Source organism: Aquincola agrisoli, from assembly GCF_036621135.1.
Classification (GTDB): domain Bacteria; phylum Pseudomonadota; class Gammaproteobacteria; order Burkholderiales; family Burkholderiaceae_C; genus Aquincola; species Aquincola agrisoli.
The window spans coordinates 114,017-227,841 of sequence record NZ_JAZIBG010000048.1 but is presented as its reverse complement, the minus strand read 5'-3'; the positions used below and the strand labels follow the sequence as shown (position 1 = coordinate 227,841).

At 71.9% G+C, this 113,825-nt stretch carries 86 protein-coding genes and 3 pseudogenes (1 of these 89 cut by a window edge); 65 read left to right on the top strand and 24 right to left on the bottom strand.

Translation table 11 applies throughout. The features are described 5' to 3' along the window. Positions 1-192 precede the first annotated feature (192 nt). The 4 genes and pseudogenes from V4F39_RS22800 to V4F39_RS22785 form a co-directional block, all read left to right on the top strand. Positions 193-1,278, top strand: a complete 1,086-nt coding sequence (locus V4F39_RS22800; RefSeq protein ID WP_332292332.1) for a porin — start codon at positions 193-195, stop codon at positions 1,276-1,278. A gap of 543 nt (positions 1,279-1,821) precedes the next feature. Next, positions 1,822-4,059, top strand: coding sequence for a glycoside hydrolase family 3 protein (locus tag V4F39_RS22795; RefSeq protein WP_332292330.1), 2,238 nt, complete (start codon positions 1,822-1,824; stop codon positions 4,057-4,059). A gap of 98 nt (positions 4,060-4,157) precedes the next feature. Beyond that, the gene (locus V4F39_RS22790; RefSeq protein ID WP_332292328.1) at positions 4,158-4,859 is read left to right on the top strand and encodes a PEP-CTERM sorting domain-containing protein; all 702 of its coding nucleotides are present in this window, start codon (positions 4,158-4,160) and stop codon (positions 4,857-4,859) included. A gap of 86 nt (positions 4,860-4,945) precedes the next feature. Continuing rightward, a pseudogene (locus tag V4F39_RS22785) lies at positions 4,946-5,227 on the top strand (transposase); the annotation flags it as partial. Positions 5,228-5,291: 64 nt separating this feature from the next. On the opposite strand, the gene V4F39_RS22780 reads toward V4F39_RS22785, so the two are convergent. Further along, a complete protein-coding gene (locus V4F39_RS22780) occupies positions 5,292-6,227 on the bottom strand; it encodes a LysR family transcriptional regulator (RefSeq protein WP_332292326.1) in 936 nt (311 codons plus the stop codon). Between the two features lie 230 nt (positions 6,228-6,457). Here V4F39_RS22780 and V4F39_RS22775 point away from each other — a divergent pair, with 230 nt between their 5' ends. From V4F39_RS22775 to V4F39_RS22705, 15 genes are all read left to right on the top strand, one after another. Further along, positions 6,458-7,414, top strand: coding sequence for a TRAP transporter substrate-binding protein (locus tag V4F39_RS22775; protein WP_332292324.1), 957 nt, complete (start codon positions 6,458-6,460; stop codon positions 7,412-7,414). Positions 7,415-7,430: 16 nt separating this feature from the next. Continuing rightward, on the top strand, positions 7,431-7,940 hold the full coding sequence (locus tag V4F39_RS22770; protein WP_332292323.1) for a TRAP transporter small permease: 510 nt from the start codon (positions 7,431-7,433) through the stop codon (positions 7,938-7,940). Between the two features lie 88 nt (positions 7,941-8,028). Further along, positions 8,029-9,327 (top strand): TRAP transporter large permease, encoded by a 1,299-nt coding sequence (locus tag V4F39_RS22765; protein ID WP_332292321.1) that lies wholly within the window; start codon positions 8,029-8,031, stop codon positions 9,325-9,327. Positions 9,328-9,464: 137 nt separating this feature from the next. After that, on the top strand, positions 9,465-11,111 hold the full coding sequence (locus V4F39_RS22760; RefSeq protein WP_332292320.1) for a hypothetical protein: 1,647 nt from the start codon (positions 9,465-9,467) through the stop codon (positions 11,109-11,111). Positions 11,112-11,132: 21 nt separating this feature from the next. Further along, on the top strand, positions 11,133-11,333 hold the full coding sequence (locus V4F39_RS22755) for a hypothetical protein (protein WP_332292319.1): 201 nt from the start codon (positions 11,133-11,135) through the stop codon (positions 11,331-11,333). A gap of 83 nt (positions 11,334-11,416) precedes the next feature. Beyond that, entirely contained in the window at positions 11,417-12,796 is a 1,380-nt protein-coding gene (locus V4F39_RS22750) for an acetyl-CoA carboxylase biotin carboxylase subunit (protein WP_332292317.1), read from the top strand. After that, positions 12,793-13,524: a 5-oxoprolinase subunit PxpB gene (pxpB, locus tag V4F39_RS22745; RefSeq protein ID WP_332292316.1), complete on the top strand. Its 732-nt coding sequence runs from the start codon at positions 12,793-12,795 to the stop codon at positions 13,522-13,524. The genes V4F39_RS22750 and pxpB overlap by 4 nt, the downstream gene beginning before the upstream one ends. Then, complete coding sequence (locus V4F39_RS22740; protein ID WP_332292315.1) at positions 13,521-14,546, top strand: 5-oxoprolinase subunit C family protein; 1,026 nt, start codon at positions 13,521-13,523, stop codon at positions 14,544-14,546. Before pxpB ends, V4F39_RS22740 begins: the two co-directional genes overlap by 4 nt. Further along, the gene (locus V4F39_RS22735) at positions 14,543-15,343 is read left to right on the top strand and encodes a LamB/YcsF family protein (RefSeq protein ID WP_332292314.1); all 801 of its coding nucleotides are present in this window, start codon (positions 14,543-14,545) and stop codon (positions 15,341-15,343) included. The genes V4F39_RS22740 and V4F39_RS22735 overlap by 4 nt, the downstream gene beginning before the upstream one ends. Further along, positions 15,336-15,554, top strand: coding sequence for an acyl-CoA carboxylase biotin carboxyl carrier protein subunit (locus V4F39_RS22730; RefSeq protein WP_332292313.1), 219 nt, complete (start codon positions 15,336-15,338; stop codon positions 15,552-15,554). The genes V4F39_RS22735 and V4F39_RS22730 overlap by 8 nt, the downstream gene beginning before the upstream one ends. Before the next feature lie 108 nt (positions 15,555-15,662). Beyond that, the gene (locus V4F39_RS22725) at positions 15,663-16,436 is read left to right on the top strand and encodes an SDR family oxidoreductase (protein WP_332292312.1); all 774 of its coding nucleotides are present in this window, start codon (positions 15,663-15,665) and stop codon (positions 16,434-16,436) included. A 113-nt stretch (positions 16,437-16,549) separates the two neighbouring features. Next, positions 16,550-17,530, top strand: coding sequence for a tripartite tricarboxylate transporter substrate binding protein (locus V4F39_RS22720; RefSeq protein WP_332292311.1), 981 nt, complete (start codon positions 16,550-16,552; stop codon positions 17,528-17,530). 2 nt (positions 17,531-17,532) lie between these two features. Then, entirely contained in the window at positions 17,533-18,786 is a 1,254-nt protein-coding gene (locus V4F39_RS22715; RefSeq protein WP_332292338.1) for a CaiB/BaiF CoA transferase family protein, read from the top strand. 35 nt (positions 18,787-18,821) lie between these two features. Continuing rightward, entirely contained in the window at positions 18,822-19,802 is a 981-nt protein-coding gene (locus V4F39_RS22710) for an NADPH:quinone oxidoreductase family protein (protein WP_332292310.1), read from the top strand. Then, the gene (locus V4F39_RS22705; RefSeq protein ID WP_332292309.1) at positions 19,799-20,881 is read left to right on the top strand and encodes an NAD-dependent epimerase/dehydratase family protein; all 1,083 of its coding nucleotides are present in this window, start codon (positions 19,799-19,801) and stop codon (positions 20,879-20,881) included. The genes V4F39_RS22710 and V4F39_RS22705 overlap by 4 nt, the downstream gene beginning before the upstream one ends. A 12-nt stretch (positions 20,882-20,893) precedes the next feature. Here V4F39_RS22705 and V4F39_RS22700 read toward each other — a convergent pair whose 3' ends face one another. Further along, on the bottom strand, positions 20,894-21,592 hold the full coding sequence (locus V4F39_RS22700; RefSeq protein WP_332292308.1) for a GntR family transcriptional regulator: 699 nt from the start codon (positions 21,590-21,592) through the stop codon (positions 20,894-20,896). Positions 21,593-21,740: 148 nt separating this feature from the next. Between V4F39_RS22700 and V4F39_RS22695 the strand changes: the two genes are divergently transcribed. From V4F39_RS22695 to V4F39_RS22675, 5 genes are all read left to right on the top strand, one after another. Continuing rightward, positions 21,741-23,489, top strand: a complete 1,749-nt coding sequence (locus tag V4F39_RS22695) for an acetolactate synthase catalytic subunit (protein WP_332292306.1) — start codon at positions 21,741-21,743, stop codon at positions 23,487-23,489. Positions 23,490-23,512: 23 nt separating this feature from the next. Continuing rightward, positions 23,513-24,565 (top strand): zinc-dependent alcohol dehydrogenase, encoded by a 1,053-nt coding sequence (locus tag V4F39_RS22690; RefSeq protein WP_332292305.1) that lies wholly within the window; start codon positions 23,513-23,515, stop codon positions 24,563-24,565. Continuing rightward, a complete protein-coding gene (locus V4F39_RS22685; protein ID WP_332292304.1) occupies positions 24,562-25,356 on the top strand; it encodes an enoyl-CoA hydratase-related protein in 795 nt (264 codons plus the stop codon). Before V4F39_RS22690 ends, V4F39_RS22685 begins: the two co-directional genes overlap by 4 nt. Positions 25,357-25,517: 161 nt before the next feature. Then, positions 25,518-25,787 (top strand): helix-turn-helix domain-containing protein, encoded by a 270-nt coding sequence (locus V4F39_RS22680; protein WP_332292302.1) that lies wholly within the window; start codon positions 25,518-25,520, stop codon positions 25,785-25,787. Continuing rightward, a complete protein-coding gene (locus V4F39_RS22675; RefSeq protein ID WP_332292300.1) occupies positions 25,777-27,015 on the top strand; it encodes a type II toxin-antitoxin system HipA family toxin in 1,239 nt (412 codons plus the stop codon). The genes V4F39_RS22680 and V4F39_RS22675 overlap by 11 nt, the downstream gene beginning before the upstream one ends. 31 nt (positions 27,016-27,046) lie before the next feature. On the opposite strand, the gene V4F39_RS22670 is transcribed toward V4F39_RS22675, so the two are convergent. Beyond that, the gene (locus V4F39_RS22670; protein WP_332292299.1) at positions 27,047-27,889 is read right to left on the bottom strand and encodes an oxidoreductase; all 843 of its coding nucleotides are present in this window, start codon (positions 27,887-27,889) and stop codon (positions 27,047-27,049) included. Positions 27,890-28,039: 150 nt separating this feature from the next. Between V4F39_RS22670 and V4F39_RS22665 the strand changes: the two genes are divergently transcribed. Then, positions 28,040-29,014 carry an AraC family transcriptional regulator gene (locus tag V4F39_RS22665; RefSeq protein WP_332292298.1) on the top strand — a complete coding sequence of 325 codons (975 nt, stop codon included), beginning with the start codon at positions 28,040-28,042 and terminating at the stop codon, positions 29,012-29,014. Positions 29,015-29,103: 89 nt separating this feature from the next. On the opposite strand, the gene V4F39_RS22660 is transcribed toward V4F39_RS22665, so the two are convergent. After that, entirely contained in the window at positions 29,104-30,039 is a 936-nt protein-coding gene (locus V4F39_RS22660; protein WP_332292297.1) for an SMP-30/gluconolactonase/LRE family protein, read from the bottom strand. 44 nt (positions 30,040-30,083) lie between these two features. Further along, complete coding sequence (locus V4F39_RS22655; RefSeq protein ID WP_332292296.1) at positions 30,084-31,820, bottom strand: thiamine pyrophosphate-binding protein; 1,737 nt, start codon at positions 31,818-31,820, stop codon at positions 30,084-30,086. Positions 31,821-31,945: 125 nt separating this feature from the next. On the opposite strand from V4F39_RS22655, the gene V4F39_RS22650 reads away from it, so the two are divergent. Genes V4F39_RS22650 through V4F39_RS22600 form a run of 11 tightly spaced genes read left to right on the top strand, consistent with a single transcriptional unit; the run spans position 31,946 to position 41,951 of the window. Next, positions 31,946-32,830, top strand: coding sequence for a branched-chain amino acid ABC transporter permease (locus V4F39_RS22650; RefSeq protein WP_332292295.1), 885 nt, complete (start codon positions 31,946-31,948; stop codon positions 32,828-32,830). Beyond that, positions 32,827-33,870, top strand: a complete 1,044-nt coding sequence (locus V4F39_RS22645; RefSeq protein WP_332292294.1) for a branched-chain amino acid ABC transporter permease — start codon at positions 32,827-32,829, stop codon at positions 33,868-33,870. Before V4F39_RS22650 ends, V4F39_RS22645 begins: the two co-directional genes overlap by 4 nt. Further along, positions 33,867-34,616, top strand: a complete 750-nt coding sequence (locus V4F39_RS22640; protein WP_332292293.1) for an ABC transporter ATP-binding protein — start codon at positions 33,867-33,869, stop codon at positions 34,614-34,616. Before V4F39_RS22645 ends, V4F39_RS22640 begins: the two co-directional genes overlap by 4 nt. Beyond that, positions 34,609-35,328 (top strand): ABC transporter ATP-binding protein, encoded by a 720-nt coding sequence (locus tag V4F39_RS22635; protein WP_332292292.1) that lies wholly within the window; start codon positions 34,609-34,611, stop codon positions 35,326-35,328. The genes V4F39_RS22640 and V4F39_RS22635 overlap by 8 nt, the downstream gene beginning before the upstream one ends. A gap of 5 nt (positions 35,329-35,333) precedes the next feature. Beyond that, positions 35,334-36,602 (top strand): ABC transporter substrate-binding protein, encoded by a 1,269-nt coding sequence (locus V4F39_RS22630; protein WP_332292291.1) that lies wholly within the window; start codon positions 35,334-35,336, stop codon positions 36,600-36,602. A 15-nt stretch (positions 36,603-36,617) separates the two neighbouring features. Further along, entirely contained in the window at positions 36,618-37,490 is an 873-nt protein-coding gene (locus V4F39_RS22625) for a MaoC/PaaZ C-terminal domain-containing protein (protein WP_332292290.1), read from the top strand. Between the two features lie 47 nt (positions 37,491-37,537). Continuing rightward, positions 37,538-38,317 carry an SDR family NAD(P)-dependent oxidoreductase gene (locus tag V4F39_RS22620; RefSeq protein ID WP_332292289.1) on the top strand — a complete coding sequence of 260 codons (780 nt, stop codon included), beginning with the start codon at positions 37,538-37,540 and terminating at the stop codon, positions 38,315-38,317. 31 nt (positions 38,318-38,348) lie between these two features. Then, on the top strand, positions 38,349-39,539 hold the full coding sequence (locus V4F39_RS22615) for an acyl-CoA dehydrogenase family protein (protein ID WP_332292288.1): 1,191 nt from the start codon (positions 38,349-38,351) through the stop codon (positions 39,537-39,539). After that, entirely contained in the window at positions 39,536-40,570 is a 1,035-nt protein-coding gene (locus V4F39_RS22610) for a phosphotransferase (protein WP_332292287.1), read from the top strand. The genes V4F39_RS22615 and V4F39_RS22610 overlap by 4 nt, the downstream gene beginning before the upstream one ends. A gap of 32 nt (positions 40,571-40,602) precedes the next feature. Beyond that, positions 40,603-41,307, top strand: coding sequence for a CoA transferase subunit A (locus V4F39_RS22605; RefSeq protein WP_332292285.1), 705 nt, complete (start codon positions 40,603-40,605; stop codon positions 41,305-41,307). A 2-nt stretch (positions 41,308-41,309) separates the two neighbouring features. Then, the gene (locus V4F39_RS22600) at positions 41,310-41,951 is read left to right on the top strand and encodes a 3-oxoacid CoA-transferase subunit B (protein ID WP_332292284.1); all 642 of its coding nucleotides are present in this window, start codon (positions 41,310-41,312) and stop codon (positions 41,949-41,951) included. Here V4F39_RS22600 and V4F39_RS22595 read toward each other — a convergent pair. Then, positions 41,935-42,645, bottom strand: a complete 711-nt coding sequence (locus tag V4F39_RS22595; RefSeq protein ID WP_332292283.1) for a GntR family transcriptional regulator — start codon at positions 42,643-42,645, stop codon at positions 41,935-41,937. The genes V4F39_RS22600 and V4F39_RS22595 overlap by 17 nt on opposite strands. 169 nt (positions 42,646-42,814) lie before the next feature. On the opposite strand from V4F39_RS22595, the gene V4F39_RS22590 reads away from it, so the two are divergent. Together V4F39_RS22590 and V4F39_RS22585 are read left to right on the top strand one after the other, a co-directional pair. Continuing rightward, the gene (locus tag V4F39_RS22590; protein WP_332292281.1) at positions 42,815-43,756 is read left to right on the top strand and encodes an SAM-dependent methyltransferase; all 942 of its coding nucleotides are present in this window, start codon (positions 42,815-42,817) and stop codon (positions 43,754-43,756) included. Then, the gene (locus V4F39_RS22585; RefSeq protein WP_332292280.1) at positions 43,753-45,198 is read left to right on the top strand and encodes an APC family permease; all 1,446 of its coding nucleotides are present in this window, start codon (positions 43,753-43,755) and stop codon (positions 45,196-45,198) included. Before V4F39_RS22590 ends, V4F39_RS22585 begins: the two co-directional genes overlap by 4 nt. Here the strand turns inward: V4F39_RS22585 and V4F39_RS22580 are convergent, their stop codons facing one another. Continuing rightward, a complete protein-coding gene (locus V4F39_RS22580; RefSeq protein ID WP_332292279.1) occupies positions 45,199-45,504 on the bottom strand; it encodes a hypothetical protein in 306 nt (101 codons plus the stop codon). Here V4F39_RS22580 and V4F39_RS22575 point away from each other — a divergent pair. Continuing rightward, complete coding sequence (locus V4F39_RS22575; protein ID WP_332292278.1) at positions 45,503-46,816, top strand: NAD(P)/FAD-dependent oxidoreductase; 1,314 nt, start codon at positions 45,503-45,505, stop codon at positions 46,814-46,816. The genes V4F39_RS22580 and V4F39_RS22575 overlap by 2 nt on opposite strands. Here the strand turns inward: V4F39_RS22575 and V4F39_RS22570 are convergent. The 4 genes from V4F39_RS22570 to V4F39_RS22555 all read right to left on the bottom strand — a co-directional run bounded on the left by V4F39_RS22570 (position 46,803) and on the right by V4F39_RS22555 (position 50,784). After that, a complete protein-coding gene (locus V4F39_RS22570) occupies positions 46,803-47,648 on the bottom strand; it encodes an endonuclease/exonuclease/phosphatase family protein (protein ID WP_332292276.1) in 846 nt (281 codons plus the stop codon). The genes V4F39_RS22575 and V4F39_RS22570 overlap by 14 nt on opposite strands. 61 nt (positions 47,649-47,709) lie before the next feature. Then, entirely contained in the window at positions 47,710-48,144 is a 435-nt protein-coding gene (locus V4F39_RS22565; protein ID WP_332292275.1) for a peptidase dimerization domain-containing protein, read from the bottom strand. Positions 48,145-48,160: 16 nt separating this feature from the next. Next, entirely contained in the window at positions 48,161-50,236 is a 2,076-nt protein-coding gene (locus V4F39_RS22560) for a zinc-binding metallopeptidase family protein (RefSeq protein ID WP_332292273.1), read from the bottom strand. Beyond that, the gene (locus V4F39_RS22555) at positions 50,233-50,784 is read right to left on the bottom strand and encodes a PEP-CTERM sorting domain-containing protein (protein WP_332292271.1); all 552 of its coding nucleotides are present in this window, start codon (positions 50,782-50,784) and stop codon (positions 50,233-50,235) included. Before V4F39_RS22555 ends, V4F39_RS22560 begins: the two co-directional genes overlap by 4 nt. Before the next feature lie 488 nt (positions 50,785-51,272). Between V4F39_RS22555 and V4F39_RS22550 the strand changes: the two genes are divergently transcribed. The 24 genes from V4F39_RS22550 (at position 51,273) to V4F39_RS22435 (ending at position 84,266) form a co-directional block, all read left to right on the top strand. Next, entirely contained in the window at positions 51,273-51,707 is a 435-nt protein-coding gene (locus V4F39_RS22550; RefSeq protein ID WP_332292270.1) for a YciI family protein, read from the top strand. A 41-nt stretch (positions 51,708-51,748) separates the two neighbouring features. Further along, positions 51,749-53,068 (top strand): lytic murein transglycosylase, encoded by a 1,320-nt coding sequence (locus V4F39_RS22545; protein ID WP_332292269.1) that lies wholly within the window; start codon positions 51,749-51,751, stop codon positions 53,066-53,068. 121 nt (positions 53,069-53,189) lie between these two features. Continuing rightward, positions 53,190-54,335 carry a WD40 repeat domain-containing protein gene (locus tag V4F39_RS22540; RefSeq protein ID WP_332292267.1) on the top strand — a complete coding sequence of 382 codons (1,146 nt, stop codon included), beginning with the start codon at positions 53,190-53,192 and terminating at the stop codon, positions 54,333-54,335. A gap of 17 nt (positions 54,336-54,352) precedes the next feature. Continuing rightward, entirely contained in the window at positions 54,353-59,530 is a 5,178-nt protein-coding gene (locus V4F39_RS22535) for a N,N-dimethylformamidase beta subunit family domain-containing protein (RefSeq protein WP_332292266.1), read from the top strand. Between the two features lie 84 nt (positions 59,531-59,614). After that, entirely contained in the window at positions 59,615-60,262 is a 648-nt protein-coding gene (locus tag V4F39_RS22530; protein WP_332292265.1) for a response regulator transcription factor, read from the top strand. Positions 60,263-60,633: 371 nt separating this feature from the next. Beyond that, positions 60,634-61,425 carry a Crp/Fnr family transcriptional regulator gene (locus V4F39_RS22525; RefSeq protein ID WP_332292264.1) on the top strand — a complete coding sequence of 264 codons (792 nt, stop codon included), beginning with the start codon at positions 60,634-60,636 and terminating at the stop codon, positions 61,423-61,425. A 273-nt stretch (positions 61,426-61,698) separates the two neighbouring features. Further along, positions 61,699-63,285, top strand: a complete 1,587-nt coding sequence (locus V4F39_RS22520; protein ID WP_332292263.1) for a right-handed parallel beta-helix repeat-containing protein — start codon at positions 61,699-61,701, stop codon at positions 63,283-63,285. Between the two features lie 221 nt (positions 63,286-63,506). After that, positions 63,507-64,673, top strand: coding sequence for a sugar transferase (locus V4F39_RS22515; protein ID WP_332292262.1), 1,167 nt, complete (start codon positions 63,507-63,509; stop codon positions 64,671-64,673). Positions 64,674-64,693: 20 nt separating this feature from the next. Beyond that, positions 64,694-65,671, top strand: coding sequence for an NAD-dependent epimerase/dehydratase family protein (locus tag V4F39_RS22510; protein WP_332292261.1), 978 nt, complete (start codon positions 64,694-64,696; stop codon positions 65,669-65,671). Further along, positions 65,668-66,837, top strand: a complete 1,170-nt coding sequence (locus tag V4F39_RS22505; protein ID WP_332292260.1) for a DegT/DnrJ/EryC1/StrS family aminotransferase — start codon at positions 65,668-65,670, stop codon at positions 66,835-66,837. Before V4F39_RS22510 ends, V4F39_RS22505 begins: the two co-directional genes overlap by 4 nt. Then, complete coding sequence (locus V4F39_RS22500; RefSeq protein ID WP_332292258.1) at positions 66,827-68,380, top strand: O-antigen translocase; 1,554 nt, start codon at positions 66,827-66,829, stop codon at positions 68,378-68,380. Before V4F39_RS22505 ends, V4F39_RS22500 begins: the two co-directional genes overlap by 11 nt. Beyond that, complete coding sequence (locus V4F39_RS22495; RefSeq protein WP_332292256.1) at positions 68,377-69,255, top strand: glycosyltransferase family 2 protein; 879 nt, start codon at positions 68,377-68,379, stop codon at positions 69,253-69,255. Before V4F39_RS22500 ends, V4F39_RS22495 begins: the two co-directional genes overlap by 4 nt. Positions 69,256-69,267: 12 nt before the next feature. Continuing rightward, a complete protein-coding gene (gene asnB / locus V4F39_RS22490) occupies positions 69,268-71,256 on the top strand; it encodes an asparagine synthase (glutamine-hydrolyzing) (RefSeq protein ID WP_332292255.1) in 1,989 nt (662 codons plus the stop codon). Continuing rightward, entirely contained in the window at positions 71,253-72,632 is a 1,380-nt protein-coding gene (locus V4F39_RS22485; RefSeq protein ID WP_332292254.1) for a hypothetical protein, read from the top strand. Before asnB ends, V4F39_RS22485 begins: the two co-directional genes overlap by 4 nt. Further along, positions 72,629-73,573: a glycosyltransferase family 2 protein gene (locus V4F39_RS22480; protein WP_332292253.1), complete on the top strand. Its 945-nt coding sequence runs from the start codon at positions 72,629-72,631 to the stop codon at positions 73,571-73,573. The genes V4F39_RS22485 and V4F39_RS22480 overlap by 4 nt, the downstream gene beginning before the upstream one ends. Further along, positions 73,570-75,225 carry a hypothetical protein gene (locus V4F39_RS22475; protein ID WP_332292251.1) on the top strand — a complete coding sequence of 552 codons (1,656 nt, stop codon included), beginning with the start codon at positions 73,570-73,572 and terminating at the stop codon, positions 75,223-75,225. The genes V4F39_RS22480 and V4F39_RS22475 overlap by 4 nt, the downstream gene beginning before the upstream one ends. A gap of 2 nt (positions 75,226-75,227) precedes the next feature. After that, positions 75,228-76,427, top strand: a complete 1,200-nt coding sequence (locus V4F39_RS22470) for a glycosyltransferase family 4 protein (RefSeq protein WP_332292250.1) — start codon at positions 75,228-75,230, stop codon at positions 76,425-76,427. Positions 76,428-76,474: 47 nt separating this feature from the next. Continuing rightward, positions 76,475-77,503, top strand: a complete 1,029-nt coding sequence (locus V4F39_RS22465) for a class I SAM-dependent methyltransferase (protein WP_332292249.1) — start codon at positions 76,475-76,477, stop codon at positions 77,501-77,503. Continuing rightward, positions 77,500-78,972, top strand: a complete 1,473-nt coding sequence (locus tag V4F39_RS22460) for a class I SAM-dependent methyltransferase (RefSeq protein WP_332292247.1) — start codon at positions 77,500-77,502, stop codon at positions 78,970-78,972. The genes V4F39_RS22465 and V4F39_RS22460 overlap by 4 nt, the downstream gene beginning before the upstream one ends. After that, a complete protein-coding gene (locus tag V4F39_RS22455) occupies positions 78,969-80,663 on the top strand; it encodes a glycosyltransferase (protein ID WP_332292246.1) in 1,695 nt (564 codons plus the stop codon). The genes V4F39_RS22460 and V4F39_RS22455 overlap by 4 nt, the downstream gene beginning before the upstream one ends. Then, positions 80,660-81,619, top strand: a complete 960-nt coding sequence (locus tag V4F39_RS22450) for a glycosyltransferase family 8 protein (RefSeq protein WP_332292245.1) — start codon at positions 80,660-80,662, stop codon at positions 81,617-81,619. Before V4F39_RS22455 ends, V4F39_RS22450 begins: the two co-directional genes overlap by 4 nt. Before the next feature lie 293 nt (positions 81,620-81,912). Further along, entirely contained in the window at positions 81,913-82,380 is a 468-nt protein-coding gene (locus V4F39_RS22445) for a cache domain-containing protein (protein ID WP_332292244.1), read from the top strand. A 52-nt stretch (positions 82,381-82,432) separates the two neighbouring features. Beyond that, complete coding sequence (locus V4F39_RS22440; RefSeq protein WP_332292242.1) at positions 82,433-83,950, top strand: methyl-accepting chemotaxis protein; 1,518 nt, start codon at positions 82,433-82,435, stop codon at positions 83,948-83,950. 1 nt (position 83,951) lies between these two features. Next, the gene (locus tag V4F39_RS22435; RefSeq protein WP_332292241.1) at positions 83,952-84,266 is read left to right on the top strand and encodes a hypothetical protein; all 315 of its coding nucleotides are present in this window, start codon (positions 83,952-83,954) and stop codon (positions 84,264-84,266) included. A 16-nt stretch (positions 84,267-84,282) separates the two neighbouring features. On the opposite strand, the gene V4F39_RS22430 is transcribed toward V4F39_RS22435, so the two are convergent. From V4F39_RS22430 to V4F39_RS27235, 6 genes and pseudogenes are all read right to left on the bottom strand, one after another. Next, a complete protein-coding gene (locus V4F39_RS22430) occupies positions 84,283-85,470 on the bottom strand; it encodes a glycosyltransferase family 4 protein (protein WP_332292240.1) in 1,188 nt (395 codons plus the stop codon). 13 nt (positions 85,471-85,483) lie between these two features. Continuing rightward, positions 85,484-86,134, bottom strand: coding sequence for a NeuD/PglB/VioB family sugar acetyltransferase (locus V4F39_RS22425; RefSeq protein ID WP_332292238.1), 651 nt, complete (start codon positions 86,132-86,134; stop codon positions 85,484-85,486). Continuing rightward, positions 86,131-87,258 (bottom strand): DegT/DnrJ/EryC1/StrS family aminotransferase, encoded by a 1,128-nt coding sequence (locus V4F39_RS22420; RefSeq protein ID WP_332292236.1) that lies wholly within the window; start codon positions 87,256-87,258, stop codon positions 86,131-86,133. The genes V4F39_RS22425 and V4F39_RS22420 overlap by 4 nt, the downstream gene beginning before the upstream one ends. Beyond that, positions 87,255-88,280 carry a Gfo/Idh/MocA family protein gene (locus V4F39_RS22415; protein WP_332292235.1) on the bottom strand — a complete coding sequence of 342 codons (1,026 nt, stop codon included), beginning with the start codon at positions 88,278-88,280 and terminating at the stop codon, positions 87,255-87,257. Before V4F39_RS22415 ends, V4F39_RS22420 begins: the two co-directional genes overlap by 4 nt. A gap of 111 nt (positions 88,281-88,391) precedes the next feature. Continuing rightward, a pseudogene (locus V4F39_RS27240) lies at positions 88,392-88,526 on the bottom strand (DapH/DapD/GlmU-related protein); the annotation flags it as partial. Positions 88,527-88,682: 156 nt separating this feature from the next. After that, positions 88,683-88,844, bottom strand: a pseudogene (locus tag V4F39_RS27235) (N-acetyltransferase); the annotation flags it as partial. Between the two features lie 153 nt (positions 88,845-88,997). Between V4F39_RS27235 and V4F39_RS22405 the strand changes: the two are divergent. Together V4F39_RS22405 and V4F39_RS22400 are read left to right on the top strand one after the other, a co-directional pair. Next, positions 88,998-90,554, top strand: a complete 1,557-nt coding sequence (locus V4F39_RS22405) for an XrtA system polysaccharide chain length determinant (protein WP_332292233.1) — start codon at positions 88,998-89,000, stop codon at positions 90,552-90,554. A gap of 28 nt (positions 90,555-90,582) precedes the next feature. After that, entirely contained in the window at positions 90,583-91,491 is a 909-nt protein-coding gene (locus V4F39_RS22400) for an XrtA-associated tyrosine autokinase (RefSeq protein WP_332292232.1), read from the top strand. 10 nt (positions 91,492-91,501) lie between these two features. Here the strand turns inward: V4F39_RS22400 and V4F39_RS22395 are convergent, their stop codons facing one another. The 7 genes from V4F39_RS22395 to V4F39_RS22365 form a co-directional block, all read right to left on the bottom strand. Next, positions 91,502-92,386 (bottom strand): efflux RND transporter periplasmic adaptor subunit, encoded by an 885-nt coding sequence (locus V4F39_RS22395; protein ID WP_332292231.1) that lies wholly within the window; start codon positions 92,384-92,386, stop codon positions 91,502-91,504. Beyond that, positions 92,383-94,350: a preprotein translocase subunit SecA gene (locus V4F39_RS22390; RefSeq protein WP_332292230.1), complete on the bottom strand. Its 1,968-nt coding sequence runs from the start codon at positions 94,348-94,350 to the stop codon at positions 92,383-92,385. The genes V4F39_RS22395 and V4F39_RS22390 overlap by 4 nt, the downstream gene beginning before the upstream one ends. Continuing rightward, positions 94,347-94,841 carry a hypothetical protein gene (locus V4F39_RS22385; protein ID WP_332292229.1) on the bottom strand — a complete coding sequence of 165 codons (495 nt, stop codon included), beginning with the start codon at positions 94,839-94,841 and terminating at the stop codon, positions 94,347-94,349. The genes V4F39_RS22390 and V4F39_RS22385 overlap by 4 nt, the downstream gene beginning before the upstream one ends. A gap of 6 nt (positions 94,842-94,847) precedes the next feature. Further along, complete coding sequence (locus V4F39_RS22380; RefSeq protein ID WP_332292228.1) at positions 94,848-97,010, bottom strand: PqqD family peptide modification chaperone; 2,163 nt, start codon at positions 97,008-97,010, stop codon at positions 94,848-94,850. 106 nt (positions 97,011-97,116) lie between these two features. Continuing rightward, the gene (locus tag V4F39_RS22375) at positions 97,117-98,967 is read right to left on the bottom strand and encodes an efflux RND transporter periplasmic adaptor subunit (RefSeq protein WP_332292227.1); all 1,851 of its coding nucleotides are present in this window, start codon (positions 98,965-98,967) and stop codon (positions 97,117-97,119) included. A gap of 50 nt (positions 98,968-99,017) precedes the next feature. Further along, entirely contained in the window at positions 99,018-99,332 is a 315-nt protein-coding gene (locus V4F39_RS22370) for a DUF3467 domain-containing protein (RefSeq protein WP_332292226.1), read from the bottom strand. Positions 99,333-99,334: 2 nt separating this feature from the next. Next, positions 99,335-113,825, bottom strand: the 3' portion of a protein-coding gene (locus V4F39_RS22365; RefSeq protein ID WP_332292225.1) for a CARDB domain-containing protein. It continues 5,039 nt past the right edge of the window; 14,491 of the gene's 19,530 nt are visible here — the last part of the coding sequence; its start codon lies beyond the right edge, outside the window; its stop codon occupies positions 99,335-99,337.

The following is a 113,825-nucleotide window of genomic DNA, read 5'->3' as shown; positions in this document are numbered from 1 at the left end:
TCGGGCAGGTCATGAAGTCGATCCTGCCCTTCTACGGCGCGCTCACCGTGTGCCTGGCGCTCGTCACCTACGTGCCGGCGTTCTCGCTCTGGCTGCCAAACATGCTCCGGCCCGCCGGCGGCTGATCCCTCCGTGCCGCCGGTGGTCGCGCACACCGGACGGCTTGTTCCATCCGCGCAATCGAGGACAACGATGAACTACAAACACAGCCCCTTGTGGGTCGGGGCGGCACTCGCCTGCCTGGCGCACGCCGCCGCCGCGCAGAGCACGGTCACGCTCTATGGCCTGGTGGACCTCAACGTCACGCAATACAAGGCCGGCGGCCGCGCCGGCGGGGACACCAGGGTGGTGATGAACGACGGCACCAACAACGGCCTCAACGGCTCGCGATGGGGCGTCCGTGTGAACGAGGACCTGGGCGGTGGCCTGCAGGTGCAGGCGGTGCTCGAAGGCGGCGTCAACGCCGACACCGGCACCTCCGCGCAGGGCGGGCGGGCCTTCGGCCGCCAGGCCTTCATCGGCGTGACGTCCAAGACGCTGGGGGAGCTGCGGCTGGGCCGCCAGTACGTCCTGGAGGACTACGTGATGGGCCTGACCGATCCGATGGGCAACGCGCTGGTCAGCAACCCCAGCACCGGCGTGACGAACATGGGCCGCGCCATCCCGCTGTGGCTGAACGCGCCGCGCGCGGACAACGTGGTGCAGTACCGCACGCCTTCCTGGGGCGGCTTCTTCGCCGCCGGGCAACTCGCCCCCGGTGAAGGCACCACCGACCGCTTCCACGGGGTGAGCGTCGGCTACGTGGGCGGGCCGATGGCGGTGGCCCTCTCGTACGAATGGAACAAGTCCCGCACGACCGAAGACGACACCAACAAGTCGCTGACCATCGGAGCGAACTACAACTTCGGTGCCTTCAAGCTGCTGGGCGGCTACCAGCGCAACCGCGACCTGGCGCTCGGCAGCGGCAACGGCGCGGCCTCGGGTTTATCGAACCTGACCATCAACGCCGGCAGCGCCTTCGTGGCCAACCGGCTGACCGGTGCCACCGTCGGGGTCGAGGTGCCCATGGGGCCGTTCACCTACGGCGCCAACTACACGCGCGTCAAGTACGAAGGCGCGGGCGCCTCGGCCGACCTGGGCAAGACGGCCCTGGTCGGGCGGTATGCCTTCTCGAAGAACACGCAGGTCTATGCCGGCATCTCGTTCGCCAGCGGCGACCTGGCCAACTGGATCCTGGAGAAGCGTGTGGCCAACGCAGGAATTAGGCATGCCTTCTGAAGCTGCCTGAGGGGTTCGTCCAGAACCTCGGCGAGTTCCACCGCGATTCGCTGGCAGGTGCCGCAGTGTCAGAGATATTGAGCCGGCAATTCATTGGCCCACCGTGCCGGCAACGTGAACGAGCACATCTCCGCACAGTACGCTGTGCTTATAGAGCCCCTCGGGGCTCTTCTTTTTGGGGCGATCGAGTAAGACAGTCCAACTGGAGGGTTGCTGTTCTTGGCAGGAGGCCGCTGCCAATCTTCTTGGATTTGTGGGTCGATTCAGAGGGACTGCGCGTATTTTTCAGGGTATACCCGAGACAAATCGATCTGCATTGCAGGAGCTAAAACGGTATTTAGAAAGGCCATTGCGAAAAAGGTATCGGTGGTCACCAATTAGGTATTGGACCGACAAGGCGATGCGCGGATAAATTTTCCTCGCCCTCCGTGGGCCAAGAAGTTTCAACCGAGTAGGAGACAATTCATGAGAACAACGCGCGCAACCAGCGCAAAGCTCCATCGCCCCCGTCAGCCTCGTGTGCGTGCCACTGCATGCGTGGCCATGCTGGTGCTGTCGCCGGTGGCCTTCGGCCAGGCGGTGCCCACGCTGCAGGCGAAGTTCGTCCCCGAGGCGATCAACATGCGCTCCCTGGAGGGCGTGGTCAACGTGGCGCTGACGGCGGCCGCCGGAGACCTCGCCGCCTGCGCCCTGGCCAACGTGCGCATGGGGCCGGCCGCGCCGGTGTCGGTGGCGCCGTCCGCCGACCGCCGCACCTACGTCGCCTCCTTCAAGAAGAGCGACCTCGAGTGGGTGCTGCCGGGATTCACCGAGACGGAAGCCCTCGTCACCGGCCAACTGAGCTGCAACGGCGGCGAAGCGCAGGGCGTCGTGGCGCGGGGCAAGGTGAGGGTCATCAAGCCGACCGTCGTCCAGTCGCGCGTGAAGCCCCTGCTCACCGTGGGCGGCCAGAAGTTCAAGGACCTCAACAACAACGGCCAGCTCGACCGCTACGAGGACTGGCGCCTGCCGGTCGACCAGCGTGTGGCCGACCTGCTCTCGCGCATGTCGCTGCAGGAGAAGGCGGGTCTGATGGGCATCCCCACCTCGTACAGCGAGAGCCAGAACCAGACCTACCTCGACCGGAACATCCGCTACCTGATCCTTCGCGAAAGCAACTTCCAGGGCAAGGACCTGGCGACGCGGCTCAATGCCACGCAGGAGCGTGCCGAAGCGTCGCGCCTGGGCATTCCCGTGGTGATCATCTCCAACCCGCTCAACCACCTGAGCGGTGGCAACGCGGTGTTCGAACCGGGCGGCGGCGCCGGCTCGTTCTCCATCTGGCCGGGCACGCTGGGCATGGCGGCCACCCACAATCCGCAGCTGATCAAGGACTTCGCCTCCATCGCGCGCCAGGAATGGCGTTCGGTCGGCATCCGCCGCATCTACGGCTACCAGGTCGAGCTGGCGACCGAGCCGCGCTGGACGCGCAACCGCACCACCTTCGGCGAGGGCGTGGAGCTGAACTCGATGATCGCCCGCAACCTGGTGCTCGGCACCCAGGGGCAGGCCATCGGTTCGGACTCGATCGCACAGGTGATCAAGCATTTCCCGGGTGACGGCGCCGTGCTGCGCGGCCTGGATCCGCACAACGTGCCCGGCCAGTACGCGGTCTACCCCACCGCGGGCAGCCTGTTCACCTACCAGTTGCCGCCCTTCAAGGCCGCGATCGACGCGGGCGCGAGCGCGATCATGTCGTACTACAACCGGCCGAACAACGCGCTGAGCGCGCCGCAGTTGCCGTCGGAGTGGTGGCAGTCGCCCACCCAGCAGTTCGAGGACGTCGCCGGTGTCTACAACCACACCCTCATCACGAAGCTGCTGCGTGACCACCTGGGCTTCAAGGGCGTGCTCAACTCGGACACGGGTGTCCTGACGGCGCAGGCGTTCGGCGTCGAGAACCTGACGGCGCCGCAGCGCTGGGCCAAGGCCGTGAAGGCCGGAGCCGACATCATCTCGGGCAGCAGCAGCCCGAACGACCTGATCACGGCCGTCAACGACGGACTGCTGAGCGAGGTGGAGCTGAACAAGCCCGTCGGCAACCTCCTGACCGAGATCTTCACCCTGGGCCTGTTCGAGAACCCCTACACCAACCCCGATGCAGCGCAGGCGATCGCCAAGACGCCGGCGAACCAGCTGGTGGCCGACCAGGCCCACCGCCAATCGCTCGTGCTGATGCGCAACGACCGGCAACTGCTGCCGCTGAAGGGCACGACCAACCTCTACGTCGAGGTGTTCACCGCCGGCACGGCCGCCGCCACGCAGACGGCTGCGCTGAAGGCACTGCTCGCCAACGACCCGAACATCAAGGTGGTCGATGATCCCGCGCAGGCCAATGCCGCGCTGCTGTGGGCGCAGCCGCAGTTCGAGACGCTGGCCGATCGGGTCAACATCGAACTCGGCACGGCCACCGGTGTCAACGTCGAGCGCATCCAGCAGATCCAGGCGGCGGTGCCGTCGATCCTGGCCCTCAACCTGACGACGGGCTGGGTCATCAACAGCGTCGAGCCCGGCGCTGCAGCCGTCATCGGCACCTACGACGTCAAGGCGGAAGCGCTGCTCGACCTGATCCGCGGCCGCTTCCAGCCCAGCGGCAAGCTCGTCATGGGCATCCCGGCGAACCAGGCTGCGGTCGACGCCAATGCGGGCGACGTGCCGAGCTACGCCGAGTCCTACGACTACGCCTACCGGAACGCGGTGAACGACCGCTACACCTTCGGCTTCGGCAAGACCGGCTTCTGAGCCGAGGCGCACGCAGCAGCTGCCGGGGAGGGTGCCCCGGCAGCCACCGTCCAACGGGTCGCCTCCAGGGGGGCGCGGCCGACACACAGGGGTTTCCCATGATCCAACGTATTGCAGCAGCCATCGCGCTGTGGGCCGCCGCGGCGGTTGCCGCCGCCGCGGTGCCGGCGACGACGGTCCAGTTCCAGACCAACACCATCGCGCTGGTGGCCGACGCGTCCGATGCACGGTCGGAGAGCAGCCCGCTCGCGCCGGCGCCCGGCCTCGATCCGGTGCCGCTATTCACCAGCGCGCTGGCGGTCAACGCGACGGATTTCGCCAGCGCTGGCGCGATCGCGAGCGGCGGGCTGTTCTCCACGTCGGCGGAGGCGGACAGCGCCACCGGTTTCACCAGCGCCGCGGCGGACGCGCACTACACGTCGACGTACACCGGCCCGGGCGTGATCAACCTGTCGCTGCAGTTCACGTTCGAAGGCGCGGCGTCGGCGGGTTCTGCGGCGGCCGGCTCGTTGTCCGTCGTGGTCTGGAGCGGCGGCGTGGTGGTGTTCGACCAGCTGTTCTCGACCACCGGATCCTTCGATCTCCAGATGCCGCTGTACGGTGCGGACCACGTCGTCGACCTGCAGCTTTTCAGCGAAGCCAGCACCGACCCGCTCGGCGGCTTTGCAGCCAGTTCGGCCCAGCTGGCCTTCGACGTAGCCATGGCGCCGGTGCCGGAGCCCGGTTCGCTGGTGTTGGCGCTCGCCGGCCTGGCGGTGCTGGGCGCCTGGACGCATCGCAGGCTCCCATCGCAGCGCTGAGTCGTCGCGGGCCGGCGACAGGTGCCGGCCCGCGCGATGTGTCGTCCGCACCGCCGCAGCGGTGCACAACCCGAAGGCACGGACCGATGGAGATCACGCCTGAACAGTTCTCGAGGATCGAGCATTGCCTGCCGACGCAGCGCGGCAACGTGCGCATGAGCAACCTGGACGTGGTCAATGCGATCCTGTACGTGACCGCACATGGCTGCAAGTGGCGGCGGCTGCCACAGCGCTTCGGCAACTGGCACACCGTCTACACCCGGATGAACCGCTGGACCAAGGCCGGTGTGCTCGATCGCCTGTTCGCCGAGCTGCAGAAGGCCGGCCTGCTGCGCGTCAGGATCGAAGCCGCCCCGCAGGACGCCTCGGGCTTCGTCTGGCTGCCCCGGATGCTCGAACGGCCGTGAGGCCCGCGCTGCGTGCCGGCGCGGCTCAGCCCGGCGTGCGCTCCAGCTTGCGGGCCCAGTCCTCGCCCATGCGTTCGCAGTACTGCGCCGCCACCTCGCAGGTCACGGCCTGGGTGGCGCGAACGGCGGCGCCGGCGCTGCGCTCGGAGATGGCGGTGATCACCATCGAGGGCAGGCGCGGGCCGTCGCACTGGAACAGCTCGCGCCGCTCCAGCCGCTCGCGCACGAAGACGGGCGGTATCGCCGCGATCCCGTAGCCGTCGCCGACCAGCTGGATGATCGACTCCACCGACGGGAAGCTGCAGACCCGCGGCTCCAGCTCGCGCCCCACGAACAGAGAGCGCACGTGCGCCTGCGGGCTGGAGGTCTTGGAGAAGGTCAGCACCGGCACGCGCTCCAGGTCCTCGATGGTCACGGTGCCGCTGGCAGGCACCAGGTCGGGCCGCGCCACCCAGCGCACCGGAAACTCGCACAGCGGCGCGACGTCGTAGTCCATCGTGCCGACGGCCTCGGCGTAGGGGTCGTTCTGGATCATCACGTCGAGCTTGCGCTGGCGGAACTGGTCCTGCAGGTTGCGCGCGGTGTCGACGGTGATGTCGGGGTTGACCTGCGGGTGCCGCTCGGCCAGCACGCGGATCAGCGGCGACAGCCAGGTGTGCACCACCGACTCGATCGCCCCGATGCGCACGCGCCCGGCCGGCGGCGCCTCGGGGCGGGTGGACTGCACGAGTTCGTGCTCGAGCTGCAGGATCCGCTCGGCCTGCCGCACCACCTGCTCGCCCGCCGGTGTGAGCATCAGCCGGCGGGAGCTGCGGTCCACCAGCTCGGTGCCGAGTTCGTCCTCCAGGCTGGCGATGCGCTGGGAGATGGCCGCCTGCGTGGCGTTGAGGACCTGCGCGGTCTCGCGGAAGCTGCGCACACGCGCCAGCACGACAAGCGTTTCGAGGAATCGGGTGTTCACAGGGTCAACCTTCTGCATGTGCCGGGTGCGCGCACGGCCTGGCGGCAGGCCGCCGGCAGCATAGCGGCGGCATGCACCCGATCGGGAGAGGGATTGCAACTACCGGGCCAGCGCCATCGGCCGGAAACGATCAGCAAAACTAGCTTTACCTCATAAAGTTTTCTCGATGGACGCTCCCGGCTTCTTGTCCGACATTGGCCCCGCCACAGACTTGAAGAGGAAGCCCCGTGATGAAACGCCTGATCGCCGCCGCCGCGGCCCTGTGTGCCTGGACGGCGCATGCCGCGAGCTGGAACCTGTCGGCCGAGCAGCCCGATTCCAACTACCTGACGCAGAACGTGCGGCTGTTCGCCGACGACGTGAAGGCCGCCACCAAGGGCCAGCTCGAGTTCAAGGTGCAGTCCAACAGCGTGCTGCTGAAGCGCCCCGAGGTGAAGCGCGGCGTGCAGCAGGGCATCGTGCCGATCGGCGAGTTCCTCATGTCTGCGCTGGGCAACGAGGACGCGATGTTCGAGGTCGACAGCGTGCCCTTCCTGGCCTCGTCGTTCGATGCCTCGGAGAAGCTCTGGAAGGCGGCGCGCGAGCAGATCGTGCAGCGCCTGGACAAGCAGGGCATCGTGCTCGTCTATGGCTCACCGTGGCCGCCGCAGGGCATCTACACCAAGACGCCGGTGGCCGCGATGTCGGATTTCAAGGGCGCGCGCTTCCGGGCCTACAGCGCCTCCACCAGCCGCATGGCCACCCTGATGGGCGCCGTGCCGACCACCATCCAGACCGCCGAGGTGCCGCAGGCCTTCTCCACCGGCGTGATCGACATGATGATCACCTCGCCGGCCACCGGGGTCGACACGCAGGCCTGGGACTACGTCAAGAACTACTACGACGCGCAGGCCTTCATCCCGCAGGCCATCGTCATCGCCAACAAGCGCGCGCTGGCCGAACTGCCGGCCGACCAGCGCCAGGCCGTGCTCGACGCGGGCAAGCGTGCCGAGGCCCGCGGCTGGCAGATGGCCCGCGACCTGACCGCCAAGCTCACGAAGACGCTGTCCGACAAGGGCATTGCGGTGCACCCGGTGCCGGCCGGGGTGAGTGCCGATCTCGCCAAGATCGGCCAGACCATGGCCGATGAATGGACGAAGAAGTCCGGCGCCGACGGCGCCAAGGTCCTCGACGCGTACCGGCGCTGAACCGCGGAGGCCTGCCATGTCCCTGCTCGATCGTGCGGCCGCGGCCTCGGGCGCCGCCTCGGCGGTGTCCCTCGCGGCCATCTGCGTGGTGATCACGGCGCAGATCGTCGCCCGGCTCGCGGGGCAGCAAATTCCCGCGGCCGACGACTTCGCGGCCTGGACCATGGCCGCCTCCGCGTTCCTGGCGCTGCCCTACGCGCTTCGCCACGGCGACCACATCCGCGTCACGCTGGTGCTTCAGTTCCTGCCCCGGGGCGGCGAGCGGGCCTTCGAGCTGGTGGCGACGGCCATCGGCACGGCGGTGGCTGCCTGGGCGGCATGGCACACGGTGGCCTTCGTCTACGGCTCCTGGGCGTATGACGAGGTCGCCCAGGGCATGCTGCGCGTCCCGCTGTGGATCCCCCAGTTCTCGATGGCCGTCGGCATGGTGCTGCTGGCGGTGGTGCTTGCCGACCGGCTCCTGCGCTGCATCGCGGGCCGCCCGCTCGTCGATCCGTCCGGCGGCGAGGCGGCCCGCACCGAATAACCCCCCGTCCGTCCGCGCCCTGAAGCGGGAGCGCCCCCGGGGCCTCCCCGGGGCGAACTCGTCCTGCGATTTCCTGGAAAGGGCTCCTGTGAGCGACCTTGCGCAAGCTGCCGTGCTGATGGCGGTGCTGTTCCTGATGCTGGGCCTGGGCGTGTGGGTCGCGCTGGCGCTGATCGCCTGCGGCCTCGTGGGCCTGCTGCTGTTCACCTCGGCGCCGCCGGGCGTGCTCTTCGCCACCACCGCCTGGGGTTCCACCGCGAGCTGGGCGCTGACGGCGCTGCCGCTGTTCATCTGGATGGGAGAGATCCTGTACCGCACGCGGCTTGCCGAGGACATGTTCTCCGGCCTGGGGCCCTGGGTGCGCGGCCTGCCGGGGCGGCTGGTGCACGTGAACGTGCTGGGCTGCGGCATCTTCGCGGCGGTGAGCGGTTCGTCCGCGGCCACCGCCGCGACGATCGGTCGCATTTCGCTGCCGGAGCTGAAGTCCCGCGGCTACGACGAGAGCATCAGCATCGGCTCGCTGGCCGGCGCCGGCACGCTGGGGCTGCTGATACCGCCATCGATCGTGATGATCGTCTACGGCGTCGCGGCGCAGGTGTCGATCGTCAAGCTGTTCACCGCAGGCATCCTCCCCGGCCTCATGCTGATGCTGCTCTTCTCGGGCTACATCGCGCTGTGGTCGCTGCGCCACCCGTCGCGCGTGCCGGCCGACACCAACCACGTCCCGTGGCGCGAGCGCATCCTGCGGCTGCGCCTGCTGGCGCCGGTCGCTCTGCTGATCGTGGCCGTCATCGGTTCGATCTACACGGGCGTGGCCACGGCCACCGAAGCGGCGGCGCTCGGCGTCATCGGCTCGCTGGCGATCGCGGCCTGGGGCGGCTCGCTCAACCGGCAGTCGTTCGTCGCGAGCCTGATGGGCGCGGCGCGCACCTCCTGCATGATCACCTTCATCCTGCTGGGCGCCGCCTACCTCACCAGTGCGATGAGCTTCACCGGCCTGCCCGCGAACGTGGCGCAGTGGATCTCCTCGCTCGGGCTCGGGCCGTACGGGCTGCTCGCGGTGCTCACCGTCTTCTTCGTGCTGCTGGGCTGCTTCCTCGACGGCATCTCGATCGTGGTGCTGACCACCGCGGTGCTGCTGCCGGCGGTGCAGGCCGCCGGCATCGACCCGCTGTGGTTCGGCATCTACCTGATCCTGGTCGTCGAGATGGCGCAGATCACGCCGCCGGTAGGCTTCAACCTGTTTGTCATCCAGGGCATCACCGGGCTGCAGCTGTTCACGCTGGCGCGCATGGCCTTGCCTTTCTTCCTGCTGATGGTGGTCGCCACCGTGCTCATCACCGTGTTCCCGCAGATCGTCATGGCGCTGCCGGGCGCCATGGGCTGACCCGGATTCGAACCGAAGAGGAAGGAGGAACCCGCCCGCCACCGCCCGCACCCCCTCGCCGGCCGTTCCAGGCCGCACCGCCGCGCGCGGACGCCGCCGTCCGCGTGATCAGCAGGCCGTTCAGAAGGAAACACCCCATGTCACCGAACGCCAACGTCATTCGACTGTCCCTCACGACCATCGCCGCCGCCGCGTTCCTCGCGGCGTGCGGCGGCGATTCCGATTCCGACGACTCCCCCACGACGCCCCCGCCGCCGGCCACCGTCGCCTGCGGCTGGGACACCGCCGTCGCGCTGGCCTACGAGGAGCGCCGGCTGACCACGCCGCTGCCGTTCACCGGCAACAACGTGGCCACGACCGACCAGACGCCGCTGGCGGAGCGCATCGTCAAGGACACCGGCTTCGACACCTTCGATCCGGCCTTCGCGGCGCGGCTGTGCGGCGCCGACGGCAAGACCACCATCCTCAACTACGAGGCCGCCATCGCGGCCGTGAAGGAGGAGGGCCAGGCGCTGTGGCGTGCCGCGGTCGACCGCGTGCAGGGCCGGCGCGCCTCGCCGGCCGGCAGCGTGCTGCCCAACAGCGACGACCGCATGCTGTACTGGACGCGCGTCTACATGACCAAGACGCTGCGCCAGTGGAAGCCCTCGTTCGAGATCAGCGCGGCCCAGATGACGGAGCTGCAGCTGCAGTTCGAGCGCTCGTCGCGCGGCCAGTACGACATCAACCTGCCCGCCGGCAACGCCCCCAGCGGCGCCAAGTACCGCCGCATGCTCGTCAGCGGCTTCGACGTCTTCACGCTGGGCACCCCCGGCACGCCCAACACCGGCCTGCGCAACGGCAACCCCTCGGGCGCCACCGCGCTGGAGATGGACGGCCGGCAGATCACGCTGGACGACGGCAGCATCCTGCACGTCGAGGCCTACGTGCTGCCGGTGAGCTACGACCCGTTCAACCTCGGCATGCAGGAAGACACCATCGGCCCGTGGTTCCGCGAAGGCCCGCAGCGGGTCGACGCCTCCATCTCGATCAGCCAGGGCGGTGCCAACCAGTTCTGGCTCGAGCAGTGGAACGGCCGCTTCCACGGCCCGTCCGCCGGCAACGACGGCATGATCTACTGCCCGGTCGGCAACCGCCTGCCGAGCTACGTCCTGCCGCTGGGCACCGTGACGGCGCCCGACACGGCGCCCGTCTCGATCCCCGGCTCGGGCTGCGACATCAACCCGCCCAAGCGCTGGCTGGGCTACGAGAGCGCGGCCTCGTGGATCAAGGACTTCCCGCCGCAGTTCACCACCGCGTCGCTGCCGATGGTGGCGATGGTCACCGCCAACACGCAGAAGGGCATCGCCCGGCCGCCGGGCGCCACCAGCCAGGGCACCGAGGGCTTCGACGTGACCTGGCACACCAACTACACGTACTTCCCCGACTGCAGCCTGCCGGCCACCGTCAGCGTGCCGTCGAACAACGTGATGAACTCGATGCCCGACCTCTCCACCGTGGCCGCGCCCGATCCGGCGTGGTGCCTCAGCGCAGGCGGCGGCGGCAACTACCTCTCCAACGAGAGCGCGTACCGCAACACGCTGCTGCGCGACGTCTTCCGCCTCGACATCCCGGCCGGCCACATCCACATCCCGGTGATGAACAACTACTACGGCGGCGCGGTGGGCGGCACGCGCAACGACAACGCGATGACGGACGGCCGCTTCGAGGCCTACCGGACCGCGATCGTCGCGCAGACCAAGGCCCTGCTGACCGTCGTCGGCAACTCGCTGATCTATCGTTGACCATTCACCGAAGGAGCCACCATGAAGCGTTTGCTTTCCCTCCTCGCGCTGGCCGTCGGACTGGCCGGCACCGCCGCGGTCGCGCAGCCCAGCATCTACTACCTGTGGAAGAACAAGACCAGCGGCGCCAAGATGTGCGAGCCGCAGGCGCCCGGCCCCGGCTGGGAGAAGGTCGGCGGGCCGTTCAGCGACGAGAACTGCTCGATCCCGCATCCGGAGTGACGGGCGCGTGAAGCAGCCCCGCCGGGCCTCCCGGGGCCCGGCGGGGGCCCGCCCTCCTTCCCGGCCGCCGCGACACACACGACATGAAACGCATCCTGATTGCCAACCGCGGCGAGATCGCCTGCCGCATCATCCGTGCCTGCCAGGCACTGGGCATCGCCACCGTGGCGGTCTATTCCGAGGCCGATGCGCAGGCCCTGCACGTGCAGATGGCCGATGCGGCCGAGCCCGTCGGCCCCGCGCCCGCGGCGCAGAGCTACCTCGACGGCGAGCGCATCCTTGCCGCGGCGCGCCGGCATGGCGCCGACGGCGTGCACCCCGGCTACGGCTTCCTGTCGGAGAACACTGCCTTCGCCCGGGCGGCCGAGGCGGCCGGCATCACCTGGATCGGCCCCGACCCGCGCAGCATCGAGGACATGGGCGACAAGCAGCGCGCCCGGGCCATTGCCGAGGCCGCCGGCGTGCCCACGCTGCCGGGCAGCCGGCGCTTCGCAGCCGAGGCGCTCGACGGCCTGGAGGCCGCGGCGGCCGAGGTCGGCTACCCGCTGCTGGTGAAGGCCACCGGCGGCGGCGGCGGCATCGGCATGCGGCGGGTCGATGCACCCGAGCAGCTGCGGGCCGCGGCGGCCGGCACGCAGCAGCTCGCGGCCAAGGCCTTCAAGGACGGCACCGTGTACCTGGAGCGGCTGGTGCCGCGGGCGCGGCACGTCGAGATCCAGGTCTTCGGCCATGGCGACGGCAGCGCGGTGCACCTGTTCGAGCGCGAGTGCTCGGTGCAGCGGCGCTTCCAGAAGATCGTGGAGGAGAGCCCCGCGCCCGGCCTGACGGCCGCGCTGCGCGCGCGCATGGCCGAGGCCGCGGTGTCGCTGGCGGCGCACCAGCGCTACCGCGGGCCCGGCACGGTCGAGTTCATCGTCGACGCGGACACGCTGGACTTCTTCTTCCTGGAGATGAATACGCGCATCCAGGTCGAGCATCCGGTCACCGAGATGGTCACCGGCTGGGACTTGGTGCAGGCGCAGATCCGGCTGGCCGCGGGCTGCCACGTGCCGGTGCCCCAGCATGCGATCGAGCGCCGCGGCGCGGCCATCGAATGCCGCCTGTATGCCGAGAACCCGGCCAAGAACTTCCTGCCGTCGCCCGGGCCGCTCAAGCGCTTCCGCATGCCCGAGGCGATGGCGCATGTGCGCGTGGACACGGGCGTGCGCGAGGGCGACGCCATCACCCCCTACTACGACCCGATGATCGCCAAGCTCATCGTCTGGGGCGAAGACCGCGGCGCCGCGCTGGCCCGCCTGCGGCAGGCGCTGGCGGTGGCCGAGATCGACGGCGTGCGGCACAACCTGGCCTTCCTGCAGGCCGTGGCGGGCCATGCCGACTTCGTCGCCGGCCGCGTCGACACCGGCTGGGTCGAACGCACCCGCGCCGAACTGCTGGGCGCGGCCGCCGGGGTGGCCGCATGACGGCCGTGGACGCCGGATGGCGCATCGACGCGGTGGGCGATGCCGCCTTGCTGGTCGGCTTCGGCGACAGCGTCGACCCCGGCACCAGCGAGCGCGTGCACGCCTTCGTGCAGCACCTGCTCGAGGCGCCGCTCGCGGGCGTGCGCGACGTGGTGCCCGCGTTCACCACCGTCACGCTGCACTACCGGCCGGAGCAGGTCGAGGGCAGCGGCGGCTTCCCGTTCGACCGGCTGCGCGAGCAGGTGCTGCGCCGGCTGGCGCTGGAGATCGATGCGCACGACGTGGTGCCGCGGGTGTTCGAGGTGCCGGTGTGGTACGGCGGCGAAGCCGGCCCCGACCTCGTCGACGTGGCGCGCCAGTGCGGCCTGGGCGAGGCCGAGGTCGTGCGGCGGCACGGGGCCTCGCCGCACCGCGTCTACATGCTCGGCTTCGCGCCGGGCTTCCCGTTCATCGGCGGGCTCGACCCCGCGCTGGCCATGCCGCGCCGCACCACGCCGCGCACGCACGTGCCCGCCGGCTCGGTGGCCATCACCCGCGACCAGACCTGCATCTATCCGCTGGAGACGCCCGGCGGCTGGAACCTCATCGGCCGCACGCCGCTGCGGCTGTTCGATCCGTCCGCCGACACGCCCTGCCTGATGGGGCCGGGCGATGCGATCCGCTTCGTGCCGATCGACGAGCCCACGTACCGGGCGATGCTGGCCGGCCGGGCAGGGGATGCTGCATGACGATCGAAGTGCTCAAGCCCGGCGCGCAGTCGCAGCTGCAGGACATGGGCCGCTGGGGCCACCAGCGCTTCGGCGTGCCGGTGGGCGGCGCGATGGACGCCTGGTCGCACCGCGTGGCCAACCTGCTGGCCGGCAACGAGGCCGACGAGGCGACGCTGGAGATCGTGCTGATGGGCCCGAGCCTGCGCTTCACGGCGCCGGCCTGCATCGCGATCTGCGGGGCCGACATGTCGCCGCGCATCGGCGACGAGCCGGTGCCCATGCACCGCCGCGTGTGGGTGGCCGCGGGCACGCAGCTCGATTTCGGGCGCCGCATGAGCGGCCTGCGCAGCTACCTCGCGGTGCGCGGCGGCTTCGGCGTGGCGCCGGTGATGGGCAGCCGCAGCACCTTCGTGCGCGGCGGCTTCGGCGGCTTCGAAGGCCGCGCGCTGCGCAAGGGCGACGTGCTGCCGCTGGGGCAGGGCGCGGGCGGGGCGGCGCGGCCCGGGGACGGGCTGGGTGCTGCCGGCCGGCCGTGGTCCGCGGCGCCGCTGGATCCGGGCGTGCCGGAGCCCGCGGGCGTGCTGCCCCCGGCGGCCGCCGATGCCGTGGTCACGCTGCGCGTGGTGCGGGGCGAGCACTGGGGGGCCTTCCCGCCGGAGATGCAGGCGCAGTTCTCGCAGGCGGTGTACCGCCTGTCGCCGCAGTCCGACCGCATGGGCTACCGGCTGCAGGGGCCGGCGCTGCTGCGCTCGTCCGCCGCCGAGCTGATCTCCGAGGGCGTGGCCTTCGGCACCGTGCAGGTGCCTCCCGATGGCCAGCCGATCGTTCTGATGGCCGAGCGCCAAAGCGCCGGCGGCTATCCCAAGATCGCACACATCGCCAGCGTGGACCTGCCGTTGCTGGCGCAGGTCGCGCCGCAGCAGGGGCTGCGCTTCCAGGCCATCGCGCTGGAGACGGCGCAGGCCCTGTACCTCGACCGTGAACACCGGCTCGCGCACCTGCGGGACGCGCTGGCCGCGCCGAAGGAGAAGACCGCATGACCGCCACCCGACTGGACCTCAACTGCGACATGGGCGAGGGCTTCGGCGCCTACGCCATGGGCAACGACATCGCCATCCTCGACCATGTCACCTCGGCCAACATCGCCTGCGGCTTCCACGCCGGCGATCCGCCGACCATGCGCCGCGTCGTCGGCGCTGCGCTGGCCAGGGGCGTGGCGGTGGGCGCGCACCCGGGCCTGCCCGACCTGCAGGGCTTTGGCCGCCGCGCGATGCAGGTGTCGCCGGCCGAGGCCTACGCAATGGTGGTCTACCAGGTGGGTGCGCTGATGGGCTTTGCGCAGGCGGCCGGCGGCCGGCTCAACCACGTGAAGGCGCACGGCGCGCTCTACAACATGGCCGCCAAGGACCGCGCGCTGGCCGATGCCATCGCCCAGGCCGTGCGCGACGTCGATCCGTCGCTGGTGTTCTTCGGCCTGGCGGGCAGCGAGATGATCCGCGCCGCCGAGGCGCTCGGGCTGCAGGCGGCGGCCGAGGTGTTCGCCGACCGCAGCTACCAGGACGACGGCAGCCTGTCGCCGCGCGGCCAGCCGGGCGCGATGATCGAGGACCCCGCGCAGTCGCTCGCCCAGGTGCGCCAGATGCTGGCCGGCTCGGTGCGCGCGGTCAGCGGGCGCATCGTGCCGCTGCAGGCGGACACGCTGTGCATCCACGGCGACCAGCCCGGCGCGCTCGAATTCGCGCGCACGCTGCGCGAAGCGCTGCGAGGCGACGGCGTCGTGCTGCAGGCGCCGCAGCGCGCGGCCGCCCGCGCCGAGGCGGAGGCCCGCCATGGCTGAGCAGGCCGTGCGATCGGAGGCCACCGGCCGCGTCTGGAAAATCGAGGTCGCCGAGGGGCAGGCCGTGGCCGAGGGCGACACGCTGCTGGTGGTCGAGTCGATGAAGATGGAAATCCCGCTGGCCGCACCCCGCGCCGGCACGGTCGTGGCCCTCCACGTGGCCGAGGGCGACATGGTCGAGGAGGACCAGGTCGTGCTGCTGCTGGGCTGACGGCCGCGGCCCCTGGGTGAGCCGAGCGCTTCGGGGGTTAGCCCGAGGTTGACCCGTGTGTCAGTGAAGTTTATAAAATACACACTGTACAAAACAACGGGGTCAGCGATGAGTCTGCCAAAGCGTTTTGAGGGCCGCACCGCCATCGTCACCGGGGCGGGGCGCGGCATCGGGCTCGGCATCGCCCGCCGCCTGCTGGCCGAAGGCGCGCAGGTCACGATCTGCGATACGCGCCAGGCCGCGCTGGACGAGGCCGCCGCAGCGCTGGGCCCGCTGGCGGAACGGGCGCAGGGCGTCATCGCCGACGTGTCGCAGCCCGATGACGTGGCGCGGCTGGTCGAGGAGGCGCAGCGGCGCTTCGGTCCGGTGACGGTGCTGGTCAACAACGCCGGCATCTCGCCCAAGCACGCAGGCGTGAAGGCGCTGGTGGCCGAGATGGCGTTCGACGAATGGCGCCAGGTGCTCGACGTCAACCTCGGCAGCGCCTTCCTCTGTGCCCGCGCCTGCCTGCCCGCCATGCGGGCCGCGGGCTGGGGGCGCATCGTCAACATCGCGTCGCAGGCCGGACGCACACGCAGCGACATCGCCGGCGCGCACTACGCCGCCTCCAAGGCCGGGATGATGGCGCTGGCGCGCACGCTGGCCGGCGAGGTGGGCGGGGCCGGCATCACCGCGAACGCCGTCGCGCCAGGCCGCATCGAGACGCCGATGGCGGCCGCGGCCGGCGCCGAGGTCAACGCGGCCTACCTCACGCGCATCCCGGTCGGCCGCCTCGGCACCGTCGACGACGTGGCCGCCGCGGTGGCCTTCCTCGCCAGCGACGAGGCCGGCTTCATCACCGGCGTCACGCTCGACGTCAACGGCGGCAGCTTCATGATCTGACACCGCCCGCGTCCCGTTCCCGTTCTCCGCTCCCTCATCCCGATTCCTTTCCCGGCCACAGACCGCCAGCCGAAGCGGCAGCCGCTCCATCCGCCGTACCCAGGAGACTTCCCATGACCTTCCGTCCCTCCCGCATCGCCCGGCGCCTGGCGGCCGGCCTTTCACTGGCCGCCGCCGCATGGGCACCGCTGGCCGCGAGCGCCGCCTATCCCGACAAGGAGATCAAGCTCAGCGTGGGCTACGGCGCCGGCGGCGTGGGCGACGTCTCGGCGCGCCTGCTCGCCAAGACGATGGAGAAGGACCTGAAGGTCCCCATCGTCGTGCTCAACAAGGCCGGCGCGCAGGCCACGCTGAACCCGGCGCAGCTGATGCACCAGCCGGCCGACGGCTACAACGTGGGCGTGCTCACCTTCGCGCCGATGGCCATCGTGCCGCACATGCTGCCCGTGCCGTACACGGCCAAGGACTTCATCTTCGTCGGTGCCTTCGGCCGCTTCCAGTACGGCCTGGCCGTGAAGGCCGACTCGCCGTACAAGACGGTCGACGACCTGGTGGCCGCGTCGAAGAAGGGCAAGTCGCTCTTCTTCGGTGCCCCCGGCGCGCCCAACAACATCGCGCTCTACGACCTGGGGCGCAAGACCGGCGGCAACTTCGAGCAGGTGCTCTACAAGTCGGGTTCCGACACGGTGCTGGCGCTGGTGGCCGGGCAGGTGGAGGTGATCATCCAGACGCCGTCGGAGATCGTGCCGCACGTGCAGTCGGGCAAGCTGCGGCTGCTCGCCTCGGTGAGCCCCGCGCGCTGGGCCGACCGGCCCGACATGCCGACGATGCGCGAGCTGGGCTACGACGTGCAGATCGAATCGTGGATGGGCCTGGCGGTGCCCAAGGGCACGCCGAACGAGATCGTGCAGCGCCTGCAGGGCTCGATGCTCGGCGCGATGAAGGACCCGGAACTGGTGCAGTCGCTGCAGCGCATGGGCATCGATCCGGTGACGATGAGCGGTGCCGACTACGCCCGCATGATCGACGAGGGCTACGTGCAGATGGGCAAGGCGCTGAAGGACACCGGGCTGCTCAGCCAGCAGGCCAAATGACGATGCAGCAGGCCACCGCTCCAGGGGCGCTGGCCGGCGTGCGCGTGCTCGACCTGAGCCGCGTGCTGGCCGGCCCGTCGGTCACGCAGATGCTGGCCGACTTCGGCGCCGACGTGATCAAGGTCGAACGCCCCGGCGTCGGCGACGAGTCGCGCACGCAGGGCAGCCGCCCGGCCGACCGACCCGGCGCCAACACGCAGGACACCTCGGGCTTCAGCGCCGTCAACCGCAACAAGCGCTCGATCGCGCTCGACCTGGCCTCGCCGCAGGGGCAGGACATCGTGCGCCGGCTCGCCGCGCAGTGCGACATCGTGGTCGAGAACTTCAAGACCGGCGACCTGAAGCGCTACGGGCTCGACTACGCGTCGCTCTCGGCGGTGAACCCGGGCCTGGTCTATTGCTCGATCACCGGCTTCGGGCAGACCGGGCCGTACGCGCACCTGCCGGGCTACGACCTGATCTTCCAGGCGATGAGCGGGCTGATGGCGGCCACCGGCGGGCCGGAAGACCAGCCCGGCGGCGGGCCGCAGCGCGTGGGCTATCCCATCTCCGACGCCACCGCGGGCCTGTACGCCACCATCGGCATCCTGGCGGCGCTGCACCACCGCGTGGCCAACGGCGGGCAGGGCCAGCACATCGACCTGGCGCTGCTGGACGCGCAGGTGGCCGCGATGACGCTGGTGCCGACCAACTACCTCGTGGCGGGCCAGCTGCCGAAGCGGGTGGGCATCTCGTCGCAGATGAGCTGCCCGTACCAGGCCTTCGATTGCGAAGGCGGGCAGATCGTCGTTGCCGTCAACAACAGCAAGCAGTTCAACGGCCTGTGCGAGGTGCTGGGCCACCCCGAGCTGGCCGACGACCCGCGTTTCGCCACCAACGCGCTGCGCGTGGCCAACCGCAGCGCGTTGCTGCCGACGCTGGAAGCCGCGATGCGCCGCCTGCCGGTGGCCGACGCGCGGCGCCGGCTCAGCGATGCCGGAGTGCCGTGCGGGCCGCTGAACCACATCGGCCAGGTGTTCGACGACGAGCAGGTGCGCCACCGCGGCCTGCAGCAGCAGGTGGTGCACCCGGTGAAGGGCGTGACGCCCATCGTCGCCAACCCGCTGAAGTTCTCGGCCACGCCGGTGAGCTACCGGCTCGCGCCGCCGCTGCTCGGCGAGCACACCGCCGAGGTGCTGCACGAGATGCTGGGCCTGGACGACGCCGCGCTGGCCCGGCTGGCCGAGGCCGGCGTCATCGGCATGGCGCCCGCCTGACCGCGGCGCGCCGACATTCGACTTCAGGAGGACGCTTGAAAGCCATCGTCTGCGAGGCCTACGGCCCGCCCGAATCCCTGCGGCTGCGCGAGATGCCGACGCCCCGGCCCGGCCCGAAGCAGGTGCTGATCGACGTGCACGCCGCCGGCGTGAACTTCCCCGACACGCTGATCATCCAGGGCAAGTACCAGTTCAAGCCCGAGTTCCCGTTCTCGCCCGGCGGCGAGGTGGCGGGCGTCGTGGGGGAGGTGGGTGCCGAAGTGCAGGGCCTGCAGCCCGGCGACCGCGTGCTCGCGCCGGTGGGGTGGGGCGGTTATGCCGAGCAGGTGCTGGCCGAAGGCTGGCGCGTGCTGCCCATCCCGGCGGAGATGGACTTCGAGACCGCGTCGGCCTTCGTGCTGACCTACGGCACCTCGCACCACGCGCTGAAGGACCGCGCGCAGCTCCAGCCTGGCGAGACGCTGCTGGTGCTGGGCGCGGCCGGCGGGGTGGGGCTGGCGGCGGTGGAGCTCGGCAAGGCGATGGGGGCGCGCGTGATCGCCGCCGCTTCCAGCGCCGAGAAGCTGGCCGTGTGCCGCGAGCACGGCGCCGACGAACTCATCGACTACGGCCGCGAAGACCTGCGCGAGCGCATCAAGGCGCTGACCGACGGGCGCGGCGTCGACGTGGTCTACGACCCGGTGGGCGGCGCCTTCAGCGAGCCCGCGCTGCGCGGCACCGCGTGGAACGGGCGCTTCCTGGTGGTGGGCTTCGCGGCGGGCGACATCCCGTCGATCCCGCTGAACCTGCCGCTGCTCAAGGGCTGCGCGATCGTGGGCGTGTTCTGGGGCGCCTTCGCGCGCAACGAGCCGCAGCGCAACGCACAGAACCTGCAGGAGATGTTCGGCTGGTTCCGGCAGGGGCGGCTGCGGCCGCACATCTGCGCGCGCTACCCGCTGGCGGAGGCCGCGGCGGCGATGCATGCGCTGCTGGACCGCAGCGCCAAGGGCAAGATCATCCTGACGGTCGAGCGATGAGCGGCACCGTGCTGATCGCCGGGGCCGGCGGCGTGGTCGGCTCGGCCGCGGTCGAGCATTGGGCGGGCCTGCCGGGCTGGCAGGTCATCGCGCTGTCGCGCAGGCGGCCGCCGGGGCTGCCGGCGTCGGTGCAGCACGTGGCGGCCGACCTCACCGATGCCGAGGCCTGCGCCGCCGCGCTGCGGGCGATGCCGCCCGTCACGCACCTCTTCTACAGCGCGCTGTACGAGCTGCCCGAGCTGGTGGCCGGCTGGCGTGATCCGCGGCAGATGGCGGTCAACCTGGCGATGCTGCGCCACCTGTTGGACGCGATCGAGGGCGTGCGCATGCCGCTGCGCCACATCACGCTGATGCAGGGCGCCAAGGCCTATGGCGGGCACGTGGAGCCGGCGCCGGTACCCTGCAAGGAACGCTCGCCGCGCCACCCGCACGAGAACTTCTACTGGCTGCAGGAAGACCTGCTGCGAGAGCGGCAGCGGCGTGCGGCGTGGCAGTTCTCGATCCTGCGGCCGCAGGTGGTGTTCGGGCATGCACCGGGCAGCCCGATGAACGTGATCGCGGCGCTGGGCGCTTACGCCGCGCTGCGCCGCGAACAGGGGCTGCCGCTGGCCTATCCGGGCGGCGGGCGCTTCGTGGTCGCGGCCAGCGACAGCCGCCTGATCGCGCAGGCGGCGGTGTTCGCCGCCACCGCGCCGGTCGCGGCGGGCCAGACCTACAACGTCGTCAACGGCGATCTGCTGGTCTGGCAGGACCTGTGGCCGGCGCTGGCCGACCACTTCGGCATGCCGCTGGGCCCCGACGAGCCGGCGGTGCTGGCGCAGTGCATGCCGGCGCAGGAGGCAGCGTGGGCGCGCATCGTCGAGCGCCATGGCCTGCAGCCGCTGACGCTAGCGGCGCTGATCGGCAGCTCCTGGCAGTTCGCCGACCGCAGCCTGGGCAGCGGGCACCCGCATCCGCCGCACTCGGTGCTCAGCGGCATCAAGCTGCGGCAGCACGGCTTCGCCGAATGCCTGGACACCGAGGACGCGCTGCACCACTGGCTCGGCCGACTGCAGGACGAGCGGCTGCTGCCGCGCTGAAGACGGCGCAGGCTACTTGGCGGCCGCGGCCTGCAGCGCGTCGACCACCGGCGCGCCGCCCTTGACGATGTCGCGCGTGATCGATGCGGCGGCCGCTTCGGCGTCCCGCGCGCGCAGCGCGGCGATCAGCCGCTCGTGTTCGTGCGGCTCCACCACCACGCGGCCTTCGTTCTGGTAGAGCAGGTTCAGGTAGGGGCCGGTGCGCACCCACAGCGATTCGATCAGCGCGACCAGCTCGGTGCGCTGGCTGGCCCGGTAGATCCCGAGGTGCACCTCGCGGTTCAGGCGCATGGTGGTGCGGTAGTCGCCTGCCTTCTTCGCCTCGATCATGCGGCGGTGCAGCGCCTCGATCGCATCGATGTCGGCGTCGGTGATGTGGGCGACGGCACCATGGCACGCCAGCGTCTCGAGCGCGACGCGGATGTCGCGCAGCTCGGTGAACTTCTCGGCGGTGAGCGCCGGCACCGTCACCGACTTGTTGCGGTTCATCGTCAGCGCGCGCTCGGCCACGAGCTGCAGCATGGCTTCGCGCACCGGCGTCTGGCTCACGCCCAGGCGCTCGGCCACCATGCGGCCGTTCAACTTCTGGTCGGGCGCCAGTTCGCCGTTGGCCAGCGAGGAGCGAAGCGATTCGTAGACCTTCGTCGCCAGGCTCGAATGGGTGATGGTCGAGGCGTCCTGCGCGATGTCGGGGGTGTCGGTGAAGGCCATGGTCTAGCGAGACGGGAAGTCCGGTGGAACGGATTGGACCACAGGGCGACCGTGTGGCGGCGGATTCAATATTCTGGTTGACATAGACTGTATTTTATAAAAAACTTCAAAATACCTTGAGCACCCTACACGACCGAACGGAGACCCGATGAACGCCCAACCCGACGCCACCACCCGGCGCGCGACCGAATCGCGCGGCCTGCAATACACGGACACCGTGGCCCACCGCGTGGCGCAGGCGCTGGCGCGCCATGGCGTCGAATGCCTGTTCGGCCAGAGCCTGCCGTCGATGGTCCACCTGGCCGGTCGCGAGCACGGGATCCGGCAAGTCGCGTACCGCCAGGAGAACACCGGCGGGTACATGGCCGACGCCTATGCGCGCCTGAGCGGCAAGGTCGGCATCGTCACCGCGCAGAACGGCCCGGCCGCGGCGCTGCTGGTCGCGCCGTTGATGGAGGCGCTCAAGGTCTCGGTGCCGCTGATCGCGCTGGTGCAGGACGTGAACCGCGACCAGACCGACCGCAACGCGTTCCAGGAGATCGATCACGAGTCGATGTTCCGCCCCTGCAGCAAGTGGGTGCGCCGCGTCACCGAAGCGAGCCGCATTGACGACTACGTCGACATGGCCTTCACCGCCGCCACCAGCGGACGGCCCGGCCCCGCCGTGCTGCTGCTGCCCGCCGACCTGCTGACATCGCCTGCCGCCGCGCAGCCCGCCGCGCCGCGCAGCGCGTCGCTGGGCCGTTATCCGCTCGACCGTGCGATGCCGTCGCACGCCAGCCTCGACGAGGCCGCTGCGCTGATCGCGCAGGCCCAACGGCCGGTGGTGGTGGCCGGCGGCGGCGTGCACCTGTCGGGCGCCACGGCCGAGCTGGCCGCGCTGCAGGCGCTGGCCTCGCTGCCGGTGGCCACCACGGTGATGGGCAAGGGCGCGGTCGACGAGACGCACCCGCTGTCGCTCGGCGTCGTGTCGTACTTCACCGGCAAGAACGGCAGCGCGCGCTTCCTGAAGCCGCTGGTCGCCGAGGCCGACGTGGTGCTGCTGGTGGGCAACCGCACCAACCAGAACGGCACCGATTCGTGGAAGCTCTATCCGGCCGGCGCGCGTTTCATCCACATCGACATCGAGCCGACCGAGATCGGCCGCAACTACGAGGCGCTGCGCCTGGTGGGCGACGCCAAGCTGACGCTGGCGGCCCTCGCCGACCGGCTGAAGGCCGCCGACCTGTCGCAGCGCCAAAAGGCCCGTGCGGGGCTGGAAGCCACCATCGCCAACGGCCGGCGGCAGCACCAGGAGGAAGTGGCCGCGCTGGTCAACAGCAATGCCTCGCCGATGCGGCCCGAACGCATCATGCGCGAGCTGGACCAGCGGCTCACCGCCGAATCGGTCGTCGTCGCCGACGCCAGCTACTCGTCGATCTGGATCGCCAACGGCCTGCGCTCGCGGCAGGCCGGCATGCGCTTCATCACGCCGCGCGGGCTGGCGGGGCTGGGCTGGGGTTTCCCGATGGCGCTGGGCGCCCGCGTCGCGCGGCCCGATGCGCCGGTGTTCTGCGTGGTCGGCGACGGCGGCTTCGCGCACGCCTGGGCCGAGCTCGAGACCGCCGTGCGCATGAAGCTGAAGGTGGTGCTGGTGGTGCTGAACAACGGCATCCTCGGCTACCAGAAGCATGCGGAGAACATCAAGTTCGGCGCCTACACCGACGCCTGCCAGTTCGTGCCGGTCGATCACGCCGCCATCGCGCGGGCGGTGGGCGCGCGCGGCGTGCGGGTCGAGCAGGCGCAGGCGCTGGGCGCCGCGCTCGATGAGGCGATGGCTGCCGAAGGCACCACGCTGATCGACGTGGTGACCGACCCCGACGCCTTCCCGCCGGTCACCTGGTACGAAGCGGTCTGAACGCGGCAGGAAGGACACACACCGTGCTGGCTCTCAGAAAAACCGCCCCCGCGCCGGGCCTGGTGCTGCAGGACGTGGCCGAGCCCGGCCGCCCCGAGGCCGGCGAGGTGCTGATCGAGGTGGCCGCGGCCGGCATCTGCGGCTCCGACGTGCACGTCTACGACTGGACCGACGGCTATGCCTTCATGAGCAGCCGCCTGCCGGTGACGCTCGGCCACGAGTTCTGCGGCCGCATTGCCGCCGTCGGACCGGAGGTGTCGGGCCTGGCCGAGGGCGATCTCGTCGCGCCGATCCCGACCATCGGCTGCATGCGCTGCACCGACTGTGCGGCCGGCTTCCCGCAGCGCTGCAACTTCCGCCGCACCGTGGGGCTCACGCGCGACGGCGCGTTTGCGCGCTTCGTGCGTGTCCCCGCGCTGAGCTGCGTGAAGCTGCACCCCGGCACCGACCCGGTGCTGGCCGCGCTGCTGGAGCCGCTGTGCGTGGGCGACAACGCCGCCAACGTCGGCGACGTGCACTTCGGCGACGTGGTGCTGGTGCTGGGGCCCGGCACCATCGGCCAGGCCATCGCGCGCGCGGCGAGCTGGCGCGGGGCGGCGCAGGTGGTGGTGGCGGGCATGAACGACACCGCGCGCCTGGCCACCGCGCTGCAGGTGGGCGCGACCGACACACTCGACCTGGCGCTCTTCAGCAACCTGCGCAGTGCGTTCCTCGCGCTCACGAACGGGCGCGAGGCCGACGTGGTGTTCGAGGCCACCGGCCACCCGGCCAGCATCGCCGATGGCCTGTCGGTGCTGCGCAAGGACGGCGTGCTGGTCTCGGCCGGCATCCACGCCACACCCGCGCAGATCGACCTGACGGCGCTGGTGCGCAACCGCCAGCAGCTGCGCGGCGCGCACGCGTCGCGCCGGCCCTCGTGGGAGATCATGGCCCGCCGGCTGATCGAGATGCCCGAGCAGGTGCGGCCCTTCGTGTCGCTGCAGCTCGGGCTGGAAGACGCCATCGGCGGCTTCGAGCGCTCGCGGGCGCGCGACGTGTCGAAGGTGGTGCTGCGGCCCGGCGGGGTGCCGGCATGACGGCCGGCACGGCAGCCGCCGAGGTCGTCCGCTTCGAACGCCGTGACGGCCACACCGCGCTGATCACGCTCGACCGGCCTGCCGCGCGCAACGCCGTCAACGGCGAGCTGGCGCAGGCACTGGAGACGCTGGTCGACCGCACCGAGGCCGATGCCGACGTGCGCGTGGTGGTGCTGGCCAGCGCGCACGCCGAGGTGTTTTCCGCCGGTGCCGACCTGAAGGAGATCGCCGCCGGCCGCCGCGCCAGCCTGCGCACCGAGCGCGGCGGCTTCGCGGGCCTGGCCTATGCGCGCCGCAGCAAGCCGTGGATCGCGGCGGTCGACGGCAAGGCGCTGGCCGGCGGCTTCGAGCTGGTGCTGGCCTGCGACCTGATCGTCGCGTCGGAGCGCGCCAGCTTCGGCCTGCCGGAGGTGATGCGCAGCCTGATCGCCGCGGCCGGCGGCGTGTACCGCCTGCCGCGCCGCGTGCCGCAGGCGCTCGCCACCGAGATGCTGCTGACCGGCGAGCCGATCGATGCGCAGCGCGCCTGGCAGGCCGGGCTGCTGAACCGGCTGGTGCCGCCGGGGCAGGCGGTGGCGGCCGCGCTGGCCCTGGCCGCGCGCATTGCGCAGAACGCACCGCTGGCCGTGCGCGACAGCCTGCGCGTGGTGCGCGCCGCGGCCGACCTGAGCGAGCCCGAGCTGCGCCAGCTGTCGGCCGAATGCCTGAGCGCGCTTGCGCTCACCGAGGACTACCAGGAAGGCCCGCGCGCCTTCATCGAGAAGCGCGCGCCGAAGTGGCAGGGGCGCTGAGCGCAGGCGGACGTTGGGCAAAAAATGCAAGCCATGCCTTGCGAAATGCATGGCTAGCGTGCATTTTGCTAGGCATGGCTTGCGCTTTGCGTTGAAGTCCATGGCGATGGATTGACAGCTATAACTGACAAACTGGCCGGCGGATGGATATGATGTCAGCCATGGCTGACAAGATCAGGTTGCCGGACGAACTGGGGCTTCAGCTGAAACAACAGCGCGAAGCCCTGGGCATGAGCAAATCCGAACTGGCCGAGCGCTCGGGCAAAGTCCGGGAGGTCATCTACCGCCTCGAAGCGGGCGAAGACGCCACGGTCTCCTCGCTGCTGGCGGTGCTGGGCGCCCTCGGCCTGGCCTTGCGGCTGGAGCGGTCCGGGCTGCCTTCCGCCAGCGAAGTCGCCGCGCGGTTCCAGGACGACGACGATGCTCCCTGAGCGGATCCGCCTGCTGAATGTCTCCATCGGAGATGCGGCGCAGGCGGGCCAGTTGCTGCGAGCCTCCACCTACGAGTTCCGGTACATGGCGCCGGATCCGGAGCAGCCGACGGTGGCCCTGCTGATGCCGCCCAGCGAGCGCCTCACCTGGCAGGACGGCGACCTGTTTCCCCCGATGGACCAGAACCTTCCCGAAGGCGACCTGTTCATGCGGATACGGGCGCTGTTCCCGAAACAGCCGATGACGCCGATGCACATGCTGGCGCTGGTCGGGCGCAACGGGATCGGCCGGCTGGGGTACAGCCTGCCCGACCAGGCTGCGCCCTCCTGGCCGCGGACGCTGAGCAAGGGCGAACTGCTGGCCACGAGATACACGCCGGAGGTCTTCAGCGAGCTGGTGGCGGCCTACCTGAGCACGGGTGCGGGCATCGCAGGCATGCAGCCCAAGATCATGGTGCCGGACCGGCCGACGGTGCCCATCCCGTCGCTCATCGTCAAGGCGGCCAGCGCGGCCTACCCCGGGTTGGCGGCCAACGAATACCTGTGCCTGACGGCCGCCCGGCACGCGGGCATCGAGGTGCCGTCGTTCGCGCTGTCCGACGACGGCCAGATGCTGGTCCTGGACCGCTTCGACCTGGTCGTCCATGGCGATGGGCGGCTGGAGCGGCTCGGCTTCGAAGACATCGCGGCGCTGGCGGGGCTGCGTGTGCGCGACGTCCTGTCGGACCGCAAGTACCAGGGCAGCTACCAGCGCATCGCCGAGTTGCTGCGCCAGTTCCAGCTTCACAGCAGCAACCTTCACCGCTTCTTCGAGCAGGTGGCCTTCTCCGTCATGGTCCGCAACGGCGATGCGCACCTCAAGAACTTCGGGTTGCTCTACCGCTCGCGCGACGACGTGTGGTTGGCGCCCCTGTTCGATGTGGTGACGACCTCCATCTACAAGTACACCAGGTCGCCGGGTGGGCCTGAACTCGAGGACCGCACGCTGGCGCTCAAGTTGTTCGCGGGCAAGCACCGGACAAGAGCCTATCCGACGACCGAAGAGCTGCTGGACTTCGGTCGACGCGTCTGCGGTGTCGCCCAGCCCGCCGATGTGCTGGCCCGGATCGCGGAGGCGATGGGCAAGACGCTGGATGAGGCCAAGGGGGACGCGCGTGTCCCCGGGACGCTGCGGGCGCAGATGGCGCAGGCCTGGGAAGACGGGCGTGCGTACGCGCGCTTCCGCTGATGGGTGGGCAGCACCCGCCGGCGCCCCCGCTTCAAGCCACCGGCGCGTCGGTCGACCGGGTCACCGGTTCCCAGGCGTCGATCATCGCGCCCATCTGCTGCAGCTTGTCCTTCACCAGCCTGAGCGCATCGCTGCCCAACAGCAGGTGCGGCGGCGGATCCTCATGCTCGACCAGGGCGAGCAGGGCCTTCGCAGCCCGTGCGGGGTCGCCGGGCTGGCGCCCGCTGCGCGCTTCGCGCGTCTTGCGGATCGGATCGAACAGTGTGTCGTAGTCGGCGATGCTGCGCGGGCTGCGCACCATCGACCGGCCTGCCCAGTCGGTACGGAACGACCCCGGCGCCACGGCCGTCACATGCACGCCGAACGGCTTGAGTTCGCGCCACAGCACCTCCGAGATGCCTTCCAACGCGAACTTGCTGCCGCAGTAGTAGGCGATGCCCGGCATGGTCACGTGCCCGCCCATCGAGGTGATGTTGACGATGTGGCCACGGCGGCGTTGGCGCATGAACGGCAGGAACGCCTGGGTGACGGCCACGGCGCCGAACACGTTCACCTCGAACTGATGCCGCATGGCCGCCAGCGGCGATTCCTCGAGGATGCCTTCGTGCCCGTAGCCGGCGTTGTTGACCAGCACGTCCACCGGCCCGACGGCCTGCTCGACCTCTTGCACCACCTGGGCAATGGCGCTTTCGTCGGTCAGGTCGAGCAGGCGGCCGATCGCATGGCCTGCATGGGCGTCCTCGAACGCACGCAGCGCGTCAGGTTGCCGCAGCGTGCCGACGACACGGTGCCCGGCCGCCACGGCCGCGTCTGCCAGCGCGCGGCCGAAGCCGCTGCTGACGCCCGTGATGAAGAAGGTCTTGGCGTAGGCCATCCTTGCAGTCCCTGTGGGGTGAACGTGCAGTCATCGTAGGAGTCCGTGCCCCGGCAAGGCCAGGGGCAATCCTCTGCATGCATTGCCTGATCCTCTGAGCGACCGGCACGGGAACGGTCGACGAGGTGCAGGCATGGCACAGTCGCTGCCGTGCCTGATCCTGCATGCGATCCTTCCACCGCGAACCTTCTCGACACTCGGGTCCAGTCGCGCACCGTCGAACTGCTGCGCCGGCTCGCGCCGGTCGAGGGGTACACGCTCAGCCCGGTCCCGGAGGTGCGGTACCTCCGTTCCGACCGCCCGCTGATGCGCACCCCCGTGCTCTACGAGCCGGGCATCGTGATCGTCTGCTCGGGCCGCAAGCGCGGCTATTTCGGCAACGAGGTCCTGCGCTACGACACCCAGCACTACCTGGTGGTCTCGGTGGCCTTGCCGTTCTCGATGGAGACGGATGCGTCGCCCGCGCAGCCGCTGCTGGCGCTGTACGTGCGGCTCAATTTCCGTGTCGTGGCGGACCTGCTGATGGAGATCGACGAAGCGGCCGCGCATCTTCCGGTGGCCGCGCCGAAGGGCATGGTGTCGTCGACGCTGGAGCCGATGCTGCAAGCAACGGTGCTGCGCTTCCTGGAAGCGATGGCGTCACCGGTGGATGCCGCGGTGCTCGGTGCCAGCCTTCTTCGCGAGCTGTATTTCCGCGCGCTGCTGGGTTCGCAGGGAGGGTCGATGCGTGCAGCACTGGCCGCGCAGGGGCAGTTCGGCAAGATCGCGCGTGCGATACGGCGGATCCATGCCGAATACACCGCGCCGCTCAAAGTCGCCGCGCTGGCGGAAACGGCGGGCATGAGCAGTGCGAGTTTCCATGCCCACTTCAAGCAGGTGACGCAGGTCTCGCCGCTGCAGTACCTCAAATCGACCCGGCTGCACCAGGCCCGGCTGCTGCTGGTCCGCCAGGCGATCACGGCCGCCCAGGCGGGCGCCCAGGTCGGCTACGAGAGCCCGTCGCAGTTCAGCCGGGAGTTCAAGCGCTTCTTCGGGCGCAGCCCGCTACGGGAGGCGGACCGGCTGCGTGCCGCATTTGCGCTTCCCGCCGCGGCGGAGGGCGACCCCTATGTGTCGTCCCATTGAGCGAAGCATCGGCAGGTTCTCGTTCGCGTCAGCGTGTGATGCTGAAGGGCATTCAGGCCACTGGGGCATGCCTGGCGGGGCATCACGGCTCACCGCGTATTCAGCCAGTTCAACCCCAGCCCCGGCCGCGGCCATTCCATCGACACCAGCCTGCCGGTGCTCGACAGCGTGATGTAGGCCGTGCGCAGATCGGCCCCGCCGAAGCAGAGGTTGGTCGTCATCGCGTCGGGCATGGGCACGTGGGTGGGCGCGCCGCCGTCGGGCGGAATCACGGTGATGCCGCCGTTGGCCAGCGTGGCCACGCAGACGTGACCTTCGCCGTCCACCGCCAGCGAATCGAAGAGCTGGTAACCCGGCAGGCCGGCCAGCAGCCGGCCGCCGTTGGGGGAGTGCGGCCAGGGCTGCTTGGCGATCTCGCCGGGCGCGGTGATGTCGAAGGCCCACACGCGGCCGGTGAAGGTCTCGGCCACGTACAACGTCTTCTCGTCGGGTGAGAGGCCCACCCCGTTGGGCGTCCACATCGGGAAGATCACCTCGCGGATCATCGAGCCGTCGGCCTTGGCGTAGCAGACGCTGCCGCGGTCGACCTCGCGTGCGCGGGTCTTGCCGAGGTCGGTGAACCAGAAGCCGCCCTGGCGGTCGAACACGAGGTCGTTCGGCCCGCGCAGGCGGCCGGTGTCGCTGGCCTCGTACAGCACCTCGGCGCGGCCGGTCCGCAGGTCCACACGCTCGATGCGGCCGCCGCTGTATTCGCGTGCCTGGCCGATGGGGCGTGTGCCGTGCTCGGCCGACTCGTGCCAGTCGAAGCCGCCGTTGTTGCAGACGTAGCACAGGCCGTCGGGGCCGATCGCCGCGCCGTTGGGGCCGCCCGGCAGGTGCACGATGCGCTCGATGGTGCCGTCGGGCTGCACCCGCGTGAGGTGCTGGCCCTCGATCTCCACCAGCACGATGCTGCCATCGGGCAGGGCGATCGGGCCTTCGGGGAAGCGCAGGCCGGTGGCGACTTCTTTCAGTTCAGGGGTCATGGGCGTTCCTGTGCGGGGGCGGAAAGAGCGGGAAGGGTGGTGCGTCAGTCGACGCGGGGCGCCGGCGTGGCGCGGGCCAGCGGCGAGCTGAAGTCTTCGAACGAGACGTCGAGCGAGGTCAACACGTCCAGCACCGTGGGCCGGCGCGCGGCCACGGCCTTGCGCAGCGCGGGGCCCAGCTGGGCGGCCTGCGTGATGCGCACGCCCTCGCAGCCCACGCCGCGGGCGATGGCGGCGTGGTCGAAATCGCCCAGGCGCGTGGCAAAGGGCCCGCGCGAATGCAGCGACCAGCCCAGCGCCTGGTTGTTGAGGATCACGGTGACGATGGGCAGGTCCTGCTCGACCGCGGTCATCAGCCCGTTCATCGTCATCGCGAAGCCGCCGTCGCCGCACACCGCCACCACCGGCTGGCCGGGGTGCAGCAGCTTGGCCGCCAGCGCGGCGGGGATCGCGAAGCCCATCGGCCCCGCGCCCGCGGCCTGGATGAAGTGGCCGGCGCGGCGCGTCTGGTAGCAATGGGTCATGAAGATGCGGTTCTCGCCGGCGTCGCAGCAGATCACCGTGTCCTCCGGAAGGTGCTCCTGCAGCGCGGCGATGATGCGCTGCGGCAGCAGCGGGCTGGCTTCGCTGCGGTAGGCGGGCCCGGCGAAGTGGCCCAGCGCTTCGCGGTGCTCGCGCACACGCGCCAGCCCGGCGGCGGCCGAGGGCTGCTTCAGCGCGGCCTGCAGCTGGCCCAGCACGGTGGCGGCATCGCCGATCAGCACGTGCTCGGCCGGGAAGGTCCATGACGCGTTGCGCGGCTCCACGTCGATCTGGATGAAGGTCTGGCGTTCGGGGTCGAGCAGGGCAGGGTGCTCGCGGGCGGTGTCCGACGCGGTGAGCTTGGAGCCGACCACCAGCACCACGTCGGCCTCGGCCACGCAGGCGTTGGCGGCCGGCGTGCCGAAGGTGCCGAACACGCCGAGGGCGAGCGGGTGCGTCTCGGCCAGGCCGCCCTTGCCCGACGGCGTGGTCACCACCGGCAGGCCGGCCGCCTCGGCCAGCGCCTGCAGCGGCCCGAACGCATCGGCCAGCCTCACGCCGTTGCCGGCGATCAGCACCGGCCGCTTCGCCGCCTGCAGCACGCCCGCGGCCGCGGCCACGCGCGCCGGGTCGGCCGGCGGCAGCGGTGTGGGGAGGTAGTGCTGCGTGGGGTAGAGCCGCGGCTGCGAATCGGCATCGACCCGGCCGGTGAGCGCGCTCAGGCTGTAGATCACCGCGACCGGCCCGGGCTGGCCCGTCAGCGCGTGCTTGATCGCGAGCTGGGTGGCGTGCACGGCGGGCATGGGCTCGTGCGCCGCGAACACCTGCTTCACCACGCCGGAGAAGGCCTGCCGCGCATCCCAGTTGCCGTATTCGCCGGTGCCCGACTGGTAGGGGCCGTGCAAGGAGAAGGGCGGGGTGTCGCTGAAGTCGGTCAGCAGCAGCATCGGCGAGCTGGAGAGCCGCGCCTCGATGGTGCCCACCAGCCCGTTGCCCAGCACCCACGGCCCTTGGCCCAGTACCACGCCGGGCTTGCGCGTGAGGCGGCCGTAGACCTCGGCCATCACCGCGGCCAGCGATTCCTCGCGCACGAGCACCGTGCGGATGCGCTGCTGGCGCTTTTCCAGCGCACCGAAGATGCGGCCGGTGTGGCCGCCCGAGATGCCGAACACCGCGGTGATGCCGGCCTCCTCGAGCACCTGCGCGATCAGGTCGGGCACGGCGGCACTGTCGCCGCCCAGGGTTCTGTTGACGGTCATGGGACCCAAGCCTTTCGCCGGATGCGTCGCCGGTGTTCTCCCTCTTGACACCTGCCGCGTTGCTGCATCCAATGAAATACAGCTTACAGAATATATTCTGCGGCGGAAAGGTGGAGACAACCCCGATGCAAACGGTGATGCAACTGCTGGTCTCAGGCGTCCTGCTCGGCGGCGTGTACGCGCTCGGCGCGCTGGGCCTGAACCTGATCTTCGGCGTGGCCAAGGTCGTGAACTTCGCGCACGGCGAGTTCCTGATGCTCGGCATGTACGCCGGCTACTGGCTGATGGTGAAGACGGGCGTCAACCCGTACTACGGCGCGCCGTTGATCGCCGCCGGCTTCTTCCTGGTGGGCGTGCTGTTCTACGCCCTGCTGATGCGCTTCACGATCTACAAGTCCGAGATGACCCAGGTCTTCGCGACGCTGGGCCTCGGCATCGCGCTGCAGAACCTGGCGCTGCTGCTGTGGTCGGGCGATTACCGGACCATCCAGGTCATGCCCTCCGGCGGCGAATCGATGGCGGTGCTGGGCGTGGCGGTGAGCAGCACGCGGCTCGTCGCGTTCGGCTTCGCGGTGGCCATCCTCGCGGCGGTGATCGTCTTCCTGCGCACCACCTTCCTGGGCCGCGCGATCGAGGCCGTCTCGCAGGACCTGGTGGCCGCGCGGCTGATGGGCGTCAACCCGGGCAAGGTGTTCCTCGCCACGTTCGGGCTGGGCATTGCGCTCACCGGCGTGGCGGGCGCGGTGCTGGTGCCGAGCTTCTACGCCTTCCCGTCGGTGGGCTCGTTCTTCGTGCTGGTGTCGTTCGTCGTGGTGGTGCTGGGCGGCCTGGGCAGCGTGGTGGGCACGGTGATCGGCGGCATCGCGCTCGGCGTCGTCGAGTCGTTCACCGGCTTCGTCAGCCCCGACCTGAAGGAGGCGACGCACTTCGTGCTGCTGATCCTGCTGCTGGCGATGCGGCCCCACGGAATCCTCGGCGTCAAGGGCGCCGAGAAAGAGGCCCTGAAATGAACCTGATCCGTCGTTACCTCGTACTGCGCCGCAGCGACGGCGCCTGGCTCCTGCTGCTGGCGTTGATGACGGTGGTGCTGCCCATGACCACCTCCAACGACTACTACCTGAACCTGATGGTGCTGGCGCTGCTGTACGCGGGCCTGGCCTCGGCCTGGAACATCGTCGGCGGCATCGCGGGGCAGTTCTCGCTGGGGCACACCGCGTTCTTCGGCATCGGGGCCTACACCTCGACCGTGCTCTACAACTACCTCGGCATCACGCCCTGGCTGGGCATGCTGGCCGGCGGGCTCATCAGCGTGCTGCTGGCGGTGCTGATCGCGTACCCCGCGTTCCGCATGCGCGGCGTGTTCTTCGCGATGACGACGCTGGCCTTCGGCGAGACGGTGCGCATCCTGCTCATCTATTCGCGCAAGCACATCGAGCTGCCCTACGGCCTGAGCATCAACTTCGAGCCGTCGTTCTGGAACATGGTGTTCGCCGAGCGCTGGGCCTATGCCTACCTGGCGGGCGCGTACCTGGTGCTGGTGCTGGCCGCGGCCTTCGTGCTGTCGCGCAGCTACACCGGCTACTACCTGCGCGCGCTGCGCGACAGCGAGGAGGCGGCCGACGCCGCCGGCGTGGCGGTGCGGCCCTACAAGCTGCTGGCCTTCGTGGTGAGCGCGTTCCTCACGTCGATCGGCGGCACGCTGATGGCGCAGTACGTGATGTACATCGAGCCCGGCACGGTGTTCACGATCAGCTTCTCGGTCGACCTGGCGCTGATGGCCATCCTCGGCGGCGTGGGCACGCTGGCCGGGCCGGTGATCGGCGCGCTGCTGGCGCTGCCGCTGCGCGAGTTCCTGGTCGAGGCCTTCGGCCATGCCGGCGCCGGCACGCACCTCATCGTCTACGGCCTGCTGCTGGTGGTGATCGTGGTGCTGCTGCCCGAAGGGCTGCTCGGCGGCCTGGCGAAGCTGCGCAGGCGCCGCGGCGGGCCGGCGGCGCAGAAGGCAGCGAAGAAGGCGGCGCAGGCCGCGGCGAAGGAAGGGCTGGCATGACGCTCCTGCAGGTGAAGCAACTCACCAAGCGCTTCGGCGGCCTGGTGGCGGTGGACAAGGTCGACTTCCACGTCGAGGCCGGCGAGATCGTCGGGCTCATCGGCCCCAACGGCGCCGGCAAGACCACGCTGTTCAACGTCATCGCCGGCGCCTTCGGCCCGGAGGAGGGCGAGGTGCTGTTCGAAGGCCGCTCCATCGCCGGGCTCGACTCGGCGCGCATCTGCCAGCGCGGCCTGGCGCGCACCTTCCAGATCCCGCAGGTGTTCTCGTCGATGACGGTGCGCGACACCATCGTCACCGGCAGCCTGCTGCACCACCGCGCGGTGGCCGACGCGCAGGTCGCGGCCGAGGCCATCGCCCGCCGTGTGGGCCTGGGCGCGCGGCTCGACGTGCCCACGCCCTCGCTCACCACGGCCGAGAAGAAGCGCATCGAGGTGGCGCGCGCGCTGGCTACCGGGCCGCGCATGCTGCTGCTCGACGAAGTGCTGGCCGGCCTCAACGCGAGCGAGGTGGCCGGCATGCTCGACCTCATCCGCCAACTGCGCGACGAGGGCACCACCGTGCTGTTCGTCGAACACAACATGGAGGCGGTGATGAGCGTGTGCGACCGCATCGTGGTGCTCGACCTGGGCCGCAAGATCGCCGACGGCGCGCCGCTGGCGGTGATGGCCGACCCGGGCGTGATCCGCGCCTACCTGGGCGATGCGCCGGCCGCCGCGCTGGAAACGGAGGCCGCCGATGCTTGAAGTGCAGGGGCTGCAGGCGGGCTATGGCGACACGCAGGTGCTCTTCGGGGTCGACCTGCAAGTCAAGCCCGGCGAGGTTGTGGCCATCGTCGGCTCGAACGGCGTGGGCAAGACCACGCTGCTGCGCACGATCGCCGGGCTCATCAAGCCCACGGCCGGCAGCGTGACGCTCGACGGTCGCGTGCTCTCGGGCCGGCCCAGCGACGAGATCGTCGAGCGCGGCGTGATCCTGGTGCCCGAGGGGCGCCGGCTCTTCCCGCGCATGAGCGTGCGGCGCAACCTGGAGCTGGGCGCCTATTCGCGCCGTGCGCGGCCGCACCTGGCCGACCGGCTGGCGCATGTGCACCAGCTCTTCCCGGTGCTGCAGGAGCGGGCCGAGCAGCTCGGCGGCACGCTGTCGGGCGGCCAGCAGCAGATGTGCGCCATCGCGCGCGGCCTGGTCGCGATGCCCGAGGTGCTGATGCTCGACGAGGTGTCGCTCGGCCTCGCGCCGGTGGCCGTCGCACGGGTGTACGAGGCGATCCGCGCGATCCGCGACAGCGGCGTCACGTTGCTGATCGTCGAACAGAACGTCGGACATGCGCTGGCCATCGCCGACCGCGCCTACGTGATCCAGCATGGCCGCGTGGTGCTGCAGGGCACCGGCCGCGAGCTTTCACAAAACCCCGAGGTGCGCAGCATCTATCTCGGCCTCGGCACACACCGGAGATGAAGACGATGAAGCCCATCACACGACGCTCGTTCAACTCGCTCGCCGGCGGTGCCGTGGCCACGCTGGCCGCGCCCGCGGTGTGGGCGCAGAAGGAGCCCATCCGCATCGGCGTGCTGCTGCCCATGTCGGGCCCGCTGGCCACGCTCGGCAACGACGTATACCGCGGCTTCCAGCTCGCGCAGGAATGGGCCAACGCGGAGGGCGGCGTGTTCGGCCGGCCGGTGGAGTTCGCGATCGCCGACGTGCCCAGCTCGACCGAGGCCGTCTCGCAGTGCAACCGCCTCATCAGCCGCGACCGCGTGAAGGTGATCGTCGGCTCGTACGCCAGCTCGATCTCGCTGCCCGCCAGCCAGGTGGCCGAGCGCAACAAGGTGCTGTACCTGGAGCAGGGCGCGGTGGCCGACGACATCACCAAGCGCGGCTTCAAGTACCTGTTCCGCATGATCTACCCGGCCACCGAACTGGGCGCGGGGGCGGCGCGCTTCGCCACCGACGTGGCCATCCCCGGCTGCGGGCTCGACCTGGCGGGCGCCAAGGTGGCGCTGCTGACGGAAGACTCGGCCAACGGCACCGCGATCGCCGAAGGCGCCAAGGCCTGGCTGGCACAGAAGAAGGTGCAGATCGTCGACGCCACCAGCTACAGCTACAAGACCACCGACATGTCGTCGTTCGTGCAGCGCTACAAGTCGCTGCAGCCCGACATCCTGATCGCCTGCCAGTACACGCCCGACTGCATCCTCTTCGCGCGCCAGTCGCGCGAGGCGGGGCTCAACTTCAAGGCGGTGATCGGCAACGGCGGCGGCCACAACGTGGGCGACTACGCCGACGCGCTGCTCGACGACGTGAACGGCGTGTTCAACGCCGGCACCTCGGTCAACATCAACCCGGCCGGCCTCACGCCGGAGGCGGCGGCGCTCTTCAAGCGCTTCCACGAGCAGCATCCCAAGCGCTTCGAAGGGCGGCTGCCGTCGGCCCACACCGGCATGGGCTTCACCGCGATGAACCTGCTGCTCAAGCGGCTGCTGCCCGCGGCCGGCGAGATGGACGTCGAGAAGATCCGGCAGGCCGCGCTGGCACTCGACCTGCCGGCGGGCTCGACCATCGTCGGCTGGGGCGTCAAGTTCGACCCGAAGACGCAGAGCAACACCCGCGCCTTCCCCACCTACGACCAGTGGCGTGCGCGCAAGATCGTCACCATCGCGCCCGAGCCCTTCGGCCTGGCCAAGCCGGTGGCCATGCCGCTGCCGGCCTGGGGCCAGCGCGGCAACATCTGAAGAAAGGCAGGCACCGTGGCCATCGACTATCCGCGCCTGAAGGCGCGGCCCTTCGCCGACGTGGTGCAGCACTACACCGCGCGCGACTGCATCCTATATGCGCTGGGCATCGGCCTGGGGCAGGACCCGCTCGACGAGGCGCAGCTGCGCTTCACCTACGAGCGCGGCCTGCAGATGCTGCCGACGATGCCGGTGGTGATCGGCTACGGCGGCTTCTGGCTGCGCGAGCCCGACACCGGCGTGCGCTGGGAGGGCGTGGTGCACGGCGAGCAGCGGCTCACGATCCACGAGCCGCTGCCCACCGATGCGGTGGTGGTGGGCCGCACCCGCGTCGACGAGATCGTCGACAAGGGGCCCGGGCGCGGTGCGCTGGTCTATACATCGCGCGAGATCCGCCGGCAGGACGACGACCGGCTGCTGTGCACGCTGCAGTCCACCGCGTTCTGCCGCTTCGACGGCGGCTTCAGTGGGGGCGAGCCGGCCGCGAAGGCCCCGGTGCAGGCGCTGCGGCCGGTGCCCGATCGCCGGCCCGACCGCAGCTTCCGCTTCAAGACGGCGCCGAACGCCGCGCTGATCTACCGGTTGAGCGGCGACGACAACCCCCTGCACGCCGACCCGGCCGTGGCACGCGAGGCGGGTTTCGAGCGGCCCATCCTGCACGGGCTGTGCACCTACGGCGTGGCCGGCCACGCGGTGGTGACGATGGCCTGCGGCGGCGATGCCCAGCGGCTGCGGCGGCTCGATGTGCGCTTCACCTCGCCGGTCTATCCGGGCGAGACGCTGAGCACCGAGCTGTGGTTCAACGGCGACCACGAGGCGCAGCTGCGCTGCCGCGTCGTCGAGCGCGACGTCGTGGTGCTCGATCACGGCCTGGCGGCCTGGGCCTGATCACAGGCGGCTTGTATTGTAGGACAATCGTGCCCCACAATAAGGGCATGGAGACATCGACCATCGCACCGGTGCCGGACACGCCGCACCGGCAGCTTGCAGGCAAGCGGGCCCTGGTGACCGGCGCGTCCAGCGGCCTGGGCGCGCATTTCGCGGCGCTGCTCGCGTCGCACGGCGCCGAGGTGGTGATGGCTGCGCGGCGCGTCGAGGCGCTGGAGGCCTCGGCGCGCCGGGCCGGCCAGCACGGCCGCGTGACGACCGTGGCGCTCGACGTGACCGATGCCGCCTCGCGCGCCGCCGCGGTCGCGGCCATCGGCCCCATCGACATCCTCGTCAACAACGCCGGCGTCGTGCGCGAAGGCGCCGCGCTGCAGCACGGCGAGGCCGACTGGGACACGGTGCTCGACACCAACCTCAAGGGCCTGTTCTTCATGGCGCAGGCCGTGGCGCCGGGCATGCGCGAGCGCGGCGGCGGCGCCATCGTCAACGTGGCCTCGATCCTCGGGCTGCGGCAGGCGGGCGGCGTCGTGTCGTATGCCGTCTCCAAGGCCGGCGTGGTGCAGCTCACCAAGACGCTGGCGCTGGAATGGGCGCGCCACGGCATCCGCGTCAACGCGCTGGCGCCGGGCTACATCGAGACCGAGCTGAACGGCGACTTCTGGCAGACCGAGGCCGGCCAGGCGCTCGTCAAGCGCATCCCGCAGCGGCGCCTGGGCCGGCTGCACGATCTGGACGGCCCCTTGATGCTGCTGGCCTCCGACGCCTCTCGCTACATGACGGGCTCGGTCCTCGCCGTCGACGGCGGGCACCTCGTCAGCACGCTGTGAACCCCCACCCGACATGACGGAAAGGCCGACCATGTACCTCCCAAGCCCCAGCGACCGCAGCCGCGACCTGGCCGACCGCGTCGAGCGCTTCGTGCGCGACGTCGTGGCGCCCTACGAGGGCGACGCCCGCTGCACGCCGCACGGCCCCACGGCCGAACTGGTCGACGAGCTGCGCGCCCAGGCCCGCGCCGCCGGCCTGATGACGCCGCACATCCTGGAGGACGGCAGCCACCTGACCCAGCGGGAGACCGCCGCGGTGCTGCTGCGCTCGGGCCTGTCGCCGCTCGGTCCGGTGGCTGTCAACACGATGGCACCGGACGAGGGCAACATGTTCCTCATCGGCAAGATCGGCACGCCGGCGCAGAAGCAGCGCTTCCTCGCGCCGCTGGTGGCGGGCACGGCGCGCTCGGCCTTCTTCATGACCGAGCCGGCGTCCGAGGGCGGCGCGGGCTCCGATCCGTCGATGCTGCAGACCACGGCGGTGCGCGACGGGGCCGACTGGGTGATCAACGGCCGCAAGATGTTCATCACGGGGGCTGAAGGCGCGTCGGTCGGCATCGTGATGGCGCGCACCGGCAGCGGCGAACGCGCGCAGTCGACGATGTTCCTGGTCGACCTGCCGCACCCCGCGGTGCGCACGGAGCGCGTGCTCGACACGATCGACAGCTCCATGCCCGGCGGCCACGCGCTGGTCGTCATCGACCACCTGCGCGTGCCGGCCGACCAGGTGCTGGGCGCGGTGGACGAAGGCTTCATCTACGCGCAGGTGCGGCTGTCGCCGGCGCGCCTGTCGCACTGCATGCGCTGGCTGGGCGCGGCCACCCGCGCGCACGAGATCGCCACCGCCTACGCAACGCGTCGCAAGGCCTTCGGCAAGCTGTTGATCGACCACGAGGGCGTGGGCTTCATGCTGGCCGACAACCTGATCGACCTGCAGCAGTCGGCACTGATGATCGACTGGTGCGCCGGCGTGCTCGACACCGGCTCGCAGGCCACCGTCGAAAGCTCGATGGCCAAGGTAGCGGTGTCGGACGCGCTCTTCCGCGTGGCCGACCGTTGCGTGCAGGTGATGGGCGGCAGCGGCGTCTCGCGCGACAGCATCGTCGAGCAGGTGTTCCGTGAGGTCCGCGCCTTCCGCATCTACGACGGCCCGACCGAAGTGCACAAGTGGTCGCTGGCCAAAAAGATCAAGCGCGACGCAATGCGCGAGGTGGCGGCATGACGGCGCCGGTCGACGTGGAGCGCCTCACGCGCTGGATGCAGCAGAACGTCGCCGGCTTCGAAGGGCCGCTGACGCTGGAGCAGTTCAAGGGCGGCCAGTCGAACCCGACCTACCGCGTGCGCACGCCGGCGCGCAGCTACGTGCTGCGCCGCAAGCCGCCAGGGCCGCTGCTGAAGGGCGCGCATGCGGTGGAACGCGAGGCGCGCGTGATGGCCGCGCTGGCCAAGGCGGGCTTCCCGGTGCCGGCGGTGTACGGCCTGTGCACCGACGACGGCGTCATCGGCAGCTGGTTCTTCGTGATGGACATGGTGGAGGGCCGCATCTTCTGGGACGCGAGCTTCTCCGACGTGCCGCGCGAGCAGCGCGCCGCCTACATGGACGCGATGAACGCGACGCTGGCCGCGCTGCACCGCGTCGACTACACGGCCATCGGCCTGGCCGACTACGGCCGCGCAGGCGGCTACGTGTCGCGCCAGATCGCGCGCTGGTCGAAGCAGTACCTCGAGGACACGCTGGCCGGCCGCCATCCGGCGATGGACAGGCTGGTGGAGTGGCTGCCCCAGCACCTTCCCGCGGCCGACGACACCGCCGTCACGCACGGCGATTTCCGCGCCGACAACATGATCTTCCACCCCACCGAGCCGCGCGTGCTGGCGGTGCTGGACTGGGAGCTGTCGACGCTGGGCGACCCGCTGGCCGACTTCGCCTACAACGCGATGACCTTCCGCATGCCGCCCGACATCCTCGGCGGCATCGCCGGCATCGACCTCGCCGCGCATGGCCTGCCCACCGAGGCGCAGTACGTGGCCGCGTACTGCGCGCGCACCGGCCGCGCGGGCATCCCCGACCTCGACTTCTATGTCGTGTTCAACATGTTCCGCTTCGCCGCGATCCTGCACGGCATCCGCGGCCGCGCCGCGCGCGGCACCGCGTCGAGCGCCGACGCCCAGGCGATGGGCGACCGCTTCGCGCGCGTGGCCGACCTGGCGTGGCAGCAGGCCGCGGCGATCGAGGCCCGCGGCGGCCGCTGACCCCCGACACGAAGAACGAAGGAGACCACGACGTGGACAAGCTCTACCCCTGCGCCCAGGCGGCGCTGCAAGATGTGGTGCGCGACGGCCAGACCCTGGCCGTCGGCGGCTTCGGCCTCTGCGGCATCCCCGAAGCGCTGATCGACGCGCTGCGCGACTCGGGCGTGCGCGACCTCACCGCCATCTCCAACAACGCCGGGGTCGACGACTTCGGCCTGGGCAAGCTGCTGGCGACGCGGCAGATCCGCAAGATGATCGCCAGTTACGTGGGCGAGAACAAGGAGTTCGAACGCCAGTACCTGGCCGGCGAGCTGGCGCTGGAGTTCACGCCGCAGGGCACGCTGGCCGAGAAGCTGCGCGCCGGCGGCGCCGGCATCCCGGCCTTCTTCACCAAGACCGGCGTGGGCACGCAGGTGGCCGAAGGCAAGGAGCTGCGCGAGTTCGACGGCGAGACCTACGTGCTGGAGCGTTCGCTGGTGCCCGAGCTGTCGCTGGTCAAGGCCGACGTGGCCGACCGTGCCGGCAACCTGCGCTTTCGCTACACCGCGCGCAACTTCAACCCGGCGGTGGCGATGGCAGGCAGGCTGTGCATCGCGGAGGTCGAGCGCATCGTGGAGAACGGCGAACTCGCGCCCGACGACATCCACCTGCCGGGCATCTACGTGCACCGCATCGTCGTGAACCCGAGCCCCGAGAAGCGCATCGAGAAGCGCACCGTGCGCGCCCAAGGAGCCTGACCATGGCCTGGACACAAGACCAGATGGCCGCCCGCGCGGCGCTCGAGCTGCAGGACGGCTTCTACGTGAACCTCGGCATCGGCATCCCGACGCTGGTGGCCAACCATGTGCCGCCCGGCATCGAGGTCTGGCTGCAGAGCGAGAACGGCATGATGGGCATCGGCCCGTTCCCGACCGAGGACCAGGTCGACGCCGACATCATCAACGCCGGCAAGCAGACGGTGACCACGATCCCCGGCACCGCCATCTTCAGCAGCGACCAGTCGTTCGCGATGGTGCGCGGCGGCAAGATCAACCTGTCCATCCTGGGGGCGATGCAGGTCAGCGAGCAGGGCGACCTGGCCAACTGGATGATCCCCGGCAAGATGGTCAAGGGCATGGGCGGCGCGATGGACCTGGTGGCCGGCGTGCCGCGCGTGGTGGTGCTGATGGAGCACGTGGCGCGCCGCAAGGACGGCGGCACCGACCAGAAGATCCTGCCGCGCTGCACGCTGCCGCTCACCGGCGTGGGCGTGATCGACCGCATCATCACCGACCTGGCCGTGATGGACGTGACGCCCGAAGGCCTGAAGGTGGTGGAGCAGGCCCCGGGCGTGAGCGCCGAGCACCTGCAGCAGCAGACCGGCGTCAGGCTGCTGTTCTGACGGCGGCGGCAGCGCCCGCCGCCACGGCGTGGCGCTGCAGGATCTCCTGCCGCACGTGCTGCACGTGCGCCATGCCGGCCTCGTCCGCCGCGGCTTCCTGGCCGCCCAGCACGGCCTTGCCGATGCGGCGGTAGTCGTCCAGCCGCAGCTTCTGCAGCGACGCGAGCCGGTGCTGCGCATGCACGATCGGCATCTGGATCGCCGGGAACAGGCGCCGGAGTTCACGGTTGCCCGACAGCTCGAGCAGTGCGCGGTAGAAGTGCCGCCGCGCCGCGCCGAAGGCTGCAGGGTCGCCCGAGGCCGCGGCGCCGGCCAGTTCCTCCAGCGCGGCGGCGAGTGCCGCCTTCGGCACCGCCGCCTGCGGCGATGCGGCGCCGCGCGCGGCCGAGCGGGCCAGCAGGCCCGTGATGCGCTCGGCCACGTCGAGCACGTCCATCGTGTCCTGCAGCGACAGCGAGCGGATGGCCGCACCCTTGTGGCGGCTCAGTTCGACGATGCCCTCGGCGGCCAGCCGCTGCAGCGCCTCGCGCACCGAGTTGCGGCCCACGCCGAACTGCACCGCCAGGTCGGCCTCCACCAGCCGCTGGCCGGGCACCAGCGTCTGCGCCTCGAGGCCCTGGACGATGCCGAAGAAGACGCTGTCGGTCGCGCCCTGCGGGGCGGTGGCGGGGGAGGAGGGGGTGTGCCGCGGCATGGCGGGATTCTGCCGCTGCGGCGGCATCGCGGACCGTGTAAACCCGCCTACCGCACTCCATGCCGCCGCGGCGGTGCCACCGAGCGAAACGCCTTGGCACAAGTCTTCGGAACTTAAGTGCGCGGGCCGGCACAGTAGGAACTTCGGCCGACCACGTCAAGGAGTTCCGATGCCTTTCTCCCGCCGCAGCGTGCTGGCCCTGGCCGCCTTCGTCGGTTTGTCCGGCGTGTCGTCGGGCGCCTGGTCACAGGCCTCGTCACCCGACAACGACTACACACCCATGTCCGGCCAGGCCGGCAAGGACGTGGTCTGGGTGCCGACGCCCGACGTCGTCGTCGAGCGCATGCTGCAGATGGCCGAGGTCAAGGCGGGCGACCGGGTGGTGGACCTGGGCTCGGGCGACGGCAAGATCGCGATCGCCGCGGCACGCATCCATGGCGCCCGGGCATGGGGGCTGGAGTACAACCCGAAGATGGTGGCGCTGTCGAACCGCCTCGCCCGCGAGGCCGGCGTGGCCGACAAGGTGTCGTTCCAGGAAGCGGACATCTTCAAGACCGACTTCTCCAGCGCCACGGTCGTCACCATGTACCTGCTGCCGCAGCTCAACCTGCGGCTGCGGCCGTTGCTGTTCGCGATGGCCCCCGGCACGCGCGTCGTCTCGCACTCGTTCGACATGGGCGACTGGCTGCCCGACGAGTTCGCCCGCGCCGGCACCGGGCAGGTGTACCGGTGGACCATCCCCGCCAATGCCTCGGGGCACTGGCGGCTCACCGCGCCGCGGCTGGCGCGTGCGCCGAGCACGCTGGAGTTCACGCAGAAGTACCAGATGCTGGAAGGCGATGCCCGCTTCGAGGGGCTGACGGCGCGCATCGTGCGGCCGGAACTGTCGGGCGACGCGCTCAGCTTCGGCGTGCGCGACACGGCCGGCGCCATGCTGCGCTTCACCGGCAAGGTGAGCGGCAACCGCATCGTCGGCACGGTGGCCAACGGCGCATCGGCGCCCGTGCCGTTCGAGGCCGAGCGCACCGAGGCGGCGCAGCCGATCGCCGGGGTCGCGCCGAGCGAGGAGGAGGACGGCGCGGCGCTCCGGGCGCTCGGAGCATCCCAATGACGCAGGCCTGCCCCACGCGGCAGGCCAGCCCCCCCGGCAGCACCGATGCCGCCTCTGCCGCGGCGGGGACGGCGCCGCCGCTGCGGATGCGCCACGCGATCGCCATCATCGTCGGCGTGGCCATCGGCGCCGGCATCTTCAAGGCGCCCTCGCTGGTGGCGGCCAACGTGCCATCGGCAGGCTGGCTGTTCGCGTTGTGGATCGCGGGCGGCTTCTTCACGGTGGTGGGCGCGCTCTGTTATGCGGAGCTGTCGTCCTCGTACCCGAGCCGCGGCGGTGAGTACCACTTCCTGTCGCGGGCCTTCGGCCGCAGCGTGGCGCTGCTGTATGCCTGGGCGAGGTTCTCGGTGATCACCACCGGCTCGGTCGCGCTGCTGGGCTTCGTGTTCGGCGACTACCTGTCGCAGCTGCTGCCGCTGGGGCGCTACGGCAGCGCGTTCTATGCGGCACTGGCGGTGGTGGTGCTGACGGCGATCAACATCCGGGGCATCCGCCAGGGGGCGGCCACGCAGTCGTGGCTCACGCTCGTCGAGGTGGGCGGTCTCGTGCTCATCGTCGCCGCGGCGGCCTGGTTCTGGTGGACCGGCGGCAGTGCCGCGCCGTACGCGGCGCCGGCGCCCGGCACGCCGTCCGCCACGCTGTCGCTCTCGGCGCTCGGGCTGGCGATGGTGTTCGTGCTGCTGACCTTCGGTGGATGGAACGACGCCGCCTACATCAGCGCCGACCTGAAGCACCGCCGCACCATCGTGTGGGCGCTGCTGCTGTCGGTGGGCCTCATCACCGTGTTGTACCTGGTGGTGAACTGGGCCTACTGGTCCACGCTCGGCCTCGACGGCATGGCACGCTCGCAGACGGTGGCGGCCGACGTGCTGACCGTGGCCTTCGGCCCGGCGGCCGGCAAGCTGGTCGCGGCCATGGTGGCCGTCGCGGCGCTCACCTCGATCAACGCGACCCTGATCGTCGGCGCCCGCACGGCCAGCGCGCTGGGGCAGGACTGGCCGCAGCTGCGCTTCCTCGCGGCATGGGATGCGCACCGCGGCGTGCCGCCCAACAGCTTCGTCGCGCAATGCGTGCTCGCGCTGGTGCTGATCGGCCTCGGCACGGCGTTCGGCAGCGGCTTCAAGGCGATGGTGGAGTACACCGCGCCGGTGTTCTGGCTGTTCTTCCTGCTCACCGGGCTGGCCCTGTTCCGGCTGCGCCGGATCGGCGCGGGGCATCCACGGCCCTTTCGCGTGCCGCTGTACCCCGTGGTGCCGGCCCTCTTCTGCATGAGCTGCGGCTACATGCTGTGGTCGAGCCTGTCGTACGTGCAGTCGCAGCAGCTCGGTGGTTTCAATGCGGCCTGGGTCGGCGTGGCCGTGCTCGTCACGGGCCTGCTGCTGCTTCAGGCGGTGCGCCGCTCGGAGCGGGCCGCGGGCACGCGGCTGGCGGGCCGCGCCTGATCAGGCGCCGATCAGGCCGACGATGCGCTGGTAGAAGCCCAGCTCGTTGATGGTCACTGTCCCGCGGTCGGCGGTGAAGCGGCCCACCATCATGGCCATCTGCGTGCGGGCCTTCGCCACCTCACCGCGCCTGGCAGCCACCCAGCCCAGCACCATCCACGGGTAGCGGTCGTAGCGGCCGGTCTCCCAGCCAGCGAAGTGCGTGTTCAGGTCGTTCCGGCCGTTGGTGTGCAGCGCGGTCAGGCCGTGAGGCGGGCGCCTGCGTATAGTGGCCCCTCGAACCCTGATCGATCGAGGACACCCCATGACGCCCCCAGACCCGCATCCCCGTCGCCATGCCGTCGTCATCGGCGCCGGTGCCGTGGGCTGCGCCACGGCGATCGAGGCGCTGCGGGCCGGCCTGCGCGTGACGATCGTCGAGCCCGCAACGGCCGGCGGGCCGCATGCGACGAGCTACGGCAATGCCGGCTGGCTGTCCTCGCACTCCGTCGTGCCGCCCGCCTTGCCGGGCGCGTGGCGCAAGGTGCCGGGCTGGCTGGCCGACCCGATGGGGCCGCTCGCGGTGCGCTGGCGCTACCTGCCGAAGGCGCTGCCCTGGCTGCTGCGCTACCTGGCCTCGGGATGGACCGAGGCGCGGGTACAGCGCACGGCCGATGCGCTGCGGACGATGCTGTCGGATGCGCCCGCGCTGCACCGGCAGCTGGCCACGGAGGCGGGCGTGCCGCAGCTGATCGAGCAGCGCGGGCTGCTGCATGCCTACCGTTCGCGCCGGGAGTTCGAGGGCGAGGCGCTCGGGTGGCGGGTGCGCGCGCGCACCGGCGTGCGCTGGGAGGAATGGGACGCCGCCACGCTGCGCCTGCGCGAGCCCGACCTCGATCCGCGCTACACGTTCGGCATCTTCGTCGGCGAGGCGGGCCACTGCCGCGATCCGGGGCGTTACGTCGCCGCCCTGGACCGCCATGCGCAGGCGCTCGGCGCCACCGTGCTGCCGTCGCGGGCCCTGGGTTTCCGCGTCGAAGCCGGCCGCCTGCGGGCGGTGCTGACCGAGGCCGGCGAGATCGCCTGCGACGCAGCCGCCCTCTGTGCGGGGGCCCGGTCGGCGGCCCTGGCCGCCGGTGTCGGCTCGGCCGTTCCACTCGAGTCGGAGCGGGGCTACCACGTGCAGATCGCGGGCCCGCGCCACGGACCGCGCACGCCGGTGATGGTCGCGGACGGCAAGCTGATCGCGCACTGGATGGACGGCGGCCTGCGGGCGGCCGGGCAGGTGGAGATCGCAGGGCTGGCGGCACCGGCCGACTGGCGGCGCGCCGACATCCTGCACCGCCATCTGCGCACGATGTTCGGCGGGCTGCCCGCAGCGGCCGGCGACGCGGGCGTGCAGCGCTGGCTGGGGCACCGCCCCAGCACGCCGGACGGGCTGCCGTGCATCGGGCCGTCGGCCGCCACGCCCGACGTGGTGCTGGCCTTCGGCCATGGCCACGTCGGCCTGGGCGGCTCGGCCCGCACGGCGCGCTGGGTGGCGCCCATGCTGGCGGGGGCGCCGCCGCAGCCGTGCCTGGCGCCTTTCAGCCCGGGCCGCTTCGCGGCGCGCGCCCGGCGCCCCGTCAGCGCAGGGTGAGCCGCAGCGGCTGGTGGTCCGAGGCCCGCGTGGCCGCGTCGACCTGCAGGTCCGCGACCCTGCCCGCCAGGCCGCCGCTGACCAGCACATGGTCGAACGCGACGGGTGCCGGCGCGTAGGTGGTGTCGTAGAGCGCGAACGTGGGCGCGGGCGGCCGGCCCGGATGCACGATCGGCCAGGCGTCGTGCAGCCGCGCCGGGCCGGCGGCGGACCGGATCGCCTCGAGCTCGGGCGACGCCGGCGGCGCGTTGAAGTCGCCGCACAGGATCGCCTCGGCGGTGTGCACGCGTGCACGCGGGGGCGGGCGGTCCGGCGACGGCGGGCGGTGCGGGGCGGCCGCCCGTGCGCAGGCTTCGGCGTGCAGGTCGTGCAGCGCGTGCGCCTGCGCGAGGCGCTGCACGGCCGAGCCGTACTCGAGGTGCGCCGTCATCACGCGCACCGCACCGAGCTGCGGATCACACAGGGTCACGACCGTGCACATGCGCGGCAGGGTGGCGGCAGAGGGATCCGCCGGCCACGGCAGCGGATGGTGCTGCACGTGCACCACCGGCAGGCGCGTGGCGACGAGGTTGCCGAACCGCTGGTCGTCGCCGTCGGGGCGCGGGTCGTGCCACGCGGCGCCGAAGAACACCCGGAAGCCGGGCAGCAGCGCGGCGATCTCGGCGGGCTGGTCGCCGGGGCGGCCGGGCAGGGCCTCGAGGCCCTGGGCGATCTCCTGCAGGCACAGCACGTCGAAGTCGGCCATCGCGCGTGCGGCGGCCACGATGCGCTCGGGGCTGACGGTGCCGTCGAGCCCGCGGCACCATTGGGTGTTCCAGGTGATGAGTTGCATGGCAGGCTCCTCGACGGGCGCGGAGTGACCCGCGCCCGTCGCATTCTCAGCCCGCCTCAGCTCAGGGCTGCGTCACCGTCGCCCGGATCCACGCCGGCGCCCCGGCGGTGAGGTCGCCGACCTTGACGTTGCGGAACGCGTTTTCCGCGGCCGCGCCGGCGTTGGCGATCTCGGTGACCGCCGCGACCAGCGCCTGGTAGGCCGTGGCATCCGCCGCCCTCAGCCGCAGTTCGATCAGGCCATCGGACGCGATGCTGTTGACCGAGTTGCCGCCGGTGAGGTTGGTGACGGTGTAGCTGCCGGCCGGCAGCGTCTGCTGCATCAGGATCACCGCGCGGCCCGCAGCGTGCACGGCGCTCGTGCGGCCGTAGTTGCTGCTGCTGTGGCCGCCGGGGCCCTGGAACTCGATGCGCACCGCGCCGGACTGCTGCGCGAAGGCCGACATGCCCGCCAGCGCGCAGGCGGTGAACACCAGGGAACGAAGCGTTCTCTTCATGTTGTGACTCCTTTTCTCAACGCACGACTTCACGCGTGCGGCGGCCGATCGGGCCTGCCGACGGCGGAACGATGGTGCCGTCGGCGGCATGGAAGCCGGAGACGGTCAGGATGCCGGTGAGGGCGCGATGCATGCGCGACACCTCGGTGGCCGGGTTGCCGCGGGTGCCCCATTCCCAGAAGGCATGGCCGCCGCCGCCGCCCGCCGAGGAGCCGAGGCCGAACTGCCAGGTCGGCACGCCGGTGTTGGCCGGCACGTTGTCGTTGAGGCTGGACGAGCCCGTGCCCACCGTGATCGTCGTCGAGGCGCCCGTGGCGATGCCCGACTGCAGGCCGGCATGGACGGCCGGGTTGTCCACGCTCTGTGCGACGTAGGCCGGGCGCAGGCCGTACCAGTCGAGCTGCAGGCCCACCGCCTCGGCGCTGCCGTCGGTGCGGCCGTAGCGCGCGTTCTCGGCGGACACCCCGGCCTGGAACATCGGCTCGATGACGGCGCGGATCTCGTTCAGCGTCGCGACCTGCGGCGACCGCATGTCGACTTCGAGCGAGCAGCTCGGCGGCTCCGTGCCGCCCTCCGGCACCGGCTGGCAGCTCGCGCGGCCCACGGTGTAGGTGGTGCGCGGCGCGCCGGGGCGCAGCTCGTGGGGCGTCTTGACGTCGGCGATCTTCGCGATTGCCGAGGCCATCGCCTCCGCGGCGCTCGGGCGGTTCGGGCCCGGGGAAGCCGGGGTCGTGAACCGCATCTCGAAGCGGTAGCTGCCGAGGAAGTTGATGATGCCGCCGCCCTCAAGGCCGAAGTTCGCGACGAAGTTGAGCGGGTTGGAGCCCGTGCCGAGCGCCTGGTCGAAGCCGTACAGCTGCTTCATGCCGGCGAGGTTGCCCTTGCCTTCCTCGCCCGCCGTGCCGCAGATCCAGATGTCGTAGACGGGCTTGATGTTGTGCTTCTTCATCGCGGCCGCGAGTGCGAAGCCGTTCGACGTGCTGGACATCATGTCGCCGTAGCCAGGCACGTAGATGCGCACGCCCCCGCCGTTCTGCGCGGCCGTGGTGTTCGTGAACCACTGGCTCGCCAGGATGTACTCCGAGTTCTCGATGATGCGGTTGCTCGAATCGAAGGACAGCTCGGTCGGGATGGCCGCCAGCTGCGCGGGCGTCTCGACGACGGCCTGCGAGTAGGGCTGAAGCTTAATGTGGTTCCAGGGGTCGCTGGCGGGCGGCTGGGTCTCCGGGTTCACCACGTCGATGTGGCCTTCCATCAGCACCTTCGGGTATTGGCCCTTGTAGTGCTGCGCGTCCGGCCGGCTCGAGTAGGAGCCCTTGATCATCACGCAGGCGTTGTAGACCGGCTGGCCATCGACGATGTTGACGTCGGTGCCCTCCACGTGGCCGTCCGCGCGGGTCATCACCTCGGAGGGCGAGAAGCCCCACTCGTTGACGAGCCGGCGGTGGATCTCCGCGGCCGAGCGGTACTCCTCGCGCGACGGGGAGGGGATGCGCACCAGCTCCAGGAACTGGTTCCAGCGCGACTTTGCGGCGGCCGGCGTGCTCTGGTCGTCGAGCAGGGCCTTGATCTGCGGGTCGGCCGAGATCTTGGCGGCCGCGGCGGCCACCTCGGTGGGGATGGTCGCGCGGTAGGCCGGCGCGGCCGAGTTGGTGACCGACCAGGCCATCGCGCTGACGTTGAAGGGCAGCGACCGGTCGTGGCGGATCGTGATCGTGCCGAACGGCGTGGCCGTGGCGTTGGCGTCGACGGCGCCCAGCGGCACCAGGCCGCGCAGCACCGTCGTGCCGGCACCGGCGCCCGTCAGCTCGGCGACGCCGTTGGTCAGCGCCGTGCCGTTGTTCTTGACGACGATGTTGTAGACATAGTCGAACACCGTGCGGCTGACGCGGGTCTCGCTGACCTTGACCAGCGAGATCTCGCGGCCATCGACGTTGACCGAGGCCCCTTCGGCCCCGACGGCCGCCAGGGCCGTGGCCGTGCCGCCGGCGCTCGAGCCGGCCGCGGTGGTCGAGCCGTCGCCGCCGCCGCCGCACGCGGTGAGGCTCGCCGCGGCGATCAGGGTCAGGGAAAGTGATGAGCGGGCCTTCATGCGGTCACCTCGGTGGTCTTGCGGTCAGCGGTGCGGGTCCGTGCGGCGCGCAGGCCCAGCAGGCCCAGGCCGAATGCGGCCATCAGCGCGGTGGCGGGCTCGGGGACGGCCGTCACCGTCGTGGTGCCCGCGAACAGCGGCGTGAAGTTCTCGCTGTTGATGATGAACGGCAGGGCGCCGGGCGTGGCGCCTGCGGTGTAGGTGAACGAGACCTTGAAGCCGCCGAGCGATTGGCCTGCAGCCAGCGAGTTCGCGGCGTCGAGGACGAAGCTGTCGAAGAAGCCGTCGTCGGCGAGGCCGGCATCCGGCTGGAACACCATGCTGTCCCAAGTGGAGGGCGACGCGACGAGCACCAGGTTGGTCGCGTTCGGCAGGTCGATGGTGAAGCCCGCGAAGCTGGCGGGCGTACCGTCGTTCAAGATGGTGAAGTCAACCAGCCATGCATCGTTGCCGAGCGGCGTGTAGGCGCTGTTGATGACCGTCGCCTGCGCGAGCGAAGCGGTGAGCGTCAGCGCTGCTGCGGCAGCTGCGATCAATGAACTCTTCAATTGAGAATCTCCTGGTTACATTCCATTGCGAATGTCTTTTGTCTTTGGAAGAGGGAGCCTGTTCGGCGGGCTCGCGCCGGGTTGCTGCAATTCGTTGGTCGTGCGTCTGGCCTCCTGCAACTGCACGATTCGCATTGCACGAATCGAGGGGTCGAATTACAAGTCGTCACATTCAGGCGCATTGGCCATTGCCATCGCCCGTGTCAATTCGGACATCGCGCGGATGCGAATCGACGCGGTAATTCCGCACGATCTGTGCCAATGGCGATGACGGTGGCGCGGCGGCGCCGACGGCCGGCGTTTCCCTCGGTCGTCCACCGATGCGGCCATCGGTCGGCAAGGGCGCGCGGTACGGAAAAGCGACGGTGTCCGGAGGGCGGCGGATGGATTTCCGTTCGCGGTACCTAAGCCAGTGTCGAAAGCCGGCAGCCTCGATCGTCGTAAAGATGTAGCAATATCGTTACGCCACCCCACTCCAGGAGACCGACATGCGATTCGTGGTGATGATCAAGGCGACTGCCGACAGCGAGGCGGGCGTCATGCCCAGCGAGCAATTGCTGGCCGACATGGGCCGCTTCAACGAGGAGCTGGTGAAGGCCGGCGTGATGCAGGCGGGCGAGGGCCTGCACCCCAGCGCGAAGGGCGCGCGCGTGCGCTTCTCGGGCCGCACGCGCACGGTGATGGACGGGCCGTTCGCCGAGACCAAGGAGCTGATCGCCGGCTTCTGGATCTGGCAGTGCGCGTCGTTGCAGGAGGCGATCGAGTGGGTCAAGCGCTGCCCGAACCCGATGCCGGGCGACTCGGAGATCGAGATCCGCCAGGTCTTCGAGGCCGAGGATTTTGGCGAGGCCTTCACGCCGGAGCTGCGCGAGCAGGAGGAGCGGTTGCGCGCGCAGATCGCCGGGCAGTCGGCCGCCGGGTGAGCCGGAGCGGCGGGACGGCGGGGGGCGGCGAAAATCGCCGGATGCACAAGTTCTCCGACCTGCCGCGGCGCCGAGCGCTCGCGGCCTCGATGGCCTGGGCGGCCGCGGTGCTGGCGGGCTGCGCCGCCGCACCGGCTGCCGCTCCCGGGCCTGCCACCGCGCCGCCTGCTGCCCCCACCACCGCCGCCACCGCCGCCTCCGGGCCGGCACCCGCCGCAGACGATGCGGCATTGCAAAGGGATTTCCGGCGCTGGGTCGATCGCTTCAAGGCCACGGCCCGGGCGGCGGGCATCGGCGAGCCCACGCTGCGCGATGCGCTGGGCGAGGTCCGGTACCTGCCGCGGGTCGTCGAGCTGGACCGGGCGCAGCCCGAGTTCACCCGCACGGTGTGGGACTACCTCGACGGCGCGGTGAGCGCGGGCCGCATCGCGCAGGGCCAGGACAAGCTGCTGCAGCTGCGCCACGAGACCGATGCCGCGGCGGCGCGCTACGGCGTGCCGCCCGCCATCGTCGTGGCGATCTGGGGCATGGAGAGCAACTACGGCGGCAACTACGGCAGCATCCCGACCGTCGATGCGCTGGCGACGCTGGGCTTCGAGGGCCGCCGCGAGGCCTGGGCGCGCGACCAGCTGCTCGCGGCGCTCCGGATCCTCCAGAACGGCGACATCGACCGCTCGCACATGGTGGGTTCCTGGGCCGGGGCCATGGGGCAGACGCAGTTCCTGCCGTCGAACTTCCTCGCCCATGCCGTCGATGCCGACGGCGACGGCCGGCGCGACATCTGGGGCAGCATGGCCGACGTCGTGGCGTCCACCGCCAGCTTCCTGGCGCATGCGGGATGGCAGGCCGGCCAGCCCTGGGGCGTGGAGGTCCGGCTGCCGCAGGGCTTCGACGCCAGCCAGGCCGATACCGCCGTGCGGCAGCCGGCCCAGGCGTGGGCCGCGCAGGGCGTGGCCGCGATGGACGGCACGCCGCTGCCGGCCTTGCCCGACGCCTCGATCCTGCTGCCGGCCGGCGTGCGCGGGCCCGCCTTCCTCGTCGGTCCCAACTTCCGCGCGGTGCTGCGCTACAACAGCTCGACGAGCTACGCGCTCGCGGTCGGCCTGCTGGCGCAGCAGCTGGACGGCGGCCCGGGCGTGCAGGCGCCGTGGCCGCGCGACCTGCCGGCGCTCTCGCGCAACCAGGTGCTTGCCCTACAGGCGGCGCTGAACCAGCAGGGCTTCGATGCCGGCACGCCCGACGGCCTGATGGGGCCGGCCACCCGCTCGGCGCTGCGCCGATACCAGCGCAGCGTCGGCCTGCCGCCCGACGGCTACCCCGACCCGGCGCTGCTCGAGCGCCTGCGGCAGGGCCCGAAGTAGGCCCCCGGGGGCGCCGGGAGGCCGCCGGTCCGGCCGTTGAGTTAGCTCAACAACACGGGCCGCACGCTGCCTAGCATCGATGCCATCGAGCCGATGGCTGGCTGCGCGGGGTGTATGTCCCATGTCCTCCTTGACGAGTTGCCGGCGTACCGCGACGGCCCTGTCGCTGGCGGGCGCCTTGGTGTGGTGGCTGGCTGGTTGCGGTGGCGGCGATGAAGCAGGCGGCTCGCCCGCTGCGCCCGCGCGCGGCAGCGCCGGCACGGGCGGCACCGCGGTGGCGCTGGCCGAGACCGGCGGCGCGGCGGCCAATGCCGCGGCGGCACCGGCCGCCGCGCCCCTGCCGGCCGAACCGGCCGCGGTGGCTGCTCCGGCCGAGCGCCGCCCTCGTGCACGGGCCTGGAAGGGCCTGGTGGCGCTGGCGGTGTCGCCCGACGGCCGCACGCTGGCCACGGCCGGCAGCGACGGCTCCATCCGCCTGGTCGACCCCGGCACCGCGGCCCTGCGCCGCTCGCTGGTGGGGCAGGGAAAGGCCGTGGTCAACGGCCTCTTCTTCACGGCCCGGGGCGAGGTGCTGGTCAGCGCCGGCACCGACAGCGTGGCGCAGCTCTGGTCGGTCAGCAGCGGGGCGAACCTGGCGACGCTGCGCGGCCACGAGCACCCGCTGCGCGCCGTGGCGGCCACCGCGGACGGCACGGCCATCGCCACCGCCGGCGAGGAGACACGCGTGCTGCTGTGGGACGGCAAGGGCACGCTGCAGCGCATCCTTCGCGGCCATGCCGGCTTCGTCAACGCGCTGGCGTTCAGCGCCGACGGGCGCCTGCTGGCGAGCGGCGATGCGCAAGCGCACATCCGGCTCTGGGAGACGGCCACCGGCAAGCCGGTGGCGACGCTGCGCGGCCATGCCGGCGAGGTCAACGCGCTGGCGTTCAGCCCCGACGGGCGCTCGATCGCCAGCGGCTCGGAGGACGGCCGGGTGTTGCTGTGGGACGTCGCTGCCGCGCGCCAGGTGGGCGCGATGGGCGACATGGCCTCGCCCGTGCGCAGCGTGGCGTTCAACGCGGCCGGCACGGCCGTCGCCGCCGCGGGCGAGAACGGCGTGGTGCTCGTCTGGGATGCCGCCCGGCGCCAGGTGACGGTCCGGCTGGCCGGCGATGGCACCCCCGTCAACGCCGTGGCCTTCTCGCCGGGCAACACCTCCACGCTCTTCGCCGGTGGGCAGAGCAACCGGCTGGTGACGATCGACACCGCCACGGGCCGCACCCCGTAGCCTCAGGAGAACGCTGCATGGCACGCACCGCCGGGATCCTTGCGCGCGCCCGCCTTCTGCGCCGGCTGGCGACGGGGCTGTGGCTCTGGCTGGCCGCGATGCTGGCGCCGCCGGCGCTCGCGCTGCCGGCCGAAGGCCCCGGCGGGCCCATCCTGGTCATCACCTCGGGCACGGCCAACAACGGCCCCTACCTGGCCGAGATCCTGCGCAACGAAGGCCTCAACCTGTTCGCCGTGGCCGACATCGCCAACGTCGATGCGGCGCTGCTGGCGTCCTACGAGGTGGTGGTGCTGGCCAAGATGGCGCTGCCGGCCGCGCGGGTCGACGACCTGACGGCTTGGGTGCAGGCGGGCGGCAACCTGATCGCGCTGGCGCCCGATGCGGCGCTGTCGCCCCTGCTGGGCCTGGCCTCGTCCGGCCAGCCGGCGCTGGCCAACGGCTTCGTGGCCATCGACACCACACGCTCGCCGGGCAACGGCCTGGTGAAGCAGACGCTGCAGTTCCACGGCGGCGCCACGCGCTACCTGCTCGACGGCGCCACGCCGCTCGCCGCGCTGTACCTCGACGCGACCACGCCGGCCGGGCACCCGGCGCTGACGCTGCGCGCAGCGGGGGCCGGCAAGGCGGCGGCCTTCGCCTACGACCTGGCCACCTCGGTCGTGCAGACGCGCCAGGGCAACCCCGCCTGGGCGGCGCAGGAGCGCGACGGCTTCGCGCCCATCCGCTCCGACGACAAGTTCTACGGCGCCGCGGCCGGCGATCCGCAGCCCGACTGGGTCGACCGCAACCGCGTGCGCATCCCGCAGGCCGACGAGCAGCAGCGCCTGCTCGCCAACCTGATCCTGCAGATGAACCAGAACCGCCGGCCGCTGCCGCGCTTCTGGTACTGGCCGCACGGCCACAAGGCCGTCGTCGTGATGACGGGCGACGACCACGGCAACGCCGGCACGGTGGGCCGTTTCGAGCAGTACCGTGCGCTGAGCCCGCCCGGCTGCTCGGTGGCCGACTGGCAGTGCATCCGGGCGACCTCCTACGTCTATCCGTCGACGCCGATCAGCGATGCGCAGGCCACGGCCTACGCGGCCGAGGGCTTCGAGGTCGGCCTGCACGTCAGCACCAGCTGCTTCGACTACACGCAGGCCTCTCTGGCGCAGACCTATGCCGACCAGCTCGCCAGCTGGCGCGCGCGCTTCGCCAGCGTGCCCGCGCCGCGCACGCAGCGGCACCACTGCATCGTCTGGAGCGACTGGACCAGCGGGGCGCTGGTGCAGCTCGCCAACGGGATGCGGCTCGACACCTCGTACTACTTCTGGCCGCCCGGCTGGGTCGCCAACACCCCCGGCTTCTTCAACGGCTCCGCGATGCCGATGCGCTTCGCCGACCCGGCGGGCGGGCTGATCGACGTCTTCCTCGCCGCCACGCAGATGACGGACGAGTCGGACCAGAGCTACCCGATGACGGTCGACACGCTGCTCGACGGCGCGCTCGGGGCCGATGGCTTCTACGGCGCCTACGTCGTCAATGCCCACACGGACCTGGCCGCCTCCGAGGTGTCGGACGCCGTGGTCGCGTCGGCACGTGCCCGCGGCGTGCCCATCATCTCGGCCGAGCAGCTGCTGGCCTGGCTGGACGGACGCAACGCCGCGGCCTTCGGCCTTGGCGACTGGACCGGTGGCACGCTGCAGTTCTCGGTGGCGCCGGGCCTCAACACCAACGGGCTGCAGTCGATGCTGCCGCTGCGCTGGGGGACGTCGGTGCTGTCGGCGCTGCAGCGCAACGGCACGCCGGTGGCCTGGAGCCTGCGCACGGTCAAGGGCGTCGAGTACGCCGCCTTCGCCGCCGACGGCGGCACCTATGCCGCCACCTACGGCGCGGACACTGAGCGCGCCACCGTCACCGGCGCGACGCCGGCCTCGGGGGCCACCGGCGTGGCCGTGGCGGCCACGGTGACCGCCACCTTCAGCGAGGCGATGGACCCGGCGACGGTGAACACCGACACGGTCGAGCTGCGCAACGCCGCCGGCGTGCGGGTGGCCGCCACGGTGTCGTACGACGCGGCCACGCGCACCGCCACGCTGGTGCCGGCCGCGCCGCTGGGCGGCAACGAGGTCCACACCGCCGCGGTACGCGGCGACGCGACCTTCGCGGTGCGCGACCCGGCCGGGCAGCCGGTGATGCCGGCCAGCTGGTCGTTCACCACCGGCGATGCGCCCGCGGCGCCCACCTGCCCGTGCCAGGCCTGGCCGCCCGGCGCGCAGCCGGCCGTGCCCTCCTTCCCCGATCCGGGCGCGGTGGAGCTGGGCGTGCGGTTCCGCACCGACCTGGCGGGCTTCATCACCGGCATCCGCTTCTACAAGGGCAGCGGCAACACCGGCACGCACGTCGGCAGCCTGTGGACCAGCGGCGGGCAGCTGCTGGCGCGCGCGACCTTCGGCACCGAGACCGCCACCGGCTGGCAGCAGGTGGACTTCGCCTCGCCGGTCGCCATTGCGGCGAACACCGTCTACATCGCGTCGTACCACGCGCCCAATGGCGGCTATGCCGCCACCAGCGGCTTCTTCGCCACCACGGGCGTCGACACGCCGCCGATGCACCTGCTGCGCGACGGCGTCGCCGGCGGCAACGGTCTGTACGCCTACAGCGGCAGCCCGACCTTCCCCAACGCCACCTACCAGTCGACCAACTACTGGGTCGACGCGGTGTTCGTGACGGCGCCCGCCGATACCGTGCCGCCGACCGTCACCTCCACGTCGCCCGCCGCCGGCGCGACCGGCGTGGCGACGAACGCCACGGTGAGCGCCGTCTTCAGCGAAGCGATGGACGCCGCGTCGATCACCGCCGCGACCGTCGAGCTGCGCGACGCGGCCAATGCGCTGGTCCCGGCGTCGGTCGGTTACGCCGCCGCGAGCCGCACCGCCACCCTGGTGCCTGCCAACCCCCTGGTGCCCGCGGCCTCGTACAGCGCCACGGTCAAGGGCGGCCCGGGCGGCGTGCGCGACGTCGCGGGCAACGCATTGGCCAGCGCATCGACGTGGTCGTTCGCCACCGCGGGTTCACCCGAGTGCGCGGCGCCGGCCAATCCGATCGTGGGCGAGAACTGCCTGCCCGGCAGCCCGCCCGCGGAATGGGACGTCGCGGGCATCGGCGACCCGAGCATCCAGGGCTTTGCGACGCAGATGAGCGTCAACCGCGGCGACACCGTCGTCTTCAAGGTCGACACCACCGCGGCGGACTACCGCATCGACATCTACCGCATCGGCTACTACGGCGGCCAGGGCGCGCGCAAGGTCGACACCGTGCTGCCGACCGCCGCGCTGCCCCAGCAGCAGCCGGCGTGCCTCAACCAGGCGGCCACCGGCCTGATCGACTGCGGCAACTGGGCCGTGTCCGGCGGCTGGGCCGTGCCGATGACCGCGACCTCGGGCATCTACCTGGCCCGGCTGCGCCGTGCCGACACCGGCGGCGCGAGCCACATGGTGTTCGTCGTGCGCGACGACGCCAGCACCGCGCCCATCCTGTTCCAGACCTCCGACACCACGTGGCAGGCCTACAACAACTACGGCGGCCGCAGCCTGTACCAGGGCGGGCCCGGCACCAACCCGGCACGTGCGTACAAGGTCAGCTACAACCGGCCGTTCGCGACCCGCGGCGTCGACGGCGGGCAGGACTGGCTCTTCAACGCCGAGTACCCGATGGTGCGCTGGCTCGAGTCCAACGGCTACGACGTCGGCTACATCGCCGGCGCCGACACCGACCGCGCGGGCGCCATGCTGCTGCAGCGCAAGGTGTTCCTCTCGGTGGGGCACGACGAGTACTGGACGGCGGGGCAGCGGGCCAGCGTGGAGGCTGCGCGCAACGCGGGGGTGCACCTCGCGTTCTTCAGCGGCAACGAGATGTTCTGGAAGGCGCGGTGGGAGCCGGGCATCGATGCCACGGCCGCCGCCTACCGCACGCTGGTGTCGTACAAGGAAACGCACGCCAACGCCAAGATCGATCCGTCCCCGCAATGGACGGGCACGTGGCGCGACCCGCGCTTCAGTCCGCCCGCCGACGGGGGGCGGCCGGAGAACGCGGTGACCGGCACGCTGTTCATGGTCAACGCGGGCGCGACCACCGCCATCGTGGTGCCGTCGGCCGAGGGCAAGATGCGCTTCTGGCGCAACACCAGCGTCGCCACGCTGGCTGCCAATGCCAGCGCCACGCTGGCCGCGTCGACGCTCGGCTACGAGTGGGACGTCGTGGCGGACAACGCCGTGCGCCCGCCGGGCCTGTTCACGCTGTCGCGGACCAGCGTCGCCAATGCGCCGGTGCTGCAGGACCACGGCTCCACCTATGCGTCGGGCACCGCGGTGCACGGGCTCACGCTGTACCGGCACGCCAGCGGCGCCCGGGTGTTCGGCGCGGGCACGGTGCAGTGGTCGTGGGGGCTGGACGCGGTGCACGACCGCGCCGGCCCGGCGGTCGACGTCCGCATGCAGCAGGCGACCGTGAACCTGCTGGCCGACATGGGCGTGCAGCCCGCGACGCTGAGGCCCGACCTGATCTTTGCGTCGCCGAGCACCGACGCCACCGCGCCGGCGAGCACCATCACCTCGCCCGCGCAGAGCGCGGTGCTGCGGCCGGGCACGGCCGTGACGATCACCGGCACCGCGACCGATGCCGGCGGCGTGGTGGCTGCCGTCGAGGTCTCGGTCGACGGCGGGACCACCTGGCGGCTGGCGAGCGGACGCAGCACGTGGACCTACAGCTGGACCCCCACCGCGACCGGCAGCGCGACCCTGCGCAGCCGTGCCGTCGACGACAGCGGCAACGTGCAGGTGCCCGGCGCCGGGGTCACCGTGTCGGTGCAGGCGGCCGACGTCACCCCGCCGACGATCACCGCGGTGTCGCCCGGCGTCAACGCGACAAACGTCAGCCGCACCACGAACGTCACGGTGACCTTCAGCGAGGCGATGACCGCGTCCACCATCACCGCCACGACCATCGAGCTGTTCAACCCGTCGGGCGCCAAGGTGTCCGCCACGGTGACCTACAACGCGTCGACGCGCACGGCCACGCTGAATCCGGCGTCCACGCTGGCGGCGCAGGCCCGATACACGGCCCGCGTGCGCGGCGGCAGCACGGACCCGAGGGTCAAGGACGCCGCCGGCAACGCCCTGCAATCCACCGCGACCTGGAGTTTTCGGACCAGGTAAACCCGCGGGCCGATGAATTTCTCGCCATTTTCTACAACCGCTTGCAAAAATAGCCGCGAGGTGGGTTTGGAACGATCAAAAAACATGGCTCAACCCGTTTCCATCCTGCTGGTGGACGACCACCGCCTGGTACGCGAAGGCATCCGGCACATCCTGTCCCAATCCGGGCAGTTGCAGGTCGAGGCAGAGGCGGCGGACGGCGAAGAGGCCCTGGAGAGTCTCCGCCGCCGTCCCTTCGACGTGGCGATCGTCGATCTCGGCCTGCCCGGCATGGACAGCATCGAACTCATCCGCCGCATCAGCGGACAGGGGGTTTCGGTGCTCGTCCTGACGATGCACGACGAGGAGCACTACGCCGTGCGCGCGTTCCGAGCTGGCGCCAGCGGCTACCTCACCAAGGACGCGATGCCGGACGACCTGATCGCGGCGGTGCACATGCTTGCCGCCGGCGGCACCTACGTCACGCCGACCTTCGTCGGCCGCCTGGCCCGCGGCCTCGTCAAACACGGGGCGGCGGCCCCGCACGCGCTGCTCAGCGAGCGGGAATTCCAGGTGTTCCGCCGCCTCGTCACCGGCCAGCGTGTCACCGACATCGCGCAGGCCATGGGCTTGTCGGTAAAAACCGTCAGCACCCACAAGACCCACGTGCTGTCGAAAATGGGCATGGGCAGCCCGGCCGAGTTGGTGAAATACGCGATGAAAACCCGGCTGTTCGGCGACGAAGCCGCCTGAGCCGCCGCCGGCTCTTATTAGGCAGTACTCACCAACGGCAGCCCGGCGCGGCTGTCGGAAAATGCCGACTATTCATCCTTGGGATGGGCTCCCCCTAACCCCCCATTTTGGGGGTCATTCTCGGCGCAGGCCGCGAACCTTGCCGACGGGCCGGAATCGCTATACCTGGACCGCGGCGCGCGAGAATTTGCTGGAGATGGCGGCATTCTGCAAAATCGGCCGCATCTTCCTAAGAATCCACCGATAGGCCCCTCGGCCGGCGCCTATCCCTCATCGGAATAACTCGACCCACCCCTTCCAGGCAGCCGATTGCGAGCGTGACGTCCTTCCACCAAGCTTGGTTACAAGCTGACGGAGCTGGGAGGTATGGGGTGAATGCATCAAGCAGTACGGTGGCGCCGCCGCGGGCGCAGCAGCATCCGGGGTCGCTGGCCCTGAGGCCCTCGGACGGGGCCCGCGAGTTGATACAGATCCTGGACGCCGACACCGCGTCCGCAACCGCGCAGGTGCTGTGGCGCCTGGGCATACCGCGCCGGCGCGTCAAGGGCCTCGCAGCCCTCTTCAACGAGGGCGACAGCGTCGAGAGCCTCTACGTCGTGCAGGTGGGCACGTTCAAGCTGTTGAAGACCGCCGAAGACGGCTACGAGCAGGTGCTGGGCTTCTGCTCGCGCGGCGACGTGCTGGGCGGCGACGGCCTGTGGTCGCACCGCCACCCCACCGCCGCGGTGGCGCTGGAGGACTCCAGCGTGTTCGCGCTGCCGCTCAACAGCCTGCAGCGGCTGACCGACGAGCTGCCCACCTTCGACCGTGCGCTGCAGGGCGCGCTCAGCCGCCAGCTCGCGGCGGCGGCCGAGGTGGCGGAGGTGATGGCGGCGGTCTCGGCCGAGGTGCGCCTGGCGCGCTTCCTCGTGCAGCGCTCGAGCCGGATGGTGGAGTTGGGCGAGTCGCCCCGCCACCTGCTGCTGCGCATGAGCCGCCGCGACATCGCCAGCGCGCTCGGCGTGGCGCACGAGACGGTCAGCCGGTCGTTCGGGATCCTGGCGGAGTGGGGCTACCTGCGCGTCGACAACCGCAACATCGAGATCCTGGACCTGGAGGGCATCCGCGCCTGCTCGCGCAGCACGCGCGGCCTGCTCGAGCCCCGGGCACACGCCCGTTCATGAACCGAGGCGCCGTTCACGGCCTCGCAGCGCGGCGGCTGTTGCAGCCGCGCTGCGCTTTGTGAAAACCTTGTAAAGAAACCACGGGAGACACGCCGGCCGCATCACATTTTTTACTTCTTATTTCGTCAATCCCTAGGTCAGGGGGTCTGCGGCGACACAATGGGCGCTGGCGGCTTCCTCCTGCTCGCGTCCTCGGACTCCACGCAAAACAACCACAAAGTCTTCGCAGCCCTCGCCGCCAATTTGATCAGACAACTTGACCGAGGAATCTTGATGAAGACTTTGAGACAGGCGGGCGCCCGCAATGGCCGCCCGCAAGGCCCTTCCATGCTCTTTTTGTCGGCACTCTGCCTGGCCGTCACCGCTTGCGGTGGTGGCAGCGAGGACGAATCGGCGGAAGCCATGGCCGAAGAGGGCCGCGCGAGCGCGCTGGCCATCGCGGGCAGCAACCAGGCCGGACCGGCCGGCAACTGGGTGAAGGTGGCCTCCGAAGGCGGCCGCTTCCGCCTCAACACCACCACCACCGTCGCCTACGGCGCCGGCACGCGCTGGGTGCAAAAGCGCCTGTCGGGCCGCGTGAACTGCGACAACGCCACCTTCGGCGACCCGGCCTACGGCATCCACAAGATGTGCCTGATCCCGGCCAGCCCGACCTCGGGCTCCGGCGCCCCCGCACCGGCCCCTGCACCCGCTCCGGCGCCTGCCCCGGCCCCCGCGCCCACGCCGTCCCCTTCGCCCGCCCCCGCGCCGGCGCCGGCGCCGTCCGCCGCCGCCCCCTGCACGCAGACGCTGAATCCCGGTGCCAACGTCGCGCAGGCCGTCTCTGCCGCCGCCGCCGGCGCCACCATCTGCCTGAACGCCGGCTCCTACGGCACCGTCTCGCTCGACAACATCGCCAAGTCGACTGCCGTCACGGTGCGTTCCACCAGCGACCGCAGCGCCAGCCTGCGCGTGGACGTCGGCGGCACCACGAACCGCATCACGCTGGACAGCCTGACGCTGACGGGCTCGTACCTGCAGGGCAAGCCCGCCAACATCACGTACCGCAACAGCACCTTCACCGGCCAGCTGGTGTTGCGGATGGACGGCAACAGCAACGCCAACATCGTCGTCGAGGGCAGCACCTTCAACGGCATCAGCGTGTGCAGCTCCTGCTATGAAGGCCGGCTGCAGGTGCAGGGCGGCAGCTACCCGGTGGGTGTCACGATCCGCAACAACCACTTCGGTGGCGCCGGCGAATCGGACGGCATCCAGCTGGGCGCGCCCGGCGTCGTGATCGGCCCCGGCAACGTGTTCGACGGCATCGTGCAGGGCAGCTACGGCCGCCATGTCGATGCGATCCAGGGCTACGGCCAGAGCCGCACCACCATCACCGGCAACTACTTCGTGCGTGGCGACACGTACCTGATGTTCCCCGATGGCGGCTCCGGCGAGATCATCACGCACAACGTCTTCGACGGCGGCACGCGCGGCAACAACGGCATCCAGCTGGGCTCGCACAGCAATGGGCAGTTCCTGCACAACACCGTGCGCAACGTGGCGATCAACATGGACAAGAAGGTGGAGAACCCGACGCCCACGCAGAACGCCGTCGCGCGCTACAACATCCTGATCGGCACCACGTTCAAGACGGTCGACTCCAACGGCACCGCCGCCTGCAGCGGCTGCACCTTCGACTCCAACCTGTTCGGCGCGGGCGCCACGCCCAAGGGCACGAACACGCTGGTCGCGACGCCGCTGTTCACCGGCGGCACCGCGCCCACGGCGTGGACGGGCTGGCAGCTGCAACCCGCATCGCCGGGCTACAAGGCGGCCGACAACGGCTCCGACCACGGCCCCAGCCGCTTCGGCAGCAACTGACGAAGCGCCCCGCGCTTCGCTGAACGCCCCCGTCGGCCTCGCGGCCGGCGGGGGCTTTTTCATGGGGGCGGTGCACCCCCCATTCCAGCCTCGCGATCGTTGAGGTGGCTCAATCGACCCGCGACGGCGCTGGACATAGTTGGTCCAGGCGATCGAACGGCGTGATGGTGCGGTCGCCCACAAAGGGGGGAGCGATGACCGTGGGAGCCCGAACGCGCCAAGTGCAGACCGCATCGGTCCTGTCCGCCTGCGACGGGCCGGTGGTCGCCCTCGGGAAACGGGCCGACGACATCGGCCCGGCGCCCGCGCCGGCGCAGCCGGCCCCGCACCGCATCGACGACGCGGCCCACGTGGTGCTGGACGAGCATGCCTTCCGCCAGGAGCTGGCGCGCGAGCGGCGGCGGGTAGAGCGGACGCAGGCGCCGCTGTCGATGCTGATCTACCGCATCGACGCCGAAGGCGGCGAGCGCGAGCCCTGCGCCGCGAGGCTGCTGCACATCCTGCGGCGCATCGCGCGGCGCACCGACGTCGTGGGCCGGCTCGCCGACGCCGAGGTCGCCGTGCTGCTGCCCGACACCCGCGAGGCCGGGGCGCTGCGCCTGCTGGACAAAACGCTGGACGAGGTGGCCGAGCTGCCGGTGTCGGCGGCCACCGTGTCCTACCCGCACTGCGTGTTCGACCAGGTCGGCAAGGGCGGCCATGCCGAGGCGCCGTTCACGCGCGACTGGCCGCTGCAGGCGGACCGCACGGCGCGCGCGCCATACCTCGGCAAGCGGATGTTCGACGTGCTCGGCGCGCTGGCCGCGCTGCTGCTGCTGTCGCCGCTGATGCTGCTCACCGCGGCCGCCGTCGCCGCGACCTCGCGCGGGCCGGTGATCTTCCGGCAGGTGCGGCTGGGGCAGGGCGGCCGGCCTTTCGAGTTCTACAAGTTCCGCTCGATGGTGGCCGACGGCGACACCGGCATCCACCGCGAGTTCGTCACCAGCCTGATCAAGGGCCGGCCGGTGCAGGCCGGCGAGGGCGGCGCGCCGGTCTACAAGCTGCGCGGCGATCCGCGCGTCACGCCGGTGGGCCGGCTGATCCGAAAGGCCAGCATCGACGAGCTGCCGCAGCTCTTCAACGTGCTGCGCGGCGACATGAGCCTGGTCGGCCCGCGCCCGCCGCTGCCCTACGAGGCCGAGCACTACAGCGCCTGGCACCTGCACCGGGTGCTCGACATGAAGCCCGGCATCACCGGCCTGTGGCAGGTCGACGGGCGCAGCCGCGTGCCCTTCGACGAGATGGTCCGCATGGACCTGCGCTACAGCCGCCAGTGTTCGCTGAGGCTGGACCTGCGGATCCTGCTGAAGACCATCGTGGTCGTCCTGCGCTGCGACGGCGCGGGCTAGCTCCGGGAGACAACGACAACATGCACATCGACGACGCCCACATCCTGGTGACCGGCGGCTGCGGCCTGATCGGCTCGACCACCATCGACCTGCTGCTGGCCGAGCACGCGCCCGCACGCATCGTGATCCTCGACAACCTGGAGCGCGGCAGCCTCGACAACGTGGCCCACGCGCTGAAGGACCGGCGCGTCAAGCTCATACGCGGCGACGTGCGCAACCCGGCCGACGTGCGCCACGCGATGCTCGGCATCGATGCGGTCGTGCACATGGCGGCGCTGCGCATCACGGCCTGCGCCGCCGACCCGCGGGCGGCGATGGAGGTGATGTGCAACGGCAGCTTCAACGTCGTCGATGCCGCACGCGCCTCCGGCGTGAAGAAGGTCGTCGCGGCGTCCTCGGCATCGGTCTACGGGGCGGCCGACCGCTTTCCCACCGCGGAGGACCACCATCCCTACAACGACCAGACCTGGTACGGCGCGAGCAAGGTGATGCTGGAGGGGCTGCTGCGCGCGTACCACGCGATGTACGGGCTGCCCTACGTGGCGCTGCGCTACTTCAACGTCTACGGCCCGCGCATGGACACGCAGGGCAAGTACACCGAGGTGCTGATCCGCTGGATGGAGCGCATCGCGGGCGGCCAGCCGCCGCTGATCCTCGGCGACGGCAAGCAGACGATGGACTTCGTCTACATCGACGACGTCGCGCGGTCCAACGTGCTGGCGCTGGCGAGCGACGTGAGCGGCGAGGTCTTCAACGTGGCGACCGGCGTCGAGACCAGCCTCGAGGCGCTCGCCTTCCAGGTGCTGCGCGGCATGCACAGCGACCTGCTGCCGGTGCACGGCCCGGAGCGCAGCGTCAACGCGGTGCCGCGGCGCCTGGCCGATACCGCCAAGGCGCGGCGCATGCTCGGCTTCAGCGCCGAGGTCGGCCTCGCCGAGGGGCTTTCGCGGCTGATCGCCTGGTGGCAGGCGCAGCAGGCCGTGGCGGTGGCGCGATGATCCCGATGACACGGCCCGAGATGGGCGAGCCCGAGGCCGCGGCCGCACGCCGGGCGATCCTGAGCGGCTGGGTCACGCAGGGGCCCGAGGTCGCGGCCTTCGAGCAGGAGTTCGCGCAGGCGGTGCAAGCGCCGCACGCCTGCGCCGTCTCCAACTGCACGACGGCGCTGCATCTGGCGCTGCGCGTCGCGGGCGTGCTGCCGGGGCACGAGGTGGTCACCGTCAGCCATTCGTTCATCGCCACCGCCAATGCGGTGCGTTACTGCGGCGCGATGCCGGTCTTCGTCGACATCGATCCCGCCACCTTCAACATCGACCCGCGGCGCATCGAGAGGGCCATCGGCCCGCGCACCCGCGCCATCCTGTGCGTGCACCAGATGGGCATGCCGTGCGAGCTGCAGGCGCTCGTGGAGATCGCGCGCCGCCACGGCCTGCCGCTGGTCGAGGACGCGGCCTGCGCCATCGGCAGCGCCGTGCTCTGGGCGGGCGAATGGCAGCCGATCGGGCGGCCGCACGGGGACGTGGCGTGCTTCTCGTTCCATCCGCGCAAGGTCGTCACCACCGGCGACGGCGGCATGCTCACCACCCGCCATGCGGACTGGGACCGCCAGTACCGGCTGCTGCGGCAGCACGCGATGAGCGTGCCCGACACCGTGCGGCACGCCAGCGACCGCGTCAGCTTCGAGCACTACGACCAGCTGGGCTTCAACTACCGGCTCACCGACATCCAGGCCGCGGTGGGCCGCGAGCAGCTGCGCCGCCTGCCCGGCATCGTCGCGCGGCGCCGCGCCATCGCGTCGCGCTACCGGCAGCTGCTGGCGGCGGTGCCCGGCGTGCGGGCGCCCGCCGAGCCGGCGCACCTGCGCAGCAACTGGCAGAGCTACTGCGTGCGCCTGCCGGCGGACGTCGACCAGGCGGGGGTGATGCAGCACCTGCTCGATGCCGGCATCGCCAGCCGCCGCGGCATCATGTGCAGCCACCGCGAGGCGGCCTGCGCCGACGTGCCGGTGCACCACGCGCTGAAGCACTCCGAGGCCGCGCAGGACGGCTGCATCCTGCTGCCGCTCTACCCGTCGATGACGCAGGACGAGCAGCGCCAGGTGGTCGATGCGCTGGCGGCGGCCTGCCGCGCCGCGGCGCGGCCGAAAGCAGCCGATGCGGCCTGACGCGGCCAGTCCCGGCCGGGCCGAAGGCACGAGCTACGGGCAGATCCTGCGGTCGTCGGCGCTGATGGGCGGCTCCAGCCTCGTCGCGCTCGTCGCCTCGGTGCTGCGCACCAAGGCCATCGCGATGCTGCTCGGGCCGGCCGGGGTGGGCCTGGCCTCGCTGTTCGGCGCCGTGGGCGACCTGGCGCGCAGCCTGTCGCAGATGGGCATCGGCAGCAGCGGCGTGCGCCACATGGCCGAGGCGGCAGGCAGTGGCGACACCGCGCAGGCGGCGCGCACGGCCGCGGTGCTGCGCCGCGTGTCGGGGCTGCTGGGCCTGGCCGGCGGCGCGGCGCTGGTGCTGTTCAGCCGGCCCATCTCGGTGCTCACCTTCGACCATGCCGGCCATGCCGCGGAGGTCGCGTGGCTGGGCGCGGCGGTGTTCTTCGGCGTCGTCGCCGACGGGCAGGCGGCGGTGCTGCAGGGCATGCGGCACATCCGCGCGCTGGCTGGCGTGGCGGTGGCCACCGCGGTGGGCGGCACGGTGCTGGGCGTCGCCTCGGTGGCGGCCTGGGGCGAGGCCGGCATCGTCCCCTCGCTGGTGGCGACCGCGTTCGTCACCTGCGCCGCCGCGGCCTGGCAGGCACGCCGGCTCGGCCTGCCGGCGCAGCGGGTGGAGATGCAGGCGCTGTGGCCTGCGGCCGGCGCGCTGCTGAAGCTCGGCATCGCCTTCATGGCCAGCGGGCTGCTCGTGACCGGGGCCGGCTACGCGGTGCGCACGCTGGTGCTGCGGCTGTCCGGCCTGGAGGCGGCGGGCCTGTACCAGGGCGCCTGGATGGTGGGCGGCGTCTACGTGGGCTTCATCCTGCAGGCGATGTCGTCCGACTTCTACCCGCGCCTGGTGGCCGCGGCGAACGACGATGCACGCACCAACCGGCTCGTCAACGAGCAGGCGCAGGTCAGCCTGCTGCTCGCGGGCCCGGGCGTGCTGGCGACGCTGACGTTGGCGCCCCTGGCCCTCACGCTGCTGTACAGCCACCGGTTCGACGGCGCGGCCGAGGTCCTGCGCTGGCTGTGCCTGGGCATGGCGATGCGGGTCGTCACCTGGCCGATGGGCTTCATCATCGTGGCGCGCGGGCACCGGCTGCTGTTCCTGTCGGCCGACTTCATCTGGGCGCTTGCCCACGTCGCAGCCGCTTGGCTCGGGCTGCACCACTTCGGGCTGGCGGGCGCGGGTATGGCCTTCTTCGCCTCGTACGTGCTGCATGCCGCGGTGGTCTACCCGATCGTGCGGCGGCTCAGCGGCTTCCGCTGGTCGCCCGGCAACCTGCGCACCGGCGGCGCGATGCTGGGCATGGCGGGCGCCTGCTTCGTCGGCTTCGTGCTGTTGCCGACGGCCTGGGCCGCCGCCTTCGGCGCCGCGCTCACCGCCGCCAGCACGGTGCTGGCGCTGCACCGGCTGCTGGCCCTGGCGCCCGTTGCCGTGCTGCCGTCGCCCGTGCGCCGCCTGCTGGCGCTGTTCACCGCACCCGGCCGCGTGGCCGCCGAGGAGCCCCGCGCATGAAGCAGACGGTGCAGTACGCGGTCGTCACGCCGGTGCGCGACGAGGTCCGCCACATCGGCCGGACCATCGATTCGATGGCGGCGCAGACGATCCGGCCTGCCCGGTGGGTCATCGTCGACGACGGCTCGACCGACGGCACCTCGGCGCTGCTGGACCACCGCTGCGCGACGCTGCCCTGGATCACGGTGCTGCACCGGCACGACCGCGGCTTCCGCGCGGCAGGCGGTGGGGTGATGCAGGCCTTCCATGCCGGGCTGGCGCTGCTGGCCGACACGCCCTGGGAGTTCCTGGTCAAGCTCGACGGCGACCTGAGCTTCGCACCGGGCTACTTCGAGGCCTGCCTGGAAGCCTTCCGGCAGGACGCCACGCTCGGCATCGGCGGCGGCACCGTGCACCAGCTGGAGGACGGCGCGCTGTACGTCGATTCGGCGGGCGATCCGCCGTTCCATGTGCGCGGCGCCACCAAGATCTACCGGCGGGCCTGCTGGGCGCGCATCTCCCCGCTGATCGAGGCGCCGGGCTGGGACACCTTCGACGAGGTGCAGGCCAACTTCCGCGGCTGGACGACACGCACCTTCCCCGACCTGGCCGTCGTGCAGCTCAAGCCCACGGGCGCCGCCGCCGGCCGCTGGCGCGACGCCTTCAAGAACGGCCGGGCCAACTACGTCTCCGGCTACCACCCGGCCTTCATGCTGGCCAAGTGCGTGCGCCGGGCCTTCCGGCGGCCGATGCTGGTGCAGGCGGCGGGGCTGCTGTCGGGCTATTGCTCGGGTTACCTGAAGCAGGTGCCGACGGCCCCCGATCCGGACGCGATCCGCTGGCTGCGCGGCCAGCAGCTGCGGCGCCTGACGCTGCGCTCCAGCATCTACGGCTAGGGCGGCCCGGCGATGTGCGGCATCAGCGGCGTACTGCAGACCGGCCCGCAAGCGCAGGCCGACGAGGCGCTGGTGCGTGCGATGGCCGCGCAGATGGGCCACCGCGGGCCCGATGGCAGCGGCCAGTACGTCCGCGGGCCGGTGGGCCTGGGCCACACCCGGCTGAGCATCATCGACCTGGAAGGCGGCGCGCAGCCGATGCCCAACGAGGACGGCTCGGTGTGGGTGGTCTTCAACGGCGAGATCTACAACTTCCGCGAGCTGCGCGCGTCGCTGGAAGCGGCGGGGCACCGGTTCCGCACTGCGTCCGACACCGAGGTCATCGTGCACCTCTACGAGGACCTGGGCGAGGACTGCATCGCGCAGCTGAACGGCATGTTCGCGCTGGCGCTGTGGGACGAGCGGCGGCGCAAGCTGCTGCTGGCGCGCGACCGCCTGGGCATCAAGCCGCTCTACTACGCGCGCACGCCGCGCTCGCTGCTCTTCGCCTCGGAGATCAAGCCGCTGCTGTGCGACCCGGCCGTCGCCCGCGGCGTGAACCTGCAGGCGATCGACCGCTTCCTCACGCACTACTACCTGCCGGGCACGCAGACGCTGTTCGACGGCGTGCAGCGCCTCGCGCCGGGCCACTGGATGACGGTGCAGGACGGCCGCACCGAGGTCCGCCCCTACTGGGACCTGCGCTTCGACACGCCGGCCGGCGCCGCCGGCTACGAGGAGGCCGTCGAGGCCCTGCGCGGCCTGCTCGGCCGCTCGGTGCGCGACCACCTGATCAGCGACGTGCCGGTGGGGGTGCTGCTCAGCGGCGGCGTCGACTCGACCGGCGTGCTCGCCCACGCGGCCGGCGCCTCGGCCGCGCCGCTGCACAGCTTCACGATGGGCTTCGACGGCGAGGGCTTCGCCGACGAGCGGCCCTACGCCCGCATCGCCGCGCAGCGCTTCGGCACGGTCCACCACGAGGTCTCGATGAGCGCGGCGCAGTTCCGGGACTACCTGCCGGCCTATGTGCGGCACATGGAGGAGCCGGTGTGCGAGCCGCCGGCGATCGCGCTGCACTTCCTGGCGCGCGCGGCACGGCACGCCGGCGTCAAGGTGCTGCTGTCGGGCGAGGGGGGCGACGAGGCCTTCGGCGGCTACCCGGAGTACCGCAACCTGCTGATGCTCGAGCGGCTGAAGGCGGCGGCGCCGGGGGCGCCCTGGCTGCTGCGCGGCGGCTTCCAGGCCCTGCGGGGCGCGGGCTGGCGGCGCGGCAGCCACTACGCCGCGCTGTCGGCGCTGACCATCGACCGCTACTACCTCAGCCGCACCGCCACGCCGCATTCGCCCTTCAACCGGCTCAAGGCCGCGCTGTACCGGCCGGCGTTCGCCGAGGCGCTGGGCCGGCACCGCCCCGACGACACCACGCACGCGCTCTGGCGCCGCATGCGCGGCCAGCCGCTGCTCAGCGGCATGCTCTACGTCGACAGCAAGACCTGGCTGCCCGACGACCTGCTGGTCAAGGCCGACCGCATGACGATGGCCGCTTCGGTGGAGTTGCGCGTGCCGCTGCTCGACCCGCGCATCCTCGAATTCGCCGCGTCGCTGCCGGCGCACTTCAAGGTGCGCGGCTGGACGCTCAAGCGGATCCTCAAGGACGCGCTGTCGCAGGCGGTGCCCGCGCAGATCCTGTCGCGCCGCAAGACCGGCTTCCCGGTGCCGTACGCCCGCTGGCTGCGGCACGAGCTGCGCGGCCTGGTGTTCGATGCGCTGCTGGACCGCCAGGCGCTGACGCAGGCCTATTTCCGCCGCGACGCCGTCGAGCGCCTGCTGCGGGCGCACGATCGCGGCGAGGGCGGGTCGAAGGAAGTGTTCTCGCTGCTGGTGCTGGAGCTCTGGCACCGCGAGTTCGCGGACGCGGGCGGGGCGGGCGCATGGTCGCCGGCCGAGGCGCCGGCCGCCGCGCCGGCCCGGCCCTGGCAGCCGCCGCACCCGCCGGCACTGCCGCAGGAGGCGCCGGCGTGAACCTGCTCTCGCTGGGCCTGGCCGGCGTCGGCGCCATCGCGCTGTGGACGCTGCCGCGCACGTTCGCCGCGCTGCCGCTGCTGCTGGCCGCGGTGTACACCACCACGGGCGTGGCCATCGAGATCGGGCCGGCCAACTTCTCGGTGCTGCGCCTGCTGGTCGCGGTGGGGGTGCTGCGCGTGCTGGTGCGCGGCGAGTCGATGGCCGGCGGCGTGGGCACGACCGACAGGCTGATGCTGGCCTGGGCGGCGTGGCTGGTGGGCAGCGCGGTCTTCCACGAGCCCGGCACCTGGATCTACCGCGCCGGCATCGTCTGGAGCGACCTCGGCTGCTACGTGCTGCTGCGTGTGTTCGTGCGCGACGCGCAGGAGCTGCTGCGGCTCTTCGGCGCCGCCTGCGCGGCGCTGCTGCCGGTGTCGCTGCTGATGCTGGTGGAGACGCACACCGGCGAGAACGCGTTCTCGGTGCTGGGCGGCGTCAACCCGATGGCGGCGATGCGCGACGGCCAGCTGCGCGCGAGCGGCCCCTTTGCGCATCCGATCCTGGCGGGCACGGTCGGCGCCGCCTGCGTGCCGATGGCGATCGCGCTGTGGCGCCAGCGCCGCGGCCTGGCGCTGCTGGGCTTCTTCGATGCCGCCGCGATGCTGTACGCCAGCCATTCGAGCGGTCCCGTGCTGATGGCCGGCTTCATCGTGCTGGCGCTGTGCTTCTGGCCGCTGCGCTGGCACATGCGCGAGGTGCGGCTGGCGCTGGTGGCGGCCGGCATCGCGCTCCAAGGCGTGATGAACGACCCGTTCTACTTCGTGCTGGCGCGGGTCGACATCGCCGGCGGCAGCCGCGGCTGGCACCGCGCGCAGCTGATCCGCTCGGCGCTGGAGCACCTCGACGAATGGTGGCTCGTCGGCACCGACTACACGCGGCACTGGATGGCCTCGGGCATCTACGCGAACCGCCAGCACACCGACATCACCAACCATGTGCTGGCGATGGGGGTGATGGGCGGGCTGCTGCTGATGCTGCTGTTCGTGGCGGTGCTGGCTTCGGCGTTCCGCGACGTGGGGCGGGTGGTCCACGCGAACGGCGGCGCGCCGGACACGGTGCCTGGCCAGGCGCCCGACACGGCGGCCGGGGACGGGGACAACGGGGCCCGCGCCGCCGCGCCGCTGCCGCCCGACCGGCTGGCCTGGCTGCTCGGCGCGACGCTGTTCGGCCACCTGCTCAACTTCATGTCGGTGTCGGTGTTCGACCAGTCGGTGTTCTTCGTCTACCTCACGCTCGCAGGCATCGCCGCGCTGGTGCTGCACCAGGGCCAGGCGGCCGCGGAGGAGGACACGCTGCCCGGGCACTGGCACAGCCGGGGGATGGTGCGCTCATGAACGGCATCTCGGTGATCATCGTCAGCTGGAACGCGAGGGCGTACCTGCACGCCTGCCTGCAGTCGGTGCGCGCGTGCGGGCGCGGGGGCGTCGTCGGCGAGGTGATCGTCGTCGACAACGCATCGTCCGACGGCTCGGCCGCGATGGTGCGCGACGCCTTCCCGGAGGTGCGGCTCGTCGAGGCCGGTGCCAACCTCGGCTTCGCCCGCGCCAACAACCTCGGCATGTCGCTCGCGTGCGGGCCGCTGCTGGCGCTCGTCAACTCCGACGTGGAGGTGCGGCCGGGCTGCTTCGAGGCGCTGGCCGGCTGCCTGCAGTCCGACCCCCGCATCGGGCTGGCCGGGCCGCGCATCGTCGACCGGCAGGGCCGGGCGCAGGGCAGCTGCCGGCGCAGGCCCACCGTGTGGAACACCTTGTGCCGCACGCTGGCGCTGGACCGGGTGTTCGGCCGCCATGCGCTGCTCTCGGGCCACGAGATGCGGCACTTCGCGCACGACACCCGCGCCGAGGCCGAGGTGCTCAGCGGCTGCTTCTGGCTGGCACGCGCGAGCGCGGTCGCGGAGGTCGGCCCGCTGGACGAGCGGTTCTTCTTCTACATGGAGGACGTCGACTGGTGCCGGCGCTTCGCCGCGCGCGGCTGGCGCATCGTGTTCGAGCCGGCCGCCGTCGCGCTGCACCACGGCGGCGCCAGTTCCGCCAACGCGCCGCTGCGCTACAGCATCCAGTACCTGCGGTCGAACCTGGCGTACTGGCGCAAGTACTACGGCCTGGCCGGCGATGCCTTGTTCCGCTCGCTGGCGCTGCTGCACCACGGGCTGCGGCTGGCGGCGCGGGGCGTCCGGCGGCTGCTGGGCGGGGTGCCGTCGGACCCGCTGCGCCACAAGCTGCGCGAGGACCTGGCGTGCCTGCGCTGGCTGCTCACCGGAAAGGACGTCGCGTGACCCCCGCCAACGCCGCCGCCGCGCCGCGCGCCATCTGCAGCCTGCAGGGGCCGCACAGCGCCATCGCCCATGCGCGCCCGCTGCTGGCGCTGCTGGAGGCCCTGCTGCCGGTGCGGTTCGACGAGGCGCGGCAATCGCGCATCAGCCTGCAGGCCCGCCGTGCGCTGCGCGTGCAGCTGCTCGCGGCCGACGACGACGGCCAGGGGGCCGGCGGGGGCGAGGATGCGCAGGCCGAGCGCGTGCCGTCGCTGCGGGTCTCGCTCTGGGCCGCGGCGGCGCACGAGGACGCGCTGATGGCGGTGGACGTGCGCTTCGCCGACGACCCCGCCGTGCCCTGGCCGCTGCGCGGGCGCACGCTGCGCACCCGGGCCTCGGCACGGGCGCCGCTGGCGGCGCCGCCCGGCGGCACGCGCGTGCTGGCGACCTGCGGGGGCGAGCCGTGGTGGACGGTCGAGGAGCGCGCCGGGACCGCCCACCACCGCAGCGCCTTCGCACTGCCGGCGCTGGCCGAAGGCCAGGGCTTCGCGGATGTGTTCAACGGCCAGCGCTTCATCGAGCTGCTGCCGCTGCTGCACCTGCTGCGCATCGTGTCGGGCGAAGCGGCCTTCGTGGCGCCGCCGCTGCGCGCCGCGTTCATGGTCGACGACCCCAACCTGCACTGGCCGAGCTACGGCCACGTGGACTACCGCGTGCTGTCGCGGCAGGCCGCCCGCCACCGCTACCACGTGTGCTTCGCGACCGTGCCGGCCGACACCTGGTTCACGCACGCGGCCACCGCGGCGATCTTCCGCGAGCATCCGTCCACGCTGTCGCTCACGGTGCATGGCAACGACCATGCGCGCAACGAGCTGTCGGTGCCGCGCAGCGCGCCCGGCGCGGTCGCGCTGCTGCAGCAGGCGCTGCGGCGCATCCGACGGCTCGAGGCCGCGGCGGGCGTGTCGGTGAGCCGGGTGATGGTGCCGCCGCACGGCGCGTGCAGCGCCGCGATGCTCGCGCTGCTGCCGGCCCTGGGCTTCGACGGCGCGTGCCTGTCCACCGGCTCGCTGCGGGCGCACAACCCCGGCGCACCCTGGCACCGCACCGCGGGATACGCGCCGGCGGAATGGGTGCAGTCCTGCCCGGTAATGCCGCGCTGGGGGCTGGGCGGCGAGCCGCGCAACGCGCTGCTGCTGGCGGCCTACCTCGGCCAGGCCCTGGTGCTGCGGGTGCACCAGCAGGACCTGCGCGGCGGGCCCGCGCTGTTCGACGAGTGGGCCGGTTTCATCAACGGCCTGGGCGACGTGCACTGGTCGGGCATGGCGTCGCTGGCTGCGCGCGGCGCGGCGTGGCGCCGCGAGGGCGATATCTGCCGCGTGCGGCCTTTCGGCCGGCGCGTCGAGCTCACCCTCGACGGCGGCTGGCCGCGCGGCGCCGTCGAGGTCGAGCCCCGGCCGGGCGTGCGCTGGCACTGCATCAGGTCCGACGCCCCAGGGCTCCCGGCGCTGACGATCGAGGCGGCCGCGCCCGCGGAGCCCGACGAGTCCGCGCCGCCGCGGCGCCGGCCGGCGCTGGCGGTGCGGCGCCTGCTCGCCGAGGCCCGCGACCGGCTTTCCGTGATGCTGCCTGGTCCGGCCCGCGCGGCGGCCGTGCCCGGGCTCGACCCGAGGAGTTGACGATGCGACAGGCCGTGCGCGTGCTGCTGCTGGTGGAGAACAACAGCTACCCCTTCGACTTCCGCGTGCGGCGCGAGGCCCAGGCCCTGCGCGACGCCGGCTACCGCGTCTCGGTGATCGCGCCGCGCGCGCCCGGGCAGCGGTGGCGCGAGGAGATCGACGGCATCCGGGTGCACCGCTTCCCACAGCCGCCGGGCGGCCGGGGCATCGCCGGCTATGCGTTCGAGTTCCTCTACGCGACGCTGGCGATGGGCGCGCTGGCGGGCTGGGTGGTGCTGCGCGAGGGTGTCGACGTCGTGCATGCCGCCAACCCGCCCGACGTGCTGTGCGCGATCGGCGCGGTGGCCGGGCTGTGCGGCAAGAAGTTCGTGTTCGACCAGCACGACCTGTCGCCCGAGATCTACCTCTCGCGCTCCGCGCGGCAGCGCAAGGACATCGCCTACCGATGCCTGCGGCTGGCCGAGCGCTGCGCCTACGCGGCGGCGGACGTCGTGATCGCGACCAACGAGTCGTACCGCCAGCTGGCAATCGAGCGCGGTGGCAAGCCGGCCGACAAGGTCTTCGTGGTGCGCAACGGGCCGCCGCTGTCGTACCAGCCGATGCCGCCCGACCCGGCGCTGCGCGGCCGGGCCGCACACCTCATCGGCTACGTCGGGATGATCGGTCCGCAGGACGGGCTCGACTATTGGCTGCGGGCCATCGCGCACATGGTGCACCGCCTCGGGCGGCGCGACTTCCTCGCCGTGATCATCGGCCACGGCGATGCGCTGCCGGGCATCCAGGCCCTGGCCGGCGAGCTGGGCATCGAGCCGTGGGTGCACTTCACCGGGCTGCTGCCCGAGCAGGAGGCGCGCCGCCACCTGTCGGCCACCACGGTCTGCATCCAGCCCGACCCGTCCAGTCCGCTCAACGACAAGTCGACGATGAACAAGATGATGGAGTACATGGCGCTCTCCAAGCCCAGCGTGGCCTTCGACCTGCCCGAGACGCGCCGCTCGGCCGAAGGCGCCGCGCTCTACGCGCAGGCCAACGACGAGCAGGACTTCGCCGCCCGCGTCTGCTGGCTGCTCGACCGGCCCGAGGAGTGCGCGCGCATGGGCGAGATCGGCCGCCGCCGCGTGGCCGAGTCGCTGGCCTGGGAGCATTCGGTGCCGCGGCTGCTGCGCGCCTACGCCGACGGGCTCGGCCTGGGGCCGGCATGAAACAACCGGCACCGACCTCTTTGCCGACCTCTGCGCCGGCCGGGCGCATGGCCGGCTCCCCCGCGGCGGCCATCCGCACCGTGCCGTGCCCCGCCTGCCCGGTGTGCGGCGCCACCGGCGCCTGGCTCTACCGCGGCCTGCACGACCGCCTCTTCGGCGCGCCGGGCGCCTGGGGCGTGCGGCGCTGCCCGGGCGCGGACTGCGGCTCGCTCTGGCTCGATCCGTCGCCGCTGGCGGCGGACCTCGGGCTGGCCTATGCGCGCTACTACACCCACGCCGACCGGCCCGCCGAGCGGCCGGCCCCTGCCGCCCGCCCGCTGCACAGGCTGCTGGGCCGGCTGCACCGCCGCTACCTGGCCGAGCGCTACGGCTACGGCCCGGCCGGCCGCGTGCGCTGGGGCATGCTGCTGATGGCCGGGCTGCGCGCCCGGCGCGACGCCGCCGACGGCGAGGTGCGGCTGCTGCCGGCGCAGGCCGGCGGTCGCCTGCTCGATGTGGGGTGCGGCAGCGGCGAGTGGCTGGCCACCATGCGGCGGCACGGCTGGCAGGTGGCGGGCGTGGAGTTCGACGACACCGCGGCCGCGCTCGCGCGCTCGCGCGGGCTCGCGGTCGCCACCGGCACGCTGGAGCAGCAGCGCTTCGCGCCAGCGAGCTTCGACGCCATCACGCTGAACCACGTGATCGAGCACGTGCCCGATCCCGCCGCCACGCTGCGCGAATGCGCGCGCCTGCTGCGCCCGGGGGGCCGCCTCGTGCTCTTCACCCCCAACGCCGCGAGCCTGGGCCATGCCTGGTTCGGGGCGTGCTGGCGCGGCCTGGAGCCGCCGCGGCACCTGCAGGTGCTCTCGCCGCCGGCGATGCAGCGGCTGCTGGACGGTGCAGGCTTCGCCGGGGTGCGGGTCGGGCCCTGGGTCGCACCGTCGATCGTGCGCGAGAGCGCGCTGCTGCGCGACGGCGCGGCGCGGGGACGCGGGGCGGCCTGGACCTCCGCGTGGTTCTGCCTCGCCCAGCGGGCGCTGCTGTGGTGGCGGCCGGCCTGGGGCGACTGCATCGCCGCCACGGCGCAGCGGCCATGAACGCGCGCCAGGCCTTCGATCCCGGCGCCGCGCCGCGGGGCGCCCCGCCGGCCGCGCCGGCCCGCCGGCGGCTGCGCATGCTCGTGGCCATCGCCTGCTACGGCGAGCGCAACCTGCCGCTGCTGCGCTGGGTGATCGCCGGGTACCGTGCGATGTCGCTGTCGGTCGACGTGGTGGTGCTGTCCGACGCGCCGAAGGACCTCGGGCCGGACGTGCGCGTCGTGGTCGGCCTGCCGTCGAAGAACCCGTGGTCGCTGCCGTTTGCGCACAAGCGGCTCTTCGTCGAGCAGGCCGAGGCCTACGACCTGTTCGCCTATTCGGAAGACGACATGGAGGTCCTGCAGCGCCACGTCGATGCCTTCCTGCGCATCTCGCCGCTGCTGGCCGACGACGAGATCGCCGGCTTCCTGCGCTACGAGGTCGACCGCGAGGGCGGCGTGTGGCTGCCCGAGGCGCATGGCAGCTTCCACTGGAAGCCGGCGTCGGTGCAGCGGCGCGGTAGCGAGACGGTGGCCGAGTTCAGCAACGAGCACGCGGCGTTCTTCCTGCTCACGCGCGCGCAGCTGCGCCGTGCGATCGACTCCGGCGGCTTCGACCGCGCGCCCGCCGAGGGCCGCTACGACATGCTGTGCACCGCCGCGACCGATCCGTACACACGCTGCGGCATGCGCAAGGTCGTCTGCGTGAGTGCGCTGGACGACTTCCTGATCCACCACCTGTCCGACCGTTATGCGGGGCAGCTCGGCATGTCGCTGCCCGCGGCGCAGCAGGAGGTCCGCACCCTGCTCGCGATCGGCCGCGGCGAGCATCCGGCCACCCGGCTGCTGGCGGGCGAGACGACGATCGACCAGGGCGAATGGGCCAAGGCCTACCACACGCGCCGGCCTGCCGGCGGTGCCGCGCCGGCGCCGGAATGCCTGCCCGGCGGGGCCCGCAGCGTGCTGTCGATCGGCTGCGGGGACGGCGAGGCCGAGGCCGCATGGGTCGCGCGCGGGGTGCGCGTGACCGCGCTGCCGCTCGACGCCGTCGTCGGCGCGGGCGCCTCCGCGCGTGGCGTCGAGGTGCTGTACGGGCCGCTGGAGGAGGGCCTGGCCCGGCTCGCCGGCCGGCGCTTCGACTGCGTGGTCGCCAGCGACCTGCTGCACCTCGTGCCGCAGCCGCAGGCGGTGCTGGCGCAGTGCGTGGCGTTGCTCGCACCCGGCGGCACGCTGCTGCTCGAAGGGCCGCACTTCGGCACGCTGCGCCTGTGGGCGCGCCGCCTGCTCGGCCGCGGCGAGGCGCGCCTGCTGCGCTCCTACCAGGAGAGCGGCGTGCACACCGTCGGCCCGCGGGTGCTGCGGCGCCTGCTGCGCCGCGAAGCCCTGCAGGTGGCGTTGCGCTGGTCGGGGGGCGGGCGGGGCGCCCGCTGGTGCCCCGGCTGGCTGCGGCCGTGGATGAGCCCCCGCTGGGCCCTGCAGGCACGGCGATGAAGCACCACGACGCCCCCCCGCGCCGTGCCGGCGCCGACGCCTTCCTGCGCTCGAACAGCGATGCCTACGAATGGGCCGTGCGGCGTTGCCAGTCCTTCGACCCGGTGCGCCGGCCCGAGGCGGCGCTGGCGGCGGTGGCCACGGCCGCGGGCTTCGCCGCCGCGTTCCATGCGGGCCGCTTCGCCGACGGCGCGATCGAGAACATCGCGCTGCGCATCGGCAGCCTGTCGTACCCGCTGCCGCCCGACGACCTGGGCATCGTGATGCGGCCGCCGCAGCATCCCGGCCGGCGCCGGGTGCTGCACGTCGCCACGCACATGGTCGGCATCGCCGGCCACGCGCGCATGCTGGGCCACTGGGTGCGCAGCGACGCGACGCGCTGCCACTCGCTCGTGCTGCTCGACCAGCAGGCGCGGCCGGTGCCGGCCTGGCTGATCGAGGCGGTGCGCGCCAGCGGCGGCGACTTCGCGAGCCTGCCGTCGTATGCGCCGGTGCTGGACCGCGCGCGCTGGCTGCGCGAGGTGGCGCGGCGCGATGCCGACCTGGTGGTGCTGCACCACGACGGCCACGACGTGATCCCCGTCGTCGCCTTCGCCGTGCCGGGCGGCCCGCCGGTCGCCGTGCTCCACCATGCCGACCACCAGTTCTGGCTGGGCAGTTCGGTGGCCGACGCGGTGATCCACCTGCGCTCGCCCGCGTGTGCCCACAGCGCGGCGCGTCGGCAGGTGGCGGTGAACCTCGTGCTGCCGGTGCCGCTGGCCGTGCGCGAGGAGGTGCCTTCACGCGCGCTGGCCCGCCAGGCCCTGGGCATCCGGCCGGACCGCACGGTGCTGCTGAGCATCGGCCGCGAGGTGAAGTACCGGCCCTGCGGCGACTTCGACTTCGTGGCCACGGCCGGGCGCATCCTCGAGCGGCTGCCGGGAGCGCACCTCTATGTCGTCGGCGCCACGCCGGCGGCGCTGGCGCCGCACCTGCGCAGCGTGCCCCACGCCCGGCTGCACCTGGTGGGCAGCGTGGACGATCCGTCGGTCTACCGCGCCGCCGCCGACGTGTACCTCGAATCCTTCCCCTTCGGCTCGCAGACCGCGCTGCTGGAGTCCGCCCTCTGCGGCCTGCCGGTGGTGCCGGCGTATGCACCGCTGTTCGAGCTGCTGGTGGCCAACGACGACGCGGTGGCGGACCTGCTGCCCAACCCGCCCGACGAGGCGGCCTACATCGACCAGGCCGTGGCGCTGGCGCAGGATCCGGCGCGGTGCGCCGCAGCGGGCGCCGCGCTGCGCGCGCGGCTGCTGGCGGACCATGTGGGTGCCGGCTGGCAGGCACGGCTCGAGGCGGTCTACCGGGTGACCGACGGCCTCGTGCACCGGCCGCACACGCTGGCGCCCAGCGGGCCCGTGCTGTCGCCGGCGGACGTGGGGCTGAGCCTGTGGCACGTCGCCGCCGACGGGCGGCATTTCGCGCCGGTCGGCCCGCAGGACATGCTGCCGGTGGCCGTGGCCAGCCACAGCGCCTACGTCTCGCGCGTGGTGCGCGATTTCAGCGGCGCGCGCTGCCGTGCGTGGCGGGCGGTGACGCTGGATCCGCTGTCGGCTGCACGCTGGCGTGTGCTCGGGGTGGCGCTGCTCGGCCCGTATGCGGGCACGCTGCGCCGGCTGGCCGCGGCCACGACATGCCGGGAGGCTGCCGCATGAACGGCGTGGCGGCAGGCGGCGGCATGCACCTCGTGCTCGCCGCCGACGGGCGCTACGCGATGCCCCTGGCCGCGGCCGTGGCCTCGGCGGCACGGCGCACCGATGCGCGGCGCGGCATCGTCTTCCACCTGCTGCACAGCGCGTTTCCGGCGGCGCTGCGCCGCAAGGTCGAGCGCTCGCTGCAGGGCGCCGGCCGGCCGCTGGCGCGCATCGAATGGATCCCGCTGGAGATGGGCCGCCTGGCGGGGCTGCGGCTGGTGCACGACTACATGAGCCCGCTGATCTACGCGCGCCTGCTGATCCCCGACCTGCTGCCGGCCGACGTGGGGCGGGCGCTGTACCTCGACGCCGACATGGTGGTGCTGGAGGACCTGGCCAGCCTGTGGGACACCGACCTCGGCGGGCGCTCGGTGGGCGCGGTGCGCGACCGCATCGGCCACGTCGGCGCGCCGGGGGGCCTGGTCAACCACGCCGCGCTCGGCATCCCGGCCGATGCGCCGTACTTCAATTCGGGCCTGCTGCTGATGGACCTGGCGCGGTGGCGGGCGCTGGGCATCGGGCGGCGCGTGGTCGAGTACCTCGAGACCCACCGCGACCTGATCCAGATGGGCGACCAGGACGGCCTCAACGCGCTGCTGCACCACGACTGGCACGAACTGCCCTTCCGCTGGAACTGGCAGACCCTGCCGCGCATGCACCGGCAGGGGCCCCCGACCTGCTGGTCGCCCGCGTCGGCACACCAGAGCATCGTGCACTTCAGCTCGTCGGAGAAGCCGTGGCTGCCGGGCTGCGAGCTGGCGGACCGGCGGTTCTTCTTCGAGGCCGTCGACCGCACCGCCTGGGCCGGCTGGCGCGTGCCCGCGTGGCGCGAGGCGTGGGTGCGCATCAAGCGCGCGCTGCGCGGCGGGCAGCGGCGGCTGCAGGGGGCGCTGGCGCCGGGCCGGCGTGCGGCGTAGTCAGTCGGCGTACTGGCCGGCCGCCTTGGAGGAGGCGAACATCTGGGCGGTATACCCCGCAAGGCCCGAAGCCTTCTCCGACGTGGGGGTGGGTGAACCGCGGCTGACGTCCCCACGCCGGGCGGGCAGGGCCCTGGCGTCCGGGGCTTAGGTGTTAACCCCCGACCGCCTCAAGGGTGTTGCTCCGCGCACCGATACGGTGTTTGGCACACGGGCCATCGCGCCCTTTGGCCGCCGCATCCGGCGGGTGCCGTCCCCCCCTTCGCACACCCTTGCACATAGGAGCCAGTTCCATGTCCTTTGTTTCGCTCAAATCGCTCGCTTCCGGCATCGCCGCCGCCGCTGTCCTGGGCCTCGGCCATTCGGCAGCGGTGGCCAACGTCTCCAAGGACGAGGCCGTGGCGATGGTCAAGAAGGGTGTCGCCGCGATCAAGTCGATGGGCCCCGAGAAGGCCTACGCCGAGTTCAGCAACCCGTCCGGCCCGTGGGTCGACCGCGACCTCTACCTGGTCGTCTTCCGCCTCGACGGTACGACGCTCGCGCACGGCGCCAATGCCAAGCAAGTGGGCGTCAACGTGATCGACCGCAAGGACGTCGACGGCAAGGAGTTCGTCCGCGAGCGCATGGAGACCGCGAAGACCAAGACCAGCTTCTGGCAGGACTACAAGTACACCAACCCGACGACGAAGAAGATCGAACCGAAGACCATGTACTGCGAGAAGCAGGCCGACACGGTGGTCTGCGGCGGCATCTACAAGTAATACGGGTGCCGTCGACACGGCGGCGCCCCTTCACGTTGTTGGGAGGTAGGCAATGAAGATTCGAGGGAAGATCCTCACCGCGCCCGCCGCGGCGATCGTGATCCTGCTGCTGACGGCGGCGTTCTCTGTGCTCATGATGTCGCGCCTGAACGATAGGATCGACGGCTTTCGCCAGGGCGCGCTGCTGCAGCAGCAGGCCTCGCTGACGGCGCGCGGGCATCTCTACGCGGCGCACGCGCTGGCCTACCGCACGCTGACGTGGGGCGCCAACCTCAGCAACGCCGACCTGCTGGCCGCGCGCGAGAAGACCCGGGCCATCGTCGCCCAGGCCGCCGAGGAGCTCTCCAAGGGCCCCGAAGGCGCCGAGCGCGACAAGACGCTGGCCGACGTCGCCAGGTTCTCGAAGTCGCTCGACCGGTCGCTCGAGATGTCGGCGATCGACCCCAACGACGGCATCACGCAGATGGCCGACGCGGACCGCCAGGCCACGGCGCTGGCCACCGAGGTCGACCGGCGCGTGGCGCAGGCCAATGCGGATGCCGAGGCGCTGTTCGCCGATGCGGACGCCTCCTTCAGCAGGATGCTCTGGGTCATCGGCGCCGTGGTGGCAGCGGCCGTGGTGCTCTGCGCCGCCGTCGCGCTGCTGGTCAGCCGCGGCCTGCTGCAGTCGATCGGCGAAGCCAATGCCGTCGCCAGGCGGCTGGCCGCCGGCGACCTGACGGGCGAGATCCGCCGCCGCTCGGCCGACGAGCTGGGCGACCTGGTCGAGGCCCTGGGCCGCTCGGTTGCCAGCTTCCGCGAAGCCCTGCGCACGGTGCAACAGGCGTCCAGCTCGATCCATGTGGCCTCGTCCGAGGTCTCGGTCGGCAACAACGACCTCAGTGCGCGCACCGAGCAGCAGTCGAGCAACCTGCAGCAGACCGCCGCGTCGATGGAGGAACTGACGAGCACCGTCAAGCACAGCGCCGACAGCGCCGACCAGGCCAACGACCTGGCCACGCAGTCGTCCGCGGTGGCGGCGCGCGGCGGCGACATCGTCGGCGAGGTCGTCAGCACGATGGGCCAGATCCGCGACAGCAGCCAGAAGATCGCGGAGATCATCGGCGTGATCGACGGCATCGCGTTCCAGACGAACATCCTGGCGCTGAACGCCGCGGTGGAAGCCGCGCGGGCCGGCGAGCAGGGCCGCGGCTTCGCGGTGGTGGCTGGCGAGGTGCGCACGCTCGCCCAGCGCAGCGCGGTCGCGGCGCGCGAGATCAAGAGCCTGATCGGCGTATCGGTCGAGCGGGTGGAGGCGGGCTCGCGGCTGGTGGACGATGCCGGCCGCACGATGGGCGAGATCATGCAGCAGGTCCAGCGCGTGGCGATGCTCATCAGCGAGGTGACGACCGCCACGCGGGAGCAGAGCAGCGGCATCGGCCAGGTCAACGTCGCCGTCGCCCAGCTCGACCAGATGACGCAGCAGAACGCGGCGCTCGTCGAACAGAGCGCGGCGGCGTCGGAGAGCCTCAAGGACCAGGCGACCCGGCTCTCCGCGGCGGTCTCGGCCTTCCGCCTGGAAGCCGCCTGAGGTGGTCGAGGACTTCGCCACCCGCCAGCGGCGCTTCATGTGCGGCGACTGCGACGAGCTGTTCGTCAACCGCGCGGCGCAGGCGCACGCCCGGCTCAGTGTCACCCGGGCCCACAAGCACCCGGGCGGCCTGTCGCAGGGGGTGACGTTCCACTACCGGTGCGCGACCTGCGGTTTCGTCTGGTCGCGGGCCGCCGGATCGCTCACCGGATCGGCCTCGTGGATCGAGGGCCGGCCGTCGGTGCACGGCGCCGAGCTGCCGGCCGCGCGCCCCGCCGTGCCCCCGTGGCCGGCGGCAGGTTGCCGGTGGTCCTGAGCGGCCCCGCGGCCGGCTAGGCGCGCGCCGCCTGCGCGGCGGCGATCGTCTCGCGGTAGACCTCCAGCAGCCGCACGCCGGCCGCTCGCCAGGTGATGTCCGGCGTGCCGGCCAGGCTGGCCGCGCGCAGGCGTTCGAGCAGGGCGCGGTCCTCGTGCAGCGCGGTGATGTGGCGGCTCAGCGCCTCGACGTCGCCGGCCGCATGCACGAGCGCATCGTGCTCGTGGCGGCAGACGGCGCCGGCCGCATCGGAGACCAGCAGCACGCAGCCGCTGCCGCGGGCCTCGTAGGTCACGAGCGCGCTGCCTTCCTCCACCGAGGGCAGCACCAGCACGTCGGCATCGCGCATCAGCGCCGGCATGTCGGTGCGGTGGCCCAGCACCTCGACGCTGGGATGGGCCAGCCAGCGCGACAGGCGCTCCGCATAACCCGGCACGAAGGCGCCGGCGATCCGGAAGCGGCCGTGCTGCGAGGCTGGCGACGCGAGCCAGGCGGCCAGGGCATGGTGCAGACCCTTGCGCGGCGCGCAGCCGCCAGCGAACAGCATGACCAGGCCCTCGCGCTGCGGGCGGGGCCCGGGCGCGGGCTGGAACACCTGCTCGTCGTAGCCGTAGCGGTGCCGCGCCAGGCGCTGCGGCGGCACGCCGTCGTCGAGGAAGCTGCGCGCGACGAACTCGGACGGGCAGAGCAGCCGCGTCGCGAGCGCGTACTCGGCCTCCTCCCGCTGTAGCACGTGCTCGTTGTGGGCGTGCTCGTGGTTCGGCGGCAGCGGCACGCCGACGCGCTCGCATTCCTGCCGCACCACCTCGTAGGCGAAGCGCGTGCGGGCATTGGGCCGCTCCAGCAGCGTGGGCACGCCGTAGCGGGCGGCCACCTGCAGCGTGCGCAGGGCGCCGAGCGGCCAGGCGTGCAGCAGGTCGATGCGCGCGTGCTCACGTTCCAGGCGCGCGGCCACCACGCGGTCGTGCAGCCAGAACGCACGCATGCTGCCGATCATGCGGTAGGGCAGCCGCCAGCCGCCGCGCGCGAGCGTCGGCTGCACGCCGACCGTGTCGGGCAGGGGGCGCACCACCGCGCCGGGGTGAAGCTGCACCTGCGCTCCCGCCTCGGCCAGCCCCCACACCTGGTACCACGCAGTGGTGCATATGCGGTCCGCGCCGATCTTGTGCGGGAAGCTGTAGAGCACGCGCACCGCTGCGTCCATCGCGGGCTCCGGTTCAGCGCAGCCTGCGTGCCGGCGTGCCGGCCACCACGCAGCCCTCGGGCACGTCGCGCACCACCGTGCTGCCCATGCCGACCAGCGCCCCCGCGCCGATGCGCACGCCGTTGCGAAGGCTGCTGCCGCTGCCCAGGTAGCAGCCTTCGCCGACGTGCACGCCGCCGGCGACGGTGACGTTGGCGCAGACCAGGGTGAAGCTGCCGACCTCCGCATGGTGGTGGATCACGCTGTTGGGCAGCACGCAGACGTGCGAGCCCAGGGTGGCGTCGGTCGTGACCACGGCGCCCGCCATCAGCAGCAGGTTGCGGCCCAGCCGGGCGCGGGGCGACACGCTGGCGCGCGGGTGCACGACGGTGGCCCAGCGCTGCGGCGGCACGCCCAGCCCGGCGATCGCCGCGGCGCGCTGCGGGTAGCTCTCGGGGCCGCCCGGCACCGCGAGCACCAGGGCTTCGGGGTGCTCGGCCAGGGCGCCGCGGCCCAACACCGGCACGCCATGCACCTGCGGCGGCAGGCGCCCGGGCTGGTCGTCGATGAAGCCGATGCAGCGGAAGCTCTCGCCCAGGCAGTCGAGCGCCTCGAGGCCGCTGCCGTTGCACGGAAAGATCAGCAGCGCCCGCGGGGCGGGCCCGCCGGCGTCGGCCGGGTTCACGTCACGCTCGCGAGCGAGGCCTGTGCGGGCACGGCCAGGCGGCGCACCGCCTCGGCCACTTCGGCCGACTGCGCTTCGGTCAATTCGGGGAACATCGGCAGCGACAGCACCTCCCGGGCGGCCTGCTCCGCATGCGGGAACGAACCGGCCGGGTAGCCGAGGTCGGCAAAGGCCTGCAGCAGGTGGATGGGGAAGGGGTAGTGGATGCCGGTCTGGATGCCGGCCTCCGCCAGCCCCTGCTGCAGCGCCGCGCGTTCCGCGCACCGCACCGCGTACACGTGGTACACGTGCCGCCCCCAGGCCATCGCCTCGGGCAGGCCGACGTCCGCCTGCGCGAGCAGCCGGTCGTAGCGTGCGGCCGCGGCCCGCCGCGCCTCGGTCCAGGCCTCCAGGTAGCGCAGCTTCACGTTGAGCACGGCGCCCTGGATGCCTTCGAGCCGGTAGTTGTAGCCCTTGAGCACATGGTGGTACTTGCGCTCGGCGCCCCAGTCGCGAAGCATGCGCATGCGCTGCACGGCCTCGGGGTGGTTGCTGACGACCATGCCGCCCTCGCCGCAGGCGCCCAGGTTCTTGCCCGGGTAGAAGCTGAAGCAGCCCATGTCGCCGATGCTGCCGGCGCGCCGGCCCTTGTAGAGCGCACCGTGCGCCTGCGCCGCGTCCTCGATCACGACGAGGCCGTGGCGGCGCGCGATCTCCATCAGCGGGTCCATGTCGGCCGTCTGGCCGAAGAGGTGCACCGGCAGCAGCACCTTCGTGCGCGGCGTGATCGCCGCCTCCACCGCGGCCGGGTCCATCGTGAAGCTGCGCGGGTCGATGTCGACGAAGACCGGCGTCGCGCCGGTGTACTGGATCGCCGAGGCGGTGGCCATGAAGGTGAACGGCACTGTCACCACCTCGTCGCCGGGGCCCGCGCCGGCGGCCAGCAGCGCCAGGTGCAGCGCGCTGGTGCCGCTGTTGACACCCACGCCGTGCCGCGTGCCGCAGTACTCGGCGAACGAGGCCTCGAACGCCGCCACCTCGCGCCCGAGCGTGAACTCGCAACTCTGCAGCACGCCGCCGATGGCCGAGAGCAGCTCCTCGCGCAGCGCCGCGTGCTGCGCCTTCAGGTCGACGAAGGGGATCATGCCGCCACCTCCTGGCGCAGGTAGACGGTCTCGCCCTTGCGCCGCATCGACGCGCTGGCCGCCTCGATGAGCTGCACCACCCGCAGGCCGAGCCCGCCGCCGGTCTGCGGCAGCCTGCCATGGTTGACACAGTCGACGAAATGCTCGCCCTCGTTGCGCAGCGCCTCCGTCACCGCCAGGCGCGGCGCCCACATGTCGCCGCTGCGGTAGCCGACGCGCATCTCGTGGATCTGGCCGGGGTCGTCGGTGAAGCTGACGCCCTTGTCGTAGACCTTGACCTTCTCGCTCGGCTCCAGGTCGTCGTAGGTGATCATCTTGCGGCTGCCGCCGACCAGGATCTGGCGCACCTTGACCGGCGCCAGCCAGCTCACGTTGGCGTGGGCGATCGTGCCGGAGTCGTAGAACAGCGTCACGTAGGCGAGGTTCTCCGGCGTGCCGGGGAAGTGGTTGATGCCGCTGGCCGTGACGGCCACCGGCTGCTCGTCGAGGATGTGCGCGAGGATCGCGAAGTCGTGCACCGCGAGGTCGGCGATGACGCTGACGTCGCGCTGGAAGAGGCCCAGGTTCACGCGGATCGAGTCGTAGTAGTAGATGCGGCCCAGCTCGCCGCCGGCGATCAGCTCGCGCATCTTGCGCACCGCGGGCGTGTAGATGAAGGTGTGGTCGACGATGAGCGTGAGGCCGCGCTCGTCGGCCAGCTCGACGAGCTGCCGCGCCTCGTCCGAGGTCTGCGCCATCGGCTTCTCCATCCACAGGTGTTTGCCTGCGCGCAGCACGGCCATGCCCAGCTCGAAGTGCGTGTCCACCGGGGTGGCCACCGCGATCGCATCGACCGCGGGGTCCCGCAGCAGGTCGCGGTAGTCGGTGGTGGTGGTGATGGCGGGGTAGCGCCGCTGGACCGGATCGAGCCGGGCGCGGTCCAGGTCGGCCACCGCGACGAGGCGCAGGCCGGGTGTTTCCGAGAAGTTGCGGACCAGGTTGGGTCCCCAGTAGCCGTAGCCGATGACGCCGATGTTGATCATTCGATCCTCCTCCCGTGGACGCTGCGCAGGCTAAGCGCCGGCCGCGGCGGCGGATTGAGCCGACTCAATGCCGGCACCGCCGTTGTGAGGGGTGCCGCCCACCCGGCCGATGACCCGTGCGGGCACGCCCGCGACGACGGCGAAGGGCGGCACGTCGTGCGTGACCACGGCGCCCGCGCCGACGAGTGCGCCTTCGCCGATCGTCACGCCGCACACGATGGTGGCGTTGCTGCCGATCGAGGCGCCCCGGCACACGCGTGTCGTCGTCAGGCACCAGTCGGCCTCCGACTGCAGGCCGCCTTGCGCGTTGGTGGCGCGGGGCAGCCGGTCGTTGGTGAACATCACGCCGTGGCCGACGAAGACCTCGTCCTCCAGCGTCACGCCCTCGCAGATGAAGCTGTGCGAGGAGACCTTGCAGCGTGCGCCGATCACGGCGTTCTTCTGCACCTCGACGAAGGTGCCGATGCGGCAGTCGTCGCCGATGCGGCAGCCATACAGGTTGACCAGCGCGGGGTGGAGGATGGTGACGCGCTGGCCCAAGGCGACGCTGTCCGAAACCGGCATGGCGGCACTCCCGAAGTGAACGATGGACCCCACGATGCCAAGGGCCGGGCCGGCCCCGTTGAGGGTGCTCAATGCCGGCCGCGGGAGGCGGCCGGATAGTGGGGGCACGTACCGGCCGCGCGGCCGGCGGGAGCAGGCATCGGGTCCGCAGCCATGACGCAACCGGTTCTTCCATCGCTGATCGACAGGCTGCACGGCGTGTCGCGCATGTCCTGGCGCCGGCGCTGGCTGGCGGTGGGCGTGGCGTGGGCCTTCGCGCTGGCGGGCGCGGTGGTGGTGCCGCTGATCCCGCAGCGCTACGAGGCGCGTGCGCTCGTCTACGTCGATACCCAGTCCGTGCTGAAGCCGCTGATGGCCGGGCTCGCGTACCAGCCCGACATGGACCAGCAGGTGCGCCTGCTGGCGCGCACGGTGGTGTCGCGCCCGCACATGGAGTGGCTCGTCGACCAGCCCGGCATGGGCCTGCCCATCGCCACGCCGGCGCAGCGCGAGGCGACGCTGACGCGGCTGATGAAGCAGATCCGGCTGACCATCGGCGACGCCGGCCTCTACACCATCAGCTTCCGCGACCCCGATCCCGAGGTGGCGCGCCGCGTGGTCGAGGCGACGGTGACGCTGTTCGTCGACACCTCGTTCGAGGACAAGCGCCGCGACTCGCAGGACGCAAGCCGCTTCATCGCCGACCGCATCGCCGGCTACGAGGCCAAGCTGGTCGCGGCCGAGGAGCGCCTGAAGCAGTTCAAGCTGCTGCACTTCGGCACCACCGGCGTGCATGCGCAGGACTACTTCAGCCGCATGTCGATGCTGTCCGACGAGGTGGTCAAGCTCAGCGTCGACCTCAAGGCGGCCGAACGCGCGAGCGAGGCCTACCGGCGTGAGATGGCGCAGGAGGAGGCCCGCGTCGCCTCCGATCCGGACCTGGAGCCCACCGGGGCGCCTTCGCCGGTGGCGGCCGCGCTGGCCAACACCTGGAAGCAGCTGGCCGACCTCTCGAACCGCTATACCGAGGCGCACCCGGAGATCATCAGCCTGCGCGAGCAGGTCGTCCGCCTCGAAGGCCAGCGCGCGGCCGAGGCCGCGGCGCGGGCGGCCTCGTCGTCGCCGGGCCGGGCGCGGGCGGCGAACCCCGTCTACCAGCGGCTGCGCGTGGCGCTGGTGGAGAGCGAGGCGCAGGTCGCGAGCCTGCGGTCGCGGCTCGATGTGGAGCAGCAGCGGCTCGACGCGGCCCGCGCGGTGGCCGGCAAGGCGCCGCAGGTCGAGGCCGAGCTGGTGCAGCTCAACCGCGACTACGACGTGATTCGCAAGAACTACGAGCAGCTCGTCGCGCGCCGCGAATCGGCCTCGCTCGGCGTGCAGCTGGACGAGTCGTCCCGCATGGCCGAGTTCCGGGTGGTGGAGCCGCCGCGCGTGCAGCCGGGGCCGGTGTTCCCCGGCCGGCCGCTGCTGGCCGCGGCGGCCGCGGCGCTGGCGCTGCTGGCGGGCCTGGCGGCGCCGCGCCAGGCCGAGCGCCTGCGGCCGACGTTCACCGACGTGCAGTCGCTGCGCAAGTTCACCGCGCGGCCGGTGCTGGGCACCGTGTCCACGTCGCCGCACCAGCGCTCGCACCAAGCCGAGCGGTCGGAGCGGCGGCGCGTGGCGCTGGCGGTGGGCGCGCTGCTGGCGGTGCAGGCGGCGTGGATCGGCTGGATCGCGCTGGGGGCCGCGTCATGAGGGCCCCTGGACGCGACGAGGGGCAGGCATGAGTCTCATCGAGCAGGCCGCGAACCGGCTGCAGGCGCTGGCGCGCACGGGGGTGAAGCTGCCGTGGACGCCGCTCGGCGCCGAGAGCGCGGCCCCGTTGAGGCCAGGGGTGGCGGCGCGCATCGCGGCCAGCCCGGTGGTGCAGAAGGCGCCGCCGCGCCAGGGGCACCAGGTCCAGATCGACCTGGCGCGCCTGCAGCGGGCGGGCCAGCTCGTGCCCAGCCTCGACGGCAGCCGCATGGCCGACGAGTTCCGCCACCTCAAGCGCAGCGTGCTGCGCCTGGCGGCCGACCGGGACGGGCCGGGCCAGCGGCGCAACGCGCTGGTGATGGTGACGAGCTCGGTGCCGGCCGAAGGCAAGACCTTCTGCGCGATCAACCTGGCGATGAGCATCGCGATGGAGATCGACACCTCGGTGCTGCTGGTCGATGCCGACGTGCTGCGCCCCGGCCTGCCGGACCGCCTGGGGATGCCGTCGACCAAGGGCCTGTTCGACGCGCTGCTCGACCCGGGCCTCGACCTGTCGGACCTGATCCTGTGCACCAACATCCCGAAGCTCTCGGTGCTGCCCACGGGCACGTTGGGCACACGGTCGGCCGAACTGCTGGCCAGCACGGCGATGAACCGGCTGCTGGAGGAACTGGCGTGCCGCTACGACGACCGGATCGTCATCTTCGACGGCCCGCCGCTGCTGGCCACGCCCGGCGCGCAGACCCTGGCCGGCCGCGTCGGGCAGGTGGTGATGGTGGTGGAGGCGGGCCGCACGCCGCGGCGGCTGGTGGGCCAGGCCTTCGCGATGCTGGAGCAGTGCCCGAACGTCGTGTCGATCCTCAACCGCTTCGACACGGCCCGCGAGCCGCTGCTGGACGGGTACTACGGCCATCCGCGCGAGAAGCGGCTGCCGTGAGCGGCGGGCGCTACCGTGCGGACGCGTCCCCGGCACCCGCCGGCCTGCCGCCGGCGAACCCCGCGCGGCACTTGACGCCAGCGGTGATCGCCCCGTCGGGGTTGGGCAGTTCCAGGCGCACGCGGAAGGTGCCGCTGGCGGCGTCGACCACGCGGTCGATGTGCTTGATCTGCGCGGTGTAGCGCCCCTTGAGCGGCGCCTCGGGCTCGATGGTGGCCGTCGCGCCCACCGCCAGCGTGCCGTAGCGCGCGACGGGCAGCACCAGCTCCACGCGCAGCGGGTGCACCTGCGCCAGCTGGATGATCGGCTTGGCGCCGTCGCCGGACTGCGCCAGCTCGCCGGGATTCTGCGTGCGGTCGGTGACGAGCCCGGCCACCGGGCTGCGCAGCCGGCGCTGCTCGATGACCTCCGTCAGCCGGCGCACCTCCAGCTGCGCCAACTCGCGGTTGTCGCGCGCCTCCAGCAGGTCGGCCTCGGCCACCTGGGCGGAGGCGGCGGCCTCGTCGCTGTCCTGCTGCGAGACGTACTTCTGCTTGCTCAGGTCGTCGAAGCGCCGCTCCTTGGCCTGGGCGAACTTCGAGCGGCTTTCCGCCGAGCGGACCGCGCCCTGCATCTGCGCGCGGTAGCGGGCCGCGGCGAGGGTCGCGGCCTCGACGCCCGAATCCAGCTCGATCAGCACCTGCCCCTTCTGCACGGTGCTGCCGCGCTCCACGTTGACGGCCTTGATCAGCCCCGTCACGGGCGAGCGGAGCTCAATGCGCTGGTAGGGCTCGATCAGGCAGTCGTACTGCTGGGCCTGCGACGGGGACTGGGCCTGGGCCGCGCCGGCCAGCCACAGGGCGGGCAGCGTGGCGAGCAGGCGGGCGGGGCGTTGTCGGGTGGGTGTGATGGTCATCGGAGTTCCCCGGTGAACGCAAGCATCGCGTCCACGCTGCGGTCTTGTTTCTGGGTCTGCCGCCGCACCTGGCGCCCCTGGGCACCGGCGCGGCGCTGGCAGTGGCGGCGCAGCACCTGCAGCGCCGTGCCGCCGGGGCAGCGTGCCGCTCCGGCGCGCGCGGCATGCCACAGGGCGCCGCCGTGCTCGCGGAAGAGCGCGTCGTCGATCGCGACGATGCCGATCGCGCTGCCGGCATCGCCCTGCCGGGCGCAGCGCCCGACGAGCTGGCGGTCGATGCGGGCCGACTCGTGGTATTCGGTCAGGATCACGTGCAGCCCGCCGGCCGCGTCCACGCCGGGCGCGAGCTTGATGTCGGTGCCGCGGCCGGCCATGTTGGTGGCCACCGTCAGCATGCCCGGCTGGCCGGCGCGGGCGACCTGCTCGGCCTCCTCCTTGTCCTGCCGGGCATTGAGCAGCTGGTGCGGCATGCCGGCGGCCTGCAGCACCTCGACCAGTTCCTCCGACGCCTGCACCGAGCGCGTGCCGATCAGCACCGGCTGGCCGCGCGCCAGCGCCTCGGCCGCGTTCTCGACGACCGCGCGCCACTTGTCGGCGGCGCTGGCGCAGCACACGTCGGGGGCCAGCCGCCGGCGGCTCGGGCGGTGGGTCGGGATCGGGACGATCTCCAGCGCATACACCTCGCGCAGCTCGCCGGCCACCTCCATCGCCGTGCCGGTCATGCCGGCCAGCCGGAGGTAGCGCCGGAAGAAGCGCTGGTAGGTGATGCGCGCCAGCGTGCGCGCATGGTCGCTGAGCTCGCAGCCTTCCTTGGTCTCGATGAGCTGGTGCAGGCCTTGCTCCCAGGTGCGCCCGGCCAGCACGCGGCCGGTGAACTCGTCGACGATGTGCACCTTGCCGTCGGCCACGATGTACTGGTGGTCGCGCTCGTAGAGGTGCAGCGCCCGCAGCGCCTGCGCGACGAAGGATTCGCGCGCCCGCGCCACCTGCCACAGGCCGTCCAGGCCCGCGCAGGGCCCGGCCAGCGCCGCGCGTCCGGTGGGCAGCAGCACCAGTTCGCGCCGCTCGGGCGCGAGCGCGTAGTGCAGGCCCGCCTGCAGCGTGCGGGCGAGCTCGAGCGCCTGCGCATACAGCGGGCCGTCCTTGGAGGCCTCGGCCTTCTCCGAGAGGATCAGCGGCGTGCGCGCCTCGTCGATCAGCACGCTGTCGGCCTCGTCGACGATCGCCATGTGCAGGCCGCGCAGCAGCAGAGGCGCCTGGGGCCGGCCGCCCACCAGCGCCTGCAGGTGGCGCTGCGCGCGCGTGGGGGCCTGCTGGGTGGCCACGCGGTCCTTCAGGTAGTCGAAGACCAGTTCCTTGTTGGTGCAGTAGGTGATGTCGCAGGCATAGGCGGCCCGCCGGGCGTCGAGGCTCAGGCCGGTGACGATGGAGCCCGCACGCAGCCCGAGGAAGCCGAACAGCGGCCGCATCTCGTCGGCATCGCGCTCGGCGAGGTAGTCGTTGACCGTGACCACGTGCACCGGCACGCCGGCGCAGGCGGCGATGGAGGCCGCCAGCGCGGCCGTCAGCGTCTTGCCTTCGCCGGTGGCCATCTCGGCGAGGCGGCCGGTCATCATCACCGCCGCGCCCATGAGCTGGGTGTCGAAGGGGCGCAGCCCCAGGCTGCGGCGCGCCGCCTCGCGCACCAGCGCCAGCGCGCGGGCGCTGCCCTGCGGGGCGATCGCCTGCGGGCCTTCCGCCACGAGCGCGGCGCGCAGGCCGGCGTCGTCGAGGGCCTGCACCGCGGCCTCCAGCCCGGCCGCCTCCTGCACCCGCCGCGCCAGCGCGCTGCCCTGCGGCCGCAGTCGCGCGGCGACCGCGCCGAGCTGCGAGCGGGTCCAGCGGTCGAAGCCCTTCTCGGTCGGGTCCAGCCGCTCGGCGTAGAGGCCGGGCGCGATGTCATCCGGTGCAACGAGCGCGGTCATGCACGCACCAGCGCCTCGATGCGCCGCTGCCAGTGCTGCGCCTGCGCCGGGTCGTCGAAGGCACCCACCTCCATCGGCCTGCGGCCCGCCGCGTGCAGCATCAGCGCGAAGAAGTCGGGGTAGTCCATCGATTCCCGCCGCACGATCTCGATGCGGTCGATGCGGTCGAAGCCGATCCGCAGTTGCCGTGTGCCCAGCAGCCCGCGGCGCGTGTGCAGCAGGCAGCGCCCGGCGCGGTCGAACTCGATGCGGCGCGGTCCGCCCAGCGCGATCCGCACGAAGAGGGCGCCCACCAGGCAGGGCAGGACGATGCACGCCACCGCCAGCAGCGTCGAGAGCTCCGGCGTGCGCCACGGTGCATGCAGGGCGAAGGGCACGGGGACCACGAACACCCCCAGGCCCACCAGCAGGATGAAGCCGCGCAGCGGCCAGGCCATCGGGCGCTCGGTGTAGACCAGCCCGCGCGGCGATTCGCTGTAGCCCGGCGCCATGGCACGCTACACCCCGAAATGCGAGAGGAACAGCCGCCGCAGCCCGCGCAGCCAGCGCTGGCCGATCGGCTCGGCCGGGTGCGCGAACCGCACCCAGGCGCGGCTGCCGAGAAAGCGCACCGGCGTGCCGGGAGGCAGCTCGACCTCGAACTCGAACACCGACTTCAGCGCCTTCAGCCCCTTCTCGTCCGACGGGTCGAGCGCGATCTCGCCCCCGCCGCGCTGGCCGAGCGCGGCGCTGGGCAGCTCGGTGCCGGCCTTGGGCACCTCGCGCAGCAGCCGGCCCTGCAGCGTCTGTCCCACGGCCTGCGGCAGCTTGACCTCGACGGCCCGGGTCGCCAGCCGCACCGGATCGACGCCGTCCTGCTGCACGACCACGCGCACCACCGGCACGTACTCGCCGACGACGTAGCCGAGCACCTCGCCTTTCTTCACGTAGCGCTGCGGCAGGTCGTGCCAGGTGCCGGCCATCAGCTCGCCGCCGGCCCGCGCACGCAGCGTGAGCAGCGCCGCGTCGTCCTGCAGGCGCTGCAGCGCGGCGTGCTCGCGGTGCAGCGCGTCCTGTAGCTGGCCGGCCCGCGCCGGCGCCACGCCCCAGGCGGCGTCGACGCGCGACTGCGCTTCCTCGCGCTTGGCCTCCTGCTCGGCGAGCCTGGCGCGCAGCTCGGGGTCGACGCTCTCGAGCAGCACCTGGCCGGGCTCGATGCGGTCGCCGGGCTCCGCCCGCAGGCGCGTGACAAAGCCGCTGCCGCCGGCGCGCAGGATGGCGTCTTCCGGCGCCCAGACGACGCCTTCGGCGTGCGTGTGGTGCGGCATCGGCACCACGAAGAGCGCGATGCCCGCCACCGCCACGGTGCCGGCCAGCACGGCGCGTACCCGCGTCGCGCGGGCGCGGAAGCGCGGTTCGCGCCACAGCGCGGCCAGGCCCTTGCCCAGCGGCCACACGATGCTGGAGCCCACCGTCCACAGCGCCATCGCGACGCCGAAGAAGAAGTACTCGGTCGCGATGAACAGCGCGATGCCCAGGCTCACCGACAGCCGGTACACCAGCGCGGCCGGCGCGTAGAACCAGAACCAGCGGCGCTCGGCCGGCAGGTCGGCGGCCTCGGCCTTCGGGCTGGGCGGCACGCCGAACACCCGCTCCTCGATCATGCGCAGCCAGAAGCGGTTGGCGCGCTGGCCGAGGTTGGGCACCTCGATGGCGTCCATCAGCACGTAGTAGCCGTCGTAGCGCAGCAGCGGGTTGGCGTTGAAGAGCACGGTCGTGACGCTGCCGATCACCACCACGTTGTAGGCCAGCGAGCGCGCGAGCCCCGGCTCCAGCAGCAGCCAGGCATAGAAGGCGAGCGCGGCCAGGAAGATCTCGGCCAGCATGCCCGCGGCGCCGACGAGCATGCGGTCGCGCTTGTCGGCATAGGCCGAGGCGCCCGACGCGTCGACGTAGGGCACCGGGAAGAACACCAGCAGCATCACGCCCATCTCGTGCACCTCGCTGCCGCGGCGCTTGAGCGCCAGGCCGTGGCCGAGCTCGTGGCACGCCTTCAGCAGCGGGAACACCAGCGCCATCAGCAGCAGGTTGTCGGCGGCCAGCAACTGCTCGCCGAAGTTCTGCGTCAGGTCGGGCCAGTGGGAGGGCACCAGCAGCAGCGCCGGCAGCACCGCCGCGATCCACAGCAGCGCGCCGGGCCAGCCCAGCAGCGGCTGCATCACGCGGGCCAGCCAGGCGAGGAAGCGGTCGGGGTCGAACAGCGGAAAGCGGATCGACATCGGGTTGAGGAAGCGGCCGATGAAACGCTTGCGCCGCTCCTTGCCGCGGCGCTCGAGCAGCTCGGCGGCGTCGGGCGTCACGTCGAACTGCAGCAGGTCGGCGGTATGCAGCTGGCCGAGCAGCTGCACCACTTCCTCCTGCGTCGGCGTGTCCTCGCCGATCTCGGCGGCCAGGCGGTCCCAGACCTCCTGCAGCGAGCGCCGGCCGTCGAACAGGTCGATGACGCGGTACGACGCGAAGTTGAAGCGGTAGAACTTGGCCGCGACGCGGTCCTCGACCACGTACCAGGTGCGGCCGCGGTAGACGTGGCGGTGGATCTGCACATGGCCGCGCAGCCGCGGCTTCAGCGGCGCCACGCGCCACCAGTGCGTGGAGCTCAGCGCCTGGCCATGAGTGGTCATGCCAGCCCCTCGTCGAACGGGTACGTTCGCCGGTCCCCCGAGGGGACGGCGGGCCGGCTTGGGGCGGCCCGGCGCTCGGCCCGCGGCACGCCGCGAGACATTGCTTTCACGGCGCGAGACGCCACAGCGCGAGGCGCAGCCAGTCGGTGAAGCGGTGCGTCCAGATCCACAGCAGGCTGCGCGGCGCGGAGGCGACCTTGGCCACGCCTTCCATGCCCGGCCGCACGTCGCCCGCCGGCCCGTCCAGTTCCGCCTCGACGCGGAAATGGTTGCGCCCGTCCTCGGGCACCGACACCGGCGTGATCTTGCTGACCCGCAGCGGCCAGGTCTTGTCGGGCAGGCTGGACAGCACCAGCTCGCCGCTGCGTTGCTCGGCGATGTGGGCGATGTCGCGCTCGTCGACCTGCAGGATCACGCGCCAGGCGTCGAGCGGCGCCAGCTCGAACAGCACCTTGCCGATCTCGACCGGCGAGCCGAGCTGCTGCGACAGGTCGCCGCGCACCACGACGCCGTCGAACGGCGCGACCACCTGCACGCGCGCCAGCTTCTCGTTGACGAGATCGAGCTGCGCGCGGGCCTGCGCGGCCTGCGCGGCGGCGAGCCGCAGCTCGGCACGCTCGCCGTTGGCGCGTGATTCGCGTTCGCGCTTTTCCGCGATGTCGAGTTCGGCCTGCCAGCGCTGGCTTTCCAGCCGCAGGTCCTTGTCTTCGAGCAGCGCGAGCACCTCGCCCTTGCGCACCGTGTCGCCGGCCCGCGCGGGCGCCTCGCGCACGAAGCCGTCGAAGGGCGCGACCGCGGCGCGCTGCACCGCACCCTCGACCAGCGCCTTCGACGCGACGCGGTAGTCGACCTCCACCAGCGCGAGCACCGCCAGCGCCAGCGCCGCGGCGACGCCGGCGAGCTTCCAGCCGGGCCGCGAGCCGTCGCCCAGGCGCGAGAGCAGCCAGCGCGTGCTGCGCCCGGCATGGGCGGGCAGGCTCTCGTCGCCGGCCAGCCGCAGGCCGACCACCGGGCCGATCGCCAGGCCCAGCGTGTCGAGCAGCTGCAGTTCGCCGGCGTCGAAGGGCGTGTCGCGCTGCAGAAGGCACACGCCGGCCAGCGTATTGCCGTGCTCCAGCGGCAGCGCGCACACGGCGGCGCACCGGGCGTCGGCGGCGTAGCGCCGCAGCGCCGCGGTGAGCCGGGGCGTGCCATCGCCCTCGGATTCGGGCAGGGTGGTGCGCGCCCGCTGGTCGTAGGCCTCGTCCATCGCCTGGGCCGCCCCGCGCAGCAGGTTGGCGCGTTCGTCGAACCAGGCGGCGTGCGACATCGCCCGCACCTGGACCGCGTGGCCGCGCGCGGTGCCGACCAGCACCTGGTGGCAGCCGAAATGCGCCGCCAGCCGGTTGACCAGCGTGAACAGCGCGCGTTCGGCGTCTGGCTGCGCCATCAGCGCGGCCTGCAGGTCGAGCAGGAAGCCGGCGTGCGCCAGCCGCTGGTCGCGCTCGCCGATCGAGCGGCGGTGCACCAGGTCGAGCAGCCAGCCCGCGCCCCAGTGCAGGTCGCGCAGGTGCCGCGTGAGGCCCAGCTCGTCGCAGGGCCCGAGGTCGAGCACGACGACGCCGTGCATCGTGCCCATCGAGGCCAGCGGGTAGGCCAGCCGCAGGCTGCCGTCGGGCTGCGGCTGGCGCGCGCCGGCCCCGCTGTTCAGGGCCTGCTGCGCGACCTCGGCGAGGTAGCCGGCGTCGAGCGGCGCCGGGAACATCGCCGCCGGCACGAAGGTGCCCTGCGCGTCCTTCAGCAGCAGCAGGGCCGCCCGGGTCGGCGGGATGCGCCGGCACAGCAGGAAGAGCCAGGCGGTGCAGAGCTGCTCGGCGCTGCGGGCGCCGCCCAGCGCCGCCCACGGGTCGCCGTCGGCGCCCACGGGCGCGCCGCGCTGCGGCAGCGCGGCGGATTCGGCTTCGGACAGGGCGGACAAGGTCGGGTGCGGCGGGGGGGGCGTCGGCAGGGGGTCGCGGATAGTGGCGCTTACTCGAGCTTGCCGTGGCGCGCCTCGTACTCGGCCATCAGCCGCACCAGCAGGTCCGACAGCCGCTTGGCGGCGAAGGGGCTCATCACGATGCGGTGCGCCAGCTCGATCTCGGTCTCGGCCTGGCTGCGGTCCCAGGCGGCGTTCAGGCCGAAGTTCAGCACCACCTCTTCGCGCGTGCTGTTGGCGTTGGCGAAGTTGACGTAGGAGCTCTTCAGGCCCTCGACGTTCCACTTCAGGCGCGGGCCGGCGGCGCCCTTGGCCGCGGGGGCGGCGGGGGTGTTGTCGGCAGGGGTCTTGGGGGTATCGGTCATGGTCACTTCAGGGTGGGCAATGCGGCGGGTGCCACGTTGGCGGGTGTGAGCTTGATCAGGCTGCTGGCGGCCTGGGCCTTCGCGGCGGCGGTGGCGGACGCGGGCTGCATCCAGTCGCTGAGCCACGTGGTCTGGGCGCTGGCAGTGTCGCGCAGTTCGAAGTCGGCGAAGCTGCCGGCGAGGTCGATGGACGGGGCCACCGGCGCCGGCGGCGGCAGCACCGGGATGGTCGGGATCTCCGGCCGGTCCGCGCCGCCGACCTTCTGCTGCAGCCGCGCGGCGTCCAGCGAGGTCAGCGTGCCGCTGGCGTTGATGTCGCCCAGCACCATCGCGTCGATCAGCGGGAAGGCGCCGAAGCCGGAGTCCGCACGGGTCAGCACGCGCTGCAGGCGCTCGACGTCGGCGGTGCCGTAGCCGCGGCTGCCGTCGGTGTCGCCCAGGTAGGCCACCACGTGCAGGCCGTCGTCGTCGCGCACGGGGATCGTGCCGCCGTTGATGCTGATGGCGCTCAGGTCGAGCACCTGGCTGGCGCCGTAGCGTGCATCGGCGCGCACCGTGGACTGCAGCCGCAGCAGCTCCAGCGCGCCGGCGCCCAGCGGCGTGGCGGCGGTGATGGTGATGCGCACCTCGCCGGCCACCGACAGGTCGGCCATCAGGCTGCTGCCCGCGGGCAGGCCTGCGCCGTTGATCACGCCGGTGACGTTCAGCAGGCTGGCGTCGTAGCGCAGCGTGAAGACGATGTTCTTCGCGCCGGCGGCGCCGGTGAGCGTGATCGGGAAGCCGGAGCCGGTGGCGGGCAGGTCGACCGGCTGGCCGGGGCCGCGGGCGATCTCGCCGATCGACAGCACGGCACCGCCGGCCGCCGCGGTGAACGAGGTGGTGTACGCGTCGCCAGCCGTGCCGTCGCCATTGCCGTCGAGGTCGGCGAACGCGGTGGCGCCGCTGGCCAGCCGCACGCTGTAGGCGCCGGCCGCGAGCGTGCCGCCGGTCTTCACGAAGGTCAGGCCGCGGCCGTCGGCGTCGAGCACCACGCTGCCCGCCACCGGCTGGCCGGCGGCGTTGGCGAAGACGATGTCGGCCGCGCCGAAGCCGTGGCTGGCCGCGTCGTACAGGTTGAGCGACGCGGCGTCGACCACGCGGTTGAAGCGCAGCGTGAAGCCGGTGTTCGTCGCCGCGAACGCGGTGACCTGCAGCGGCGTCTGCGCCACCTGCACCTGCGGGCCGGCGACGGTGTAGCTGCCGTCCTCGTCGATCGCCGTGGCGCTGACCTGGTAGCTGCCGGCCGCCGCGTAGCTGTGGCTGACGCTGGCCGGGTGGCCGTTGACGGTCTGCACCAGGCCGTCGCCCCAGTCGATCACCCACTGGCCGATCGTGTCGGCGCCGGGGTCGGTGGCCGACAGCGACAGCACGTAGGGCTGGCCGGTCGACGCGGTGGCGGCGCCGGTGGCCGCCAGCGTCGGAGCCACGTTGTCGACCTGCACGTCGAAGCTGCGCTCGGCGATGGAGCCGGCGAGGTCGGTGACACGCACGGTGAAGGTCTGCGTCGTGCTGCCGTCGGCGGGTGTCCAGCTGAACACGCCGTCGGCACCGATGGCGGCGCCGGCCGGCACCTCGCCCACCAGCTCGTAGCGCAGCGTGTCGCCCGCGCTGTCGCGGCCGGCGAGCTGCACCGTCACCGGGCTGCCCTCGTCGACGCGGGTGCCGGCGACCGGGTCGATCGTCGGCAGCGCGTTGACCGACAGCGACGGTGTCGCCACCACGCCGCTGGTGATGGTGGCCGCGGCCTGGCCGGCCACGGTCTTCCAGCCGCCGTGGGCCGCCACGACGACGCTGCGCGTGCCGGGGCCGAGGTCGGTGAAGCGGTAGGCGCCGTTGGCGTCGGTGAGGGTGGTGCTCTCGCCGACGTCGGCGACGCCGTTGCCGTTGGCATCGAGGAAGACGGTGAAGCCGCCGAGGCCGGTGCCGTCCTCGCCCGCGTCCCGCACGCCGTCGGCGTCGGCATCGTGGTACAGCGTGCCGTCGATGCGGCCGAGCTTGAAATTGCCGAAGTCGAGGCCGGTGGCGCTGCCGCCCGCCACCACGGTGACGCTGTGCGCCGCGGGGGCGGCGCTGGGCAGCGGCTGGGTGCTGCCGCCGCCCTGGCCCGGGCTGCCGCCCGGCGTGCCGGTGCCGCCGCCAGCCGGCAGCGCGAGGATGGCCTCGGCCAGCGCCAGCATGTCGACGCGGTTGAAGCCGAGGCCGCTGTTGCGGACGTTGTCGTTCTCGTCGTCGCCGTCGACGATCTGCTGCGAGGTGCTGTCCAGCAGCGACGTGAACTCCGCCAGCGACAGGCGCCGGCCCAGCGCCTGCTGCGCCAGGTCCTGCGCCAGCGCGGCGATGCCGGCCATGTAGGCCGAGGCCTGGCTGGTGCCCTGCATCGTCGTGAGGCCGCCGCTGGCGTTGGCGCCGGTCAGGCGCGCGCCGGGGGCGAACACGTCGAGCAGCTCGTCATCGCGCTGCGAGAACGCGGTGATCTGGTCGGCACCGGTCGTGTAGTCGCTCGCGCCGCCCGCGTAGTTCCAGGGGCCGCCGAGGTCGCCGGCCCAGGTGGCGCCCACCGCCAGCACCGCCGGGTCGGCGGCCGGGTAGGCCACGCCCCAGGCGCCGCCGAACTGGGCGTAGTTGTTGCCCGAGGCGGCGGTGACGATGATGTTCTTCTCGGCCAGCGCGGCCAGTTCGTCGGCCAGGCCGAAGCGGCCGATCGCGGTGTTCCAGTTGCCGCCGTCGCCCAGCGACAGGTTGACCACGCCGACGTTGAACTCGTCGGCATGCGCCACCACCCAGCGCAGCGCGTTCTCGAGGTACGAGAAGTAGCCCTTGCCGCTGTCCTGGAAGACCTTCAGCGCGATCAGGTCGACGCCTTGCGCGACGCCGCCGTAGGTGCCGTCGGCGCCGCCGATGATGCTGGAGATGTGCGAGCCGTGGTTGTTGCGGTCGCTCGCGTCGGCGTCGTCGTTGGCGAAGTCGTACTGGTAGACGATGCGGTCGGCGATGCCGTCGCCGTCGGTGTCGGGTCCGAAGAAGGCGTGGTCGAGGTCGATGCCGGTGTCGATCACCACCACCGACAGGCCGCTGCCGGTGATGCCGCTGAAGCGGCTGTCGGCCCGGAAGGCGTCGAGCCCGGTCAGCGTGTTGGCCCAGCCGTTGCCGGCGGTGGCCGACGGCGACAGGGCCGCGGTGTCGAGGCCGGCGTCCGGCAGCTCGAGTGCCTGGTCCTGGTTGCCGATGGAGGCCGAGCCGGTGGACGTGGCCGGCGCGGTCTGCATCCAGCCGGCCTGCATGACCTCGGCGACCGTGTAGCTGCCGGGCAGCAGGTCGTCGAAGCGGTAGCTGCCGTCGGTGCCGGTGACGGTGCTGCGCTCGCCCGCGTCCAGCGTGCCGTTGCCGTTGCTGTCGAGGAAGATGGTCCAGCCCGCGAGCAGGCCTTCGCCTTCGTCGCGCTGGCCGTCGCCGTCGACATCCTCGAACTTGACGCCGGAGATGCTCGCCGGGCGCACGCTCGCGAAGTGCAGGTCGGCCGCCGCCAGGCCGCTGGTGGCGACCACGCTGAACACGCCGTTGCCCGGCGTGGTGCGCAGCCAGCCGGCCTGCGCCACCTCGCTGAGGTGGTACACGCCCGGCCCGAGGTTCTCGAAGCGGTAGCTGCCGTCGGCGCCGGTGACGGCGGTGGCGTCGATGCTGCCGTCGCCGTTGCGGTCGAGCTGGATCGTCCAGCCCGCGAGCAGCGCCTCGCCGGCGTCGAGCACGCCGTTGGCGTTGCTGTCGTCGAACTTCACGCCGCCGAGGCTGATGCGCTGGAAGCTGCCGAAATCGGCGCCTTCGGCGGTGCCGTCGGCCACGACCGTGACGACCTGGCGGTTGTCCGCCGGCGAGGTCGACAGCCAGCCCTGCGGCAGCACGCGGCCGACGGTGACGAGGCCGGCGCCGACGTCGTCGAAGCGGTAGCTGCCGTCGGCGGCCGTCAGCGTGGTGCGCTCGCCTTCGTCGAGCACGCCGTCGCCGTCGGTGTCGAGGAACATCGTCCAGCCGCCGAGGCCGGCTTCACCGGTGTCGTGGCGGCCGTCGCCGTCGGTGTCGTCGAACACGATGCCGACGATGGAGCCGCTGCCGGCGCCCACGGAGATCATGGCGTCGGCCGTCTCGGGCACGGCTTCCACGTTGCCCGCGTTGTCGCGTGCCACGCTGAAGAACGCGTAGTGGTTGCCGGCCACGCCCTCGTAGAGCGATTCGGTCAGCGTGGTGTTGACGAGCCAGGGGTTCCAGTCCCCGCCGTTGGTCGACACGTAGATCGTGTAGCTGGCCAGCGCCGAGCCGCCGTCGGCGTCGGCGCCGCTCCAGGAGACGAGGAAGGTCGGCTCCTCGGTGGTCGCGGGCAGCGCGGTGACGGCGCTGCTGGGCAGGCCGGCGTCGAGCGTGTTGAAGATCGGCGGCGTGTCGATCGGCTCCTCGGTGTCGAACACGATGCGCGCCGTGGCGTCGATGACGGTGCCGGTGGCCACCGTGCGCTTGGCCTTGATGGTGTAGCTGAGGAAGCCTTCGCCGCGGCCGTCGCTGACGCCTTCCGCGTTGCGGTTGGGCGGCAGGAAGCCGAGCTGCGCATCGACCGGCAGCTCGCCCGTCGCCGGATCGAGCGTGGTCAGCCGCCACGTGACGATGCCGGTGGCGGTGTCGATGCTGGCCGACACGTCGAGCAGGTAGCCCTTGGTGGCGCTGAAGTCCAGGCGCGCCTGGTAGAACGCCGTGGTGCCGCTCAGCTCGACGCGCTGGTCGCCGAAGCCGAAGTCGTCGACGCGGAAGGTGCGCCAGTCGAGATCGGCGTCGAGCTGCTGCGTGACCACCACCTCCTGCGCCGGGGCGGCGGCGTCGGCCGCGTTCTCGAAGCGGATGGTGTAGGCGAGCGTGTCGGTCGCGGCGATCCAGCGCTCCTCGCCGAAACCGGCCGGGCCGAGGATGTCGTTGGGGTCGCGCGGCACGACCGGGTCCGGCTCGTACGGCGGCGGGTCTTCCTCGTCGCAGCACTCCTCGGGCGGCGAGGGCAGCGGCAGGCCGGCCATCTCCAGCGCGCCGTCGCCGTCGGCCGGCGGCAGCGTCGAGCCGCCCTCCAGGGCCTGCGCGACGTCGACGAGCGACTGCGAGATCGCGATCTGCAGCGTGCCCGCGGCGGTCCAGCCGCCGGTCTCCCGCGTGCTGGAGCGCAGCACGGTCGCGTTGCTGCTGTTGACGGCCTCGGCCCACACCAGCACGGGCCTGCCGCCCTGCTGGCTGATGCTGAGCGCGCCCATCACGCGGCCGGCGGCCACGTTCTCGACGGCGCCCCAGGTGCCGGTCGCGGCCGACCACAGCGCGGTCTGCACCGTGACGCTGGGCATGTAGGCGTCGAGGCCGGCGGTGCTCAGCGTCCAGGCGGCGAGCACGTCGCCGTTGGCCAGGCGCACCAGCTTGGCGGACTGTTCCTCGCCCGCGGCGGTGGTGAGCGCCTGCGGGGCGCTCCAGGCGCCGGCGCTGAACCGCGCGAAGACCAGGTCGCCGCCGCTTTCGAGCACGGCCTGGATCTGCGCCGAGCTGCTGGACGTGGTGAGGCCCGAGGTGTCGAGCCGGTTCCACAGCGCGATCGCGTCGCCGTTGCCGTCGAAGGCCAGCGACAGGCCGCGCGCGCTGTAGCCGCCGCTGCCGGGGACCAGCGAGGCGGGCTGCCAGGCGCCGTTCTGGTGGCGGGCGACGTGCACGCCGTCTTCCGACGCCCACGCCGCCCACAGTTCGCCCGTCGGGCTTTCGGCGATGACGGGTTCGCCCTCGCTCTGCAGGTTGGAGGTGATGGCGGTCTCGCCGGCGCCGGTGTAGTCGTTCAGCGTGCCGGTGGCGCGCGGGTCGAAGCCGAAGCTGATGGCCGTGTCGTAGGCGTTGCCCGCGAAGATGGCGTCGTCCAGCGTCAGCAGGTCGCCGTCCATCCCGGTGCTGCCCATGTCGGAGCCGGGGTAGGTGTAGGTGTATTCGGTCCAGCCGGAGCCGCCGAAGAACCAGTTGTGCTTGACGCGCACGAGGATCGTGCCGGAGATGGGCGGCTCGCGCATGCCCAGGCCCTGGTCGTCCCACTTGCCGTTGACGTTGATCAGCGCGCGCACCACGGCCTCGAGGCCGGTGAAGGGGATGCTGCCTTCCCAGTTCAGGCCGACCGAGCCGCGGAAGCTGCCGCTGCCGCTCGACCACCAGCCGGGGAAGTCCGCGCCGGCGTCCCAGACCAGGTTGCCGCCCGCGGCGACCTCGAAGCGCCCTTTCACGCCCATGGCGGTCAGCGCGGTACCGACCACCGGGATGAAGGACAGCGGCACGTTGACCGCGCCCGAGACCTGCGCGTTGATGCGCGCGCTCTTGAACACGTAGACGCAGGTGTCGTGGTCCGCCACGTAGCGCACGTCGCCGCCCGCGCGGCCTTCGATCTCCGTCTTGACGCCGCCGATGTTGATGTCGAACTTGAAGGCGCCGTTGCCGCGGAAGATCAGCGTGCAGTCGATCTGCGCCTGCAGGTCGACGCGGATCTCCGACTTGACCGAGCCCAGCGGCCCGAGGTTGACGTTGCCGATGCTCTTCGAGAAGCGGATGCGGTGCACGCCCATCGCTTCCAGTTCGGCATCGGACATCGCGTCGAGCAGCACCCGCAGCTCTTCCATCTGCTGCGCGATGACGTCGACGAACACCGGGTCCTGGATCGCCGTCTCGCCGCCGTACAGGTCGAAGTCGTCGTTCGGGTTGGTGGCGTCCTTGCGCTGCACCATCAGCACCGGCTTGCCGTCGGCGCCGATGCCGATGGCATATGCGCCGTCGAACTGCGCGTTGTCGGTCAGCTTGGCGGCGGCGGTCCATTGCCAGGTGCCGTCGGGCTGCCGCGCGCCCACGCTGTAGTAGACCTCGGCGGCGTTGCCCTCGCCCTGGCGCCAGGTGGCGAGCAGGCCCTCGCGGTTGCCGTCGATCAGCCGCGGGTCGGCCGCGAGCTGCAGGCCGTCGCCGGCCACGTTGCCGGGCAGCGGCTGCGCGTCCTTCCAGCCCGTGCCGTCGTTGACGGCGTGCCAGAACACGCCGTCGCGTGTCCAGACCATGTGCGACAGGCCGCTGGCGTCGGTCGCCATGGCGGGCGCCAGGTCGACGTTCTCCGGCGTCGGCTCCACCGGCGTGAGGCGGGCGTACAGCGCCGCGCCGGCGATGTCGGTGGCCTCGGTGATCGTGAAGACGGGGCTCGCCGCGTCGGCGATGCCGTTGCGGTTGAGGTCGAACGAGTAGGGGCGCTCGATGTCGGTGCCGCCGTCCTCGGTGGGCACCACGCGGCCCAGCGCCAGCGTGTAGGTGCCGGGCTGCAGGTAGCCGAGGGTGAAGCGGCCGTCGGCCGCGGTGGTGGTGCGGCCGGCGAAGACGTAGGTCGTGCCGGTCTGCCGGTACACGGCCATCTCGACGCCGCCCATCGCGGCGCCGGTGTCGGCATCCTGCAGCGTGCCGCTGTAGCTCATGCTGGCGAGGAACGCGGGGTTCTCGGTGAACGCGATGTCGAACAGCTCGCGCACGTCGGACAGGGTGCGCTCGGGCGTGGAGTACTGCTTGCTCAGCGCGTTGACCAGGCGCACGTAGTCGCCCCAGGTGCCGCCCAGCCGCGGCTGCAGCTGGGTGAGCCAGCGCGTCTGCCACTCGGTGTCGGTCATGCCGGGCATGCGCAGCGACTGCTCCAGCAGCGCGTAGTCGATCGGCTCGGTGCTCGTCTCCTGGATCACCCGGGTGGTGAAGCTCATCGGCGCGTTGACCGACTCGAACAGCAGCGGCAGGCTGTGGTGGTCGCCGGGGCGCAGGATGTCCTGCGGGCCGCTGGGCGCCACGCCCAGCAGCTGCACCGAGCTCGACAGCCCGATGCTCTCGGCCGTGCTGCCGAAGCGGGTGCCGGTCGGGCTGGTGACGATGAACAGCGGCGCCATCGTGTCGGCGTCGCCCTCGTTGGCGTAGACCAGGTTGGCCAGGATGACGCGGCCGGGGCGGACCTCGGCCGGCCCCTGGATGCTGCGCACGATCTCGGCGCCGCCGCCGTCGACGACCTGGATCTGCTCGGCGTAGAGGGCCACCGTGCCGTCGGCCGCCTCGGCCGCCAGCGAGTAGGCGCCGGCCGCGGCGCCGCGGGCGTCGAAGGTGACGTAGGCGCGGCTGCTGTTCTCCAGCTTCGAGACCGTGCCGAAGATGCTCTCGCCGGCGCCGTTGATCAGCGCGAACTGCGTTTGCGCATCGAACTTGGCGCCGTCGACCTGCAGCGTGACGGTGCCGCCGTTGCCGACCTCCGCCTGGTCCACCGACTGCAGCGAGAACGGCAGGATGCTGGCCGTCAGCGTGTAGGGGCGCGGGGCGCGGCCGTCCGCGCCGTACAGCATCACGTAGTAGGTGCCGGCCTCGGTGGTCGGGATCACCGCGAGCTGGTCGGCCACGAAGGGGTCGCGGCCGGTGTGGTCGAACTGGCCGCGGGTGGGCATGCTGCCGTAGCGCAGGTACAGCTCGTTGCCGTTGTCCTCGCCGTCGCTGTCGAGCACGACGCGCACGGTCTCGCCGGCGCCGACGACGACCTTGTAGAACACCGCCTGGCCGGTCGCGATGGTGCCGCTGGCCGGCGTGCCGAGCGCGAGCGTCTCCACGTCGATCGCGACCGCGTCCAGGCTGGCCGAGACGTTGTTGCCCTCGTTGCTCTCGGCGATGGTGTTGAGGATGTCGCTGCGCACGATGACGCGGTAGTTGCCGGGCGTGAGGCCCGGCAGCGCCGCAGTGAGCGCCTCGGTGTAGCTGGCGCCGCCGGCCACCGGGCCGTTGTGCTGCACGGTGCCGAACAGCAGGTCGCCGATGTCCCAGGTGTCGTCGGCGGAGAGGTAGATCGAGTCGCGCCACGAGCCCAGCGCGGGGTTCGTGCCCTGGTTGGTCACCGTGTAGGTGATGGTGGCGTCGCGGCCCGGGATGGCGTTCACCGGGATCGTGATCTCGCCGACCAGCAGGTCGGCCGGCGGCGCGAGCGTGACCTGGGTGAAGCCGCTGTCGACGCCGGCGTTGTTGGTCTCGACCAGCTCGGGCAGGCCGTTGCCGCCGTCGGCGACGACGAACACGTAGAACGGGCCCGATTGCCCGTAGGGCACGGTGAAGGTCTTGGTCTGGGTGTAGCTCGCGCCGGCCGCCAGGCCGCCGGCGTGGTCGGCGTAGCCGAGGTAGAGGTCGGTGGCGCGGTCGAACACCAGGTCGCGCGAGAGGTACACCGCGTCGTACCAGTTGCGGGCGCCGGTGGGGTCGGTGCTGTCGTTGCGCACCGTCCAGCTCACCTGCAGCGCCTGGCCGCTGATGGCCTCGGCCGGGGCATCGACGCGCTCGACGCGCAGGTCGGGGCGCAGCACCGGCACCAGCACTTCGGGCGGGATGGTGATCGGCGTGGCGCTGGCGCGCAGGTTGTTGGCCTCGCCAGCCGTACCTTCGGTGACCAGGTTGTTGACGTCGGTCTCGACGATGACGAAGTAGTCGCCGGCGCCGAAGCCGCTGGGAAGCGCAAACTGCGCGGTGGCGTCGTAGCCTTCGCCCGCGGCGAGCGGGTTGCCGCGCGACACGGTGCCCAGCAGCACGTCGCCGCTGCCGAGGGTGCCGTCGCGCGAGAGCCAGACGCGGTCGCTCCAGTAGTTGGCGTTGGTGCGGTTGTCACCTTCGTTGTCGACGCGCCAGGTCACGACGATCGGCTCGGCGTAGGCCTGCGGCGCGGTCGCGGACAGCGACGACACGACCAGGTCCGGCGTGTCGCGCGTGACGGTCAGCGGCAGCGAGGCGACGTTGTCGCCTTCGCCGCTGCCTTCGAACACCTGCTGGGTGGCATCGGCGCGCAGGAAGAGCTTGTAGTTGCCCTGCATGCCGAAGGGCAGCGAGACGACCGCCGACTGCGTCAGCGTGGCCCCGGCGGCGAGGATCTCGCCGGGCGAGGTGCTCGCCAGCACGATGTCGTCGTCGTCGCCGAGGATGTCGTCGTTCGACGCGATGATCTGGTCGATCCAGTAGTTGGCCTGGGTGGCGCCGGTGCCGGCGTTGCGCAGCGTCCAGGTGACGACGATCTGCTTGCCCGCCTCGCCGGTGGCTGGGGCGGTGAAGCTCTCGATCACCAGGTTGGCCGGGCGCGACGAGACCACGATCGGCGCCGCCGAGACGGCGACGTTGTTGGCGTTCGGGTCGCCGTTGGCGCCCGCGAAGCCCTCGAACACCTGGTTGCCCGAGTCGGTGTGGACGATGAGGTAGTACGCGCCGTCCAGCGTGTCGGGCAGCTTGAAGCCGGGGGTCGCGCCGTACGAGCCGTCCACGCCCAGCACGCCGCCGTGGCCGCGTGTGCCGAGCACGAGGTCGCCGGCATCGAGCACGGCGTCGGCCGACAGGTAGAAGGTGTCGGTCCAGTAGGACTCGGCGGTCGCGGTGGCGCCGTAGTTCGTCACCGAGTAGCTGAACTCCAGCGTGTTGCCGGCCCGCGCCGACGCCGGCAGCGTGATCGACGAGACCTCCAGGTCCGGCGGGGGCGTCAGCACCACGTTGGTCGCGGTGTCCTCGCCGCCCGCGTTGTCGTTCTCGTTCGCGTGCTCGTAGACGTTGTTGTAGATGTCGGAGACGACGAAGAACCAGCGCTCGCCGACCTCGCCGACCGGTAGCGTGACGCTGTGGGTGGCGGTGTAGCTCTCCCCGCCGTCGAGCGCGCCGCTGTGGAAGAACGTGCCCAGCGCCAGGTCGCCGGCATCGAACACGTTGTCCGTCGAGACGTACACGCGGTCGTACCAGGACGTCTCGGCCGTGCGGCCGTCGCCGGCGTTGGTGACGGTCCAGTTCAGCGACATCGGCTGGCCCGAGAAGGCCTGCGTGGGCGCCTGCACGGCGGTGACGCGCAGGTCGGGCGGCGGCGTGAGCGTGAAGCGCGTCAGCGCGCTGACGCCGACGTTGTCGCCCTCGGCGGTGTTCTCGAAGACCTGGTGGTTCGCGTCGGCCTTCACCAGCAGGCGGTAGTCGCCCGCCAGGCCGCGCGGCACGGTGAAGGTGAGGGTGTTGACGTAGCTCTCGCCGTCGGCGAGGTAGCTCGGGTTGGCGACACTGCCGAGCACGATGTCGTCGCCGTCGCCGTACACGTCGTTCAGCGACAGCACGACGGTGTCGAGCCAGCGCGGGACGCTGGTCGAGCCGTTGCCGGTGTTGGTGACGACCCACGAGACGATGGTCTGCGTGCCGGAGAAGGCGTCGCTCGGCGGGGTGATCGAGGCCACCGTCAGGTTGGGCAGCGGCGGGAAGCTGGCGACCAGCGTCGTGTTGTCGACGGTGCGGTTGTTGTCCTCGCCGTCGTATTCGTAGTTGTCGCCGTTGATGTCGGTACGGACGACGACGGTATAGCTGCCGATGCGGTCGCCCGGCACGGTGATGTTCTGCGTGCGGGTGACCGAGGCGCCCGCGGCGAGGTCGCCCTCGTAGCTGAAGTCGCCGACGAAGATGCCGTTGCTCGCGCCGCCGTCGGTGGAGAGGTAGACGCGGTCGACCCAGCGGCCGCCGATGATGCTGCCGGAGCCCTGGTTGGTCACCGTCCAGGTGATGGGCACGACCTGGCCCGACAGCGCATCGGCCGGCGCGACGATGTCGGTCACGCGCAGGTCGGCCAGCGGCGGCAGCGGGATGCTGGTGAGCGTGCTGAGCGCGCTGTTGTTGTCCTCGGCCGCATGCTCGAAGACGACGTTGCCGATGTCGGCGGTGACGCCGACGTACCAGTTGCCGGGCGCCGAGATCGGCAGCGTCACGTCCTGCGCGATCTCGATGCTCTGGCCGGGGCGCAGCGTGTCGTTGAACGCGAAGTCGCCCAGGTGGTGGCTGCTGCTGCCCGGCACGTTGCTGTCGGTGAGCACCAGCCGGAAGCGGAAGTCGGAGGCCGGCGCCGTGCCCTGGTTGGTCAGCGTGAAGCGCACCGTGGTGGTGTTGCCGCTGCGCACGCCGTCCGGCACGGTGACGTTCGACACCGTCAGGTCGGCGAAGGGCGGCACCGTCAGCGTGATCGCGCTGGACGCGCGCACGTTGTTGGCCTCGTTGGTCTCGGGCTCGTTGCCGTAGTAGTCGGTCTGCACCAGCACGCGGTAGCTGCCGGTGTTCAGCGTGCCGCGCAGCGGCAGCGTGATGTCGCGCGAACGGTGGTACACGCCGCCGGCGGCCAGCGGCGTGTCGCCGCTGGACGAGAACTCGCCGAGGTAGATGTCGTCGTCGCTGCGCGTGTCGTCGGTCGAGAGCCAGAGGCGGTCGGTCCAGTTGCCCACCGTCGGCCCGGTGCCCTGGTTCTGCACGCTCCAGGCGACGGTGATGCGGTCGCCGAAGGTGGCGGCCTCGGGCACGGCGACGGCCGTGGGCACGAGGTCCTCGGTCGGCACGATGACGTTGACGGTGGCGGCCGAGGCCGTCTCGTTGTTGCCCTCGGCGGCGAACTCCTCGACGTAGTCGTAGACGTCGCTGCGCACGATGACGTGCCACTGCCCGGTCTGCGCGAGCGGGATGGTGAGGTTGGCGCTGCGTGCCAGCGTGCCGCCCGCGGCGATCGAGCTGCTGTTGTAGACCTGCCCGATGTAGATGTCGCCCGAGCCGTAGCTGGCGTCGGCCGAGAGGTAGATGTGGTCGTACCAGCCGGTGGCCGTGGCGGCGGTGCCCTGGTTGCGCGTGGTCCAGGTGATGGTGGTGGCCTTGCCGGCCTCGACCACCGGGGCCACCTGCACGTCCTCGGCGACGAGGTCGGGCAGCGGCGGCACCGTCAGCGTGAACGCCTCGGAGGCCAGCGTGTTGTTGGTCTCGTCGGCCTCGCCCTGGTAGCCGTGGCGGTCGGTGCGCAGCAGCAGGTAGTAGGTGCCGTCGAGGTAGTTGGTGTTGAGCGGCAGCGTCAAGCTGGCGGTGCGGGTGTAGGAGCCGTCGGCCGCCAGCGGGCCGAGCTCGATGTACTGGTCGCTGAGCTGGATGTCGTCGCTGCTGACGGTGGTGTCGCGCGAGAGCCAGAAGCCGTCGTACCAGTAGCTGGCATTCGTGGCGCCGTTGCCGGCGTTCTTCACCGTCCAGGTCACGCTGATCGGCGCGCCGAAGCTGCCGCTGGCGGGCGCGGTGACGACGACGGGCGTGAGGTCGGGCGAACGCAGCGTGACGGTGGCGGTGTGGCTGTCCTCGGCCTCGCCGGCGATGCCGTCGCCGTCCTGGTCCATCAGGTTGCCGGCGCGGTCGCGGATGTCCGGCCCGAGCACCAGCGTGTAGATGCCGGCCGCGTACTGGTTGGTGAAGGTGACCGTCAGCGTGTTGCCGCTGGCGGTGACCGACTGCACCTGGTTGCGCAGGTTCTGCCCGGCGGGGCCGGTGAACACGAGCACGTCGTCGTAGCCGACCGTGGCGGCGTCCACGTTCTCGTTGAACGTGAAGGTCCAGGTGTTGAACGGGGCGTTGGGCTGGGCGGCGGCGTCGGGCGAGGAAGCCACCACGCGCGGGCCGGTGAGGTCGTAGACGAAGCTGCTCTCGAAGGCCTCGCTCGGCGTGCCCTGCAGGTCGGTGAACGCGCCCGCGGCGAAGCGGAAGGTCGTCGTGCCTTCTTCGGGCGGCAGCTCCACGAGGAAGCGCAGCCGGTGGCCGGCGAGCATCTCGACGCCGACGACCGTGCCGCCGTTGTCCAGCACCAGGTCGTCGACCGACACCGAGTCGGCGCGCACGCCCTCGGACAGCTCGACGACGATCTCCGTCGGCGGGGCGGAGAGCAGGGCGCCGGCGGCCGGCGTGACCGCGACCACCTGCGGCGCCGTCTCGCGTTCGCCGCCGGTGGCGCCATCGACCGAGACCACGTAGTCGCCTTCGCCGGCGACGGCGACCACGCGCACGCGGTAGGTGCCGCCGTCCAGGGCGATGTGCGTCAGCAGGGCGTTGCGGCCGTCGGCCGCGCCGCGTTCGTTGCTGGCCACCAGCGTGCCGCCGGCGTCGTACAGCTCGATGCGCGTGGCGAGCGTGTTGAGCGGCGTGTCGCCGCCGTCGCCGGGTGTCTGCGTGGTGAGCGTCAGCACGTCGCCGGCCGCGACCTGCAGCACGTAGCTGTCGTCGCGGTCGCCGGCGGCCCAGGCGACGGTCTGCTCCAGCAGCCGGTCGAGCGCGGCGTTGTTGCCGGCGAAGCCGTCGTAGTAGACGGCGCCCAGGTAGGCGCTGCGGCCGTCCTGCGGCTGGCCGACGACGGCGAACGCGCGGCCGTTGACGGTGGCCAGCGTCTGCGCGCCGGGGTCGGCGCCGCCGGTGGAGTATTCGATGTAGCCGCTGACCTGGAAGTCGGTGAGCCCGTCGGTGGCCGGGTGGCTGGCGTCGGCCACGTTGACCGTGCCGCCGTTGTAATAGTTGTGGCGGACGGTGGTGTCGACCGGCACGATGGCGTCGATGTCCGGCAGCACGGGA

Excerpts from the sequence above, each read along its gene's own strand:
- V4F39_RS22380 (WP_332292228.1), bottom strand. The coding sequence starts at position 97,010 with ATGACCACTCATGGCCAGGCGCTGAGCTCCACGCACTGGTGGCGCGTG.
- V4F39_RS22615 (WP_332292288.1), top strand. The coding sequence starts at position 38,349 with ATGTACCTCCCAAGCCCCAGCGACCGCAGCCGCGACCTGGCCGACCGC.
- V4F39_RS22795 (WP_332292330.1), top strand. The coding sequence starts at position 1,822 with ATGCTGGTGCTGTCGCCGGTGGCCTTCGGCCAGGCGGTGCCCACGCTG.
- V4F39_RS22700 (WP_332292308.1), bottom strand. The coding sequence starts at position 21,592 with ATGGCCTTCACCGACACCCCCGACATCGCGCAGGACGCCTCGACCATC.
- V4F39_RS22755 (WP_332292319.1), top strand. The coding sequence starts at position 11,133 with ATGAAGCGTTTGCTTTCCCTCCTCGCGCTGGCCGTCGGACTGGCCGGC.
- V4F39_RS22560 (WP_332292273.1), bottom strand. The coding sequence starts at position 50,236 with ATGAAGGCCCGCTCATCACTTTCCCTGACCCTGATCGCCGCGGCGAGC.
- V4F39_RS22715 (WP_332292338.1), top strand. The coding sequence starts at position 17,533 with ATGCAGCAGGCCACCGCTCCAGGGGCGCTGGCCGGCGTGCGCGTGCTC.
- V4F39_RS22575 (WP_332292278.1), top strand. The coding sequence starts at position 45,503 with ATGACGCCCCCAGACCCGCATCCCCGTCGCCATGCCGTCGTCATCGGC.
- V4F39_RS22430 (WP_332292240.1), bottom strand. The coding sequence starts at position 85,470 with ATGGACGCAGCGGTGCGCGTGCTCTACAGCTTCCCGCACAAGATCGGC.
- V4F39_RS22570 (WP_332292276.1), bottom strand. The coding sequence starts at position 47,648 with ATGCAACTCATCACCTGGAACACCCAATGGTGCCGCGGGCTCGACGGC.
- V4F39_RS22530 (WP_332292265.1), top strand. The coding sequence starts at position 59,615 with ATGGCTCAACCCGTTTCCATCCTGCTGGTGGACGACCACCGCCTGGTA.
- V4F39_RS22800 (WP_332292332.1), top strand. The coding sequence starts at position 193 with ATGAACTACAAACACAGCCCCTTGTGGGTCGGGGCGGCACTCGCCTGC.
- V4F39_RS22650 (WP_332292295.1), top strand. The coding sequence starts at position 31,946 with ATGCAAACGGTGATGCAACTGCTGGTCTCAGGCGTCCTGCTCGGCGGC.
- V4F39_RS22420 (WP_332292236.1), bottom strand. The coding sequence starts at position 87,258 with ATGATCCCCTTCGTCGACCTGAAGGCGCAGCACGCGGCGCTGCGCGAG.
- V4F39_RS22545 (WP_332292269.1), top strand. The coding sequence starts at position 51,749 with ATGCACAAGTTCTCCGACCTGCCGCGGCGCCGAGCGCTCGCGGCCTCG.
- V4F39_RS22440 (WP_332292242.1), top strand. The coding sequence starts at position 82,433 with ATGAAGATTCGAGGGAAGATCCTCACCGCGCCCGCCGCGGCGATCGTG.
- V4F39_RS22390 (WP_332292230.1), bottom strand. The coding sequence starts at position 94,350 with ATGACCGCGCTCGTTGCACCGGATGACATCGCGCCCGGCCTCTACGCC.
- V4F39_RS22740 (WP_332292315.1), top strand. The coding sequence starts at position 13,521 with ATGACGATCGAAGTGCTCAAGCCCGGCGCGCAGTCGCAGCTGCAGGAC.
- V4F39_RS22600 (WP_332292284.1), top strand. The coding sequence starts at position 41,310 with ATGGCCTGGACACAAGACCAGATGGCCGCCCGCGCGGCGCTCGAGCTG.
- V4F39_RS22455 (WP_332292246.1), top strand. The coding sequence starts at position 78,969 with ATGAAGCACCACGACGCCCCCCCGCGCCGTGCCGGCGCCGACGCCTTC.
- asnB (WP_332292255.1), top strand. The coding sequence starts at position 69,268 with ATGTGCGGCATCAGCGGCGTACTGCAGACCGGCCCGCAAGCGCAGGCC.
- V4F39_RS22775 (WP_332292324.1), top strand. The coding sequence starts at position 6,458 with ATGAAACGCCTGATCGCCGCCGCCGCGGCCCTGTGTGCCTGGACGGCG.
- V4F39_RS22540 (WP_332292267.1), top strand. The coding sequence starts at position 53,190 with ATGTCCTCCTTGACGAGTTGCCGGCGTACCGCGACGGCCCTGTCGCTG.
- V4F39_RS22535 (WP_332292266.1), top strand. The coding sequence starts at position 54,353 with ATGGCACGCACCGCCGGGATCCTTGCGCGCGCCCGCCTTCTGCGCCGG.
- V4F39_RS22550 (WP_332292270.1), top strand. The coding sequence starts at position 51,273 with ATGCGATTCGTGGTGATGATCAAGGCGACTGCCGACAGCGAGGCGGGC.
- V4F39_RS22590 (WP_332292281.1), top strand. The coding sequence starts at position 42,815 with ATGCCTTTCTCCCGCCGCAGCGTGCTGGCCCTGGCCGCCTTCGTCGGT.
- V4F39_RS22770 (WP_332292323.1), top strand. The coding sequence starts at position 7,431 with ATGTCCCTGCTCGATCGTGCGGCCGCGGCCTCGGGCGCCGCCTCGGCG.
- V4F39_RS22595 (WP_332292283.1), bottom strand. The coding sequence starts at position 42,645 with ATGCCGCGGCACACCCCCTCCTCCCCCGCCACCGCCCCGCAGGGCGCG.
- V4F39_RS22790 (WP_332292328.1), top strand. The coding sequence starts at position 4,158 with ATGATCCAACGTATTGCAGCAGCCATCGCGCTGTGGGCCGCCGCGGCG.
- V4F39_RS22480 (WP_332292253.1), top strand. The coding sequence starts at position 72,629 with ATGAACGGCATCTCGGTGATCATCGTCAGCTGGAACGCGAGGGCGTAC.
- V4F39_RS22695 (WP_332292306.1), top strand. The coding sequence starts at position 21,741 with ATGAACGCCCAACCCGACGCCACCACCCGGCGCGCGACCGAATCGCGC.
- V4F39_RS22610 (WP_332292287.1), top strand. The coding sequence starts at position 39,536 with ATGACGGCGCCGGTCGACGTGGAGCGCCTCACGCGCTGGATGCAGCAG.
- V4F39_RS22370 (WP_332292226.1), bottom strand. The coding sequence starts at position 99,332 with ATGACCGATACCCCCAAGACCCCTGCCGACAACACCCCCGCCGCCCCC.
- pxpB (WP_332292316.1), top strand. The coding sequence starts at position 12,793 with ATGACGGCCGTGGACGCCGGATGGCGCATCGACGCGGTGGGCGATGCC.
- V4F39_RS22405 (WP_332292233.1), top strand. The coding sequence starts at position 88,998 with ATGACGCAACCGGTTCTTCCATCGCTGATCGACAGGCTGCACGGCGTG.
- V4F39_RS22580 (WP_332292279.1), bottom strand. The coding sequence starts at position 45,504 with ATGGGGTGTCCTCGATCGATCAGGGTTCGAGGGGCCACTATACGCAGG.
- V4F39_RS22735 (WP_332292314.1), top strand. The coding sequence starts at position 14,543 with ATGACCGCCACCCGACTGGACCTCAACTGCGACATGGGCGAGGGCTTC.
- V4F39_RS22620 (WP_332292289.1), top strand. The coding sequence starts at position 37,538 with ATGGAGACATCGACCATCGCACCGGTGCCGGACACGCCGCACCGGCAG.
- V4F39_RS22500 (WP_332292258.1), top strand. The coding sequence starts at position 66,827 with ATGCGGCCTGACGCGGCCAGTCCCGGCCGGGCCGAAGGCACGAGCTAC.
- V4F39_RS22385 (WP_332292229.1), bottom strand. The coding sequence starts at position 94,841 with ATGGCGCCGGGCTACAGCGAATCGCCGCGCGGGCTGGTCTACACCGAG.
- V4F39_RS22630 (WP_332292291.1), top strand. The coding sequence starts at position 35,334 with ATGAAGCCCATCACACGACGCTCGTTCAACTCGCTCGCCGGCGGTGCC.
- V4F39_RS22470 (WP_332292250.1), top strand. The coding sequence starts at position 75,228 with ATGCGACAGGCCGTGCGCGTGCTGCTGCTGGTGGAGAACAACAGCTAC.
- V4F39_RS22505 (WP_332292260.1), top strand. The coding sequence starts at position 65,668 with ATGATCCCGATGACACGGCCCGAGATGGGCGAGCCCGAGGCCGCGGCC.
- V4F39_RS22670 (WP_332292299.1), bottom strand. The coding sequence starts at position 27,889 with ATGGCCTACGCCAAGACCTTCTTCATCACGGGCGTCAGCAGCGGCTTC.
- V4F39_RS22645 (WP_332292294.1), top strand. The coding sequence starts at position 32,827 with ATGAACCTGATCCGTCGTTACCTCGTACTGCGCCGCAGCGACGGCGCC.
- V4F39_RS22725 (WP_332292312.1), top strand. The coding sequence starts at position 15,663 with ATGAGTCTGCCAAAGCGTTTTGAGGGCCGCACCGCCATCGTCACCGGG.
- V4F39_RS22400 (WP_332292232.1), top strand. The coding sequence starts at position 90,583 with ATGAGTCTCATCGAGCAGGCCGCGAACCGGCTGCAGGCGCTGGCGCGC.
- V4F39_RS22720 (WP_332292311.1), top strand. The coding sequence starts at position 16,550 with ATGACCTTCCGTCCCTCCCGCATCGCCCGGCGCCTGGCGGCCGGCCTT.
- V4F39_RS22465 (WP_332292249.1), top strand. The coding sequence starts at position 76,475 with ATGGCCGGCTCCCCCGCGGCGGCCATCCGCACCGTGCCGTGCCCCGCC.
- V4F39_RS22760 (WP_332292320.1), top strand. The coding sequence starts at position 9,465 with ATGTCACCGAACGCCAACGTCATTCGACTGTCCCTCACGACCATCGCC.
- V4F39_RS22460 (WP_332292247.1), top strand. The coding sequence starts at position 77,500 with ATGAACGCGCGCCAGGCCTTCGATCCCGGCGCCGCGCCGCGGGGCGCC.
- V4F39_RS22585 (WP_332292280.1), top strand. The coding sequence starts at position 43,753 with ATGACGCAGGCCTGCCCCACGCGGCAGGCCAGCCCCCCCGGCAGCACC.
- V4F39_RS22640 (WP_332292293.1), top strand. The coding sequence starts at position 33,867 with ATGACGCTCCTGCAGGTGAAGCAACTCACCAAGCGCTTCGGCGGCCTG.
- V4F39_RS22685 (WP_332292304.1), top strand. The coding sequence starts at position 24,562 with ATGACGGCCGGCACGGCAGCCGCCGAGGTCGTCCGCTTCGAACGCCGT.
- V4F39_RS22510 (WP_332292261.1), top strand. The coding sequence starts at position 64,694 with ATGCACATCGACGACGCCCACATCCTGGTGACCGGCGGCTGCGGCCTG.
- V4F39_RS22395 (WP_332292231.1), bottom strand. The coding sequence starts at position 92,386 with ATGACCATCACACCCACCCGACAACGCCCCGCCCGCCTGCTCGCCACG.
- V4F39_RS22705 (WP_332292309.1), top strand. The coding sequence starts at position 19,799 with ATGAGCGGCACCGTGCTGATCGCCGGGGCCGGCGGCGTGGTCGGCTCG.
- V4F39_RS22750 (WP_332292317.1), top strand. The coding sequence starts at position 11,417 with ATGAAACGCATCCTGATTGCCAACCGCGGCGAGATCGCCTGCCGCATC.
- V4F39_RS22655 (WP_332292296.1), bottom strand. The coding sequence starts at position 31,820 with ATGACCGTCAACAGAACCCTGGGCGGCGACAGTGCCGCCGTGCCCGAC.
- V4F39_RS22680 (WP_332292302.1), top strand. The coding sequence starts at position 25,518 with ATGGCTGACAAGATCAGGTTGCCGGACGAACTGGGGCTTCAGCTGAAA.
- V4F39_RS22635 (WP_332292292.1), top strand. The coding sequence starts at position 34,609 with ATGCTTGAAGTGCAGGGGCTGCAGGCGGGCTATGGCGACACGCAGGTG.
- V4F39_RS22675 (WP_332292300.1), top strand. The coding sequence starts at position 25,777 with ATGCTCCCTGAGCGGATCCGCCTGCTGAATGTCTCCATCGGAGATGCG.
- V4F39_RS22520 (WP_332292263.1), top strand. The coding sequence starts at position 61,699 with ATGAAGACTTTGAGACAGGCGGGCGCCCGCAATGGCCGCCCGCAAGGC.
- V4F39_RS22495 (WP_332292256.1), top strand. The coding sequence starts at position 68,377 with ATGAAGCAGACGGTGCAGTACGCGGTCGTCACGCCGGTGCGCGACGAG.
- V4F39_RS22730 (WP_332292313.1), top strand. The coding sequence starts at position 15,336 with ATGGCTGAGCAGGCCGTGCGATCGGAGGCCACCGGCCGCGTCTGGAAA.
- V4F39_RS22445 (WP_332292244.1), top strand. The coding sequence starts at position 81,913 with ATGTCCTTTGTTTCGCTCAAATCGCTCGCTTCCGGCATCGCCGCCGCC.
- V4F39_RS22565 (WP_332292275.1), bottom strand. The coding sequence starts at position 48,144 with ATGAAGAGAACGCTTCGTTCCCTGGTGTTCACCGCCTGCGCGCTGGCG.
- V4F39_RS22660 (WP_332292297.1), bottom strand. The coding sequence starts at position 30,039 with ATGACCCCTGAACTGAAAGAAGTCGCCACCGGCCTGCGCTTCCCCGAA.
- V4F39_RS22450 (WP_332292245.1), top strand. The coding sequence starts at position 80,660 with ATGAACGGCGTGGCGGCAGGCGGCGGCATGCACCTCGTGCTCGCCGCC.
- V4F39_RS22415 (WP_332292235.1), bottom strand. The coding sequence starts at position 88,280 with ATGATCAACATCGGCGTCATCGGCTACGGCTACTGGGGACCCAACCTG.